This is a genomic window from Exiguobacterium sp. s127 (genome assembly GCF_018618695.1).
In the GTDB taxonomy this organism is placed as follows: domain Bacteria; phylum Bacillota; class Bacilli; order Exiguobacteriales; family Exiguobacteriaceae; genus Exiguobacterium_A; species Exiguobacterium_A oxidotolerans.
Genome location: NZ_JACSMO010000003.1, coordinates 173,015 through 286,022, shown reverse-complemented (window position 1 = coordinate 286,022; position 113,008 = coordinate 173,015). Strand labels below are relative to the sequence as shown.

The window sequence follows — 113,008 nt, the reverse complement described above, 5'->3', positions numbered from 1 at the left end:
ATCGACTTCGACGATTTGTTGGGTCGCAATCATCTCTGCAGCAAGACGCGGCACCATCGGTAAACCGAGTGTCCGTGCAAAATCGTTACACGTTCCCCCTGGCACGATGCCAAGAATCGGACGCGTCTCCAGTTTAGCTAATCCATTAATGACTTCAAATACGGTTCCATCTCCACCGAGGACGACAAGGGCATCGAAGTCTCCCGCTTCTTCTGCAAACTCCTGTGCATCTCCTGCCCGACTCGTTTGCTTAATGACGATTTCATTGAATTGTTCCGCAAGTGGACTAATAACATCTTCTAGAAGACCACTCCGGTTCGTCCCGGCGGAAGGGTTACTAATCATCAATAGTTTCATTGAATGATTCCTTCTTTCTTCAAATAATTATTTGCCACTTCGTTGGCAGTTTTACCACCATAGGCGACTTCTTCATTCATTTTAGACATTTCTTCATCCGTGATTTTTCCATCTAATTTCTTTAATGCTTGCCCGACTTCCGGGTACTCATCAAGCGTCTCTTGGCGCAACAGAGGTGCCCCTTCATACGGAGGGAACAGTTGTTGATCGTCTTTCAAGACGACCATGTCATATTTCGCGATTTCCGGATCGGTCGAATAGGCATCGATGACTTCGATGTCTCCTGATTCGATTGCCTTGTATCGTAATTTCGGTTCCATCGTCACGACTTCTTTAAAATTGACACCATATTTTTCTTGAATCCCTTTGTAACCATCTTGACGATCTTTAAACTCTAACGTGAAGCCTGCCGTTAATTGACTCGCAACCCGCTTGATGTCGGAAATCGTTTTTAAGTCATACCGTTCCGCGATTTTTTTCGGAACTGCGATGGCGTAGGTGTTATTGTAGTCCATCGGCGGTAAAAGCGCGAGGTCCTGTTTGACCAATCCATCTCGTGCTTGCTCGTAAACCGCTTGTGCATCATTTGAGACCGGTTTTTCATTCGTTAAGCTAGCAAGGACCGTCCCTGTGAATTCCGGGTACAGATCGATATCACCCGATTGCAAGGCTTTATAGACGAACGTCGTCTTTCCGAAGTTCGGTTTGACTTGGACGTTTAAGTCCGTTTCATCCTCGATGACGATTTTATACATGTTCATTAAGATTTCTGGTTCGACCCCTAATTTCCCGGCGACGACCAAGTCAGGTTGTTCCGTCCGTCCGAGTGCGAACGGCGTGATAATCAGTGTCGCAATCAAGGCCAGGGCGACGACCATCCGGCTCGTTTGCCGTTTTTTTGTGGCGACTTCCGTCTGACGTAATAAAAAATCGAACAATAACGCGAGTAAGGCTGCCGGGATAGCTCCTAATAATAAGAGATTGTTATCATTTCGGTCGATTCCGAGCAAGATGATCGATCCGAGTCCCCCTGCCCCAATCAAAGCAGCAATCGTCGCCGTCCCGATGATAAGAACCATCGCTGTCCGAACACCAGCCATCATGACCGGTAAAGCGAGCGGTAACTCAACCTTCAACAAACTTTGCGTCGGTGTCATTCCGCAGGCACGGGCCGCTTCTTTAATTGAAGGGTCGACTTCTGCTAATCCCGTAAACGTGTTACGGACGATTGGTAAAAGAGCATATAGAACAAGTGCAATGACAGACGGGAGTGTGCCGATTCCAACAAGCGGAATCATCAGTCCGAGTAGTGCGAGAGAAGGAATCGTTTGGATGACGGATGTCACACCAATCGACCATTCACTAATTTTTTTATTTCGTGATAAGTAAACGCCTAAAGGAATGGCAATCAAACATGCGATTAATAACGAAATGACCGAAAGTTGAATATGTTCGATTAATGCCTGCAGTAACTCTTCTTTTCGATTTTGAAACGTTTCGACTAAACCGTTCATCATATCGTCCCCCTGACTTGTCCCATGAACTCTTTGATGAAGGGATCGTCACTCGCTAAGACTTCCTCTTTTGTTCCGATAAATACGATTTCGCCCTCGTTCATCAAGCAGATGCGACTGCCGAGCTTCAACGCTTCATTCATGTCATGGGTGACGAACAAAATCGTTTTACCGAGTTCACCGTTCAATCGAATCAAGTCATTTTGAAGTTGGTCTCGAGAAATCGGATCAAGGGCTGAAAATGGTTCATCCATCAGAATGACATCTTGCTCTGCAGCGAGCGCACGCATGACGCCGACGCGTTGTTGTTGTCCACCCGATAGTTCACTTGGATATTTCTTTTTTAAATTTTCATTAAGACCCGTCAACTCGAATAATGTGTCGACGCGCTTCGCAACTTTTTTCTTGTCCCACTTTAACAACTGCGGAACGACAGCGACATTTTCTTCAATCGTCATATGGGGAAAAAGTGCAATTTGTTGCAGAACATAGCCGATTTTCCGGCGAAGTTCATGTTCATCAATCGACATGATCGGCTCTCCATTAATCCATATCTGACCTGCTGTATGATCAATCAATCGGTTGACCATCTTCATCGTCGTCGTCTTTCCACAACCAGATGGACCAATCAAACAAAAGATTTCGCCTTCTTCCACTGTAAAATTCAAATTTTGGACCGCTTTTGTTCCGTCGGCATAAGTTTTTCCGACTTCTTTAAATTCAATCACAGATGATCCCTCCGTTTCCTATTTGTTTTATTATCTTTGTAAAATTCCCCTTAATCAGTGTTTCCAAAACCTGATTTTTTAGCAGTTTCATTAAAAAAGAGCCATCTCGACCGAAACGTTCGGTCGAGATGACTCTTTTAGTCTTATTCGTAAATCGTAACTTGGACCGAACGTCGGCCCCAGTTGATTGCTTCTTGTTCCGTTTCCATCATTAAATCCATGATTTTCCCATGGATGACGCCTCCCGTATCGAGAGCAATCGCATCTCCAAATCCTTCAACATGCACTTTCGTACCGAGGGGGATGACGTTTGGATCAACCGCAACAATCCGTCGGCCTTCAAAATGAATCGTATGTGTAACATCATAGCCTGAAGCCGTTAAAACTTTTCCATCATATGAACCATTCAGCGCTGCATCATTCGTATAAGCCGTCGTTTCAAATGTCTCTTGGCGCCCACCAGTTTCATTTTTGGCAGCTACTTTTTTTGGTTCGACAGTCGATGCCGCTTCTTTTTGATTTTCCTGTTGTTTACGTTTCGCTTCGTCTTGTGCTTGTTGTTTTTTCTGTGCTTCTGCCTTTTCTAATGTTTCCTTTTTTTGCTTTGCTTCCTGCTCGGCTTTCGCCTGGCGTTCACGTTCTTGTTGCGCTGCCTGTTCTGCAGCACGTTGTTTCGCCTGTTCTTCAGCTCGTTTTGCTGCTTGCTTCTCTTTTTCCAATCGAATAGCCTCTCGTTTCATCTGGAGCGGATTTTGGACGATTTTCTTTTCCGTCCCGATTCCAATTTGTGCGGCTTCCGTATGCATATGTGGTAAAAGAATAAGTCCTGTAAAAGTAAAAATGATTGTAAGTACGATCTGTTTTAGTTTCATCTTTCAAAACAACCTTTCCGGCCTTTAACGGCTCGAACACCTTACCATGATGAATTTGCGGATGAAAACCCTAAAAGGTCATTTGAAATATATCTGTCAAAAAGTAACGAAATGGTTACACGCTTTCAAAATATGCTCTTATCGTTGATATCAAGCCATTTCTATGATTGTTACCGTTCTGTCATCTTTTTATTCTTGTAACGTCTTTGTAATGATTACGATTGTTCATGAAATTCTGTTAATTTATTCTTAAAATTGAGGTCATCCAATCGATTCAGCGATCAAATGACTGATTTGTTTATAACTTTTCATCCACGCTTTGAATATTTATTCAAAATCAGACGATTCATCTCCCACTTCTAAACGTTCAGGGTGAACTCCTCGTGTAAATAGGAGATGAATCGTCTTCGGGCAAGATAAACGGTCCACCGTCGGGACGACGGGGTTAGCCTGATCAATTTTCGACCGATAGATTGAATAGCTCAGGAAGCCTCCACCTCTAAGCGAAGTGGAGGTGGTTCAATCAAACAAAAAACCCGACAATATGTTGTCGGGTCCCGTGTTATTTTGTTTTACGTTCTAACAATTCAATCTCTGATTTGAGGAGAACTTGTTTTTCAAATTCGAATCCAAGTGATTCAAAGTTTTTTGTATGCGAGAGATCACCGACAACCGTATTTGTTAATACAGCCGTAACTTCCGCGACCCATCCTTCTTTCGTTTTGACCATATCGCCCACGATATAATCAAATAACTCTTCTGTTTCTTCCATCTCAATCATCTCCTGACACGTTCAGATAGTACTAATCATATAAAAGAACTCACAAAAAAGCTAGTATCGTGAAATCATACTCAACACTTGGCGAAGAATCTTTGCCGTCAATCCCCAAATCAAGTAGTCCTCATGCTCATAAAAATGTTCGACGACTTTGTACGTCCGATCAAGATAAGCTTCCCGATTCGCCATCCGACTTGTCGGAACCGCTTTCCCCGGGCGAATTCGCCATTCCATCTCTCCTTCAATCGGACGCGCGTTCAACAGTGCGTTTAACGGGACATAAAAAATATGATCGACTTCATCCGGAGAGGGATCAATTTGATTCGCTTGTATGATTCCGACGTATGGATAGATGATGGAGCGGTTCGGTGTCACGAGCGGTTCTAACGTCCCGATGACTTCAATTTCTTCCACTGTCACATTGAGTTCTTCTCGCGTTTCCCGGATTGCCGCTTCTTTCGGTTGTTCTCCGACATCGATTCGTCCACCCGGAAAAGAAATCTCTCCGGGTTGCGAACGTAACGTTTTTGCCCGCACTTGAAAGAGGAGGCAGATTTCCCCGTCGCGTTCGACTAACGGGACAAGAACTGCTGCTGCTTGCCGCGGAAGGCTGTCCCTTGTCGATTTGAATACATCTTTGATTTGATCGAATACGGGATTATTCATCGTCCTTCCTGCGAAACTCTCTGATACGCTTCCTCTAAGTGACGCATCCGAACAATCAAATCGGCGTTCTTCGCGATTCGGTCTGCAAGAATCGAGCCCGAAACGACTTTATAATACGCATTCAATGCTTGTGTCTTTGTCATATATGCCTCATTTTGTCGAATATACTCTTTGAAATTCGCTACTAAACGGTCTGCTGTAAATAACTGTTCGTTCAACCGACTCATCCTCTCTTGCGGTTAGCCGCTAGGTGTATAGTTTAATGGTAGCTACTTTTGGCTAAGAAGTAAAATAAGGGGGGCTTATTCGTGAAGAAAAACATAGATGTATTGATTATCGGGGCCGGACCGACCGGATTGACACTTGCACTCGCGCTCTCACGGTATGGCTTAACATTCCGGATCATCGAGCGAGCGAGCGGACCATCTGTCGTCTCAAAGGCAATCGGTATTCAAGCACGCTCACTTGAATTGTTTGCCCGTCTCGGTGTTGCCGAGGAACTGATGGCAGAAGCGATTAAGATTAATCAAGGAAATCTCTATGTGAATGGAGCTTGGCAAGCAAAACTTGATTTTACGGATTTGAATACACCTTTCCCATTTGTAACACTCTTACCTCAAAGTGAAACGGAACGGATTCTTGAACAACGCCTACTTGATTACGGACATCGTGTCGAACGGGATACCGAGTTGACCGGCTTCGCTCAATTTCCAACATTCGTCACGGCATCGATTCGAAAAAACAATGTCGTCGAGACAGTCGATGCCTCGTTCGTAGTCGGCGCAGACGGTGCGAACAGCTTCGTCCGGCGTGAACTAGGACTTCCCTTCAGTGGCAAGTCGTTCAAGGAATCTTGGGCGCTTGCTGATATTGAAGTCGACTGGCCGCTTTCGTCAGAAGAAGTCCATATTTTCTTTTCCGATCATGGAGTAATCGAGTCGTTCCCATTACAATCAAACTTATTTCGAATTACGGGCAATTTAACGGACGGTGTCGTACCGACAGATCATGCGGCGATTGAAGACTTTCTTAAAAATCGGGCGAAAGTACCCTTTAAACTTAAAAAAGTCCATTGGTATTCCATGTTCCGTGTCCACAATCGAATCATCGAAAAGTTTGGTCACCACCGGATTTACTTAATCGGTGATGCAGCGCATATTAACTCGCCTGTCGGCGGACAAGGGATGAATACGGGAATCGCAGACGCGATGAATCTAGCCTGGAAGCTTTGGTGTGTTCATGAGTTTAAAGCAAGTTTCCCGTTGCTCGACTCTTATAGTACGGAACGGCGGGAAGCGGCACGTGGAATTTTACGTTCGACGAACCTTGCGACTGAATTGTTGCAAATCAATGTGCCATTTTTACTACCTCTGCAAGAAAAAGTCATTCGGAACAGTTTAAAAATCACACCGCTTCATCATTACGTGACGAACCGGATTGCTCAATTGAATAGTAACTATCATCCATCCGATACGTTTGTCACGCAAGGGAGATTTGGCTTACTTGCACCGAAACCGGGTGAACCGATGCCGTACAGCGAAGTTGTAAATCCGCGGACGAAAAAAAATGAGTTACTGCTACGTCGCGCTGATCGAAATTTCTTATTGCTGCTCTTTTTACCGCGTCAGTCCGATGAATCAGAACTGACCCCTTATAAAGAACTCGCCTACTCCTATCCGGACCTGTTTGAGACCGTCTCGATTCATCAAGAGCTAAAAGAAGACGGGGTCGTCGACCAGGGGGGAGAACTCGCACGGAAGTTCGGGATTAAGCAATGTGGTCTGTATTTGATTCGTCCAGACGGCTACATCGCTTATCGTCAGCAAGGCTTGAAGATTAAACCTTTCTCTCGCTACCTTGAACGTTTACTTTATGCCCGGTAAGCACGTATGATAGGTATGAGGTGATAAGATCCATGGAGTTTATGAATATACGATACTTTTTGATCATCGTTCTAGTTGTTCTGTTCATCATCATCGTCGCCCGTCGCACAAAAGAGTCTTTGCGTTGGGTCCTCGTCGGTGAAGAATTTGGAGAAAAAGGCGAACAGCTTCATCGAGATTACGAGCTACTAGCGGATGCCGGTTTTGAAGTCCGGCTCGAACGAGGTGTTAAAACCTCTATCTTTTTCCGAAGGTTCAGTAAAGATTTAGCCGATCGTGTTGCAATTTATGCACTTAAAGAAGATATCGACCGTGTCGAACGTTTTCTCACTCAACCTAAAAAAAGACGTTAAAAAATAAGCAGCCTCTCCGTAAGTTGAGAGGTTGCTTATTTTTGATGGTTTGCCAGTATAAAAGCAACCTGTTTACGATCTTTCTCCGTGACAGGAGTTCCTTGTCGTCTTGCGATCCATGGCTTGATGGCGGCAAAGGACTGGCCAATCGGAAACTTAACCCGCGTCATACGCAACTTTGGCGCTTGTTTGAATACTATCATCGTGTGAACAGGAATCGACACGCCTTCCGCCTTTAAAAGTGATCTGACATGTTTCGTGAGGCGTTGTGCCTCTATTACTGGGTGCCGTTGTTCAACCCGTTGAACACGTTGCTCGTCTTCGACGTGATAGGTTTGATCACTTAGCAATACAGCAGCCTCTTGATTGACAAGGACTAAAAACAATCCTTTTGGCCCGATTAAGGCAAATTCAATCTTCATGCGGCGGTCGAGCTCGACGTTTTCAAATAACATCCAATCGTACCGACAAATATGTCGCACTTGATCACAGACGAGTTCTAAGTCGTTCACCTTACTTGGAACTGAACGTTTAAAGGAAAAGAAACGCCGGTCTTCTAGAGGTGTCATTTTTTTTGCCATCACCTGTAACATATTGTCTCCCCTTACGTCTATGTATTATTAGTTAGTTTACCATCCTTTTGCACAAGCGGTGTGCGCTTTCAAAATCAGGGGAATTTCGTAACAAAAAAAGACATCCACTTCTTTTTAAGTAGATGTCTTGACGTTTATTGATTTTCTTGGTGAGGACGTCCAAAAACAGCTTTTTCAAGATTTGAAATCCGGCGTAGCATGTCATAATTCGATGGATTAGACACTGGGGCTTCCGCCTCAACGATTCGCTCTTCGGGTTTCGGCGCCGTCGCTTTTGCTGCTTCTAGTTCTTTCTTCAAACGCTCGATTTCGCGCTCGAATCCTTCGTAATCTTTGATGACTTGATCCAAATATCCATCCACTTCTTCAATCACGTAACCGCGTAGGCCCGTCTTAAATTCTTTTTTGTAAATATCATCTGCTGTCAATAAGGGTTTATACATCGTCTTCACTCCCACTGATCATTATAGTTCAGTTCCTGTTCCATCATCGATAAATCATCTTGTGTGATTAAGAACAGTTGATAATCGGTCCGTTCCATCTCTATTCTAGCACGCTCGACGAGATACTTCGCTGAGCCACCGTGTTCTTCATCAAAAACGGATAACAGACCTTGGCTTTTTTCAATCATGAATTCCGTTTTGTTACGAAGCTGACTCGGATTCTCATAAGGCTTTTGGCTGATTGCATCGACGAAGTCCGCCTGGTTCAGTACCGCTAAATACTGAGCTTGTACAGGTTCCTTCCATTTAGCCTCTTGCTCTAAAAAGGGCAATAAAATCCCGAGACGAATGTCCGGATAGTCTGCTTTTAGTTCTAAGATGACTTCACAGGCCCACAGTTCACAGCCTGGAGTCGCGCTTGTTACGAACCATGTCGTCCCCATGTCTTCAATGAGTCGAATCAAGCGTTCGCGGTACGCCGCTTTGATAACCGGAATACCAGGATGTTTTTGATCAAAAATTCCTAGTTCAGTTGGCTTATAACCCGTGATGGCAACGACTTTCATTCTTGACACTTCCTTTGTAACCGATTGCTCCGATGTGTAAGTTCAGCGGTCAAACGTTCCCGCCGTGTTGTTAGTAACACCTGTCCTTCTAACAGTTGTTTTGCTTGCTCAGTATAATCATAAGCAAGCTGTGGCTCTTTTGCAATGTGCTCCGCCCATTTCGCCAACTCGATGTATCCGCGGAATGTCTCACTCTTTTCAAAGCAGTTGACTGCTTCCTGATGCCGTTTCATTTTTTTGTGCAGAAGTCCTTGCCGTAACCAACCTTCTGCCGATAGATCGTTTGCCTGATGAAAATGCTCGACCGATTGCTCATTGATGCCTAAATCGGCTAACCAGACGGCAATGTTTTCCCCAATTCGAGGTGATACCTCTTTTCGATGGGTCACGAGATGATTGCATTCATCGTACAGACTGACAAGTGTCAGACAGTCATGCAGGTGATGTTCAAGGACGCCATCCATGATGGACGGATTTTGATGTTCGACGTATTGAAAGTAATGCATCGGGGCTAAAAATCCTGGCAAATCACCCGCTCGTTCAAATCCGATTTGCTCTTCCATCGCTGTCAGACGGTACGAATCGGATAACCCTTTAAAAATCCGCCGACAGACATGGAGTAAATCCAGGTGACCGACTTTCGGCAGACGCGGTACACGTTCACGGACGAAGACATGTCGCGTCTTGATTTGCGGCCAATCAAAGCTTTTTCCGTTATAGGTGACGAATCGGACGTCTTCTCCGATATCAGTCAAAAAGTGATGATAAAAAGCTGCTTCATAGTGCGGATGCGGCAGGAAGTATTGCCGCATCAATAGCTCGCCTTGTTCAAAACGGGCGAACCCCATCAAAAAAATCGTTGTCCCCGTTCCACGTAAACCGGTCGTTTCCGTATCGAAAAAGATGATCTGTTCGAGCGGGACATCGAGCGCGAGTGGTGGATGCGGTAGTTGGAGTGATTCGTACCCGGCACCAAACGTCCGGTGTCCATGGCTTTCTGTCAGTGGATAGCGCTGATCGATTCGAACGATCCACTCATCTTCGAACGTTAAAATTTCCGCCCCCTTCTCCACCCAGGCGGCTTGTTCGTTCGCAATCTTCGGATCGACGGCGTGCGTCGAAGTCTTTTCTATCGTTTGCCGTTGTCCACTCTCCTGATTCGTCGGTTTTAACATTCGTCTTAATTTATTTTTCATGTTAACTCCCTTTCCATCTCAGTCAACATCTGAATCGTCCGCTCCTTTTCGTCTGCGAGACCGACCATGCCGATACAGGCCGGGCAACCGTCAAGGCAGGGACATGTCTCAATCGAGTCGCGTGCTGCCCGTAACATGATGCTCCGTTGTTTATAGATTGAAGAAGCTAAGCCGACCCCTCCAGGATACCGGTCATACAAATAGATGGTCGGTTTCTGCGTGTGTGTCGCCTTGACTTGCGGCACGACGAAAACATCACTCGCGTCACACATTAAATAAAGAGGTGCCACACGCCGTAGGCTGTTCGCGACCCCTTCCAGTACTTGTTCGAGCTCCGTACTGGAAGCAGATGTAGCAGGCAACGTAAACCAGACGCCTGTCGTATGGATTTCCCGTTCAGGTAAATGAATCGGACCAGACCCGATGTTTTCGTGGGTACCGAACTTAATTTTTTTGAACATCGTCGCCATCCCACGAACACTGACATCACCACGGGCCACACTAAACAGATCATTCGAATAGCTTTCATCTTCTTCAAGGACAGACAAATCGACTGAAAAATTAGCATCGGTATAATAATCGACATCAACGGCACGGACGAACGCTTTTTTCTCCTCAAAATCGAGTGTCTCGACTTGATATTGATCCGCCCCATGCAAGTAAATCGCTTCATCGTGAAGTAACGTCATTGCACTAAATGTATCCATCTCACCGATGACCCGATTCGGGACTTCCGTCTGATCGACGATGACGACGTTTTCTTGATCACTTGAGCGTAACGAGATCTCATGTGCCGGAAACGCATCATTCATCCAATAGAAACGCTCTCCCCGCTGATGCAGGACACGTTCTTCAACTAAATACTCGAGAATATCTTCCGTCTCGAGTGTGCCGAATCTTTCACTTTGCCGAAACGGAAGTTCGAATGCGGCACATTTTATATGGTCGACGGCGATGATTAAATTATCGGGATCGAGTCGTGCCGCCTCTGGTGATTGATTTAAAAATAACTCCGGTCGTTCTGCCACGTATTGATCGAGCATCCCGGACGAGGCGACGAGGATGATTAAAGCATCATCTTGCCGTCTTCCGGCACGCCCGGCCTGTTGCCAAAGCGAAGCAATCGTTCCCGGATAACCATTCATGATACAGACTTGCAATTGACCGATATCGACGCCCAGTTCTAACGCATTCGTCGAGACGATGCCGGTGATTTCACCTTTTCTTAGACGCCGTTCGATATCACGTCGCTCCGTCGGTAAATAACCACCACGGTATCCTTCAATCGATTTCGGACCGAGTTCATGGCGAATCAAACTGCGTAGATACGTCAGCAACACCTCGACGCGGACACGTGAACGGGCAAAGACGATCGTCTGAAACTTCTTTTTGATGAATCGGGATGCCAGTTGTTTGGTTTCGAGTGTCGCCGAACGTCGAATTCCGAGTTGGGCATTGACGATTGGTGGTTGATAGACGATGAAATGTTTTCGCCCGGTCGGAGCACCGTTGTCATCGATCAGACTGACCTGCTTCTCAATCAGCCGTTCCGCCAGTTCTTGTGGGTTGGCAATCGTCGCGCTCGTCATGATGAAGACAGGGTCACTCCCGTAATAGTGACAAATCCGGCGTAACCGTCGGATGACATTCGCGACGTGACTCCCGAAGACGCCACGGTACGTATGCAACTCATCGATGACGATATACTTCAGGTTTTCGAACAGTTCAATCCACTTCGTATGATGCGGCAAAATGCCCGAGTGAAGCATATCTGGATTTGTAATGACGATGTTCCCCGCTTTGCGGACTTTCGTCCGAATCGTCGGTGACGTATCTCCGTCATACGTAAAACAACGAATCGGTGCTTCGAGCTCATCAATCAACTCGAGCAGTTCACTGTTTTGATCTTGTGCGAGAGCTTTCGTCGGATAGAGATACAGTGCCCGGTCGTTCGGATGCTCCAGTAGATGCGAGAGAATCGGTAAATTAAAGCAATATGTTTTCCCGGAAGCCGTCGGCGTGACGATGACCGTCGATTTCCCTGCCATGACTTGATCAAATGCTAATGCTTGATGCCGGTATAAGGCATCGATGCCACGTGCTTTGATAGCTTGTTGTAATCGTTTTGGCATCTGTTCCGGAAAAGGTGAGTACCGTCCTGCTGTAGCTTCCATCGTCTTCATATATGTGACGCGCTCCATAAAGGCGCGATCAGCTTTTAATTCCTCTAAATAAGTAACGAGTGATTGTCTCGGTTCCATCGACTCACTTCCTTCCTTCTTCACTCATTATACAAAAAAAAAGAGGTAAGACTGTAGCGACAGGTTCGCCACTTCAGTCTTGACCTTCAATTCATTCCTCTGTTTCTTATTCCGTGCTTTGGGAATCCTCTTTTTTGTCCGTCTTTTCTTTATCGGATTGTTTTTTCTTATCATTTTCTTTTGCTTTTTCATCCGTTGATTGTGTAGAGACTGACTCATCCGTTGCCGGTTCGTCCGTTGCCGGTTCATCCGTCGCTGGTTCGTCCGTTGTCGGTTCATCGGTCGTCGGTTCGTCCGTTGCCGGTTCATCGGTCGTCGGTTCGTCTGTCGTCGGTTCATCCGTTGCCGGTTCATCTGTTGCCGGTTCATCTGTTGCCGGTTCATCGGTCGTCGGTTCATCCGTCACTGGTTCCTCAGTCTCTGGTTCAGCGACTGTGACTGACGTCGCAACAGGACCTGACTCTTCTCCTGATGCTTTCGCGACGAGTGTGAACTCTGTTCGTCCTGGTTTTAGACTGTTGATACCAATTCGATTCGTCGAACTCGTCCCAAGAACCGATGTATTGCCATCCGGATCTTTCATCGATACTTCAAATGTTACGCTATCGTATCCGTTCGTCCGCAACGCTGAATCGTTGTAATTCCAAGTCAGCTCACCTGACTGCGCTTCTTCATCGTAAGAAGCTTGCAATCCAGTCGGAGCTGGTACGGCCTTTTTTTCGACGACCGGCTCCTTCGTTCCTTTCACATACAGTTCGTCACCGATACTGAGGACCGAGCTTGGTTGTTCGAACGGCGCTGGTGTCCGGTCACGTGTTTTGGTCACAAAATCTTTCCATAGGTTTTGTGCCATTCTACTCTCGGTTTGCCCTTCGAGGCCGATCCCGTTATTATTTCCAGATGTCGTCGTTCCTGTCCAAACACTAATGGAGACATCAGAAGTATAACCAACGAACCAAACATCCTTATAGGCATTCGTCGTTCCGGTTTTTCCTGCTGCATCAAATGAAAGTCCAGCCGTCGGGAACGTACCGCCCGGCTTCAGGACGTCACGAAGCATGTCCGTCAACATATAGGCTGTATAGTCTTCCATCGCTTTTTTCGATTTGATTGGTGATTTGATTTTTGATCCATCACTGTACTCAATTGACTTGATGATGTGTGGCTCCACATAATCGCCACCGTTTCCGAGTGTCGCATAAGCGCCCGCCATCTCAGTCGTGTTGAATCCGTGTTTCATCCCACCGATTGCGTACGCTGGAGAAATTGATTCATCTTTTTCTAATGCCAAACCAGATTTAGCAGCAAACGATTCGACCGCATCGCCACCAATCTCTTGGAACGTTTGGATTGCCGGCGTATTGGCTGAAATCTTCAACCAGTTTCGAATCGTGTTTGTTCCTTTGTAACCGTCGTAATAGTTTTGAATCGTCTTGCCGTTAATCTTCGTTTCTTGGTCCGTGATTTGTTTTGCTGTCGACCATTTTTCATTTTCAATCGCTGGACCATACGCGAAGAAGGGTTTCGCAGAAGAACCCGGTTGGTGCGGTTCATTCGCGTAGTTACGGCGTGCCGTGTCTTCCCCTGGATTTTTTCCATCGACGACGGCTAAGACTTCACCCGTTTTTGTGTTGACGGCAGAGGCCGCAGCTTCGGCATAATCTGGTAATTGTACGACTTTGTCTTCTTTAATGGCTTCATTCATATAATCATGCATCGGTTTATCAATCGATGTATAAATTTTGAGTCCTTGGCCATAGATGTCTTTTCCTTCAAGACCAAAGACATCTTCTAATTCTTTTGAGACCATATCAAAGATGACGCTATCGTACGAAGCATCTGTCGTCGATTTTGGAGCGGGATCAATCAATTTAGAAATCGGTTGATCGACTCCTTGGTCACGTTGTTTTTGCGTGATGACGCCTGTCGTCAACATCGCATCTAATACTTGTGTTTGACGCCCCTTCGTTAACTTCGGATCCCCTTTAATCGGGTCATATGCTGTCGGACGCTGTGGCAATCCGGCAAGCATCGCTGCTTCTGCATAATCTAATTTATCGACTGTCTTATTGAAATAGGCTTTTGAAGCCGTCTGAATTCCGAACGAATTCTGACCATAGTAGTTTTTATTCAAGTACATTTCTAAAATTTGATCTTTCGTGTAGTCTTGTTCTAGACGAATCGCTAACCACTGTTCTTGTACTTTCCGTGTGATTGTTTTTTCAGAACTTAAAAACGATTGTTTGATGACCTGTTGCGTGATTGTTGATGCCCCTTCCGAGCCGAATCCATCGGTGATGTTCGCGATGATCGCTCCACCGAGACGACGGAAGTCAATCCCTTTGTGTTGGTAAAAACGTCGATCTTCAATCGCGATGAAGGCGTCTTTGACGACTTCAGGAACTTCTTTAATCGAGACGTACTCGCGACTCGTTCCACCCTGTTTGATTTCCTCTTTGTTGCTCGCATAAATTTTCAGCGGGAGCGCATCCCGTAGTTTCGTCTCATCGAGTTCCGGAGCAGTGGCAATCGCATACGCAGCAAACCCACCTCCGACAAGCATCATGATGATGAATAAGCCGGTTGCAATCATTAATAGCTTTTTAAAAAGTGGACCTTTTCCAGATCCACCTGAACCACCGGACTTCTTTTTTTTCGGACGTTTCGTCCGATTCGATTGTTTAGTTGACGTCTTCGTTTCTTCACGACGTGCGACACGACTTCTTTCCATATGCTATCCTTCTCCTTCAATCCGTAAGTTTCTCAAGTGAAATATAATTCGTCTACTGCTTCGAGATAATCGATCGCAGGGAACGCACCTGTCTTGATTTTTATACCATGTTGTTCGATTTGGTCGAGCGGAATTGATTTACGACCCGTTTCTAATTGCTCCCACCAAGGGAACACGTGCTCGACTGAAAGCACATATTGCACATTATACATACTGAACCGAATGATGACAAAACAAATTCCTCCATGTGCTACGCATTGTCGCATGTGTTCGATTTGGTGGGGGTGGAAGTTCTTGAGTGGAAAAGAGGTTTTATGATTCGTTTCCTTCGCTTCAAAATCAATATATTTCCCCCGATAGACACCATTATAATCGGTCGTCGACGGTTGTTTGAAATAGGCTTCTTTCACGACAGCCGCAGAACGTTTCGGGTAATCGACTTGAACGATTTGAAGGGGGGTTGGCTTCTTGTGAATAATTGCCCGATTATGCGTCAAGTAAAACGTATTGCTTTCATTAATCAATTTTTCAAGCTTCATCCCCCGATTAGAAAACGTCGATGCTTGTGAGCGTGCTTTTTTTATCGTCGTTCCATGAGGTTCGAGAGGCTTTTGAAATTTTTTACCGTTCGGATAATTCAAAACGATTCCCCTCCTATCGCGTTTATTGTACCATGATATGTGATTGTATCGTATCGGCCGAGAGGAGTAGTTAAAAACAAATGACAATTGAACCGTTACTTCAAGAAATCGAAAAAATTTATCAAGCAGGTCGCGCCGGAACAGAATATGACTTCAACGAGGATGTCATTCCGTTCGTCGAACAAGCAGATGTGCTCATCGCCGATTGGCAACATAATGCGCAGAACAGCCCTTATTTACGCCCGGCGATGGTCGAGAGTGCCGTCGATCAACTGAAACAACTATCAGTCCAGGCGTTCCAACCAAAAACAAGTTTAAAACGTTTCAATGAAACGATTAAGTCTGTTCGCTATATCGATCAACTGATGCAGTGATTTCTCTCACTTAAGGTTTTACTTTTTTTAGCAGGAAATCTTGGTATACTTGTCGTACACAGTATAGTGTGGGAGACAGTTACAACTGGTCCTGTAGAACCGCGCGAGGAGGAATCTGATTGGCAACACCTAAATCGAATTCGCGCCATGAATCAAAAATGATTCCTAGAGCGTCGAACAACACTGCGAAAAAATACGTCATGTTCGTCGATGAGACGGGGAAACTCCAATTGCCTACTATATAATAGGAAGTTACGCGAAACTGTTCTCAAACATGATTGATTCTGCGTCACTTTTAGAAGTATTGCTAGTGTGAAATCAGGTGTGCAATCGCACGTTTTTACTATAAGTGTGCAATGAGGTGTGCAATTAAAAATTGCACACCTCATTGTGTTTCTAAGTATTCTATAGGTGGTAAATACTCATAAATTTATATAATTGTGCAGCAGCTCGTCGTGGGAACGGGAGGCAAAAAAAAGATGAAGATTTTACTACTCGGAGAAAATCAGCTAGCGATCACTGGGGACGTTACTGAAATCAAACGCGTCGTCGATACACTCACGACCGGTAGTCAAGTTGATCTATTGCTCAAAACGTCGTGCATGAAAAAAATCAACGTCGTCCTTCCAAATAATCGAGATACCATCACGAATGAGCAAGTTACCTTTGTTTTTGACTAATAAACGGGAAAGGGGAGGTCCCCTTTCGCGAATTCCAGTCGCCACACCCACTTGACTTCGCCCGACCTCTCCCTGGATTCCCTTATGGGGAGTCTTAATCATATCATTGATTATCCATATTTACCCATTTAAAAAATGTTGTAATCTCCCAGTTTATTATTTAGTCTCAAGTATGTAGTCAACTAACAGAGGAGTGAATGTGTTGGAAGGATGGTTCAAAGATGTAATCCAAATTGGAGGAACGGTTGGCGCATTATGGGCTGCACTATCGGCAAGAAAATCCGCTAAAATAAGTAGCAAACAATTGGATAATCAAATTGAGGAAAAGAAACAAGTTGATAGACCACGATTGGTACCACTTAACCATAGAGTATCAACTGAAATTGATAGTATTTTCTCTGATTGGGAAACCGATGAAATTATGACTAAATTTCGCTTTAAGCAAAGGTACAAGATGAGTCGTTTTACCGTTCCTATTATTAACACTGGAAATACTCACGCTTTTGATGTGAGGTATTCATTTAAATTACGTGGTGGAATTGATTCTTTTCGAGATTACGATGGGGTAAATGTACGGCTTTTATTAGCTGATCCTGAATTAAGACAACTCGGCAGAGAACATTTTAATTTTATCGCCTATGAATTTCCGATTGAGAACCCGAATGCTTACGAAAAGCAAGAAGTAGAAGTCATTCCCTACATTCAATATATCCCGCTAATTCAAAACGATAAAAGCGGTGAAATGCACCTGCCAAAGTTTTTTGTAATTTTAAGCAATGTATACCTAGACGAGTATTGGAAAACGAATCCTAATATCAACAATCCTGAAGTAATTGTTACGCTCCGATACAAGGATCAATTACATGTTGAACATACAGACCGCTATTTAATGACATTAAGTACTAAACAAGTACGTACAAGTGGTCCCGAAGTTAACACTTGGGTTGATTTCGAGTATATAAAGCCACCAAAGAACGACAAAAAAGCCCACCCGTGAGGGTAGGCATGGGTTAGATGTCTTTCAGCTTGTTGTAGGCTTTCTTATCGTCGAGCGCCTTCTGCATCTTCTGTGCTTCCGGTTTGAAGTTATTGTTCTTCCACCAGGCAACGATGACACCAATCGCACCTGTGATAAAGGCGTCAATCTTTTCAGGCGTGAATAAAATCGGGCTATACCTGAGTGATAGCAACAAAGCATAGATCATGGCGTATAACGGTAGAGCTAAGCGTACGAAGGCGATTGCTTTTTGATTCATCTGAATTCCCTGTTTCGTTTGGTTTGAAGAGAATAAAAAAGACCTTTGTTATACAAAGATCTTTCGTTGAGGTTTTAAAAAACCATCTTCAAGGCGTTTGAATGTATAACCTTTGTGAGACTTTCGTTCTCCATATCATTTCAGAACATTAGTTCCCATGTAACTTTTCCGACAACTCCGTCTGCATCGAGCTTCTTGCGCTTCTGGTATGAGGTGACTTTTGACTTCGTCTGCTTGTCGTACTTACCGGTAACGGACGCCCCAACCGCACGCTGGATGCGTTCGATATCCTTTTTGACCATTCCTTTTGCCCCTTTGTAAAGCGGCTTGCCTGGATACGGTACAATCGCTTTCCCATCACCTTGTGATGGCTTAGGTTTAGCTGCAGGTTTTGATGTTGGTGCGGATCCAAGTACCTTATCCGTTCCATATCCTTTGTATTCATACTGCAGGTGTGGTGAATCGATGAATGTTTCATCCCATTGGTTTCCGTCAGAGTCCCAGTCCCCGCCCCAAGTGAATCCGAGACGTTGCGCTTCTTTGATCGCTTTCTGAATTTTTGCAGCATTATAGCCATTCCAAACTGCTTTACCATCTTTGACTGGTACAAAATCGAGAGCCTGGCCAACAATGTGGTATGAATACATTGTCTGTGATGCACCGGATGCAACATTGGCTTTTTGTTCTGCTACTGTGCGACGAGCGTCGTACACCAATACTTCAATACCGTTCTTGACGAGAAATTCGTACCACTTGAGTGCGAGTCGTTTTGTATTTGGTGCCAGTTCGTTCAAAGTTGCGCGGTTTCGTTTATCGTATAACATTATTTTGCCTCCTTTTGTTTTTCATCCAATTTCACTTCTGCAATGCTTACTTCGCTTGAGATGGGGGTAACCTGTTCTTCTTCCGCTGCAGCGTTCTCGATGATTGAATCGATTGCTCGTGGTTGTTTCTCTTCCTGAAGTTGCGTCAATACATCCACCAGTTGTTGTGGCAACGGAACGCCGAGTAGCGCAAAATTTTCAGTGACGGATAATGCTTCTCGTGCAATGTAATAATAGAGAACAAGCGTCCGCATGATTGGTAAGCCGTTATTGACCAGTTCGTCTACCAAGACCGCGATGATGACCACAATAAAAACGACGCCCTTTCGAACGCCGCCCCAAAACATTACATCAGAATTGACTTTTTTCAACTTGTAAGCAGCTAAAAAACCGCTTAAGTAGTCAACCACCATTAACACCACTAGAATTTTCAGTGCAGTATCCCATCCTCCCATCAACGCTGTAATAACTGTCCCTAATACGGCAGTAGCTCCTTCAAATAGATAATGTGTCTTCATAGGTCCACTCACTTTCTTTATAGATACTAACTCAGGTAAACAAAGTTACTTGAAACCATTTTCGTATCTTATTCATCTTTTAGAACAATTCTGCTATATGTCAAAAAAGCAACAATAGAGTTACTTTTGAGTTGTCTTAACTCTTCAATTTATAGGACCATCCACGATGTACTGATCGGGAAGAAATCGCCTGCCGTTTGAGCGTTGTCGCTCGTCCGTTGCATCGAAATTTGTCCACTGTTGTTGATTTGCCAGCGAGCGAAACGAGCCCCGCCAATGGTTGTCGTAGCTTGAGAAAAGATGTGCGCCTGTCCGATTGGTCGGTAGTCCGCCGGCAGTGTGGCGATGATCGTATCAGCTGCAGTAACGTTCTTGACGGCTCCCCGCATGTGGACCATGTTCCCGATTTTTACGACTTGCGGTGTCCAAGCAGTACCGTACTCGACCACACCATTCGAAAGAGAGAGGTTTGACCAAGATGGCGCCGTGGTCATAAGTTCAACCCATGAACCCCATGTACCGCCTGTCATGGATCGGCTCCACATCCGACCGATGTTATCGAAACCGACTTGGATGCCTGATGTGGAACTACTCATCATGACCCAAATACGATGATAGTTGCTGTTTCCGGAAGGACTGTTGGTCAGGTTGTTCCCGTAGAAGAAACCGGACCACGTGAGACCGTTCAGGTCATATCCGTTGATTCCGGCAGTGTACCCGTCATCCCCTGTGAGCTTGAAGAGTTGTGCGTCCTCTGTGTAGAGGGTCTGTTTCCAAGCCGTCCAAACGCCACCTCGGCAAACACGGGTATAGACTTTCGCCGCCCAGTCGTTCGAGAGGTTCGTGAAGCGCTGGACACAGTTACCTGTCGTGTCTGATCCCCATACTTCGAGAATCGCCAAGTCGTTCGAGTTGAACGGACGGTTGAGCAATCCGCTACTGATCGGGATGTTGTAAATCCCCGGCGATAAAACCGTGTTGAGATCGGTACCAGACACGACTTTCGCGGATCCGCTGTCTTGCGTGAGCTTGACCTTTTGCGGAGCGTCGAGCTGTGCTTGCAGTCCGGAGATGTCAGCTGTCGTGAGTGCCGCCCATGCTGGTGAACCCGCTGTCGCACCTGCCTTAAGGAACTGACCGTTTCGAGTGGTTCCAGTAGCGGGTACGTGCAAGTTTCCGTCTCCTGTCGGGTGCGTGTACACTTGCGCCGCTGTGCCATCGATTGAGATTTCACCGTTGTTCGCGGTGTTCACGACCTTGTTTGCTCCAGTTGATACACCGTCGAGTTTCGTTTTGTCCGTTGCACTCATGAGACCGTTTGCCGATGTAGTCGCTACTGCTGTACTTGCTTTGGCATTCCAAGCCGCTTTTTCAGTATCAGAGGTGAAACGTTTGGTCGCGCTCTCGACGATCATAGAAGCATCGTGTGTCGCCGGATGCGTATAGACAGTGACTTGAGCGCCATCGATTGCGATATTCCCGTTCGTGGCACTGTTCGCCGCTTTCGTCGCACCTGTCGAAATGCTGTTCAATTTCGTTTTATCAGCTGCACTCAAGAAGCCGGAGACCGTTGTTGTCGCATCTGCGTGGACGTGAGACGTCGCGGATTTCCCGTCGAGTGCCGCTTGCAAGCCTGTGACCTCTGCAATCGTGTGACCGTGTGAGGATGGTGTATAGGTAGCTGGCTTGTTGACGATGTCCGTCCAGTCGATGTTCGCCCATGCGAGTGATCCTGCTGTCGCTCCGGCTTCGAGGAATTTTCCGTTGTTTGTCGTTCCGGTCGCGGGTACATGAAGGTTTCCGTCTCCTGCTGGATGAACATAGTTGTTCGCATTGGAGGCGACCCCGTCGAGCTTTGACTTATCCTCTTTTCTCATCAAGCCATCGAGAGCCGATGTCGCGAGATCCGTGTGAGCCAGCTCGTTCCATGCGCTCCATCCATAACTAGAATAATAGTTTCGGATGAACAACCGCGGATTGCTTGAATTGTATGCCTGTGCCGTCTGACTCCGGTTGGCTGTGGCACTGACGGACGAATAGAACCGCGTTTCGATATGCCAGTACAATCCAAGACCCGGACTGTTGACGTGGTTCGTGAGGATGTACCCTTCGAGCGTCGCATTCGGATCGGTTGTCGTTCCTGTCGTCGCCATGTTGACTGCATAGGCTTTCGCGGCATTCAGAGCGGCGTCCGCTTTCGTCTGTGCGCCTGTTGGCGTTTCCTTCGCCGCGTAGGATGCTTTTTCCGTATCGCTAACGAATCGGTTGCTGGCATCTTGAGCGATGATCGATGGTGGATGCGTCGTCGGGTGAGCATAGACGACCTGATCCGTACCGTCGATGTTGATGTTACCGTTTGTTGCGCTGTTGACGGTCTTCGTTGCCCCGTTCGATACGCCGTTCAATTTCGTCTTATCAGCGCCGGACATGAGACCGGAGACGGATGTTGTTGCATCCGGTGTCGAGTTGGTGATCGTGACCGTATCATTCACGGCATCCGTAGTGAGCGTGATATTGTTTCCAGCGATCAATTCAAGCGTATCGCTTTGAGCGTCGGCGACGACCGTCGTTGTACCTACCTTGACATTCGAGAAGGCGTTTTGGTTCACTTGTGCGCCGGATGCCACTCCATCGAGTTTCGACTTATCGGTCGAGCTCATCAGACCGTTTGCCGAAGTCGTAGCGACGGCTGTACTGGCTTTTGCGTTCCATGTCACACGTTCCGGAGCGGTGATGTGCTTGACGGCGTCTGATGCATGCGCATCGACTTTCGCTTGAGCGCCTGTCGTCGTTTCGACCTCGTTCCATGCGTTCCAAACCCCGTTGAAGTTGACACGCCAAAACTTTCGGTTTCCCGCCGCTGTGTTCGTGTTGATCACAAACTCCTGCGTCGTATAGTTCGCATTGACCGCATGAACCAAGAGCCAGCCTGTGACGGTTCCGGTTGGTCCGTTTGTCATGCTTGATCCGTAATAGAATCCCGTATCTTTAATCGTGTTGAGGTCGGCAGTTGATTTGTCTTGCGAATATCCGCCTGCCTCTGTCAACTTCTTGAGCTGTGCGGCGTTCCATGTCGCACGTTCCGGACCTGTGATATGTCGGACATTGTCCGCGTTGTGGTTCGTCAGGTCACTATCGACTTCATTGATCGCGAGGACGACGCTTCCCTTGGCGCTTGTGACGAGCGTTGCGAGTGAACCGACCTTTACATCGGTTGCGAGCTTGGCGTCCGTCACCGAGCCGTCCGTGAGGTTTGCCGTCGGGATGAATGGCAGTTGTGCGACCGGAACCTTCGTCGTGCTGTCGAGCGTTGCCACCCCGTTTGCTACACCTTTTTGAGAGAGTGGTACTTTTTGATCATCGGATGCTTTGACCTCGTTAATGGCAGCCGTGACGGATGTCTTGGTCGTCGTCGTGAGCGTTGCCAGTGAGCCGACCTTCACGTCCGTCGACAAGTCCGTGTTCAGGATGGAGCCGTCCGTGATTTGAGCCGAACCGATCGCGGGGAGCTGTGCGGCAGTCAGTTTGGCGTCCGCTCCAAGCGTAGCGACTCCGCTGGCGACTCCGAGCTTCTCGGTATGGACGGCGCTAATCTGTAATTCTTGCAAGGCATAGTATGAGTTGTACATCCACCAGTTCCACCATGCGGCAGGTGGTTTGTCGCCGATTGCCCATCCTGCATCGATCTTGGACTGCGGTGGTTTCGTTCCGGCGTTCTTCCATTCCGGAAGTGGTTTAGAAAATGGCATGGTTTAACCCCCTGTTGTTAGATTGGTAGGACGATTTCATCATCAGGATCGAACGATCCGGACAATGTTCCGCCTGTACTTTGGTTGACAGGTGCGAATCCCGTCGCTGTGTTGTTTTCTAGGACGTCGTATTGCGACGAAAAATCAAACGTACCGCTCAAGTCGATAGCGGCGACACGGACACCGGATGCGACGACGCGCTGGGTGATCTTCCCGAACTGGACGGCGCTCATCCCTGATTGGTTGATGACCTCGATTGGTAGACCCGTAATGACAATGGCAGCGGGTTCCGGAGTGAGCGAATCATTGTACAATTCCTTGATACCGAACTTGTCCGGAGTCGTGTTCAGGGTGACGGCAAGAGATTGAATGATGCCGTCTAGTGTGCCGTTTGATAGGTTACGAGCGACACGGGCACGAATCAGGATGCGAAGTACCTCATCGGTAGCAAGACCCCTCATTTGCCCCACGTTTGCCGCGATCAGGTCGAGCGTTTCCCCTTCGGCTTGGTTGATGTCACGCCAGTCCTCTATCTTCCGGAGCGTCTCGTCTAAGTCTTCCATTTGCCCCGACACGAGCAGGATCAGTTTCCCGATGTTGCTGTTCGGGTTCTTCGTGTAGGACTCTGTCAAACTACGAATCATGTTTTCGAAGATGCCCATTAGATCACACTCACTTTCGCCGTGTCCGTCTGTGCGACTTGATTGTCTGCGATGACGAGGTTCGCTGTTCCGAGAGAAGCGGCACTCGTACCGACTCTGACCTTGGCGTCGTCAATTCCTGTGATGTTGAACACGGCACGTGTCAGCTGAGACACGATAACGTCTTCGCCCATTTGAGAGCCGACGTAGATCGTGCCGTCGCTTGCTGTACCTCCGATGAGCCGGACGATCTCATCCTTGACCAGCGTGATCCCGTTGATAGGGAATCCGGCGTTCGTCGTGATGTCGACCTCGACGTAAATGCTGACCTGTGTCGCATAATCGAAGCGGACGGTCTGAGGATTGCCGGATGCATCATAGACGGTACGGACTTGAGCGCCCATTGGCTTGATGCCGCCTGCCTTTTTCTCATAGATGGCTTCGGCGATGGCTTGCGCATCTCCACCGAGCACGTATGCATGAATCGACTTCGGATCATTGCCACCGACTGCCGTATTCTCGTTGTTTTCGATGACGGAGACCGCTCGAACGTTGGGTACTTCGAGAATGGCAGCACGAATCGCGTTCGTCGTACCGTAGCCATTACCAGCCGTCGAGTCGAGCAAGCGTCCGACGAGCTCCAAGTCCGTCTCGATGTCTCGCCCTTCTGTCGCACCGAGCGGGTTGGTGACGGTCAGGACGTCCGCTGACGGCTCTGCCTGAATCGTGATCGTGTTGGCAAGTACGTTCCCTGCTGGACCTGCAAACAGAGCGACGGCAGATCCTGTACCCGTTCCGGAAGTGCTAAGTTTGACGTCTTGCGTCAGAACGAAATAGACGTCGTTCTCCGTCGTGAATTGCGTTCCTTCCAAGATTGTGAAGTTCGGTGTACCCGTGAATGCCAGGCTGACGACTGCCGCCTGTTCCGGATTCCGTTTGGTGTTGTACAGTGGCGTGAGATAGTCGAGTTGTACGCCCTCCGCCTTGCTGACGAATGCCGAGTTATAGACCTTCTCCGCCAGCTCCCATCCTTTCGAATGGAACCATGCAAAAAGACGAATCAGAATGCCCAGCGGGGAACGTTCCGAGGTGTTGATGTCATCCCCGAATAGCTCCCTTGCCTTGACTTCCATTTCGTCGTATATGTCACTATAATTCTTCTTTTTGAATCCATTAGCATCGAGCCCCATCAAATCTCCACTCCTTCCAGCACGATGGTTTCATCTGTGTTCAATTTGGTGAGTTCCATCCTTACCTTCAGGCGACGGGTCTTGAAATCTGGTGTCATCTCGATTTCAGCGACTGCCTCGATGCGTTCGTCTGCCGTAGCCGCTTCGACGAGTGCGAGATGTGCCGCTTCTTCATTGAACGGTTTTTCTTCGAACGGCTCACGATCCATGCCGTATTCCTCATCGAGGAACCATTCACCCTTTGCGGCTTCGATGTTCATCCGGACGGATTGAGCCAGTTCTTCGTTGTCCGAGATCATGGCAAAATCCCCGTTACTGATCACGAGGTCGCCTGCTGTGACTTGTAGTGTTCTCATAGTTCGATGACCCCCAATACAACCGCGTCTCGAATGTCATGCAATCGACTGGCGTCAGGGTCGAACGGTTCTTTCTGCAGATTGTCGAGTGCCCGTTCTGCGAAGCCGACGAACACGATGTCATCCTTCGATAATGCCCCGACATGCTTGAGACAAATCGCACTCTCAATCAGTGGGTACCGTTCCGTCGAACCGTCCTTGTAAACGGTCATGAACAAGAGCTCGATGTCTGCTTCTTTATTGCCTGCGTCATAACTGACGACACGAGCCGGAGCCAGTGTATGAACGGCCAAGCGAATTGAACGACTGAACTCATCGAAAAATCTTGTGTTGTTCGCCATCAGACCATCTCCATTTCCGTGAAAAAATCGTCTCGAGTAGCCACATGTTTGCCACGTACGGCTCGAAAACTTCCTTTTGCGGTCGAGGATTTGACTTGGATGATGCTGGCGACCGTTATCCGGTGCTGGAGCAACATCTTCGCCTTGTAGCCTCGTTCCTTGTCATCGTCATAGGGTTCGGGCGACGCGATCAATCCGGTATCGTTACTGAGGGTGAACCGTTCATCGAATCCTTGCTTGAGCGGACGAATGACGAGCCTGCCCCGACGATAATGAATGATAGAGCCACAATCACGGACGACCTCTTCCAAGTTGTTCAGGATAAGACCCGTGACCGTGTACCCCTTCTTGTAGACCTTGTCTCGGACTAATTTCGGTTTGGCTGCCAATTTGATGCCGAGGACTTTCACCAGCTTGTTGATGATCGTCGAGCCTTTCGTGCCTTTCTTGAAGGCAATCTGTATCTTTTGTTTCTTGTCCTGCCCCTTCTTCTTACCGGACGTGTATTTCTCCGCCGGATCCGCTGTCTTAGCCGTGACCTTGATGCGTGAGTAGTCATCACCTTCCATGACGAAAACCCGCGTGATCTTATCGACGCCTTCACGTCTCGTCAGGACGCGTGAAACGATGCCGGAGGATAATACACCCATATCACCGACGTAACCCGCCTGTAGCGTACAGCGGACGCCTCGTTTGATTTTCGATGTACTGTCACGAGATAGGTTGAAAATTTCGATTTCCGTCATGTTCGGTTTCGGATCGTCGTCGAACGGCACCTCGAAGCGAATCTCAAGACCTTCGTCTCCGTCACTCTTGTAAGTCGCCTTATAGTTGCCACTATCAAACGTGACCCGTTTGACCCGTCCGAACTGGTTAGTTCTCGCCATCTACTTCATCCTCCCCGCCACCATCCACGATATATAAAAAAACGGACTCCCCGAAGTTGTCGAAGGAGATCCGTTTCGCATTCATGCCTATATCTAACGGTAACAAGGTGGGAGCTGGTAGATCGACACGCGGTACTTCCTCCCACAGTGCCCGACCGAGAACGAGCTTTTCGCCCATGATGAACTCGACGTCTTCTCCTGTCTCGCCTGTCGTGTAGAGATCAACGGTGAAGAAATCGCCCGTTTCGTTGTAATTGAACTGCATGACGAACGTCTCGTTCCCTAAATCGATCTCAAAGCGTTCAGGGAGTTCCGTCTTATCGATTGGAATGAAGTCATATACCTGTTTAGCATCGATGACCATGTTTTCACCTACTTTATCCGTAATTTGACCCCGATCGGGATGCGTCGGTCAGGGTATTTGTTGAACGCTCGGAGCTTCGAGACCGTCGTGCCGTACTTCCGAGCCAAATCCCAATACGTGTCGCCTTTCTTGGTGAGATGGTACACCTTCGGACTCGGTCGTGGTTTCTTGGATGTCGGTTTCTTCTTGCCGCCACGGGAGACAGGTTTCTGCCCCTTCTTCTTGACCCATGGACTTTTTGTGATTCTGATTTTCTGAACATCTATCGTGAGCGCGATCCCGTTCCGGATCTGTGCGTTATAGTCACGATCAATATTGGTGATGACGACCGCCGAAGCGGCGGTACGACCGACATACTTGACGACCGTACCTTTGTTCATGTAGTTCCGTAGCGTGTTGAGACGTGTCGAGTAGTCACTCCCCAGCAGGTGAGCGGAGAACCGGAGTTTCGGCGTCGTACGTTCGACGTGGTCCGAAAATGGCTCTCCTTTCTCCACTGGGTACTCAGTGACGCGGACTCCTTCCCCGACGTTCTCATTATCCACGTGGATTTTTACACTTCCGAGTTTCGCCATTAGTAAAGTACCTCCTCGTTGAACAGATCGCGAAGGTCAGCGAACATGTCGTCTGATGCGTCCTTGATTTGATTACGTATTGATTCACCGTCTTCGTTTCCGTTCACCGTGATGTTGAACACCGGAGCGAAGTCGATGGACACGTGTCTGCTGTTGTTCGTCGTGCTACCGCCTTGTGGTACACCGCTGTAATCAGACCAGACCGCCATGGCGCTCTTGAGTTCCATCTGTGATGGGAGAGCAGGCATTTTCGGTATGGTCATCGCTGGTAACGCTAGATCCTTCGGCATTGCAATCGTTGAAGCGCTCATCTGTGGCATAGCCGGCAGAGAGATAGCTGGAGCGTTCATTTGTGGCATGGTTGGTGCGGCTATAACCATTTGTGGAGCTTTCATCTCTGGAGCTTGTGGGATAGCGGCTTTCGCTATGTTACGCGACATGTCGCTGACCATCCGTAGGTTGTCGGAGATACCGATCGCGAACCCTTCGGACGTCCAAGCACCGATTTGGAACAATTCTTTCGATGGTGACGCGATACCGAGAACACCTTTGACCATGCCCATGGCTTTCTCTGCGATACCGCCTGCCGCTCTCAGGATGCTGTCTCCCATCGACATGATACCGTCGAGGAATCCGCGCATCATGTCTGCCCCTGCGCCCGATAGGTCGACACTCATGATGCTGTCGAGTATGCCTTTTCCGAGTGCGATGATGGCTTGCAGGATGGCGTTCTGCATCTGATTGATCCCGTCAAGCAACGCTGTGATGAGCTTGACCCCTGCCGAGAGTAATTCCGGTAGGTTTTGGAGAATCGCTTGGATCATCGCAAGAATGAGCTGAATGGCAGCCTGTGAAAGTGCTGGCAACATCTGATTGAGTCCGGAAATCAACGAGTTGATGATTTGGATACCGGACTGAATGATCTGCGGCAGATTTGCGACCAACGTGTTCACGACTTGAGTGATCAAATTGATTGCCATCGTGACGAGCTGTGGCAACATCTGCGTGATTCCCTGAATCAGAGAGGTCAGGAGTTGCATTCCCGTCGTGATGAGCTGTGGCAAGAGCGTGACGAGCGTATTCACCAACTGATTGATGATGGACATCGCTGTCGTGATGATGATCGGTAGCAAGAGCATGATACCGTCTAGCAATGCCTGTAGAATCTGCATCCCCGCTGTCAGAAGAAGCGGAAGGTTTTGCACGATAGCATTGACCAGCGCCATGATGAGCTGGAGCGCTCCGTTCAAGATTAACGGCAAGGCTTGGACGATTCCGTCAAGCAATCCTTGTATCAATTGGACGCCCAACTGTAAGAGCTGGGGAATCAACGTGACGAGCGTGTTGATCAACGTCATGATAATTTGAATCGCAATCGGAATCAGCGTCGGGATCATGCCAAGGATTCCATTGACCAGCGTCATGATGATGTCAATTCCCGTCGTCAATAAGACCGGAAGGAGCGTGACGATTCCAGCAATGATCGCTTGTAGAATCTGCATTCCTGCTTGAAGGAGTGCAGGCAGTAACGTGTTCAAACTGTTCACGATCGTCAGTAGGACTTGAGAGAGCGCTGTGACGACTTGAGGAAGTGCTTGAGCAATCCCCTGAATCAAACTTGTTATAATCTTGACGCCTTGATTCACAAATTGTGGAACCTGTGTGACAAGGAACGTCGTAATCGCTTGGACGACCTTACCGATGACGCCTGACAACTGTGTCGCGTTCGATTGCATGCCTTCGGCAATCGCTGGGATGAATCGTGCTCCGGCAACAAGCAAGCCAGGAATCCCGCCCATCAGAAACCCGATGAGGGATGGCACGATTTGTGCGAAGATGTCACCGATCTTGCTGAAATCTCCTTCGAATACGGCAGAGATTGCAGAAGCAAACGTCGAAGCCTGCTGGACGATCTCGTTAAAGATTGGCGTCAGGTACTTCGCGAGGAATCCAAACACTTTCTGTGCGACGTCTGAAATGTTGTTCCATGCTTTCGTCACGACGTTCCGGAACTTCTCGTTATTTTGGTACAGGGTCGTCAATCCGACGGCTAGGAGACCCAGCGCTGTCAGGATGAGCGGTATTGGACCAAGTGTAGCGAGTAACCCCGTAGCGAATGCTATGACTGCCGGAGAGGCGAGTGCTGCCATGACGATCTTGACGGCGATACCAAGTGCGAGCAATCCTTGAGCGACTCGGTACAAGACCGGATGTGCCTTTTGGAATGCCGAAGCAAAGGCTTGGACTTTCGTGACCACGTTGAACAGGAACACGAATAGAGCCGCAAAAGCATCTGTCAGACCACCGAACACCGTGACGATCGCGCGACCGACTGCGGACATGGCTTTCAGGAATCCGCCCCCGAGCTTGCTGGTGAGGGAATCGATCATCTTCGCAAAGGCTTCGTTTTCACGGTATGCCTTCCGGAATCCAGCGACCATTCCGACAATGGCAGCGGCAACGAGATACACGGTACCGGACATCGCGGCAAGACCTGTGACGAGTGGACCAATGAGCATCCAAGCGGCACCGAATGCGGCTTTCAATCCGAACAGTAACCCGATACCAATGGCAAGCGGAGACAAAATCAACGTGAGTGCCGGAATCAACATCAGGAATCCTTGTAGGAGTCGAGCTGTTGCCGGATGTGCATCGTTGAAGGCTGTCACGAGATTGGCGAGCGTCGTAATGAAGTCATAGACCTTCTTCATGACCGCCCCGAAGACTTGAACCATCGGCTCAAAGGCTCTCCGTACTGCTTTTTGCATGCGGTTGAACGCTTTTTCGTAACCAGCGACACTTTTCATAGCCGCTTTGTGGAGTGAAGAGTACAAGACTGCTGAAGTAATAGCGGCTGCCATCGCGACCATCTGCATCCGCATGAGACCTTGTGAGATCATCATGGTCATTTCGTTCAATTGCTTCATATTGGCGTTTGGACCAAGCATTTGAAGCGCGAGAGCGGCGGGTTGTCCTTGCATCGCTATCCGGTTCATGCCGTCCGCGACTGCGAGTGCTCCCTTGTTGACCTGATAGAGCGGGTTTCTCATCCGGTCGAAGTTAGCCGCGATCTTGTTGGCTTGCGTGGATCGAGCAAGCATCTGACCGACACCTTGAATGAAGCCCATCTTCGCCATCTTGTCGGCGGCCATCATGCCGTCAGTGACTTTTTTGTGCGCCAGTCCAGCCTTCTGTACTTCCCTCATGAATTGGTTAGCGGATCCGCTATATGTATCAGCGGCTTGCGTCAGCTTGAACATGTCATACTTCGCTTTCATGAGCTGGTTACGATATGGGATCATGGCGTCGCGCTGAGCACGATAGGCAGCCATCATTTCCCCTTTCATTTGTAGCGCTTCTTGAGACATGCCTCGTGTCTGCATCATCATCCAGTTCGTCGAATCACCCATCTTGCGAAAGGCTCGGTCATAGTTGCCGCCTGTCCGGTTGACGGTACGTTCCATCTCCCGTACTTGACGGATGACGTCATCGATGCGTCGGTTGATTTCTCGAAGCGGGTCAGCACTTGCCATAATATCGACGATGATTTGATCCTCACGTAATGCCATGTCTACACCTCCTTACTGTCGTTTTTTCTTCTGTGCCTGCTTCATGCGTTGATCTTCTTCCTTGCTATGCCGCTGGAGTGCGATGTGAGCCTTCCGGAACGTATGAGGGTCCATTTGATTGACTTCGGTGAAACTGAACTTCTCGCTGAACACCAGCGCCCACATTGCCCACTCCTCGTTGACTTCCTTCGCATAGACCTGAGTCGGAAGCGGTTTAACCCATAAGAAAGTCGCCTGTCTCTTTCATGAGCTCTGTGAAATTCGTGTTGCCGATCTCTTCGACCGTTTCCCATGTCACACGTGGCTGGACGATGACGTTCTTCATGTACTCGTCATAGAGTTTTTCCTCGACGATGTTTCCGAATTGGTTCTTTGCGCGGTCACGGATCTTGACACCTTCACGAACGCCCGGATGTTGGAGCGTGTATTCCACTTCACCGATTGTTACGACCTTCTGTGTTCCGTTTGCTGTTTTTGCGTTTGCCATTGCGAGCATCTCCCTTTTTTTAGATGGACTGTTAGCCATGATTTTTTAACTCCCTTTGATGTAATAAAAAGAGCGGAGCAAGCGCCCCGCTTCTTTCGTCTTACTTATCCACGTAATCGAAGACGCGGATCTCAATCTCGCGGTCTTCCGTCTCGTCGCTCAAACCGCCGGATGGTGACTTGACGAACATCGCTTGTGTACCACCGACCGTCTCCGTTGGTGTCTTGACCCAAATCGGGAACACGGCACGTGACGCCGCCAAGCGTTTCAATGCTGGTAACGATGGTGACGTCTGCGACAACGTGAGCGTGATCGTACCGACGTTATTGTTCGTGATCGCGACGGAAACCTCTCCAAGCGCCGATACCTTGGCGTTGAAGTTGTCCTCGTCCTTCTCCCACTCGACGTAAGTGCCTTCTGCGAATCCTGTGACAAAAAGATTGTTGATGTTGACGGACGTTTCTCGTGCGTCATGTGTGCGTACTGTCATGATTGCTTACCCCCTTGTTGGTTTAGAAAGTGATTTGTCCGTATACATCGACTTCATGGATGGCTCCTGCCGCCGCGTAGCGGAACGAAAGACCTTTGTATACGCGCTGTGCACGATCCGAAGCGTTGGATTCTTCACGAGACAATGCTGTGATCTCGTAGTCCGGCAACTTGTCTGCTGACTGAGCGATGATGCCTTGGGTGTAGGCACGTTGAAGCGTTGTCGTCGCCGCTCCCTCGATCAAGCCGATACCACGGTTGTCGTACGGAATTTTCGGAGCGTTCTGCAGCACGTTTTGGATCTCGTTCTCCATGTCGACCTTGACGAAGTCTTTCCCGTGAAGGTTGTCAATGAATTGCCCTGTGCCCGTGATACCGTTCGAGAGCTGACCTTTACCGCCTTTGACGACGTAAGCAATCGCGTTGTCTTGTTCGATTTCCCCAAGCTCCCCTTCTGACAGGTAACGTGGCGTCACTTTGGCGAATCCGCCTTTGAACTTCCACGTGATCGAGCCGACTTCGAGCGAACCAAGTGCACCGACTGCCGCCGCATCGAGGTGTTCCCCAGCCGTTGGGTGGTCGAAGATGATCGTCCGCTTGTAAACCTTGAGTGCTTCTCGCCCTGTGTTGTCCGAGACTTGCGCCGCGAAGAACTTGAAGTCGAGACCATCGACGAACTGTGCGACCTTGACTTGATCGGCAGATACCGAGCTGACCAAGAGTGCGAAATGCCATGCGCGGTTGGCGAACTGCAACAAGGCGGAATCCGGTGCGCCTGTCTGATACGTGGCAACGGCAACCATTGCGTCATGGTTCGCTTGAGACAAGTACGTCTCCGCTTTCTTGAATGTAGCCGTGTCGGCTGGGAAATCGACCGCGAGTGCGTCGAGGCTAGCGTATTCCTTATATGATACGGCTCCCGTTTTCTCGACGAGGATCAACGGACGACCGAGACCGACCAATGGTGCTGGTGTAGCCAGGTCGATAATTACTGATACGTCTTTTAATGGCATGATGTGTGCCCCTCCTTATGGTTGTTGTTCGTATTCTACTGTTTCGATGATCTCACCGCTCGACGTCTCGATGTGACGAGTCCGGAACCGGATGTCAACTCCGTATTTCCGTTCAGTGTCAATCGATAGGAACGTGTCACGGCTTTGGATGCCCTCCACCTTGACGAATGCGATGCCAAGATCACCAAGCGCTTGTCGATGTTGTGTCAGCTTGAATAGCATGACCGTCTTCTGTGCCAGCTCCTGTACCTCTGTCGCGTCGGTAGAGTGCCACGTGAAGGAGAACACCATCTCGACGTCCTCAATCAACTGGCCGTCTACCTCTGCCTCTGAAACGGGCAGATACGGAGAAGTCAGGGTATAGGCACAGAACGGGTACGCTGGCTGTTCATCATTCGACCCTTGCAAGATGACCTCGTGATCCGTTTTCGTCTTGATGTGCTGGACGAGGATGCGTTTGATCTCGCGGTAATTGATCATGTGTCCACCTCGTTGAAGGCACTGACGTATTTGACCGTGTACGAGTTGAAGTCTGCATAGTTGTCATACGGGTTGACCCGCACGATGCTGTACAGTTTGTCCTCGTGTGCGATCCGTGTGCCTTCCTTCAAGCGCTCCCCTGTGAAATAGAGCGTCCTATCGGCTTCTGTGAGCGTTCCGCCGCTTTGCGCTATCTGACGTTCCCCTAAGGATACTAACGCGCCACGGTGAGTCTCCCAGCTCCTCTCGCCGTCCTTCCATTCCCCGATGTCGTCACGTTCGCCAGCGGAGACCACCTCAAGCAGGAAGTCGAGACTGAATTGATCAATTATCCCTTTGAACTGAAATATTTGTGGCATGTTCTCGCCTCCCTACTCAATTTTGTGGTCCATACTGCCAATCATGTTGCCTGAATCGACCAGCGGATTGCTTGAGCCCTTCTGTTCGATTGTCAGCGCAACGTTTGCGGGGTCTCGTAGATCACGAGCAAACTCTTGGAGCTTGCCTTGTGACTCGAGTGCGAGAGCGGAGAGTAACGCTTCGGGTGCGACCCCGTTCAGGATGGCTTCTCCAATCAATCGCGTGTACTTGTCGAGGATGTCCGGACCATGTTGATCCCATCCCGCTCGAATGAACGAACGTTCCGGAATTCGGATGACGGTGGTCGTCTTTTTCAGGCTGATACCGAATTGGTAGCGGAAGAAGCCTCTCATCTTGTCCGTCACGGGGATGTCACAACCAAATTCATGGATGTGAGCGAGCATCTGCGGGAATCCCTCCCCGAAGTACCCGACACGGATCCGACGATTGTCGAACTTATCCGCTGTGGCGATGGCTTTCGGTATGTTGTTCTTGCTCTTGATGCGCGTACGTGCCCTCATGACTTCCGAGCCGCCGTTGTTTTGGATTGCTTCGCTTGTAATGCCTTGAGCACGAGTCGCAAGTCGCCCACCTTCGCATCAGGGTCGTAGTTCGCACCGAGACGATCCAGCTCCGCGATGACTTCCTCTCGCGTCATTTCGACGACGGTCTTCTGTGTCCAGCCGAGCGGTTTGTAATAGAGTCGGAAATCCCGCTCTGTCACATCCAGCTCATAGCCGTCACGTTCAATCGTGATGATGTCGCTATCTGCCATTTGTAAAACCTCCCCTCTCAGCGTTTATACGAGTCGTACGCGCTCGTCACTGATGTGAATTTCAAGCGCTTGTACTTGCGCCATAGTCCGAAGACGTCCGCATAGGTGGAGCTTGCGCTTGCCCCTGTGACGAACGTTTGAGACATGCCTGCCATCGATTGGGATTGGACTCCCTCACGACCAATGGCAGCGGTATCGATTTGAATCATCTTCACGACCCCCTTCTTGATGGGTCCGGGCAATCGTAAGACACCCAGCTCATCTCGAAAGGTGTTGTTACACCATTCAACGGCGTATTCGTAACCATCCACGATGTCGACTTCTAGTGCCGCGTCTCGCGTGGTGTCGTCCTCACGAATACCTAGTCTTTGCTTGATGTCCGGAAGAAGCAGAGCGACCTCCTCAGGCGTCAGGGTTGTCTGTTCCATCGGTGTCACCTTCTTCCTCGGCTTGAAGTGCTTCGATTAGCTCGTCTTTCTTCATCGAGCCGTACCCTTCGATGCCTTTTTCCTTGGCCAAGTCTTTCAGCTCGTCCACCTTCATGTCTTTCAGCGGCTTCTGCTCGTTTTGATCGTCATTCTGTTTCGCTTCTGCTTCGGCTTTCAAACGTCGCATCCGGTTAAATGCTGCCATTCCCATTCGTCTCACCTCCATGAACGAAATAAAGAGCGCTCAAAGGCGCTCCATTATCCGAGTTTGTGTTTGTATTGGACGACGCGGATCTTCTTCGGATCGAAGACACGAGTCCAGTTGGCAGCCGTAGCGATCTCGACGTTTGTTGGAGATACACCAGCGACAGATGCCTCGTTCCATTTCACGCCACGTGGGTGAAGGACGAAGTGACGACGGTTGATGAGGTAATCTTCCCCTTGCAACGAGTCACGGTCTGTCTCAGTCGGTACTTTCGGAGATCCATTCGCATAGCCGAACGCTCCACGACCGAAGAGGTAAGACGTGTACACGCCACCGACGACAGGCATGTTGTCATCGACCACGATGTCAAGTCCGCGGTATTTCGCGATTGGCTTGCCTTGTGAGTCCGGAATGAACTCGATCATGTCTTTCTCCAGCATAGCGGAATACGTCATCGAGTGGACTGCGATGGCTGTGAGTGCGTCGTATGCATCACCGAGTTTAAATTGAGCCGTGAGGAATCCTTTTGACGAGAACAATTCAGAGCCGTCAGTCGCCGCGGATGGGTCGTAGATGTTTCCTGTCATGTTAGCGGCAGAGAAGACACCTTTGAGCGATGCGATGAGGATGCGTTGCTCATCACGTACCCAGAAGTCCGAGACCAGCTCGCCGATCGCTTTCATTGGGTCAGAACCAGCAAGAGCACCAGCCAAGTCGTTTGCTCCCCAAGCATTCCCGCGCATATGGAGACGAGCTTGGTCTTGACCAGTCGTGATCTTGTCGACGTTCAACGGTACTGTGTCCGAAAGGACTTGTGATTCCCCTCCGAGATCGTTCCAGTGTGGCATGTGGATGATTTTCCCGCCTGCTGATGCGAGAGCATCGAGTTCAGGGTTCGTTGCGATGATGCCTGAACGGACGAGAGCGGATTTATCTGTGACACGGTTAATGACGTAAGGGTTGAAAATCTCCGGTACGATTACGTCAGCAATTTTAGTTGTTGGCATGGGTGAAGCCTCCTAGTTCGATAGTTTTATAGTGTGTAGCCATGTTGTGAAGCCATCTGACGAGCTTTGCCAGCGTCTTCACGGAAAAGTTGTCCTTGAGCCGTGAGGTCGAAATGCTCCGGTGACCAAGGATTCTTATCTGCACCGCCTGCTCCGCCTCCTCCTGCTGGATTCGTGCTATAATCTTTGAACTTTTTCTGCACCTCTTCTGCGACCAGCTCGTCGATATGAGACTTGAGCGATGTAACCCGCTTCGAAATCTCCTCTTCTGTGTCAGCGAGAACGAAATCTGCAAATTTCTGTGGAATTTTAGCGTCGTCCAGCTTGTCGCGTACGATCAAGCGGTTCTCACGGTCCTGTAATTGCTTCTCACGATCCGCGAGTTGTTTCTCAAGGTCTTGCGCCTTCTGTTCTTGCTGTTGTTTCTCATAGTCAGCTCGTTGCTTGTCCGTCATTGCGTTCTTCTTGAGTTCCTCGAACTGACCGGACAGGTCGGTGAACTGACCCTCAATCTTCCTCTTGTCCTCAACGAATTGATTCGTACGACGATCGAGCTCACGTTGGAACTCTTCTTGCGTGTACGTCTTGACTTGCTGTTTATCTTTATCATCAGGATTACCGCCTCCGCCACTAGACGGGTCCGGATCATCTGCAAAGAACTGAAGGTTGAGGGGTAAACGATAGTTTGGTTGCTTGATAGATTGTTTCACGTTGATTGACTCCTTTGTGCGTTACCATATCGCCGCCCCGTCGTTCGCCCCAGTGTTCAGCCCCAGTTGCCCGTTGCCTACTGACCGTTGCTACTTGCCGTTGGTTTGTTATGATCCCGCGAGTAGTTTTATTGGATCGTGTTACTGATTGTTTGATCTACCGGATAAAAGCCGCCTGCTGGGTCGAATGAGTAGACCTTAACTTGCGCATAGTTCCGGATGAGCTCGCCATGTTTTGACTCACGGATGGGAACCGCAAAAAATAACTGCCCTTCAATGGCAGCCACTTCATGAAGCGTCCCTTCACTTGTGTAGAAGCGGTCACCGACTTGGTATAACTGCATCACACCGCACCTTCCTTCCATTTGTTGAAATCACGGGTTAAGTTCTCCTGACCAGTCTTGAAATCAATCTGCTTGACGCCAGCGACTTCATAGCGGGCAACACATCGACAGTTGATGTCGTTCTGTGGCGTTCCGCTGTGACCTGGCATCTGTGCCCTCACGCCGTGTAACAAATCGAAAGGCTCGTTGAGTTGGCGCTTCTGTCCTTCCAGTACGATGTGATTGGCTTTGCCTGTATGACGTACCTTCTCGTCGCCCATGTTCATCCAATACTTGACCATCAGGATGCCTTGAGCGTCCGCGTTCTGTGCGCTGTCGTTGTTGGCTTTCTCATGGACTCGGTGTGACTCGGTCTGTGTGATCACCTTAGCGCGGTTGTAATCCATCGTGAACACTGTTTGAATCTCTTCAGCCATCTCTTGAAACGTGTAGCCAGCGACGAGACCATTCTGTATCGATCGGTTGATGTCCGCGACAATCTTGGCTCGTGAGCTTTCGAGTGACTTGTCTAAGCGGAGACCATAGACCGGATTGTCCTCCATGATCGCGAGGAGTTCCGGCATCCGTGGCGTCTTGTTCGCCAGTGTCTTGTCGATAGCGTTCTCAATGCCGAATGACATCCAGTCGTAAGAGAGCTCGTAGCTGTCTTCCAGTAGCTTTCCGATGACAGTACGGTTGTACCTACCCAAGCGGTTCGCTTGAGCCATGGCGGTCTGTTTTAGCCGCTGTAGCTCACGATAACTCTTGATGTCGGCATAACCGATTTTGCCATCCTTGCCAAGACGTGAGTAAATGACCCCGACTTGACCGATGAGGTCACGGACGACCGTCTCGTATTCCCTCCGGATCGCTCGGACGACTTCTTGCTCCCGCTTGGTCGTCAACTTGTACACATAATCAAAAAATCGTGTCCATTGCCATCGCATTTAGATCACTTCTTTCGATTGTGGGTCAGTCGGTGGCGTGACATTCAGCGGGTCAAGCTGTTCATATGCCGCTCTGTCCTTCTCGTTCTGCTGATCGATGAGCTCTTGCTCCTTCTCCGGATCCGTAATCTTCGGGAATAGAGACAAGCGGGTGACATTGCTGACCGCTCCCATGAGTAGCTTCTGTACTCGTGCCTCATACTCAAGGTCTTCCGGTAGATTCCGCTTGAACTGCATCTTCATAGCGAATGGGTCGAACACGATGTTCTTTTTGCTCCAAGCGGTAGCAAGTACCTCGAACATGCGGATGCTGGACGCCTTGTACTTCTTCTCGAACGTCGAGCGCTTGTTTTCGAAACCTGTGAGTTTGTGTTCCAGTGAGACGCCAGTGGCATTCCCCGCGAAGCTGTCGTCATTCATGTTCGGTGTCGAGGACTTCTCATAGATCTCGTCCTTCATGCGGGTGAGGTGGTTCTCAATCGCCGTGTCGTTGATCTGTTGTGAGAAGAAGTCGATGTCCATGTCCGGCTCGTCGAGATTGAACACACCCGTCATTTGGACCATCTCAATCATTTCCTCATCTACCGAGAACCCGCGCGCTTTCATGTAGGCAAGACGCCAGCTCTCGATGAAGCTGTTCATGTCTGACAAGGTGCGGTCATACCCGTCTATCAGGCTTAGATGCTTCTCGATGTCACTCAAGAGCTCCGAGTTGTTCTCATAGCCGATGACCGGACATAGATCGTACAGGTGAGCCATCGGGTTAATGGGCTCGTCTGTATCCTTGATGAAGCCTGACCCACTATCGATGTAATAGAACACGAACGTGTCGGTATAAAACTCGACCCGCTGCACGATTTCTCCTGCATTGATTTCGTAGTCGTAATAGCGAATAGCGAACTCCGGTTCGGAAATTCCATCATCTCCGAAGAGAATCGTCTCCCATGGTTTAAGCGTCTTGATGCGTTCCTCTCCATCCTTGAGATAGAGCAAACGGGCACCGTACCCGCATAACGAGCAAAACTTGGTGACTTCCTCGTCTTTGTCGTCGATGATGTTGCGCTGGGTGAAGGTCTCGAGCTGGCTGTTTGCTCGCTCAAACTCCGGCTTGGTCTTGTCGTAGCTATATGCTATCGGCTCACCAGCGAAATACCCGACCTTCATGTCGACGATCTGTCCGACGAAATCGACGTTGATCTTGTTGTTCACGGCTTTGCTGTTCCGCTTGAGCTCACGAGTGAAGATGGGCACGTCCATCTCGTCCTCTCGGGCAAGGTAGCGGCGGAAGTTCTTCTTCATGACCTCTGCTCGTTTCATGTGCTTGTTGATGGCACTCTTGAGCGTTTCAGCAGATGGCTCTGACTGCTCGCGGATCTCTTTGCGGAATTGGCGTAGCTCGTAGTTAAAATCCGGCAATACTGACTCGGTCGACACGTTATCACCCCTTTCATTCTTCTTTAGCTTGATGGATCGTGCGGAACACTTCTGCCGCTTCGTGCAGCTCCATCTTGTCTGTCTTATCAATCAGTTTGATGATGAGTTTCTTTTCGAGGTCTTCCCTCAATTCCTCAAGGCTCTTATCCTCGCCCATGGTCAACCCTCCTTAAATCGGAACGGCAACACCAGCCGAAGCACCTTTTCGCATGACGACCGTTTGACAGAAATAGCGGAGTGCATCCATCGCATGGTCATGCTCCTTCATCGGTTTGTCCTCACCGCGATCCTTTGCCGCCTTCTCATCCCATATGTAGGAATGGAACTCGCGGAACGTGTGAGTCAATCCAGCGAAGAACTTAATCTTGCCTTGAATCATGGCCGTCTTCGTGTTTCGTATGCCGTCGATGACTTCGTTATGAGCCTTCTTGACTCGGAAACCGTCACGGCGCAACTGTGTGATGAACGAAGCCGCGGATGGGTCGACGATGATCCGTTTCACCTTGAATCCGAAGATGAACTCTCTCATGGCTTCGCTGTACTCGCTGTCGGTCTTCTGACGCGAGGTTTCCCGACCGGAATGGTAATACTCCTTGATGGCATACCATGTCTTGCCGTGCAATCCCCACAGGATGAACACTGTCGGGTTCTGTGTACCATAGTCGACGCTGACCTCAAAGTCTGTCATGCGTCCGATGAAAGCGTTCTGTTCTGCTGGACTATTGAATCGCTTGATGTCTTTCTCTTCGTCGAAATTATCAAAGATAAGTCCTTCCGACATGACCCAAAGCCCCATAATATAGCGCTGATAGAACACACCGCTGTATAGTCGCTTATATCGTCCTCTCACCTCGTCTGAAAGTGACGGGTTGTCATCCATCGTAAAGTGAATATGAAGTGCATTCTTCTCTTTCGTCTGATCAAGCCATTCCAGCTTGAACCAATGGTAAGGACCAGCGGGGTTCATGTTGAACCAGAGCTTTGATCCCGTCACTGAACAACGAGCGGTCGCTTGATTGACGAATGATCGTGGCATGAGTGCTGCTTCATCAAAGAACATCCCAGCGAGCGTGATACCTTGAATCAAGTCCTGCGAGCTCTCATCTTTCCCACCGAATACATAAAACGTATTGAACTTGCCGCCCTTGCTAACTTCGAGGCAGTTGTCCGCCCGCTTGTCTTTGACCTTGTATCCGCGACCTTTCAGCATCTTCTTGAGCGGCTGAATGACGTTCCGTCTTAAAGAACCGATTGTTTTCCCTGCCATACCGAGCTGTTCGTCATCAAATGTTTCCATTGCCCACAGAACGTAAGAGAGTGACATGATTAGCGTTTTTCCCGCTCGTACAGATCCGTCACAGATGATGGCATCATGCTGTTTCGCGGATGGATGCTTCCACCACGTCAACACTTTCATCTGTTTATTCGAGAACGGTGTGAACTTGAAAACGTTCCCTTTCGATTTCTTAGACGTCTTCATGATCTTCACTCCATACTTCGTCCACTTTGCCTTCCAACGCTTGGATGAATCCGTCATCGTCCATCTCGTCCGGTTCGTCCTCTCTTCTGAAACGATCGATCTCCAATTTCAATTTCTCAAGACGTAGCTGCTTCTCTTCATCGCCATTCGTCAGATGTTCATACGAGCGGATCATGCTGTCGAGCCGTCCTTGGGAACGAGCGAGTGCTGCCATGAACGACGCTTGCTTCTCATAGGCGAACATGATTTTCCAGCCATCTTTCTTTTCGCCTTCTTCCGTCTGCTCTTTCGACAAATCATCTTTGTCTTCTACATACATCACTTCAAGCGAATGTAAGATGTTCGCATACATCAACTGGATCTGGTCCCACAGCATGTCAGCGGGATTACGGTCGTGTACGACGTCCATGATGTCCCGAATCTTCTGAGGCAGATATTCGGCATACAGTCCATGCAACCGTGCGTTCTGATTGCCAGCAGGAGCACCGCCGGTATTCCCTAATGCATGCGTATTTCCTTTCTTTGCACCACGGACACGTTTAAGAGCGCTCCTATTCGAATTAGGAGCGCTCTCATTCGTATCTTGATTGATTTCATCATCCCAGCGGTCGGTGGCTTTCCACTTTCGAACGGTATTTGAAGTGACTTCGAGTTGTTTTGCGAGATCGACGAGTTTTAAGTCTTTTCCCTCTTTTACACTCAAAATCCATATCCGCTTCGCCTCGTCCCGCCGGGGGTCTCGAGGTCTAGCCACTTCTACCACCACCCTTCATGAGAACTGTTCGTCCTCGATTTGATTATGTGTTGTTCCGCAGTCAACTGGTCCTACGTCTCACGATTAACGTTTTGTGTGTCTGACGCTTCGTTCCTGATACAATGATGCCGATTCACATGCCAAGATGTGGCCCGCTCGTAGCGTGCTTCATACGGGATTCTGATGATGCTTTTTCGCTTCGATTAATCGACAAATTTACTCATCCCTTCCTTCGCATTCCGCAAGTATGATTAACTACTCTATACTTTTTGAACCACTATTGCGAGTGTCCGAAACGCTTCTCATATCAACTATCCATTCGAAGTCATCTCCATTCTCCTCTCTTGTGTTTCAAACGAAACAATTAGATTAGATTCAATCTCTATCATCTCGTTGTAGGGCACAAAAAAAGCACCCCGAGGGGTGCTTAGGCTTCAACCTTATATAAAAGCGCTTCTCTGATTAAATCTTCAAATTCCTCTTGTGTAAACACAACCTCTTTTTGTCGATCGATTCCTACACTGACACTTGATTTTAAAATTTTAATAGTCGATTCGTGAGTACCAACTTTAATCTCAGCGATTCTTTGAGGTGGTGGTGCGGGGTCAAGGTCTTGATATGAACATTCTATTAAGAACGTATGGGATTTACTAATGTCAGGTTCAACCTTAAGATGTCTAACATAGTGATCTCCAAACAATGAAGTATCGACTTTTAAAGTTGTACTTTTTCTATAATCATCTTCGATATAATTAACTAGAGGGTCGCCGCCAATAGAATAATCAGACATTCCATCTTTCAGTTCCTTAAAGATAGATACAACCTTACCATAAACTGCACCCATGTCTGTATACTTACGGGTTTCCATTTTCCAATTTAAGTGTTCTTTTAAATCATTTATTAATGGTTTCATCTTAAAACTCCTATCAAATTTATTACACAGCTTTTTCTCTATTCGATAGAAAATTGTAAATTCCTGCAAACAACGCACGACTACTCCGCCCCCGTGTTTGATTCATGTTTGTTTTGGCTGCGTCGCACGCTGTTGGCAAAAAGCGAATCATCTCACTCGCTCGAGTTCTTTTTTCCAAAGGTATTTCAGCCATTCACTTTGCGGGATCTTCTTGACGGCTCCCGTTCGTTTGTCTTTACGATTCTTGTTTACCTTCCAGCAAATCACGAATGGTTTGTCTTTCATACGTCTCACTCCTTTGTATGTACAAATATCCGGATGAGAACGACAGCTGCAGGCATCTGGGGAATGGCAGGGAGCTATCGTAATAATGATCGAGGAAGTCATCACCTCATCCGGATACTTCTGCATACAAAAAAGACGCCCTGTCCGTTACAAGGCGTCTGCTATGTGAGTAATGCTTATGTCCTGTAGAACAATGCAACCGTCGTCGCACCCGCTTCGTCTACATAGAAAGAATATCACGTATTCGACAAGTTTTTGTATCAAGATTGTATCAAAAAAGTATCATCCAAAAATAAAACCGTTTTTTTGATTTTTTTTGAAACTAAACCATTTATTTATCGTAAAAAACATTAAATACCAAAAACAGAAAAAGGAGATGATTAGAATGTTTAGTCAAAATCATTACGTGCCCGTACTTAAGTGGAAACGAGGAGAGCGAAACGCATTAGAGAATCTAGACAATTCTCTTAAAAAATTCATGACTCCATTGATTGAAATCCAACCAATTACATTTGACCATGCTAAAGGTGAATTCAAAAAAACAATTGATAGTCATTTATGCAATTTAGGACCCGAAATAAAAAAATCATGGGGGATAGATGATCCAATCTTTATTGATGTGGATTCACTATATTTAAATGAGAATTTTACGGATGAATTTGTAGAGAGTGGCGAGCATACTGTAGAGTGTATTATTCATGCAGCTGAAGCAGAAGGGATTTTCGCAATTCCTGTAACTGGACTACAACGTTCAGAAGAATTTCAGCTAGCAATTAACCGAATGAGTCAATTATACAACAGAGGAGTTTGTATTCGATTAGAAGAAAGCGACTTGTCTGATTTGGAGACACTTCCAGACAGACTCTTTGATTTAACTAATAGCCTAGATTTAAATGCTAACCAAATTGATATCATTTTTGACTTTAAGCAAATCACTTTAGCTACGCCGCTTACCATCAAGGAATACACTGAAAAATTGCTTATTACCATGGCTCGTTTTCCAGAACTACAGAGCTGGAGAACTTTTACCGTATTAGCAACTGCTTATCCAAAGAACTTAAAAAAAATCCCAACACTTAGTGAAGGGAGTTTACCTAGATCGGAATGGATAGCTTATAAAGAACTGAAAAAATTACAATTAGCTAGAATTCCCTCGTTTGGAGATTATAACATTAACAATCCTCAGTTCGTTAACATTGATCCGCGTCTCTTAACATTGGGTGCAAACGTTCGCTATACAGCTAATGACGACTTTTTAATCTTTCGAGGAGGAGCTATTAAAAAATATAAATTTAACCAGATGGTACAAATTGCAAATAGCATAATTCAAAACTCTAGTTATTATGGCCAGAATTTCTCATATGGTGATAAGTATATCTTCGATTGTGCAAATGGTAATGTAGGTACAGGAAATTCTGAAACTTGGGTTACTGTGGGGATAAATCATCATCTAACTTTAGTCGCTCATGATTTTTCCAACCTGTTCTCTGTTTCAACGTCGAATTAACAACTGATTTAACCTCTTCCAAACTCATACATTCACAAATTTTTTCGTAAAGTACTTCTCGAGGTTTGCTTAAATAGCCTTTTTGCAAACCTTGATTTTTTAATATTTCTAGAGCCTCATCCCTCCATAATAAGTGACTCAGTGCAAAGGCTTCTACCCCTTTATTTACTTGTCCTTTTCTAACTTCTTTAAGTTTAAGTTCATCTTTTTTTCTTGTCACGAGGATGATTCCCCACCATTTAGGTACTACTTCCCTTACTTTTTGAAGATATTTTCTCTGAACAACAATTGTCATTCTATCAAATACCCTATTATAATAATCAATTTGTCTTGGAAGCCTATTTAATGTGTCACTTTCACTTTTAATTTCATATCCATGAATGACACCATTGATAACTGCAACATCGACTCTGGACCTACCATGAATAATTCCGAGTTCATTTACAATCTTGCTATTCTTTTCTTCAATGTGTTTTTCTTCTAATTTTTGTAGCAGTATGGTTCTGATATCGTTATCTTTTAACATCTCCATCTAAATCATCCTTTGTTAAAAATCTATTTTTGATTTTAACATAACTTATTTATCTTCGTACTCATCCAACTCAAACTAAGCTTTTCTTTTTTAATATTCAATTACCCAATAAATGTAGTAATTAGTTGTTAATACAGATTTTCTAATCAATTTCCCACGTCAACTTTAATATCATCTTGATATTAAAATTGACCACTGCGAGGTCACGCTGTTCACCAACTGACAAGGTCATGGAAATCGTTATCTTTCGTTTCTAAGTCGGATAAGTGTTCGCACAGACTTTCTCTTCAACGCGTTGTTGAAACGTTCTGCGAATGCATTGAGATTGATTTTATGTTATGGCATATGATTCCCTCCCATTGGTTGATTGTGATTGGATGATGTCGTGGATTTGTAGACGACCGATTGGTGTCCACTTCATCGTGATCGTACAGTCCATACTGCCATTACGGTGCATGAACGGATATTCGTTGATTGTGACGAGACCACGCTTCAAGTGAGCCGTGCAGAGCTCCCAGCTCCCGTTGACTTTCCGCTGGATACCAGCTTGCTCGAGGAGAGCGTTCAACTTCCTTGCCGTCATGCCGTATCCTTTCGCGACTTTTGTCGTCGTCGTCGACCGCTTGTCTGCTAGGATGCGTTCAAGCATCGGATCAGGACTCATGTCTATCGCACCCTTCAAGTTCAAGTTGGAGTTGGTTTCCGGTATCGCTCTGGTGCCGTAGCCACTTTTCTTTGCAAATTGGTCCGATGCCTTCTCTTTGACTTTCCGTCGTCGTGAGCCGACGTCTGCAGACCGGACAATAGCCGGTCCGAGACTTCGGTGGTCTGCGTCTCATGACCCGGACTTCGCGGTGTCAATCAAGCGCAACAGCATTCCCTGCTCACTGCGGAAGCGCGGGATGCGCATCTGTTCGTAGCGTTGCTGCCAATCTTCTAGGATCATCCCGACGACCGCCTCCTCATCGGTCTCGACTTCCGGACGAAGTGCGTCCATCTTGCCCATCATGTCGATTAGGATGACGCGCTGTCCGTTCCCGCCAGCGCCGAGCATATGATACTCGTCCTCAACGAGACGATATAGCGAGTTGAACGTCACCTTCGTCTCTTCTTGCCCGGCTAATTGTGTTGTCTGTTCCATGTCATTCGCCCCATTTCATGATTAGTAGTGTTCTGCCGCGATGCTCAGATAGTCGAGCAAGACGCCATCTTTTGAAACGACCTCGCTCGTCTGTTCCACGAACCAACTCAGCGGAATCGACTTGCGTTCGCGTTGGTTCGCCCAGTCAAGTGCGTCGCCGCTTGAGAGATAAAACGTCTTGCCTAGTTTCTCGAAGTGGATCAGCAGGAAAGCCATGCCGCCGAAGTCCTCGATGCGTCGAAGTTCGTCGAATTGGTGTGTCTCGATGTTCTTGAGCGGGAAGGATATCGCATTTTTCGTCGATTTTGCGTCGAACGAGAGGTATCGTCCCTGATGCATCCCGGCGAAGTCCAACCCGCCTGACTTCTCGAACCAGTACTTGCGGACATTACCTTCCTTGTCGAGCTGAAACTTTGCTTCCGGAAAGGTCTTGCGAACGTGCGCGACTTTCTTAAGTCTGTAGTGTTGGTTTGACATCTCGAGCATCGTCTCGAACCGCTTGCCACGATTGGCATGGTGTCTCATCGGGATCCTCCTTCCAAAATGGATTTGGTGTCTTGTCCGCGAGGAACAAGGAAACGCTGCGTGGTCGCTGCTGGACCAATCGTTCGTACCGATAACGCTTGAAGTCGATGATCATGTCAGTCCTCCCAGATACCGAAATGGTCAGCGACGGTCCCGAGTAGCTTGTCCTTCGCCTCGTAATAGGTGTTGCGGTTGCCATAGCGCATCATCTCGATGACGACGTTGTCCGTGTACTTGAGCTTCGGACGGTACCGTAGATTCCAAATCTGGTTCAAGTCTGGGTCCGTCTCTTCTAACTCCTCCTGGATTCGAAGCAAGAGCCGGTGTTCCGCTTCCGCTTGCCGAAGTTGTTCAAGTAGCATGACTGCCTTCTCGACGTTGCTAGATGGTCTCGTGTTGAGTTGTACCTCGCTTGCCTGATACCCAGCCGTGATGGACGGTGCGCTGCGTGCCTTGAGTGACTCGATGCGGGACGGGAGCGTAAACAGGCTTCTCAGCTTGTTCTCGACCATCGTCCGTTGTGCTTTGGTCAACTTATGTGTGATGAATTCCATCCTGTGCCGTCTTCCCTTTCATGTTAGAGTCTCAGCGGTCTCCACCCTTCATTGATCAAGCGTTGCGTCTCATGTTGTGGTGCGTCCGGGATGTACAGCACTATGTACTGGCTCTTCTCGCGACGCTCGAACAACTGGGGTCTTGATCCGCTGTATTTTATGCGTGCTCGACGCTTGGCCATCGTGTCGTTACCTCGTGTTCCTCGAGGGCACGCCCTTCGAGCTTCCACTCGCGTCGTTCGTTCGACAGCATCACCGCTGTCGTGATCGGTCGTAGTCCTTCCTCGACCTTGACGAGTTTCCCGTCGATCAGCGTATGCCGACGGATCTGGTTCGATATGAGCAGAATCTGCTCGTGCTCGAGTGTGTGTTTCCGGAAGACGAGCGTCTTCATGTCACCCCTCCTTTTTTCTCCCGATCCGGCAGCTCGATATAAGCCGTGTGTCGGGTATTGCCGTGACTGCTGACGTATCGCTTGCGACCGGTGTAGTGTTCGATCGCGAACTCCTTCTTGTTGTGGAGATACTGCTCTTTACCGAGGAACCGTGCACCGCGGCTCTCATGCTCCGCGATGCGACGATCCAGTCGTGCTTCATCCGTGTCTGTCAGTCTGATCCGCATCTTATGCCTCCTCGAGAGGTACTTGTCCATGTCAACCAAGCGGATGACGGCGGCGGCGTTTCCTTCCTGAGCGACGAATGTGCTCTTTGCCGTTCATCCCTTGTTCGTCTAAACAATTGTCGAAGTAGTTCCGTGACATCGACTTGCCATAGAGTGCCCTTGCCGCTTCGAATGTCACGGTATAGGTGACGTGTTTCGTGGCGTTTGCGGACCGTCTGGCGATACCAAGGGTGCAAAGGTGCTCCCAGTCGGCGTTCGCACCAATCGATCCGTAGTAGTTTCGCCACGGCTTCTTCCGTTTGTTCAGACCGAGCGCGTACCGAAGCTTCCGGAGATGCTCCGTCGTCAGCTGTTCGATGATGTGCGGGATGCTCAACTCCTTTCCGGTGTCTCGAGCGATCGAAGGAGTGCCTCGACCTCTTCGTCATCAGGGACGTTTGATGTGAACGCCTCCTTCTGCTTCGCTTCGTGCGCTTGTTGCTTCTCCTTCTCTTTCGCGAGCCATTCCGGTTCCTTCATGCCGGACGATGCATGACGTCGATTCCCGCCACGGGTCCGTTGTCGTTCACGGAACTGGTTCGCTTGATCCCTCGCTTGCTCGACCGTCTGGACGCCAGCTTGTGCCCATGTCTTCAGGATGCCGGTGATATAGGTGTACTTGCGGACGTTCGAGAGCGTCGCCGTTTCGATGGCGAATTGGACCAGCTCGGCACCGTAACTCTTGACGTCGTCCTCGATCTTCTCGATCGTGAACGGTGGCGCGAGGGGTTCGATGTTCGCTCGATAGAAGTTGATCAGTTTCGTCAGTGCGTCTTCCGCGCCCGCGTTTACTACTACTAGATCTTTTAGTTCTTTTGGTTCTTTAGTACCTTCAATACTTAGTAGTGTTCGATTTTCCACTTTTGGTTTTTCCACTTTTGGAAAATCGGATTCTGGTGGGACCACTTTCCGGTTTTCGCATTCTGGCGGGCTTGTTTCTTCCTCTGGTTCATCTGGATCTTCATTTCGTTCTTCTTCGGGATCAGGTTCTCCTGACTTGACCGCGAACACGGGACGTTCATGGACGACGAACTCCCACTCCTTGAACTTACCTTTCTCTCGGACGGGAACGCGCTTGACGTAACCTGCGTCCGTCAGTTCCTTGATGGCCGATCGTGTGCTCGCTCTTCCGTCACTCGAACGATTGACGAGATCCGTCTCACGGACCTTCCAGTCGTCCGGCAATCCCATTAGATAGCTGTGCAGTCCCTTCGCCTTCCAGCTCAATGTCTTTTCGTTCAGGAGCGTCTTGTCGAGAACGATATAGTTGTCTTCTTTCTTGATACGTATGATGGACATGTAATTCACCCCAGTGCTTTCTGTGAGACGTTTCGTGTACGTTCATTTGCTTCCGTGATCCGTGTAGATGCAGTATGGATCGCATGCAAGGCACTCCATGCAGCAGATCCCTCTGGTATCGCGTTCGGGAAGAGGACGTCTAGTTGTTCGATAAAATAGCGAATTGTCTCTGCTTCCTGCTTGATCACGTCATGCGGATCTTTCGCTTGTTTGCGGCTAACTTGTATGACTCTCATGGTTTCCCTCCTGTCCGGAGCATGATACACTAGAGTTCCTAGGCTAAAGTGTGTCATCGCTCTCTTGAGTGATGGCATTTTTTGTGTCTTCCGGTTCACGTTCGAGCCAGCGAAGGAAGAAGAATGCGAGTGGTGCGACGATCATGACGAAGAGCCAGGTGATTCCTGCCATGTAGATGAGCTCTGGTGACAATTGATTCACCTCCTTTCCGAACGATTCTTCAGGACGTCGAACCCGACGTCACCGAAAGCGACCAAAACAGCAACCGATGCAATACCATAGATGATGTACGCATTCATTTCAGCTTGATTGGTGGGTCCATTTGAATCAGATGCATTTCTAATGTGTCTTCCATCAGATGTAGGACATGCTGTTTGTTGATAGCATCAATCACGATAATCGGATCATTCTTGACCATCTGGTTGAAATGGACCAAAGCATCCTGCTCTGATTCCTCGACCATCTCCCGTGTCACATCGACTAGGACGTTTGAAATGACGTCTTCGACGTTGATAAGCGGTAAAAGTATTGGGTTCTCATGGAATCGATCCACGAGCGTATTGGCTAACACATCAAGATTCTTATACAGTGGCATGTCGATTCACTCCTTCGTTTGATTGATTCCAGTCATTGCACTCGACTCGCTGATCAAGCCATTCATACAGATGTTCGCGACGGATGATGATCTTGCCGTCGACTCGAGTGATCGGTAATCCGTTCTCTCTAATCTGTTTGTCGATCATGCTTCGGCTACAGCGTAGTTCCTCGCATACTTCCGGAACCGTCAGATATTCGCGTTTACGAGCGATGGCTGCTAGTGACTCTGCAATCCCATCTGCAATAATCTTTTTAAACTCTTTCTCATCAAATAACACTTGATTACCTCCAGTATTAAATTCTAATAGAAAATCAAGTAAAGTTGATATATACTCAACTAATCATTCAAAAAAAATTTCTGTTGATACATTAAATATTTTTTTCAACTTAACAATATCAACCTCACTGAATTTTGTTTCGCCATTTTCTCTTCTCCAATATGAAGATGAATCCATTTCCATTAGTTTTGCCATTTCTCTAACCGTTAATTTTTTATCTATTCTCAACCTGATTAATACTTTACGATTCAATATTATCACCCTTTCTTTTAGTTGAGTTATTATCAACTTAATTTGATAATAACTTTCTGTTGAGTATATGTCAACTTATTAATTATTAGTTCTCCATTTAATCATTGTTGAGATTTTTGAAACAAAATCATCTTATTTTGAGGTAATATCATTGTATAAACATTGTTTAATTAAGTAAGGTGGTGAATAAATTGAATCAGGATTTATTAAAAAAAATGATGGCAGATAGAATAAAAACATGCAGGAAGAATCATATTCCGAAAATGACACAAACAGAATTAGCAAAAACACTTGGGGTAGATAAAGCATTAATGAGTAAATATGAAAATCCTAAATATCCAGATATGCCACCTCACAGAGTATTGAATCAAATAGGAGATATTTTTGAAGTCTCACTCGACTATCTTAATGGTAGAGTTGACGATCCCCATATAACTTTAAGCGAATATATAGAACAGGCCTCTCGTGCAAATAAAATGATTGGAATGAGTTTCACTGAGGAAGAGCTTCAATCTCTAGATCAACAAAAAATCGATAAAATTATCCAGTACATGCGTGACCAGGTTAATCTTGCTATGACTGAATCCTCTTTTAAATCAAATAGTACAGAAAAATAATTTTCTCTACAAAAGCAAATAATAATGGTATATTTTATATTTTTACTAGCAAAAGAAAGTATTACAAAAGACACAGCTTAATCGGCTGTGTCTTTAAATTTATCCAATTTAGGATGCCAAAGTTCAACTTCCTCAGCAACCATAATATCTTTATTACGAAACATTACATAAGCCTCTAGTTCGTCACTCCAAAATCCTCTAAGTCCTTCGAATCCTTCATTGGTTTTTAAAATTACTTTTTTAGTACACATGCTATCCATCTATCCCCCACCTTTTACAAGAACTTATGTTCCTATTTTTTATTATGAAGGAAGTGTTTTCTTTTTACAAGTTGACATCCTTTCCTTATGATGAAAACTTTTCGACAATATTAACTAATTTTTGTCGAAACATGTCATACGATTTTTTCCAAAGCTTACCTTCTTCTTAAAATTGAAGACTTTTAAACATCTAAAAATTGGTAAAATAAAAAGACATGTAAATTTAGGGAGGAACTATCATGAAACACTTAGTTATTGGAACATCTATTACTGCAGCATTATTACTTGGTGGATGCGGAGAAGAATCTGCTGTCACAACAAAAGAAAACAAAACGACTGTCAAAGCTGATGAAAAAGCTGATACTAGTTCAGCGAAATCGGAAGAAACAAAAGCGGAGCCTGTCGAGACAAAAGAAGCAAATAAAGTCGAAAAAAGTGAAATCGGCGAAAAGACTATTCAATTCACGAACAAGAAGCTTGGAATCAGCACAAAACTTGGACCAATTAATTTCAAAATCAATAAAGTCCAGACTTCTCGCTTAAAAATTAATGAAGGTTACAAAAAGATGTTCGAGGATAAAGATGAAGTCACTTTGATCGTTCTAGAAGCTGATGTTGAGAACACAAGTGATGATTCTGTAAATTTCTATCCGAATCAAGCAAAACTCACAACAAATACTGGTGAGCAAATTGACGCAGCAATCGTTTTATCTGATGATGTCGGCGGTGAATTCATAGGTAAAGTTAAAAAATCAGGCAATATTATTTTCTTGGCCGAATCTGATCCGAAAAAAATTACTGATGTTAAATTTATTGTCGAAGGCCCAAGTGATGCTAACTTCACTTCTCTAGCAGAACGATATACCGTAGAGGTCAAAACAAAATAATTCCTTTTTTTGTACAATAGTTCGTTTAAAAAAATATCACTTAATGGTGAATTACGATTGTTTTATTAAATTTAATTGTACATAAGAAATGTGAAGAAGGGATTGAGAACTATGGACTCTAAAGAAATCCGCCGCATCCTTAAATCAAATCATCCTGAGGGATATATCACGAGTGGACAATATCGAAGCAATTCTTACAGTGTTCCCTATTATGTTGTTGCGACCGCTAAGGAAGGACTCTTTTTCTATGTCAACAAACGCGGCTCACTCGACATGGAACTTCACTTATCCTGGGCAGCGGTTCCAAATACGTTATATCTCCGTAAGGACAAGAACGACAAGACTTATCGTACAAAGAAAGAATTATTGCTGACAATCTTTGTTGGTGATAAGGAAGGTAAGATGGTGGCTGAACTGATCGAGGGTCGTCGGAAGCTCCTTCCTTGGACGAAGTTCCCGTGGTATCGAAAAATTCCTGGCTATCGTAGTCAAATTGTTTGGAAAATGGTTTTAGCTTCAATGTTCTATTTCTTTTTCCTCGGTATGTTCTTCGCCGCTGCTTTAGAGGATGTTGAAGATGATACTAAACAAGCCGTGAAGCAACCCGTCGTGCAGACAGAGGCAGAAACAGAACCGAAGAAGTCAGATTCTGAAGCCGCAAAGAAGAAAAAAGCTGAAGAACTAGCGGCTGCTAAAAAGGCGAAGGCTGCTGAAGAGAAAAAGAAAGCCGCTTTAGAAAAGAAAAAGGCTGAACAAGAAAAGAAGAAGTTAGCCCAGGAAAAAGCAAAAGCGGAGGCGAAGCGAGAAGCTGAGAGGAAAGCGAAGATTGCCGCTCAGGAGAAAGCAAAAAAAGAGGCTGCTGCTAAGCTAGCCGCTCAACAAGAAGCAGAGAAGAAAGCTGAAGAAGCGGCTCAAAAAGCAGAGCAAGTAGCCGTTGCCACTACTCAAGTCAGTTTTGATAACTGTGATGATCTTCGAACGGAATACCCAAATGGCGTACCGAGTAGTCATCCTGCTTATGAAGCTAAGATGGATCGGGACAAGGATAATTTTGCTTGTGAGAGAAACTAATATTAAATTCAAGCAAAGTAATTATAAAGTAAATGATAGAGACTTTAAATATTCAACTTGATGATTTTTTCAGATTATGATAATTTTACGTTCATCTATATTCAAAATTAAATTATAAATTTCATGTATTAAAATGATTAAAGCTAAAACAAAGAAAATTCGTGAAACTACTGTATGTATTTCTATAAAATAAGAAAGACATTGCAATTGCAATGTCTTTCTTATTTTATAGCTTTAACTATATCAAAATAAAAAATGAATAAACTTTATATTTATATCTCAAAATAAAAATTATACGACTCTTTATCTATATAAAGCTCAAAGTATATTTGAATTACATTTGAATTCGAAGATCTTAATGGCTTAATTCGGAAACCATGATTGTAAATATTGTTTACTGCAGTTTCGCTAAAATTTTCCGGTATAATAAATTCTGTAATGCCTCCAAAGCTTTGAGAAACAATAATTTCTGATCCACTTTTTAATACATAGTTACTATCTTTCAACATTACCTTAACTTGGATAGGACTCTCAATTTTTTTATGAGTATTCAAATGTAAATATACGTTTTTAAAACCTTCATCATCTAATTGATTATTATGATCAATTGTCATATTAACAAAAGATGTACTTTTAATAGTCTCTTTTTTCACAAAAAATCCAGTCAACTTCATATCCTTAATTTTATTTTCTTCGATGTAATAAGAAATAATTAATGAGAATAATTGCAACAAAATTGTTGAGCCTAATAACGTAACTAAGAATAACAAAAAAGGAAATTCATCTACATAAATTCCAACCAAAACTCCTATAAATCCTACAATAATAGAAAATACTGTAGTATTAACTGTCCAAAAGTTATTTGGAATATTTTCAAGAAGACCAGTTATTCTTTTAAACATGAATACAACCTTTCGACAACACTAATTAAATATTCTTCATCATCATTATTTATAGTAACTTTTCCTTCTTCATATAATGACATAAGTTTGTTATCTATACTAAAAGTTATATAATTAATTTTCACTGCGTTATTATTAGCTATATTTAGAAATTCTTCTTCGATCATGTAATCATTTTCATGATATTCCTCTAAATCATTATTAACATAGCTAATTTTTATTATTTGAGTTTCAAATTCTTTAAAAACATTAATAAATTCAAGATTACTAATTAATTTTTCATTTACTAAACCCTCAGTTTTAGAACTCAACTCATTTTTCACAAGTTGATCTGTCTGAAGATTTGAATGTTCTATAAAAACGATTTTATTTTTTTTATTATAAAAAAGATTTATTAGAGAAGAGTAAGGAATTTTAAATTGTTCACCCATAGCAATTGTACTTATACAATATTCATCTTTTAAATGGTAAACCAAATGCGAAATATTATTTTTCATATCAAAATTATGAATAACTGACAAATGTTCATTTTTTTTATTATTTCCAAAAATAAAATTCTTTTTTGTTAGTTTTCTCAATTTTTTATATTCTGATACAACGACTAGTCTGAAATTCAAAATTTTCCCCTCCCTTTCCTAATATTTTTTTATTAATTATTTAATTTCCCGCTAAAAACTCCATTAAAACTAATATAAATCGATTGAGTTCTCCACCGTTAAGTTGAAGTGGTTCAAAAGAACACCTGTTCCCATTTTTATATAACGTTAATACTATACTAACATTTCCTGATACTATTTGATAAGGAAATAATGCTTTTATTTTAGTTATATGCCCTTTACCTTCGTAAATATTACTGACTATAGAATCATTAACTATATCTGCAGGATCTACTTCATACGAAACATTTCTTGTACTGTCATTTTCATTGTTTACTTCGTTAATTGTACAACTAGTGCATGTTATGTAAGGGTTATTTTTCGCTCTTGTTAGAAAATCAGAATCCATTTTGATAACATCTAAACTCAAGCCAATACCTTCAAGTAATTTTCTGACTCCAACCTTTACTTTTTCTTCTCCCGAATCATTTGATAAAATCACCAAAAAATTATTTGAGAAAACTAATACTCTACATGATGTAAAATACTTAAAGGTATTTTCAATTGTTCTTACTCTATTATTAATAATAGATGGTTCACTATATACACCATAGCTAGTTTCCTCAAATCCTAAAAATTCGATATAATTTATATCATCAACTTGATTAAAAGTAGGTATTGTAAAACCACTTTCATTAATTACTCCTTGTTCATTGGTACCTACTTGGTTATCAAGCACGGCACTTGCTAAACTTTCTAAATCTAATTCATTTCCTTCAAAAAAAAATAAATCCTGAATAATTCTATAAACTGTAATTGAAGCCACAAATTTCATCCCCCAGTGGTAAGCGGTAACTTATTTTACAATTTATTTTACAATTTTTTTGACGATAATCATACATCTTTACTAAACAAGTTTTTTTAATGTTAATGTTTTTTAGAAAAAAGGAGATATAATAATTATGACGAAGATTAAGAAGAATCCTAAAAATGGGAAATGGGAAGCCAGGATAAGCCTTGGTTTTGATGAAAGCGGAAAACGCATCCAACGCTTCAAGAGCACGGACACGAAGCGGGAGCTGGAGTATTGGATGGCCAAGTTACTCAAGGAACGTGAGAGTGGAGCAATCAAGAAAAAACGAGCGAAGTTAACCGTCGCAGATCTCCTTGCGATATACTACGAACGTCGCGCTCCTCGACTCGCAAAGGCAACGCTCTATAATCGTCGGAAAATCTCTGTTTTACTCGAGAATGAGTTAGGCAAGATGAAGATCGAGACTGTCCGAACGTACCATCTAGCGGATTTTTTAGTGAAGTATGCCGAAGCCCGGCACTGGAACGCTAATAGCTACAATACGATGATGCAACAAGTCCGCGCCTTCTTCCGGTATGCCGTCGAGATGGAGTACCTCAAGGAAGATCCAAGCGCTGGTCTTGCACAGGACCGTCGTCGTGCCGTCAAGAATCATCAGGTATGGAGCCAGGAGGAATGCGAGCTCTTCATCGAGACACACGAAAAAGAACTACGCGCCCTTCCAATCATCTTGATTCTGCATACTGGGATGCGGATCGGTGAAGCCATCACCTTACGTTGGTCAGATATCGATTTTGAGGAACGTACGGTACTCGTGAAGCGCTCCGTCTCCGACCACAACCGTTCGGCTCATCAAAACGAGAAAGCGCCTAAAAATGGACATTCTCGTCTCATCGTGATCAGTGATGCTGCAGTCGATTACCTGAAGAGCATGAAACGGTTACAGGCATCGCATCAGTTGAGCAAAGGTTACCGGAATGATGAAGACTATGTCTGCCTGAATACGCTCGGAAGACCCTTCAGTTCGACGATCGTCCATCGTTCGTTCAACTGGTTGACGGAGCTCGCCGGTGTTCCACGAATCCGGATCCACGATCTCCGTCACACACATGCCACTCTCCTTCTCGAGCAGGGTGTACATCCGAAAGTTGTGCAAGAAAGACTCGGGCATGCGAGTTATACGATAACGATGGATTTATACAGCCATGTCAGTGTAAAGTTGCATCAAGAGGCTGCCGAAATGCTCGTTTTCAAAAAAAGTGTGCAATAATTGTGCAATCGGAGGAGATTTGATTGAATAAGAGAGAAACAAAAAACGTGAAATACGTTGATACAAAAGGGTTTCAGAAGGTTAACAACACTGTTCCTAAAAAATATGTCATGTTCGTCGATGAGACGGGGACACCTAAAGGGAATACGCAATTTAATTTGACAGGTGTCTTGATGGAATACAAATATGCCATCGATTCGGACGAAACGGGTGAACCGAGCCCTTTACGGAAACGCTTGATGGAATTTAAGTCGAGTGTGTTTGAAGATCCACACATTCCACTCCATTTAAAAGAAATTTTAAAGGCGGAGCATCCTTACGGCAAAGAAGACGGGATCACGATTGATATGTTACGTCATTTTTGGGTCGCATTACCTGACTTCCTAGTCGATATCGACTGTACGATTGTCAGTGTCGAAGTCGATAAACAGAAGCTGCAAGATTTTTATTCGACACCAAAAGATCCTTACGTCGTCGCCTTTGCCCACTTGATGAAATCTTTTTACGCTTTTTTAGAGGAGACGGAAGCGACGAGTGCTCGTGTCGTCCTCGAAAGTCGTGATGATTATCAAAACTTATTAATTCAAAAAGCGTTCTTCGATATCTTTAACTCGGGGACGGTCCACCTTGACGTCGAAAAAAGTCGTCAAAAAATTAAAGGCTTCATCTTTGCTGAAAAGGATAGCGACCTCTACCAATCCGGTCTTGAGATTGCTGACCTCGTCTGTCTTCCCCTTTCACGCGTACGTCGTGGCGTGATTGAGGTGAAACCACGGTTTGTCCATTACGGGGACGAAAACCGAATCTTTAAAGCAATCAAAGAAAAAATTTACATTCGTCGCGATAGTCCCGATCAAGATTTCCGAAACTGGGGATTCAAAAAAGTTCCGATCACGAAAAAGCGTCGGGAATGGTCCGATACGCCTTGGAATGGTTAAACATACGCGCGTATGATGGACAAGAGACATTTTATTTCACACGAATAAAGGATAGCACGCTTCCGGGGTTTCTTCCGGAAACGCGCTATCCTTTTTTTGCTTTCAAGCATCATTTAAATAATTCTTCGTTAATCGACAGGGATGATTGTCCCTTTCGTCCGTTTTTTTCCTTCCCGACACATGTCGAGTAATGGGCATTCAAGGCAGTGCGGACGTTGCGCCTTGCAGTGATACCGTCCGAAAAAAATGAATTGATGATGAAGCTTCGACCAGCGTTCCCGCTTGAATCGTTTCATCAACGTCGCTTCGACTTGTGTGACATTATCTTTCCAGCGACAGATACCGAGGCGTTTCGAGACCCGTTCGACATGCGTATCGACTGCGAATGCCGGGACATCGAATGCAACCGATAACACGACGTTCGCTGTTTTTCGCCCGACGCCGGGTAACGCTTCGAGTCCGGCGCGGTCCGTTGGTACTTCGCCTTCATGCAACGTGATGAGGCGTTCCGCGAGTGCTTTGATATTTTTCGCTTTATTGCGATAGAGACCGAGTCGTTTGATTTTCTCTTCGATGGCAGCGACCGGTGCAGTGGCTAGGTCGCTTGGCGTCGGATACGCGGCAAACAATCCCGGCGTGACTTGATTGACGAGCACGTCCGTCGCTTGCGCACTCAAGGCGACGGCGACGACGAGTTCAAACGGATTTTTATGAATCAGTTCACAAAAAGCGTCCGGAAACATCTCTTCGAGGGTCAATTCAATCCGGTCGATTTCAGCTACTCGTAACATGATTCACCCTCCTCTCGTCGCAAGATCTTCGAGTGTTTTAATACCCTCGCGTTCCCACGTCCGCAAAATTTGATTGATATAGGTCATCTTCCGGACGTTATGGTAGACGGCTTCGCGAAGCGCAGCAAGGACTAGCTCTTCCGCGATGTTTTCAATCGTCAGCCACTGAATGATTTGTTCCATTTGAAACGGCGACATCATTCCGAGTTCCCGCTCAAATTGTTGGAAGACCGATGGATTGATCGTATCGAAATTCGGCGCCTCTTGTTCCGGTGGTGCCATTAATTTTTCATAGAGTGGAACTAACGAATAGCGTTCCGATCCGGCGACGTTTTCCATCGCCAGCAACCCCTTCTGTAACAAACCGAGCGTCGTCTCAATCGTTTCCGTCTCGGACAGCCCGAGACGATTGCTCAATTCTTCCGGTGAAGGCATCTCCATCCCTTCCGCACGGCAAGCGAACAGTTGACCGATTAACGTAAACTCGACGAAGCTGATTCCAAGCCGCTTCGCTTCCGTGAACAATCGTTTCGGAAGCACGACGGTCCCTTCTTCGAAAAGTTGGATTAAATTATGATTCATGACACTTCCTCGATTCTTTAGTCTAAGCAAGAAATCGACCCGTCTAAACGATGGGTCGATTTCAGTCTAAATTACGGATACAACCGGTTGAGTAGACGTGGGAATGGAATCGTCTCCCGAACGTGCTCGACGCCCGTGATCCAAGCGACAGTCCGTTCAAGTCCTAAACCAAAGCCACTGTGCGGTACTGAACCATACTTGCGTGTTTCAAGATACCATTTATAGGCGCCTGTCTCATCCAAGTTATGTTCTTTCATATCAGCAAGCAGTTTGTCGTAATCTTCTTCACGTTGCGAACCACCGACGATTTCGCCGTATCCTTCCGGTGCAATCAAGTCGTCACACAGAACGAATCCCGGGTTTTCCGGATCTTCTTTCATGTAGAACGGTTTGATGGCTTTCGGCCAGTGCGTGATGAAGACCGGGCGGGCAAAACTATTTGCGATTGCTGTTTCATGTGGTGCACCAAAATCATCTCCGAATTCGATGTCATCGAATCCTTGCTCTTTCAACATATCGATTGCTTCCGTATACCGGACGCGTGGGAATGGTGCTTGAATCGTTTCAAGAACCGTCAAGTCACGCCCGAGCAACTCGAGTTCCGCTTTACAGTTCTTCAAGGCGGACTGAACGAGATGCGAGACATAGTTTTCTTGGACTTCGAGGTTCATCTCGTGGTCGTAGAACGCCATCTCCGGCTCCATCATCCAAAACTCAATCAAGTGGCGACGTGTTTTTGATTTTTCAGCACGGAATGTCGGACCGAATGAAAAGACTTTCCCGAGCGCCATCGCTGCCGCTTCCATGTAGAGTTGACCCGATTGTGACAAGTACGCATCTTCATCGAAGTATTTCGTTTGGAACAATTCGGTTGTTCCTTCCGGTGCACTGCCCGTCAAGATTGGTGGGTCGACTTTGATGAACCCTTCTTGGTTAAAGAACTCATATGTCGCACGGATCAATTCATTTCGAACGACCATGACGGCATGCTGGCGTTTTGACCGCAACCAAAGGTGACGGTTGTCCATCAAGAAATCTGTTCCGTGTGCTTTCGGTGTAATCGGGTAGTCGATTGCTTCATGGATGATTTCAATTGAAGTGATCTCCATCTCATGTCCAAGTGCTGTTCGCTCACCATCTGATTTGATGACTCCCGTCACCCAAAGTGATGATTCTTGCGTTAGACCTTTCGCTGTTTTGAATAAGTCTTCTCCGACCGTTTCTTTGACGACGACACCTTGCATAAAGCCGGAACCGTCACGTAACTGAAGGAAGGCGATTTTACCGCTTGAACGTTTGTTCGCTAACCAACAGCCAATCGTGATTTCCTCTCCCACATGTTTTGCTACATCTCGAATCATTGCTTTCAAAAGTCAACATCCTCTCTAAGTTAAACGGCTGTACGAGCCGCGATAAATCCTTCAATCCGATCGAGCGCTTCTAGGACACGCTTCGGGTCTGTTGCGTACGATAGACGTACATATTCCGGCGCACCAAATCCTGAACCTGGAATCAAGGCTACTTTTGCTTCTGACAAGACGGCTGTACACCAGTCATCGACGTTTGCATAACCACACATCTTCGCTGCCTCTAAGGCATGTGGGAACAAGTAGAAGGCACCTTCCGGCTTCAAGCACGTCAAACCAGGTATTTGAATCAAGCGTTCGTAAATTTGTTCGAGTCGTTCTTCGAACACGACACGCATCGCTTCGACCGGGGCATCCCCTTCTTCGTAGGCCGCGACAGAAGCAGCTTGCGCGATTGACGTCGGGTTCGACGTCGAATGGCTCGCAAGGTTTGTCATTGCGCCGATGATTGCTTTCGGTCCGATCGCATAACCAATCCGCCAGCCCGTCATCGCATGCGATTTCGAGACACCATTGATGATGATTGTCCGTTCCCGCATTCCTGGAAGTGTCGCAATCGATAAGTGCGTCACACCGTTATACAGTAATTTCTCATAAATTTCATCGCTGATGACGAGAATGTCATGTTGAATCGCCATCTCTGCTACCATCTCTAACTCTTCTTTCGTGTAGACCATACCTGTCGGGTTCGAAGGTGAGTTCAAGACGATTGCTTTCGTTTTCGGTGTGATGTGTTGCTCGAGCAACTCACGTGTCACCTTGAAACGTGACGCTTCCGTCGTCTCTAAAACGACCGGTACGCCGTCACTCAACTTGATTTGCTCAGGGTAGCTGACCCAGTACGGAGCAGGAACGATGACTTCATCTTCCGGGTCGAGAATGGCTTGGAAGAGTGTCGATAAAGCATGTTTCGCACCAGACGCAACCATGACTTCCGAGCGATCATACGATACCCATAAATCGCGACGTGTCTTCTCGATAATCGCGTCTTTCAACGCAACCGTTCCGCCTGAAGGCGTATACTTTGTATCGCCTGCTTCTGCTGCCGCAAATGCCGCTTGAATGATGAACTCCGGCGTGTTGAAATCCGGTTCACCAGCCCCAAGACCGATGATATCTTGACCGGATGCCCGCAGTTCCTTCGCTTTCGCCGTGATGGCAAGCGTTGTAGAAGGCGTCAATTGTTGTACGCGTTTTGATAACATGTCGCACACTCCTTTTAGTTAATCCGTAGTCGTTTGATGAAAGATCCCTCTTGATACGTATAGTACGAATATTCATAGCCCGTCTCGGTTTCCGCGACGATCTCAATTAAGGCGCGATCTTCGAAACCATATTTCGTGGAAACGATTTTTCCTTGATCTCCACTTTGACGAATGACTTCATCTACCTTAATGCCGTCTTTAACCGGGCGTGTCTCAATCTTACCTTTTGACGGGACAAAAGCGCGTAACGCCTCTCCCTCTTTTTTAATCGAGAAGACGGTGTACTGGTCTTTTCCGTTAAAGACATTTTCGAATGTCACGGCGTCCGGGGCTATTTCTTGTGTTAAACGTTTTTCTGCCCGCTTGACGACTTCTTGTTCTCGCCCCTTTGCTTCACCAACCGTTAACTGGTAGATTCCTGTACCGATTAGCGTAATCAAAAGAACGACCGAAATCAAACCGATGGCGATTTTCCACTTCATGTGCGGTAGATGGTGAAGACCATCTGCTCCTTGTCTTTCTCATCTAGAGCTAAACCAAACATTAAGTCCTCCGTTTTTAACGTGCGATTCAATAAGTCTACGATTTTGTACGTATCGTCATGGCGATTGACCTTGACCGTTGCGAGTGTCTCGATTTTCGAATCCATCTTATATCCTCCCTCATTTTTCTTAACCTATTATAATGCGATAATGGTTATTTTAATAGACTCAATCCGTATCATTCAAGAACAATTCGAGTTCTGCCGTCAATTCTTGAAGTGGTTTTGATAAAACAGGCACATTTGGCAAACTTGAAACAAAACGTTTTCCGTAACGTGTCGTCTCAATTCGACGGTCAAACACGAACACGACACCACGGTCATTCGTCGTTCGAATCAAACGACCGAACCCTTGTTTAAAACGAATGATCGCTTGCGGTAAGCTGTATTCAAAAAACGAAGATTTACCTTGTTGTTCGATTTGTTCCGATCGTGCCTGAACGATGGGTTGGTCAGGCGGTGCGAAGGGTAGACGAACGATGACAAGACAACTTAAGTCGTCACCCGGAACATCGATCCCTTCCCAAAAACTCGCAGTCCCAAAAAGAATGCAGGCATCGAGTTGCTTAAACTGTTTCATCAAGCGCTGCCGGGATCCTTGTGTGATTCCTTGCGACAGCAACGTAAATCGTGCCGGAAGTGCCTGCTTCGTCGCATCATGCGTTTGTCGCAACATGTCATTGGATGTGAACAAAACGAGCATCCGCCCTTCCGTCACTTCAGCGATTTCGATGATGGCTTCCGCTATCGTTTCAGCATATTTCGCAGGTGGGACGTCCTGCAGTAACGGCAAGTCCGTCGGAACCATCAGCCGGACTTTTTCCGCGTACCCGAATGGTGACGGGACAATGAACCGCCGTGTCTCGAGTTCGCTTAAACCAAGCCGCTTTTCAATGAATTGAAACTTGTTCGAGACCGTCAACGTCGCGGATGTCAAAATGCTCGTCCGTTTCGAGAAGACATCCCGGTATAAGCGTTCTGAAATATCGATTGGTTGCGTATAAATCCGTGTCAACTTCCGATTTTTTGCAGTCGTCTCAATCCAGGATACTGTTTCATCATGAGGCGCGAGCATCGTCTCAAAAATCGCATTCTCGACATCCTCGATTTGACCGATCACGGATTTGAGATCCGCGACGACGGACCGTTCCCGGTAACTCATGTGTTCGCGTTGATCGTGGAATAATTTATGAATCGCCCGAATCGCTTGTCGTAATCGACGTAAGACCAATTCGACCCGTTTCGCACTTTCCTGAACGCCCCGCATCGAATGATCGAGTCGTTTGAAGCGGACTGTGACACGTCCTTCCCGTCGCTCTTTCCGGGAAGAGAGATCAAGTCCATAGGCTTGGATGATCATCAACAGGTTATCTGCCTCTTCGATTAGCTCCGTCATCGTCTCATCAATCACTTCACTATGCGCTTCGACCATCTCCGTCAAATCAAACTGATCGGAGAGGCTGACGAGACGCGTCAATAGTTTTTTATCCGCGGAGAATCCGAGTTGTCTAAAAATCCGGTCGAATGAATGCCCGTCGAAGACGAGTCCGAAATGGTGGCTCGCGACTTCCTCGATTTGATGGGCCTCATCTAAAATCAACGGACAGCCTTTCGGTAAGACACCCGCCTCATACTGAATATCACTAAACAATAAGGCGTGGTTCGTGACGATGATCGTCGCGTCCTTCGCTCTACGGACGGCATGTTGGAAAAAGTCACGGCTAAACCATGGATCGAATCGCCCGAGTTGCGACTGGCTATCCGACTGGATCAACTGTTTGATGGCGATGTTCCCTTGTGCTGCTCCACCGGGAAGACTGACTTCTTCCAAGTCTCCCGTCGTCGTTTCAGTCAACCAAACGAGCAATGTTGCTTTCGCTAACGTAAAATTATACGGTTCTTCTGTTTCATTCAGGAAAAACTCGAATTTACGTAAATCAATATAATTGTTCCGCCCTTTGAGCAATGTAATGTCGACTGGGGCATCGAACAGTTGACGCAACAGCGGTAAATCACGGGCGAACAGTTGCTCTTGCAGTTGAATCGTATGTGTACTGACGATAATCGGCGTCTCGTGTTCAATCGCATAATGTGTCGCCGGAACAAGATAGCCAAGAGATTTTCCGGTACCCGTCCCAGCTTCGACGAGCAATGGTACTTCTTGATCAAGTGATTGATAGACATGACGCATCATCTCAAGTTGACCGGTTCGTTGCTCATAACCCCTGAACAGCTTCGGAAAGATCTCTTGATTCAAGTGATCAACGAACGGTCCGAATGGCTGGAGTTCCGACCGGTGCGGCATCAGTTCCGGATCAAGACGTTTTTTCAGCGCAATCTTTCGGAACGAATCGAACCGATCGTCTGTCTCGATGCCGACTGCTTGAATCGCAAAATCAATCTCTTCTTCCATCGCACTGAATAATTTTGGGGCTAAGCGACGCAACTGTTTTAATGTATCAAGCGGTAGCTCGCGAAGTCGACTTAACAGTTCGAGTAATAATTCTGCCGTCGCTTCTGCATCGCTGCCCGCCCGGTGAGCTTCTTGATGCGTCAACTGTAAACTTTCCGTCAGGTGCGATAAGGAGTGACTCTCTGCCGTTGGTAATAGAATCCGTGCCAGTTCGACCGTATCGATGACGGGACCCGTGTACGGTAAGTAACCTTCTTCTTCAAGCGCTTCATTTAAAAATGTTAAATCGAATTGGACATTGTGCGCGACAAACACTCCACCATCTAACATCGAGAGGACGCGCGGTGCAATGACATCAAATGTGTCTGCGTCCCTTACATCTAAATCGGATATTCCTGTCAATTGCGAGATGAACGGCGGAATCGGATTTTTCGGTCGAACGAAAGCCGACAGACGTTCCGTCACGTGCCCTTGTTCGACGACCGCTACGCCGATTTCAATCATCTCATCTCCAGCTTTAATCGAATGACCTGTCGTCTCTAGGTCGATCACCACATACTTCTTCTCCACGACTTATCTCCACCTTTAACCATCCATCTGTTACGTATCGAACTTCTCATGTTTCATCTTAACAAAAATAGAGACCCGAATGTGTTCCGGGTCTCTGAATTTCATAAGATCGTATGCGCGATTTCTTGAGAAAGCATCTGTTTGATGTTATTCGTTTCATCGAGAACAGCCACCTTCGGCTCGTGGACGAGGATTTCTTCATTCGTCAATTGTGCATATGCCATGATGATGACTTCGTCTCCAACTTGGAAATGGCGAGCTGCCGCACCATTCAAACAAATGACACCGGAGCCACGTTCACCCTTGATCGCATATGTTTCGATCCGGGCACCGTTTTGATTGTTCGTCACTTGAACTTTTTCATTTTCAAAGATTCCGACCGCATCAAGCAAATCTTCATCAATCGTGATGGAACCGACGTAATGGAGGTTCGCCTCCGTCACTCGAGCTTTGTGTAGTTTAGCGTGCATGAATGTCCGTAACATAAATCATGCTCCTCTCGTATAAAGTAAATTATCAATCAAACGCGCTGATTCAAACTGAACCGCGACGGCTAATAAAATCGTTTTCGTTTCTGATGTAACCGGTCCGAGCGTCGGATAGTCGACCGCTTCGACATAATCAAGCGCCGTTCCTTCAAGATGCAAAGCATCTTTCGTCCGTTCGACGACTTCCTCGACGGCTGTGCCTGCTTCAAGTAACGCGTTTGCTTGCTGGAGAGCTTGTTGCAAACGCGGTGCTTGACTGCGTTCTTGCTCAGACAGATAGACATTTCGTGAGGACTTTGCGAGACCGTCCGCTTCCCGGATAATCGGACACCGTTTAATCTCGACCGGGACGAAATAATCTGCAACATATCCTTCAATCAAGGCTAACTGCTGAGCATCTTTCAGTCCGAAATAGGCACGGGTCGGGTGGACGATGTTCAACAATTTACTGACGACCGTCAAGACGCCATCGAAATGTCCTGGTCGTGACGCACCACAAAGGACGTCGTCGCCCGTTCTGACCGTCACGCGCGCCATATCGAGCGGATACATCGTTTCATTCGTCGGATAAAATACATAATCGACGCCTGCCGCACCCGCCAGTTGTTGATCGCGTTGTTCGTCACGTGGATACCGTTCTAAATCTTCGTTTGGTCCGAACTGCGTCGGATTGACAAAAATACTCAACACGACAATCTCATTTTCACGTCGTGCTTGTTCGAGTAACGAACCATGACCTTCATGCAAAAACCCCATTGTCGGTACAAAACCAATCGAGTCATAGGCTGCTAATTCTTGCCGTAGTTCGTCGATGTCTTGAATGACTTTCATTCTTTACCGCCTCCATAAAGCGAATCGATCAATTCTTCATCCATCGTGAACGTATGTTCAATAGATGGGAATACACCTTGTTTTACTTCTTCGACGTAGCTAGCAATCGCTGCTGTCCCTGACGTATTCCAGTCCGTATACGCTTTAACAAACTTCGGTAGACGTCCGACACCATATGTCAGGATGTCATGGTAGACGAGGACTTGTCCATCGACATCAACGCCGGCACCAATCCCGATGACAGGAATCTGAAGTAATTCGCTGACTCGTTTCGCAAGTTGGTGCGGGACACATTCCAGGACGAGCATCTTCGCACCGGCTTGTTCCGCTGCTAAACTGTCTGCAATCAACTGTTCCGCTGCTGCAAGCGATTTTCCTTGTACTTTAAAACCTTCGAGTACGCCAACTGATTGGGGTGTCAATCCAAGATGTGCGACACAAGGCATCCCTGCGTCCGTCAAGCGACGAATCGTCGTCAAGATGTCCCCAGCACCTTCAAGTTTTAAGGCATCGGCCTGACTTTCTTGAAAAATACGTGCCGCAGCATCAAGCGTCCGGTCGAACGAACCGTGGTAACTTGCGAATGGCATGTCAACGACCATGAATGTCTTCGGTGCCCCACGGCGGACCGCCCGTGCATGATGAATCATGTCCTCAACCGTCACGGCAATCGTCGAATCATATCCTAAAATTACGTTTCCAAGTGAATCACCGACGAGTAAGAGATCGACGGCTCCTGCTTCTGCTAATTTCGCTGACGGATAATCATACGCCGTCAACATAACGAGTTTTTCTCCCGTTGCTTGTTTTTTTAGTAAAGGTGTCATTGTGTGCATGTGTGTTCTCTCCTTCGTTAGTGTAGAGAGGACAAAAGGAAACGCCTTCCTTCCTAAAAATACCCATAGGAAAGAAGGCGTGAATAAGTGCAACATCGTCCTTCTGTCCCTGTCCGAAATAGGATCAAGGCAGGTCGTACTAGCGATAAAAAAAGTTTTCTACCGGTATGACTCCTAACGGCTATCATCCTTCGCTTTATTATACATGATTCAAATTGGCAACTGCAAACGTCGGGATTTTAGTTTTCTGTCCAGTAGACGAGTTCCGCCGAATGGAATGCTTCCATTCCTTGGTCCGTTTCGACCATCAGCGTTCCATCGGCGCGAATTCCGCGCAAATAACCAGACAAGGTTTGTTGACGCGAGCGTAGTGTAACGGGTTGATTGAGCTTATCCGCAAGATGTTCCCACGCTTCGACAAAAGAGCCGAATCCATCGACCAACCACCGTTCGTACATCTGCTCAAACTGATTTAAGAAGGATGCAACGATTTCTGCCCGCCGAAACGTTCGATTGGTCGCGAGTTTAAGGGACGTCGCCCGATCAGCGATTGCCGTACTAAAGACGTCATGGTGAACATTGATTCCAATTCCAATAATGACCGAGCTGATCCGGTTTGCTTCCGTCTGCATTTCCGTCAAAATCCCTGCGACCTTTCGACCATCAATCAATAAATCATTCGGCCATTTGATTGTCACTGGCACGTCGAACTCACGTAAAGATGTCGCTAGGGCAATGCCAGACACGAGTGTTAATTGTCCTGCTTGATCGAGCGGGACGTCTGGTCTTACTATCAAACTCATCGCAATTCCGTTTCCTTTCGTCTCGTGCCAAACACGACCGAGCTGTCCGCGCCCACTCGTCTGGTAGTCACAGACGACGAGTTTCCCTTCTTTGACCTGCTGTTGTGCTAAATCATGCGCAATCCGTTGCGTCGTCTCCGTCTCCTCGACATGAAAAATATCACGTCCGAAAAATTTCGTCTGTAAGTACTGTTCGATTGCAAGTGCTGTTAAATGATCACCACGATCGATGAGGTGGTACCCGGTTTTTTTATTCGATTCAATCGCGTACCCTGCTTCTTTTAAAGACGCAATTTGTTTCCAAATAGCGGTACGTGAAATATTTAACTGGTCAGCTAAATCTTGACCTGAAATCCAATCCGTCTGCATCAATCGTTGCAAGATTACGTCTCGTGTTGATTTTTCCATTTGCTCACTTCCTCTAACAGAATCGACCGTTGATTTTCAAGGTGTCCGTTTACGACATGCTGTTCCAAATAATGGAGTGCTTCTTTGATTTCTTGTTTTTTCAGCCCGGCAGCAATCATGTCGCGTCCGCCGACTCGTAAATCTTTTAACGAGCGGATCGCTAAAGTTGTCCGGTCTGCGTGACTCCGACCTGTCATTTGATTTAAGACGAGCAGTTCCTCGTCCGTCAATGTATACCGTTGCCAGTCCGTTAGTTGCTCCAGTCGAACAAGCGCTACGAGTCGTTTTGCCCGCTGCTCCTGTTTTTTCGAACGTTTAAAGACACGTAACCGTTCTTGCGGAAACCCGGCGTCGAGCAGCAGCGTCCACACATTTTCTGTCGAGACACCCTGTAATGATGATTGTGCTAATCGTCCCATCACTTCTGAAGTGACGTGTGGAAGATAGGTCGCGAGTCCTGTGCGTAACATCGCTTGTAACGCTGCAACACGCCCCGGTCCAAGGAGCAGTTTTTCGAACTCAATCGCGACACGTTCGATTGCGACGTGTTGAATCATCTCCGCTTGCTTCGCGATGGCCCGCTCCGTCAAACCGTCTAACGAGAACTCGAGCTGACTCATGAAGCGAAAGGCACGAATCATCCGTAAGGCATCTTCTTCGAAGCGCTCTTCTGGCCGGCCGACCGTTCGAATGATTTTGCTCGCAAGGTCGGATTGTCCACCAAAGAGATCGACGAGCCCGGTTGGTTTTAACGCCATCGCGTTGATCGTAAAATCACGTCGTGTCAAATCTTCTTCCAGTGAGACGCCAAGTGTCACGTGGTCTGGTCTACGGCGGTCGCTATAGGTTGACTCGGAACGAAACGTCGTCACTTCGAACGGTACGTGTTCTAAGACGATCGTCACCGTCCCGTGCTCGAGTCCGGTCGGGATGACGACCGGAAACAACGGGATGACCTCGTCCGGTAAGAGTGACGTCGCTAAATCATAATCGCCAGGCACGCGTCCGAGTAACGTGTCGCGAACAGCTCCACCGACGACATACGCTTCGCCACCTGCACGTTCGATTGTTTCAATGATCGTATTCGCCAGCTCAGACATTTTCATATCGTGCACACACCCGTTCATAGACCTGTTCATACTTCCGGACGATTTCATTTGAATCGAACCGTTGCCGTGTATCGCGAATTCCGGCATCCGCCATCTGTTCGCGTAACTCGGGTGTATCGGCTAACTGGCCGATTCGTTCCGCCGCTGCCTTGACGTCATACGTCGGAACGATGAATCCGGTTTGTCCGTCTTGGATCACTTCTGGTAAGCCACCGGCATTCGAGACGACACTTGGGACTCCGACCGCCATCGCTTCAAGGACGACGAGTCCGAACGCTTCTTTTTCCGACAACAATAAATGGATGTCACTGATTGCGAGCAACTGGGCGACATGTTCTTGTTTTCCGGCAAAGATGATTTTTTCATAGACCCCGAGTTCTTTTGCCCGGCGGCGCGTCTGCCCCATCTCCGGACCATCTCCGACGAGTAATAGCCGCATGTCACGATTATTTGCAGCAATTGCAAATGCGACGAGCGTATCATCGATGCGTTTGACGGGGCGGAAGTTCGAAATATGTATGACGACGACTTCTCCCGGCTCAATCCCATAATGTCGTTTTAGACGTTCGTCGCGCATCGGATAATACACACTCTCATCAATCGAGTTCGCAATGACGTCAATATCGTACTCGGCATGCAACGTCATGTTCGTCTCAAGAGCAAGACTTTCCGAGACGGCCGTCACAGCATCCGAACTTTCGATTCCGTAACGGATGGCTGGCTGCATCTCTAAGTCTTGACCGATGACCGTGATGTCCGTTCCATGTAAAGTCGTCACGACAGCGACGCCTTTCTTCTTCGCCATATTGCGTCCGAGCTCTGCACAGACGGCATGCGGGACGGCGTAGTGGGCATGGATGATGTCGAGATCGAACACATCGATGACTTCTGCGACTTTCGAAGCCAATGTAATATCATAAGGCGGATATTTAAATACAGAATATTGGTTGACTTCTACGAGGTGAACCGTGATATTCGGACGATATTCCGTCAAGCGAAACGGCATGCTTGATGTAATGAAGTGGACATCATGCCCACGGTCTGCAAGTTTCATCCCGAGTTCCGTCGCGACGACACCACTTCCGCCTACGGACGGGTAACAAAGGATTCCAATCGATTTTTTCATATAAGATCACTCTCTCTTTAATTAGGTTAACCTTGTCTTCTCGATTCAATTGTAAACAAAACGCCTCTTAAAAACTACATCGACCACTTTCCAAGGAGATTTCCGTAGAAAAGCTAGTCTTTTTCAACGTCTACCGTTACCCTAGAGAAAGAGTCTTGTTAGAGAGGAGCAACCTGTTATGGCACCCCCATTTCAATTTCCGATTCGCTTCCGAAATATTTTTTGGATTTTAATCGGATCATTTATCTTTGCGTTCGGCATTTATCATTTTAATGTTCAAAATGAGTTAGCTGAGGGTGGATTCACGGGAATCACCCTTATTTTAAAGGGCTTGTTCGGTTTATCCCCGTCGATTACGAACCTCGTCTTAAACGTCCCGTTATTTTTCGTCAGCTATAAAATGCTCGGGCGGACGACGTTCATCTATACCTTGATCGGCACGTTCAGCTTTTCTCTTTGGTACGGCCTAATCGCCAAATATTCACCGCTTGAAATCATGTTGAAAGACGATATGGTGCTCGCTTCGTTGTTCGCCGGTGTCTTCATCGGTGTCGGCCTCGGCATCATCTTCAACAACGGCGGGACGACGGGCGGGGTCGATATCATCGCCCGACTGACGAAGCGGTATTTCGGATGGTCGATCGGTCGGACGTTCATGATTTTTGATTTTTTCGTCATCGTCGCTTCATTGACATATCTCGACTACAAACAGGCGATGTATACGTTGCTTGCCGTCTACGTCGGGGCCCGTGTCATCGACTGGATGCAGGAAGGAACGTATGCTGGTAAAGCCGCGATGATCATCAGTGATCACCGGACGGAGATCGCCGACGGGATTCACGCGACGATGAACCGCGGAACGACGCGGTTACTCGCGAAAGGTGGATTCTCCGGTCGCGACCTTGAAGTCTTGTATGTCGTCGTCGCCCGCAATGAAATCACCCGGTTGAAGACGCTCGTCAAAACAGTTGACCAACATGCTTTCATCACACTCCATGATGTGTATGAAGTAACCGGCGAAGGATTTACGTTCGATGAAAATCGTGTTCCGATCAAGGAAACGTAAAAACAAAAAAACACCCGGTTGATTCGATTCTGAAGAAGAAGATCGAACCAGCCGGGTGTTTATTTTTTATTAATTTGTACGCGTTACTCTTGAATTACTCGTCAGACGGTGCAAAGACCATCAAAGCGAGGCGGAGGAATTCGGCGACAGCGACGAGTGTCGCAGCGACGTAAGTCCAGGCGGCGGCGTTCAAGACACGGCGTGAGCCACGCTCTTCTTCCGCATCGATGATCCCGTGTTCCGTTAACTGAGCCATCGCCCGTTTCGACGCATCGAACTCAACCGGCAACGTCACGAGCTGGAAGACGACGGCACCGAGCATCAAGATGACACCAAGCATCGCAAGACCAGTCATCCCAGCGAAGAAACCAACGAGTAATAACGGGAATGACAGATTCGACGTAATTGACGCAACCGGTGCAATCCGGTGACGGACACGCATCATGTTATAGTCCGTCGCATCTTGGATGACGTGCCCGATTTCGTGCGCTGCAATCGAAACGGCAGAAACCGTTGAACCATGATACACATCTTCCGAAAGACGAACGACTTTATTCGTCGGATCGTAATGATCGGACATCGTTCCGCCGATTGCTTCGAGACGGACATCCGTAATCCCATTCTGTTTCATGATGAAGTCAGCGACTTGAGCGCCTGTCACCCCACTATGAATCGGAACTTCTTGGTATTTTTTATACGTTTTTCGGACTCGCATTTGTGCCCAGATGGGAACAATGATGATGATGGCGAGGTAAATCAGATAGTTAGCCATGTAACATCTGTCCTTTCCTAAAAGATTATATCCTTATTTTACGTTCAAGCGACCTTATTGTCAATCGAATCGCGTGCGACAAAGAAATATCCCATCAAAATACATAATCCCGTCAACCAGAACGAACCATAGCCAATCCACTGGATGTACTCCGCGAGCGCCGGATAGCGTGGCCACTGACCGAGCACGTAGTCGACGACATCGTTATGGATGACCCAAATCGAGACAAGGACAAGTTCCTTGACGCGAAACGTCATGAATGGAACATAAAGCAGTGCCTGGAATGCCATCGCGCCGTGCGAGACCATCAACATCAGTGCCATTGCCGTCAAATAACTGTTACCTGTCCCGAGTTCTTGAAGCATCAAGGCATTCATGACGACGGCCCAAACACCATATTTAATCAACGTGACGAACGCGAGCGCTTCAAACAGTCGGGAACGACGATTGAAGATCCATAAAAACACGATAATCGTAAAAAATAGCGACGCCGTCGGACTGTCCGGGATGAACGGATAATAGTACCATTTCGCCGTCTCGAGTTGCGGTTGATACCAATAATAGCCGTATAACGTTCCCGCTAGATTGATTAATCCGAGCGGCCAAAGGAGGGCTTTATGTTTTAAAATCTGCAAAAACGGCACATTCATTCACCTCATGATAGACAAAAGCCGGAGGAATCATTCCCCCGGCTCTTCTCTTATTTATTGTTCTCTCCGCCTTCACCGTAAGAAGCGATGAATTTAGCGAGTTCTTTACGATCTGCATCTGAACCTTTGTACTGTCCAGCAGGCATCGCACCGACACCTTTATCTGCGATTTCATAAATTTCATCTTCTGTCTTTTGTGTCCCGACGAGGGCAGGAGCGGCTGCTCCACCTTCGAGGTTCTTACCATGACAGTTGACACATGACTGGTTCGAGTAAATTTCATACCCTTTCGCCGCTGTATCGATTTCAGGACCTTCGTTCATCGTCAACTCACCTTGTTTATGGATCGTATCCCAGTGCGTTGTTTGAACAGATTCCCAAGTCAAGAAAATGATTGAGACGATTCCGAGTAACATCATGCTGACTGCGACTGGACGTTTTGCCGGGCGACGTTCAATCCCTTGGTCGAGCCACGGTGCTACGAGTAACGCCGTAAAAGCAAGACCTGGAAGAATGACAGTTCCCATCAAAATGTACGGACCGGCAGCAAATTGATATTTCAAGAGCTGATAGAGGAATAGGAAGTACCAGTCCGGAAGTGGAATGTACGACGTATTCGTCGGGTCAGCTATGTTTTGTAGTGGTGCTGCTTCAACGATTGTCAGCGTCATGAAGCCGATCAAGAAGACCGCTCCTACCATCCATTCGCGAAGTAAGAAGTTTGGCCAGAACGCTTCCGTCCGACCTGGATACTCAGAATAGTCTTTCGACTTATTCGGCATCCGGTTATTGATCGACACCCGTGAATCGGTGACGAATTTCATTCCTTTACCACGATGCATCGTGTTCTCCCCCTTTTAGGTTGCCTAAGTTGATTGTCGGTTTAAAGTGGTCCAGAGATCCCTTGTTTACGGATCATCATGAAGTGGGCCCCGAGCAAGACGAACAATGCCGCAGGAAGGAAGAAGACGTGAATCGCAAAGAATCGAGCAATCGTACTTGCACCGACGATTTCTCCACCCGCGAGGAGCGTCTTCGCGATGCCACCGATGACCGGTATGCTTTCCGCGATTTGAATCGTAACTTTCGTCGCGAACAATGCTTTCATGTCCCAAGGCAACAAGTATCCGGTTAGACCAAGTGCTAAGACAACGAAGAACAAGAGGACACCGACGACCCAGTTCAATTCACGTGGCTTTTTGTATGATCCTGTGAAGAAGACGCGTAATGTATGTAAGAACAACATTACGATGACGACTGATGCGCCCCAGTGGTGCATACCACGAACGATTTGACCGTGTGCGACTTCGTTTTGAAGATAGTACACTGACGCATGGGCATTGATGATATCTGGTACGTAATACATCGTCAAGAACATCCCTGAAAGAATCTGGATGACGATTGTAAAGAACGTCAACCCGCCAAAACAATAAACGAATGCTGAAAAGTTATGGGCAGGGTTTACGTGTTCTGGAACTTCATGATCGGCGATATCTCGCCAAAGCGGAGTGATATCAACCCGCTCATCAATCCAATCATAGATTTTTTGCATCATCGCTTACGCACCTCTTTCGACTGGTTTACCTAAGTAGAGGAAACCATCTTTCTCTTGCATTTCATATTCATCAAGCGGCTTCGTCGGAGGCGTTCCTGGTACGTTGACGCCATCTTTCGTGTACCGTCCGAAATGACATGGGCAATAGAATTGCTCTGGGTGCGTCGGATCTGCTCCGAAACTGACTTGGCATCCTAAATGCTTACAGATCGGTGATAGTGCGAGAATTTCGCCCTTATCATTTTTGAAGACCCATGCTGATAATGTTTCTTCGAAATCATACCAAGCATCCTGTGTTTGCTTCTTGAAGTCGACCCGTTTTGGTTCTGTTGTGATGTCCGACAACTTCATTACTTTTACTTTATCGCCTGATCCTGATTTCTTCAGGACCGGATCAACTGCGAAGTTGACCATCGGCATGACCATCGTCGCTGCCATAAAGCCACCGACTCCAGTCAGTGTATACGTCAAGAATTGACGACGTGTTACGTTAGACCCGTTTTGAGCCATATCGATCCCCCCTTGTGATGTACGCCGTGCCCCAAGACCACTGTACTTCACACAAATTTCTCACATGGTAATAGTATCTTAATAAAATCATCGCGTCAACCGCTTCATAGCGCGGTCCAACGGTTTCCTAACTGTTCGAGAACTTGTCCTACAAAATTCCCGACCATCTGACCTTGCTGGTCGCGACTCATCGTCTCGAGCGATAATCGTGGAACATAGACGATGTCGTCGACCGCTGTGTCTTTCCAGCGTAAATCTGCCGTAATGAACGTGACAAAACGGAATTGCTCGGCAGATGCCGCTTCCCGCCAACCGTTCAATTGATCGAGTGACGGTATACCGACATACGTCATTGCTGGAAGGAGCATCGCCCGACCGGACAGTTGCCGTTCGACTTCTGACGCAACCGTCAATGTCATGTCAGCACATTCCGCAAAAGCATGCATCGATTCATCAAATCCGATCGGTATCAATGGGACGACCAACGTATCGATATACGCTTGTTCGTTTCTCGTCCTTTGAACATCGGATGGTTTGAAACGCAAATCATTTCCCCCTTTCCTGTTCACTTACATTTCGTCACATTTAATGTATCATATCCGCTTTTATTACTGCTCGCTTAATGTGAACGTTTTATGAAATTCCATTCTATTTTTCTTCATATTTAGGTTTTTTTCAAACTCAAATAAAATCATCCTCTTCTTTATCCGAAGAGGATGACTGCAGACGAACGCGTATGAAGATTGAAAAGTGTATTTTAGTTATTGGAGTTGGCTCCGAATCGTCCGCAATTCTTCCGAGAGTGATTGAAAACGACTCCGATCGCGTGCATCAAGTGCTTCATCAATCAAACGAATCAATCGCTCTTCCTCTTGCCGATTGACCGTCGCCGCGATGAAATTCATCGCTTCGTCCGCTAATCGTGGTTCAACAGTGACCTCCGGACGAAACGGGTTCTCTTCAAGTAGGGACAAGTATTCATCATCCATCATCATCCCTTGAAAATTTAACTCGATATAAATCGGTTCGTCCGTCAATCGGATGTCGTGATATGCCTTTTCCGGGTCAGTCGTTTTAACCTCACCTTTTTTAAAGAGAAACGGTTCAGCGTCAAACCCGTATGTCGTCATGATGATTGCTTTTGGCGCGAACATCGCATTTTGAACAAAATGAACTTGATCCAGTTTCGCATCATTACGAAGCCAATAATCAAGGATCCATTTGGATTCCCGACGCTTCAACGTGTAATAGGTCAAGATGCGGCGCAAGAAACGCTGTTTTCTCTCTGTCATCTCAATCCTACTCCCTTCTCCAATCGAATCAACTATCCATCCGTTCGACATAATCGACGAGATCAGCATCTTCTGGAGCGAACATCGCTGCCCGACGCAACAATGCTTGTCCCTCTTCACGTCGTCCTTCTTCAACCAATGCGAAACCATATTCTTTCAAGAAGAGGGCATCATCCGCGAATGCAGATTCAACTTGAGCATACTGCTTCATTGCATTCGTATAATCTTCCAGCGCATAGAGTGATCGAGCACGGTACCACGTCAAGATTGGTGCCGTGACGTGTTCTTCGATTGCTGAAATCGTTTCAATCGTCGCCTCATGGTCCTCATCTTCAGCGAGGAGCGCAAGTAAACGTTCCGCAGCGAGCAAGGATTCCGGGTTAAGGGCAAGGGCTTCACGTAAGGCGTTGACACTCCCTTGGCGGTCTCCTAACTTCAAGAGGAATAAAGCTTCCATCGTCCGGAGCTCATCATTATAATCGTCTCGCTCCATCCCTTGCTTAATGACATTCAACGCTTCCTTCGTCAAGCCGAGTTCTGCTTGACTCTCGGCGTAAGGCACGTAAGCCGACGTATAATCTGGATCTTGGGCAATCAGTTGTTGGAACGTTTCGACCGCTTTTTGGTGTAGTCCGACGCGGTGGGCGGTCATCGCAAGTCCAAACAGCGTATGCAAGTCAGACCGTTCCGCGACTGCACGTTCATATAAGGGAATCGCTTCTTCGAATTCACCGATCATTGCGAGCGACTCGGCGTACAGGGCATCCAGTGGCAATTCTTCTCTTAATGCCGGAACAGCTGCAATTTCAGCGAACAATGGGACCGCTTGATCAAATGCTCCAAGTGTCATATAGAGTTCAGCCAGTCCGTAAGCGAGCAACGGTTCATCCGGCGCAAGTGACCGTGCCTCTTTTAATTTCGCGAGCGCTACTTCGTCGAGTCCTTGTGATTGATAAAGGTCCGCTAACAACACTAATGTCCGAGGTCCATTTTCGCTATCCGTCTTATCGACTTGTTCAAGGACGGTGATTGCTTCTTCTTCTCTATCAAGATCGATATAACATTCGGCAAGCAATAAAGCGACGCCAGCATTCCCCGCATAATCGACGTAAAGAGGCGATAAGATATCGACTGCCCGGTCCGAGAGTCCGAGTTCGATGTAAAGATCTGCGACAGCTAAGCGATCCTCATCGGTCCCTGTCTTTTCAAGTTGTTCGAGTGAAGCTAACGCTTCCGACGTATGGCCGTGTTCTAGCCCTTCGACGATTTCTTTTAATACCTGTTCGTTCAAGGCAAACGCCTCACTTTCTAAATTCAATTCGGAACTTATCCGTTCCCGTTATCTTGCAATTTCTTTAAATCATCATAGAACGTTGGGTAGCTGACTTCAACTACTTCATTCCCGTTCACTTGAATTTCTTCGTTCAATGTCTTAGCAATCGTCAACATCATCGCCAAACGGTGATCACCGGCACTGTCGACCTCCGCCCCTTTTAATGACGTCGGGCCTTCAATTGTCATCCCGTCTGCCGTCGCTTCAATCGACGCTCCGAGTCGTCGTAGTGACGCGACGACCGTCTCGATCCGGTCCGTTTCTTTGACGCGTAACTCCGCTGCATCCCGGATAATCGTCTTTCCTTCCGCTTGCGTCGCGAGTAAAGCGAGGAGCGGAATCTCGTCGATCAATGAAGGGATTTGTTCTCCTTCAATCGTCATCGCCTGCAGGGTAGTCGATTCTACCGTCACATCCGCGACTTCCTCCCCTGCCACTTCCTGCCGGTTCGAAATTTTGACGCTCGCACCCATTTGTCGTAATACTTGTAAAAATCCGATCCGGGTCGGGTTCATGAGTACGCGTTCCGTCGTGATGACACTGTCCTCGCCAATCGCCGCCGCCGTCCACCAAAATGCAGCCGAGGACGGATCGCCCGGTATATCGACCGTCGTCGCCGTAAGTTGAACAGGACCTTCGACACGAATATGCCGTCCGTCTTCAAAGTCATCGATCGTCACATCGACGCCGAATTGCGGCAACATCCGTTCCGTATGATCGCGTGATAAGATCGGCTCAATCACCGTTGTCTCACCTGTCGCAAATAACCCCGCTAGTAAGACCGCACTTTTCACCTGAGCACTTGCGACCGGTAAGGTATACGTCGTTCCGACGAGCGGTTGCCCCTGAATCCGTAACGGAGCGTAGTTCCCTTCGATTTTCGCACCAAGCTGACTGAGTGGAATCGTCACCCGATCCATCGGCCGTTTTTTTAACGAATCATCGCCTGTCAATTCATACGCCGCCTCGCTACCAGCTAAAATACCGCTTAGTAGTCGAATCGTCGTTCCGGAATTCCCACAATCGATTTTTGCTTCGTTTAATGCAGTCGTCCCTGTAATCTGAATCGTTTTTTCAGAACGCTCGATTTTCGCACCAAGTGCCTCAACCGCCTTCAGTGAAGCGAGACAATCCGCTCCTTCGAGTGCATTCGAAATCGTCGTCGTCCCGTTTGCAATCCCACCAAATAAAAAAGCACGGTGTGTCATTGATTTATCGCCGGGTACTCTTACCTTTCCCTTTAATCCCATTTCAAGCACCTCACAGTCATGTCATAGGCGGACAGCAATCGTCCCACCGGAATTTCCTCTAAGTTAAATTTCCCGTTTTCTGCTAAGACGAATCGAATCGACTGATTATTTTTTTTATCCCGTTTCATATAGTCGAAATAGACCTCGAACGATTGCCTTTTTGGTAGTTCGACACCTAAACGCGTCAACAATTGAGCCAGTTGATTTCCTTCTTCGACTTGTCCCTCTAACATTTTGGCAAAGACTAAACCGATTCCGACTGCCTCACCATGCGCGAGACGCTCACTCGCATACTCGACGGCATGACCAAATGTATGCCCATAATTTAAAAAGGCACGGATGCCTTGTTCTTGTTCATCTTGTTCGACGATTCGTTGTTTGACGGAAATCCCTTTCGCAATCCAGGATTCGAGTGGCAACTCTTTCATATCGGACAGTTTTAAATCCATCAGTTGATCAGCAAACGGTTCCGCTGCCAATAGACCATGTTTCAACAATTCAAAAAAACCGCTTCTCCACTCGCGGTCCGGTAATGTTTTCAGAAAAGATACATCGTAGAGAACGGCACTCGGTTGATAGAACGCCCCGACGAGGTTTTTACCGAGCGATAGATTTAGCCCGACTTTCCCGCCGACGCTCGAGTCATGCGCGAGTAACGTCGTCGGAATTTGGATGAACGGAATGCCCCGTAGAATCGTTGCTGCTACGAAACCGGCGAGATCTCCAATCATTCCACCACCAAATGCCAGGATGACCGTACGACGGGTCACCCCTCGTTCAATGCCTTCTTGAAGCAAGTCTGCATACGTTTCGAGCGATTTACTGCTCTCACCTGGTACGACAGTACTCGTCATCCAGTTTGTTTTCGGAAAAAGAGTCGTGACGTGTTTGATCAATGTCTCTAAATGAAGGGAACTGACCGTTTGATCGGTGATAATCCAAAAGCGATCTGCTACCTGTGCTTCTTCGACTTCCGCCAGGTGTCGCAACGCACCCGGCTCGATGTGAACCGGATACGGGCGACTCGCTTTGATGCAAAGATGCGTCAAAACAGACGCACCTCCTCCTTGTAATCAGCTATCGTTTGTTTTAATCGATCCATCGTTGAACTCCCGAACATTTCGAGAATCGCGGCTGCGACTTCGAATGCGACGACAGCTTCGAGAACGACAGCTGCTGCGGGCACAGCACAAGCATCACTGCGTTCAATTTGGGCCGTGAACGGCTCTTTCGTCTCAATATCGACCGATTGCAGGGGTTGATACAATGTCGGAATCGGCTTCATCGCAACTTGAACCCGAATCGGCATTCCTGTCGACATCCCACCTTCAATTCCGCCTAGGTGATTGGTTCTGCGGGAGTAACCTGCTTCACTATGAATGATTTCATCTTGGACCGTACTACCGGGACGACGCGCCAAATCAAAACCATCACCAAATCCAACCGCTTTCATCGCATTGACACTGATGACAGCTTGGGCGATCCGACTGTCTAACTTCATGTCATTTTGCGTAAATGATCCAATCCCCGGAACAAGTCCCGTGACGACGACTTCGACTTCACCACCAAGTGTGTCGCCGTCTTTTTTAGCTTGATCGATCGCACGCATCATCTGTTCAGTCGCTGCTTCATCTGCACAACGGACTGGAGAAGCTTCAATCAACTCACGCCGCGTCGTCGGATCAACGGCTTCAGCATCAACGCCACCGATTGATCGTACATGGGAAAACAAATCGACATCGAGCTGTGCCAACAATTGTTTCGCGATTGCCCCAACTGCAACTCGGGCCGCCGTTTCTCGAGCAGAGGAACGTTCGAGGACATCACGGAGATCACGATGACCGTACTTCAAGCCACCTACAAGATCCGCATGTCCTGGGCGTGGGCGTGTCAATGTCCGCGGACGTTCAAGCGCTTCCTCGAGCGGTTCCGCCTGCATGACTTGTTTCCAGTGCGTATGGTCTTTGTTTTCAATAAACAGACTGATTGGCGCCCCCGTCGTGTAACCGTGACGAATTCCACCCCGAACATCAATCGCATCCTGTTCGATTTGCATCCGCCGTCCACGTCCATAACCGCCTTGACGTCGTGTCATTTCAGATTGAATTTTTTCGAAATCGATTGTTAGTCCGGAAGGAACACCATCGATGATGACGGAAAGTCCTTTTCCGTGTGATTCTCCAGCTGTCATGTAGCGCATACGCTTCATCCCTTCACGTCGTTAAATTTTTTCATAAAAGAAGCTTTGCTTCATTTTTAGACCAAATCGTTCCGGTTGAAAGATTTGTTCCGTTCCGCCGACGAATAAAATGCCGCCCGGTTTTAACGCATCCACAAAAGAGCGATAGACGTGCGCTTTTGCTTCTTCTGTAAAGTAAATAAGTACGTTACGACAGATGATTAAATCAAATCCACTGTCATAGCGATCTCCTAACAAATTATGTTTACTGAAACGGACGAGCCGTTTAATTTCTGGAGCGACCTCATATTGTTGATCCTGTTCGATGAAATATCGTTTTTTCCTTGATTCGACGACTTCGTTTAAGGCTGAAATGCCGTATCGACCTTGCTTCGCCTTTTCAAGAACGATCTCATCTAAATCGGTCGCTTGAATCGTGAATTGGGCAGGGTCCATCATCTCATTAAGAATCATCGCGAGCGAATAGGGCTCTTCCCCCGTTGAACAAGCCGCGCTCCATGTCCGAATCCGACCATGCGCACGTGCTTGCAGCACCGGAAGAATATCTTGTTCGAGCTGTTGCCAGCGAATCGGATTTCTGAAGAATTCACTAACATTGATCGTCATCCGGTCCAAGAACTCTTCATATAAGGTCTCGCTTTTTTCCATTGCCTGCATATACGAGGCGAAGGTATCATGTCCTTTTTTATCGCGCAAAGCCGTCAAACGTCGTTTCATTTGTGCTTCTTTATATTGTCCTAAATCAATTCCTGACTTTTTTAAGAAACGTTGGATGAAAAGCTCGTAATCGTCCATAGTACACCTCACTGGTCCTCTCTATCATCGGTCATACACGTTTTATGACCCTATCTTATTCTCTATAGTAGCATAAAGCCATTTCCTTTCCAAAATACAAAAACAGACGATTGAGCAATTGCTCAATCGTCTGTTTGCCGTTCGTTTCATTATGCGTTTACCGGTTGCCCTTGAAACCAAAGTCCAAGTTCACGCTCCGCACTCTCGACGCTGTCTGAACCATGGATGACGTTCTCGCTCATCGTGTTCGCGAAATCTCCCCGAATCGTCCCAGGTAGTGCTTCTGTCGGTTTTGTTTTTCCAATCATCAAACGTGAAACAGATACGACATCCGTTCCTTCGACACGAAGTGCGACGACAGGACCAGACGTTAAGAAAGTGACCAACTCTCCAAAGAATGGCTTCTCTGCGTGCTCTGCATAATGTGCTTTCGCCAATTCTTCAGACGCTTGCATCATTTTCATTTCACGTACAACAAATCCTTTTCGTTCGATCCGGCCGATGATTTCCCCAATCAATCCGCGTTCGACACCATCAGGTTTTACCATTAAAAATGTTTGTTCCATTTTTGAGTCCCCCTATGAAATGCTTTTAGAAAAGCGCTTACATAGTAAGTTTACTCGTAAACGGATCGAGCGGCAAGAAATTTTTGACAGTTTTTTATCCTTTTCGCTTTCCAACGTAACGTGCGACTTCTTCAAGTGAACGCTTTGCAGAAGACTTCGGTAAATGCTCTAAACGACGAATCGCTCGCTTAATGTAAAGATCGACGGTCTGTTGTGTCCGTTCAAGTGCGTCAGACGCTTGCAGACGGTCAAGAAGTGGCGCGACTTCTTCGTGGGAGGGCATCTCCTGAATTTTGACGAGTTCCTTGAAAAAAGCTGGATTTTCTGAGGCGTAGAAAACTGGCAACGTCTTATGCCCATGTCGTAAATCTTCTGCGACCGGTTTACCAAGCTCGACCCGGTTCGCCGTGAAATCCAGTAAATCATCCGCAATTTGAAAAGCAAGACCGATGTCACGCCCAAATTGCCGCAATGCTTTCGTATCCGCTTCCGAGCAGTTCGCGACGATGGCTCCTAGATGACAACTTGCCTCAATCAAGATCGCCGTTTTCCGCTCGATTCGTTTAATATATCGTTTAATCGATTGATTCCAATCGTATTGATCATAAATTTGTTCGATTTCACCCTCACAAATTTCGCGCATCGCATGGACCATGACTTGGACGAGTTCCGGTTTCCCGATTTCTCCAATCAATTTGACTGCCTCACCAAACAAATAGTTACCCGAGTATAATGCAACTTCTTCATCAAAACGTTGCATGACGGTCGGCTTTCCACGTCTCAGTTCGGCATCATCGATGACATCATCATGCACGAGTGATGCCATGTGGACCAGTTCAAGACTTGCCGCGACACGGACAAGTTCATCCCGGTCTGCTTGACCAAACTTCGAAGCGAGCAAAACAAAAGCCGGACGAATCCGTTTCCCCCCCGCTTTCAAGAGTTGTTGCCCTGCAGCATCAATCGTCGGTTCTTCGGACGCAATATGATTTGTTAAGAATCGGTCGACTAAATTCACTTCTTTCGTTACATCTCGATAAATTGAATGCAGTGACATCTCACCACTTCTTCCCGAGGTGCATTGCAGCCGCCCCACCTGCAAACGCCTTTACTTCGACCTGCATGAAGCCAGCCTGCTCAAATAATTGCTTTAATTCAACACGATCGAGGAACACTTCCGTCGATTCTTGAAGCCAGTTATATTGATCAAACGATTTTGCAAACAAACGACCGACTTGTGGCATGATTTTACCAAAGTATAACGAGTAGGCCTCACGGAAAATTGGTGCCGTCGGTTGACTCGTCTCAAGACATACGACTGTTCCACCTGGTTTTAAGACACGATGCATCTCTTTGATGACTTGGAGATAGTCCGGAACATTCCGTAGTCCAAACCCAATTGTCACGTAGTCAAAGGAATGATCACCAAAAGGTAAATCCATCGCATTGCCATGAATCAATTCGACGTTTTTCATCCCTAACGCCTCGACTTTATCGACTCCGACTTTAAGCATGTTTTCAGAGAAATCGAGTCCTTTGATGACACCGGTCGGACCAGCCGCTTTCGCGAGTTGAATTGTCCAGTCAGCCGTTCCGCAACATAAATCAAGACATTTTGCCCCCGGAAATACATCCATCCGGCGCATTGTTTCTTTTCGCCATAATTTGTGCAAGCGGAAACTGATGATGGAATTCATCTGATCATAATTTGTCGAAATTGATTGAAACACTTCATAAACTTTCTTTTCTTTTTCTTGTGTCTGCACGCAGTTCACCCTTTCAAGAATATTACGCTACTGCCATTTGTTCTAAATGTGATAATAGTAGTTGTTGCGCTTCATGATCGAGCAACTCGGCCTGTTTCCGAATGATGCGTTGCCCTTCTCGTGTTAACCAATCTTGACCGCTGATTGCCGCCAAACCTTGAACGAGTCCAAATTCCGCCGTCAGCCAGAGTAAGACGTAATCTTCTGTCGACGTATAATTTCGCTCATGGATCGAACATTTTGCTTCATTCACACGCTGTACAGTCCGTCCTAACGTCACGAGTGCCGTTTGGGGAAGCGACGCTAACTCTTCAAAAAAGTAAGTCGAAAAAAGATCTCCCGCCAATACGAGCAATTGTCTTTCTTTTGATCCTCGTTTCGTTTCACCTACTCGTTCATGTAAGACAAGTGCAACCTTCGCAAAATGTACGCCCTTTACGAGCGCCTGCCAATCCAATGTCTCGTTTTGAGCGACATCAATCAACCAACTGATCTGTTCACGATCGATGGAAGGGAAATCCACATGTCGAGCTAGTTGAGTCGTCTGTTTGTTGTTGAGCGCAGTAATGATTTCTGTCATGAATAGCTCTCGTTGGTCCATGCTTTTACCCCCCGATCTCCAGTGCCATCTCGTTGATGGATGTTCTTCTTTTTTAATATACCATAATCATCGCTTTTTCACGCCTTTGAATACCCACAAAAAAAGCCGTTCGAGGAATTCCTCGAACGACTATGTAGCCAAATTACTTGACTGCATCTTTCAATGCTTTACCCGGTTTGAAGGCAGGCACTTTGCTTGCTGGGATTTCGATATCTTCTTTCGTACGTGGGTTGCGACCTTTACGAGCGGCACGTTCACGGACTTCGAAGTTACCAAAACCAATCAATTGGACTTTTTCTCCAGATTGGAGTGTCTCAGTGATTGATTCGAATGTTGATTCAACAACTTTAGTCACGTCTTTTTTTGTAAGACCTGATTTTTCGACAACCGCTTGAATGAGTTCAGTTTTGTTCATTACTTTCACCCCCTCCCAATCGCTTCTTCGAGGCTAATCATACCTTATAAACGTTGCTATTACAACATTTTCGTCATAATCCCTCTCAATTTTCTGATTCTTCGATCGATTCCTCAGAAAACGTAGGTTCGCCTTTTTCGTTAATTGTATAGCTTTGAGAGTATGCCGGGACAAAAGGTTGATCATCATACAGTAAATGACGAATATCTTGACCGACTTTTGGTTTTTTCTTCGCAGTTTCAACGGCTTTCTTCAATTCAGGAAGATAGTTGACATACAACTGCCCTTGACCGTCGACATAGATGTCCAGTTCCGTATCGGAATAAGGACTCGGAATCTTCGGTTCTTCCTTAATGAACAACTTTTTATAGTCGAGTGTGAATTGATTTTTACCAATCGAACCTTTAAATGGATATTTTTCATTTTTCTTTCGGTACGTATCGATGCGCACCTGTAGCTTTTGGAGTTCTTCTGCAACGAGTAAATCCATCAGCTTTACAGTCGGTTTCTCTTCCACATCGACTAACAAGTAAATGAACGTTCCACCACCTTCGAAACTATTCGGTGGAGGATCACTCATATAACGAGGAATTAAGCGTCCGAGTTCAATTTGATACCGCTCCATCAAAGGCGTATCTGCGTCTCTTGTTTTGATTGGTAAGACACCGGTATCTTTTTGATACGCGTCGACAGCATCTTGAACCGTTGCGATTTGTTGCGGATAGGGTATCCGGTTCGAAGGTTTTTGACTATCCGGGAAGAGACATCCCGATAACAACATGACAGGCACCAACATGAAAAGAACGACTAGCTTCTTCATGCGCTCGGACCTGCCATGACGATGAACACCATAATAATGGAAGCTACAATAAAACATAGGAAGGCAAGGGTCGAGAGCAGGAACTGCCAAACCCCTGTCAATTTCGTTCGACTGATCGTGACGAATAGGACGCTAATCGCAAATAACCCGATCCCGCCAAACGAAATCCACATTTTTAATAATCCAGGACTCAAGGTTTCCACCCCACTCCGTTAATCTTTCGTCGTAAACAGATGTTCAATTTCATTTTTTTGCGGGCGTTGCATCAACTTCCGTACTTCTTCTTCCGGTGTGTGACCATCGAAAAGGACATGGTAGAGTGCCGTCGTGATTGGAAGCTCGCACTGTTTCGTTTCTGCCAAATCGTAAGCAGCTTGAGTCGCGCGAACTCCCTCAACGACCATCCCCATGTTTTCTAATACGGTTTCGAGTTTTTCACCACGCCCGATGGCATTCCCGGCTCGCCAGTTCCGACTATGGACTGATGTACAGGTCACAATCAAATCACCCATCCCCGTCAAACCGGTGAACGTCATCGGCTTAGCACCAAGCAATGTACCGAGACGCGCGATTTCTACCATTCCACGCGTAATCAATGCTGCTTTCGCATTATCTCCATACCCTAAACCGTCCGTCATTCCTGCAGCTAAGGCAATGATGTTCTTCAAGGCGCCACCAAGTTCCGCTCCGATGATATCCGCGTTCAAGTACACCCGGAAGTTTTCATTCATGAAGAGTTCTTGGACACGACCGGCCTCTTCTAAATCTTCAGAAGCAATCGTCACCGTCGTCGGTTTACGTAATGCAACCTCTTCTGCGTGTGACGGTCCTGTCAAAACACAGACCGCCGAACGTTTTGCGGGATCGATTTCTTCTTCAATCAACTGAGACAATCGTAAGTGCGTCTTCGGTTCAATCCCTTTCGACGCATGAATGAGGACGACGGGTTCTGTTAATCGTTCATTTAACTGGCGTGCGACGCCACGAATCGCTGACGAAGGCGTCACAATCAAAATATGCGAAGCACCTGCTACAGCATCATCTAAATTCGTCGTCGCCCGTAAAGAAGAAGGCAATGCCACACCAGGCAGAAATTGTGTATTCTCATGATTTTCATTAATGGCATCAACATTTTTTTGATCACGGCCATAAAGAATGACGTCATGACCATTATCTGCTAAAACGAGTGAAAGCGCAGTTCCCCAGCTTCCAGCTCCAATGACTGCAATTTTTTTCATCATGATTTTCACCCTGCCTTATTGTTTTTGACGTGCCAAAATCCGAATCGGTGTTCCAGTAAAATCAAATGCTTCCCGGATTCGGTTATCGAGATACCGTTTGTATGAGAAATGCAAGAGCTCTGGATCGTTGACGAACAAGACGAATGTAGGCGGACGCGATGCCACTTGTGTCGCATAGTTAATCCGTAGACGAACACCCTTATCCGTCGGCGCTGGATTCATCGCGACTGCGTCGACGATAACATCGTTCAAGACGCTTGTCTGAATGCGTTGGGCATGACTTTTCGCCGCTTGATTGATGACAGGGAGCAATGTTTGAAGACGACGTTTCGTCTTCGCAGAGACGAAAACGATTGGCGCATAGTCGAGGAAGCGGAATTCTTCACGAATTTCTTCTTCCATTTTCTTCATCGTTTTATCATCTTTTTCGACCGCGTCCCATTTATTGACGACGATGACAATCGCACGTCCGGCTTCGTGGGCATATCCGGCGACTTTTTTATCTTGTTCGATGATACCTTCTTCACCGTCGAGGACGACACAAACGACGTCAGCTCGCTCAATGGCTTTTTGGGCACGCATGACACTAAAGCGTTCTGTCGATTCGTAGACTTTCCCACGTTTACGCATACCTGCTGTGTCGATGATGACGTATTCTTGATCGTCACGTGTAAACGGTGTATCGATTGCATCACGGGTTGTACCAGCGACACTTGAGACGATGACACGTTCTTCACCGAGAATCGAGTTCGTCATACTCGACTTCCCGACGTTTGGACGACCAACTAAGGCAAACTTAATTGTATTTTCGTCGTATTCGATGTCTTCTTTGTTTGGAGCTAGTTCGAGGACACGATCAAGCATGTCTCCGAGTCCTAGACCATGCGTTCCGGAAATCGGATATAAATCGCCGAATCCTAATGAGTAAAATTCATACATTAAATCACGCATTTCAAAGTTATCGACTTTATTGACCGCGATAACAACTGGTTTATTTGAACGGAACAACATGCCGGCGACTTCTTCATCGGCAGCCGTAATCCCTTCGCGTCCATTGACCATGAAAATAATGACGTCCGCTTCATCGATTGCAAGCTCCGCCTGATGACGCATCATTTGAAGTAAGGGCTCATCCCCGACTTCGATTCCACCTGTATCAATCAAATGAAAATGACGATTGAGCCATTCTCCAGTTCCGTATATACGGTCGCGGGTAACACCTGGCTTGTCTTCTACGATCGAAACCCGATCTCCAATCACCCGGTTAAAAATCGTCGACTTTCCGATATTTGGGCGACCTACGATCGCCACTACTGGAATTGCCATCCCAACACCTTCTTTCTCTTCTCTCGCTTCATAGCCGTTCTATTGTATCAAATCAAGCGCGCTTATACCACATCTAACCGAAACATAAAAAAAGCAGACACGAATCGTGTCCACTTTTTGTCAAAATTTATTCTTTTGCATCCGAGTCTTTATCAGCGAGGTCCGCTACCGAAAACCCTTCATTTTGATCCGTATATTGAGAGTAGTCATCTTCATCCGTCTCTTCTTGTTCTAAGACACGCGTCGAAAGGGAAATCTTGTGTTCATCTAAGTGAACCTCAAGAACTTTCGCTTCGATTTCTTGTCCCTCTTCAAGCACTTCCGACGGCGAACTAATATGGCGATTAGCGATTTGAGAGATATGGAGGAGACCTTCGACTTGCGGTGCAAGTTCGACGAATGCTCCGAATTGAACGAGACGACGGACACGTCCTTTGACGATGTCACCCGCTTCGATTTTCCCTTCCATCTGTTGCCATGGACCTGGTTGCGTCTCTTTAATTGATAGCTTGACCTTTTCTGTATCGCGGTCGACACCAAGTACTTTCACTTCGACTTGTTGCCCTTCCGTTACGATATCAGACGGTCGTTCGACACGATGATGCGCCATTTCAGAAATGTGGACGAGTCCGTCAACACCACCGATATCGACAAATGCACCAAAATCCGTTAAGCGTTGGACAGTTCCTTCAAGGACTTGACCCACTTCCAAGTTTTCAAGCGTCTCTTTTTTCTTCGCATTAAGCTCGCCTTCGACGACCGCTTTATGTGAAAGAATGACACGATTTTTTTCTTGGTCGAGCTCAACGACCTTGACTTCGATCGACCGGCCGATGTAGTCAGAAAAATCTTCTACATAGTGACGTTCGACAAGTGAAGCTGGAATGAACCCACGTACGCCGATGTCGACGACGAGACCCCCTTTGACGATGTCTTTGACGACAACTTCAAAAATTTCAGCCGATTCATATTTCGCTTCGACTTCTTCCCATGCTTTCAAGGCATCAATCTCACGTTTTGAGACGACGACTTCTTCGTCTGTAATCTTCTTCACCTTTACTTGTAATTCATCACCGACTTTTAGCACACCTCGTATGTCATCCAAATGGAGACTTGAGACTTCGCTAATCGGCAGGATTGCTTCTGTCTTATATCCGATATCAATGAGTGCTTGCTTGTCTTCAATCTTCACGACCATCCCAGTAACTACCTGGTCCCGATGAATTTCAAAATCAGGCATATCTTTCATTTCTTCGACCATTCCAACACAACCTCCTCACGATGAGTACAAGAAACGTAATAAAATACGTTTATCCTTCTTTTAACTTCTTACAATTCTGACTATTTGTCAAGGTTTTACACATGATTGTAGTAGACCGATTTGATTTCTTCGAGAATTCGTTCTGAAATCGCTTTCGCGGCACCGCGTTGATCGCGTAAATCTTCAATATCGACTGGTTTGCCGATTACGACCCGCATCGGCTTAAACGGGCGATAGTTGCCGATGATCGCGACAGGAACGATTTGCGCCGGAGATCGGAGTGCAAAAAAACCGACACCTGGTTGCGCTGCCGTGAACTCACCTGGAGCAGACCGTGTTCCTTCTGGAAAAATTCCGACGGTTTCGTCCGTTTTCAATAATTCAATCGTTCGTTTTAAAGCTTGACGATCGCCCTGTCCGCGTCCGACGGGATACGTCCCCGCTGCCGTCATCAATTGTTTCAATCCAGGGACTTTAAACAGTTCCTCTTTTGCCATATAACGAACCGAGCGACTCGTCGGAATCGCGCTAACTAGAAAGACGGGATCCCAGTTCGAGCTATGATTCGCACATAAAAGAACGGATCCATCCTTCGGAAGATTTTCTCTCCCTGTCACGCGAAGACGAAATACAGTTTTGGCGATGACGAGCACGACGAATCGCGCTAGTCGATAAACGGAGTCCGTTCGACTCATTTTAATACCCCTTCCGCAAGCTCTGTCAGACGAAGGACGACTTGATCGATCGACATGACGGTTGTATCGAGATAAATGGCATCGTCCGCTTGTCTGAGCGGAGACACTTCCCGTTCACTATCACGTTTATCACGCAACGCGATTTCTGCTTGAAGTGCTTCTAAGTCACTGTCCATCCCCCGAGACACGTTTTCACGATGCCGGCGACTCGCACGTTCTTCGACTGTTGCTGTCATGAAGACTTTCAGTTCAGCATCTGGTAAGACGACTGTACCGATGTCACGCCCATCCATAACAATACCGCCCGATTCTGCTAAGCGGCGCTGCATCTCGACGAGTGCCGAACGTACTTGAGCATGTTTTGCGACGAAAGAGACATTGTTCGTCACTTCGCTCGACCGAATCGATTCTGTTACTTCGCGCTCGCCAATAAAGACACGTTGCCCGTTTTCACCTGGTGTTAAACGAATATCAAGTGATGTCATTAACTCACCTAACCGTTGCCCATCCTCGAGGTCGATTCCTTGCTCAAGTGCTGCGAGCGTTACGGCCCGATACATCGCCCCTGTGTCGATGTAGACGTAGTCAAGATGTGCTGCTAATTGTTTAGCAATTGTACTTTTTCCGGCACCAGCTGGTCCGTCAAGTGCGATTTGAATTTTAGTCATGTTTTTCGTTCCTTCCGTTTGAACCATTTTTAAGCGGTTCATAGTATCGACCGTTATCATAGCAAAAAAATAGACTTAGGTGAATGAATTCGTGCCACTCCGCGAATTTTTCATTTGCGCCTGATAACAGTGCCGTAAGACGAGCTCACGACTTCGATCATGAATTTGTGTAAATTGAAAGGCGAGTTCGTAACGTTCTTCGCGTCGATCGACGCGAACTAACTCACCTAAAACGTCAAGTGTATGGGTTCCTCCATGTTCGGCCGGTAGTAAAAACGTCAATTCAACCTCGTCTTTTAGTTCAATCGGTAAATGATTCGCTAAGATCAATATTCCACCTGCTGATAAATCAAGCGAGACCGTCGTGAACGGTTCGAATTTAGTTTTATGCGGATGAAGTGCGACGTCCAAAAGTAACGGCACACGTACGAACTGACGACGTTGAACACGCTCAATCTGTTGGTCGGTCGGGCGTCTGATTGCATATCGTTGTCCACGAAGCGGATCATTTTGTCGTTCGACGATTTCCGATTCAAAGCCATACAACCGTCCCTTTTCTTTAAAAAAGTAAACGTGAATCGATTCATCTTCCGATAAAATAAATGTTTTTAGCGTGTCCGCCTCACTCGGCGCTTCCATCCAGATTAAACGGTTCGTCACAGCCGTGACCTTCGTCCGACCTTGTCGATCTTCACTGTTGCGTACCATTATCAAATCACCTGTTTGCATCATGTCACTCTCTCCCAATCCATTCTATTCAATTACTATTTTTTTTGTATCGATGATTCAAGCGATTCGCACTCTTAACTTGGTAAAGGCCGACTCCCCATAAAATCACCATAAAAATAATGGGCAGCAAGGAAATACCACCATTTTCCAATATTAACAAATTAAACATACTGTGCGCAATCATCGGAACAATTAAGGACAGACTTAGCCAACGATTCGGGTAAATTGAAAATTTTGCACGCCCCATAAAGAAGCCCATTAGAACAGCAAAGAGTGCATGACCCGATACAGGAAGCAACGCTCTGAATATCATGTGTTCAACCGTCCCATTGACCATTAAATATAAAATATTCTCAAGCGTCGCAAAACCGAGCGAACAGGCGACTGCGTAAATGATGCCATCATAATAATCATTGAAACGTTGATGGATATATACGGTATAAAAAACGATAAACCATTTCGCAAATTCTTCCGTAATTGCCGTTCGAAACAGACGAATCGATTCATCTCCCCCAAATTCAGTCTGAACGACGTAGTCGATGAACATCAATGGAAACACAAGTAAAATGCCAAAAATGAAACTCCGTAAAATATAACCGACGGGTTCAGCTTCATGTTCATGGCGGAGATAAAAATAAGTAAGTAGTGCAATTCCCGGGGCAATTCCTGAGAAAACGATCGATAACACGTTTTTGCCCCCTTCCTATTCCTTAAGGATAAAGGTTTCTCCTGGAAAAGAAAACCGAGTCCATTGTATATCCGAAAAAAAAAGGTACAATTATGGATGAAAATGAATAGTCAGCTTTTAGTGTCTGACTATCGAACGAATAGACAGGAGGCTCTTTATGAAAAAATTACTATTAGTCCATACCGGAGGCACGATCGCGATGGCACAAAATCATTCCGGTCACGTTCTGCCGAATGACATCAACCCACTGGATGCTTCATTGCCACGTGCGACCGACATCGCGGACATCACGACACGCCACTTCGCGAACCTTCCTTCACCACACATCACACCGGACATCATGCTCCGTCTCGCACACTTCATCAAAGAAGAACTGCAGGCAGGGTATGATGGCGTCGTCATCACGCACGGAACGGATACGTTAGAAGAAACGGCGTATTTCTTACAGTTGACGATTGGTGCTCCAATTCCAATCGTCTTGACAGGTGCGATGCGTTCATCAAATGAAGTCGGTTCTGACGGTGAGTTTAATTTGATTACGGCATTGCGTGTAGCCGTCAGTGATGCAGCTAGAGGAAAAGGGGTTCTCGTTGTCTTTAACGGAGAAATCCACTCTGCTTTTAACGTCACGAAAACGCATACTTCTTCTGTCGATACTTTTAAATCGGTTCATTTCGGTAACTTAGGGATGGTCACGAAAGATCATGTCTATTTATTCAATACACCTGTCTTAAAACCAACGCACATGGTGACGAAACTAACAAAGCGTGTCTCCGTCCTAAAAGTTTACGCCGGGATGGACCCCGACCTTTTAATTGCTGTCGGTGAACTTGGTTATGATGGTCTAGTCCTCGAAGTACTCGGGCAAGGAAATGTGCCACCAAGTCTGATGGATGCGATTCGTCAGCTGACTGAACAAATGCCAATCGTCATCGTCAGTCGTTGCTTTAACGGCATCGTCCAAGATGTCTACGGATATGCAGGCGGAGGACAACAATTAAAAGAACTTGGTCTGATTTTCTCGAATGGTCTGAACTCACAAAAAGCTCGCTTGAAATTGATGATTGAGCTCGAAATCGAGGCTACACACCCTGAACTTGAGACTTCATTTCAAGTCGAATGATCTGTCACTAAAAATAACCGCTTCCCGGGGAGGGAAACGGTTATTTTTTTAGCGATCGAAAAGAGCGCTTATCGTGTCGTTTCACGAACAAGTCGATCCGCAAGACTCGTTGCAATCAATTCTCCATGAAAACGACCGTTTTCGATAAATATTTTGTTGGCGTCATATCCTGCAGCGACGACACCCGCAATATAAATGCCGGGAACGTTTGACTCCATCGTTTCCTCATTGAAATCCGGAATTCCCGTTTCTCCATCAATCATGATACCGGCATCCGCGAACAAACCAACGTCCGGTGTGTAACCTGTCATCGCAAAAACAAAATCTGCTTTAATTGAGGTCGCTTCTCCTTGTTCTTTATAATGGACGTGCGTCGGTGTGATGGAATCGATCGTTGCGTTAAACACCATTTTGACCTTCTCGGCCCGTACGAGCGCTTCGAAGTTCGGGAGGACCCATGGCTTGATTGACGGACTGTACGCTTCACCACGGTATAACAGCGTGACATGTGCACCTGCCTTCTCAAGTTCAATTGCGGCATCGACACTCGAATTTTTTCCACCAATGACGACAACGTCTTGTCCGAAGAAAGGATGACCTTCTTTAAAATAATGAGAAACGTGCGGTAATTCCTCACCTGGTACGTCCATTTTATTTGGCAATCCGTAATAGCCTGTCGCTAAGACGAGTGCCCGTGCCTGACGCGTCACCGTCTCCTCCATTCGCGACGATACGACTTCGAACCCTTCACCATCCGCACGTTTACTGATTCGTTCCACCGTCTCAAACGGACGAATCGTGATTTCTTTCCGTTTAACGACTTCACGGTAATAGACGAGTGCATCTTGGCGTTTCGGCTTAAGTTCCTTGTTGATAAACGGAACACCACCGATTTCTAATTTTTCGCTACTCGAAAAAAATGTTTGATGCGTCGGATATTGATAAATCGCTTCGACGATATTTCCTTTTTCGATGACTTCGACAGCTAATCCACGATCTTGCATCTCGATCGCTGCCGATAACCCACACGGTCCTGCACCAATGATGAGACAATCCAGCATAATCTTTTCTCCTCTTCCACGTGCTTTTTTTTTATCTTAGCAAACATGAGCAAACGAAGAAAGAATTTAAGTTACATGAAAAAAGTTCACTCCTGTAAGAAGTGAACTTTTTCAAAATTAAACCCATCCACGGAAGCGTGAGGCTTCCGCCATTTTACGAACGCCTACCATGTAGGCAGCGAGGCGCATATCAACATTTCGTGTATGCGATGTTTGATACACTTGATTAAACGAGTTCACGAGTACTTTTTCAAGCTTTTCATGCACTTCTTCTTCCGTCCAGTAGTACCCTTGGTTGTTTTGAACCCATTCAAAGTAGGACACCGTTACGCCACCACTTGAAGCCAAGACATCGGGAACAATCAAGATTTCACGATCCGCGAGAATTTTCGTCGCTTCATTCGTCGTCGGACCGTTGGCTGCTTCGACGACGATTCGCGCTTTAATGTCATGCGCATTATCTTCCGTGATTTGATTTTCAATCGCTGCCGGAACAAGAATGTCACACTCTAATTCGAGCAGTTCTTTATTTGAAATTGTATTTTTGAAAAGCGTCGTCACCGTCCCGAACGAATCGCGACGATCAAGTAAATACGGGATATCCAGTCCGTTCGGATCATGGAGAGCGCCATATGCATCACTGATCGCAATGACTTTCGCCCCCAAATCATGCATGAACTTCGATAAGAAGCTCCCTGCATTACCAAACCCTTGAACGACGACGCGGGCTCCTTCTAATGTAATCCCTTTCTTCGCAGCAGCTTCCCGAATCATGATGGCGACCCCTTTAGCTGTCGCAGTCTCACGCCCGTGGGAACCACCGAGTACTAACGGCTTTCCTGTAATGAAGCCCGGTGAATTGAATTCATCAATCCGGCTGTACTCATCCATCATCCAGGCCATGATTTGTGAGTTCGTGAAGACATCAGGTGCTGGAATATCTTTTGTCGGACCAACGATTTGACTGATTGCACGGACATAGCCACGACTCAGACGCTCGATTTCCCGGAAACTCATCTCTCGTGGATCGCAAATGATTCCACCTTTACCACCACCGTATGGTAAATCGACGATTCCTGCCTTCAAGCTCATCCAGACTGATAACGCTTTGACTTCGACTTCCGTTACGTTCGGGTGGAAACGGATTCCACCTTTCGTCGGACCGACAGCATCATTGTGTTGCGCCCGGTAGCCGGTAAAGATTTTTGTTGACCCATCGTCCATCCGAACTGGAATCCGAACCGTCAACATCCGCAACGGTTCTTTTAACAATTCATACATTTCGTCCGGGTAACCCAACTTCTCAAGTGCCTCTTTTACGATTTCCTGTGTTGCTTCAAGTACGTTTTTCCGATGATTCGCATGTTGTTGGTCAGTGATCATTCCAACGTTCCTCCCCATAAGTGGCATCCCCTATGCCGTTTCCTTGTTCGGATAAAGTATACCTTGTTCCGACGTGTAATGAAAGGGATTCCTACTATATTTGTAAGCGCTTTCTATCATCTACTCTTTTTTGTTTACTTTATGTTGTTCGAAGTCGCTTGATGACGTGTAATCGCTAGATTGATAAACGATTCGACTAGCTCTGGATAATCAATCCCGATTGCCCGTGCCCCGTCCGGGAATAGACTTGTCGCTGTCATACCAGGTAGCGTATTGGTTTCTAAAATAACGGGATGACCGATTTCAGGCACCAGGAAATCAGAACGGGAATAGCCCGAACATCCGAGGACTTGATGGGCGAGGACTGCCCACTCTTGTAATTTTTGTGTCGTCACCTCATCAAAATCAGCAGGACAGATATGCTCTGATCCACCGACTGCATATTTTGATTCATAATCATAAAATTCATTTTTAGGAATGATTTCGATGACGGGCAACGCTTTTTCAGCACCTTTTTGGCCGAGCACCGGTACGGTTACTTCTCGCCCTTTAATGAATTGTTCAATCAAAACCGCATCGTCTGCCTGAAAAGCGAGTTCGATTCCGCTTCGTAACATCGCGTCGTCCATCGCAATCGTCAATCCATTTGACGATCCTTCTTGAGCCGGTTTGACGACACAAGGGAATTCACCGCCCCACTGCCGGACCTTATCTGCGATGTCGTCACCGCGTTCAATCAAGACATCACGCGCAATCCGAATGCCAGCCTTCTCAAAGTGCAACTTCGACCGTGCTTTATCCATCGCTAAAGCGGAAGCCAACACACCTGATCCAGTATACGGAATATCCGCTAACTCTAGTAATGCTTGAACACGACCATCTTCTCCATATTTTCCATGAAGAGCAATGACGGCGACTTCAACATCCAGATTGAAAATTTCTTCAGCACGTTCCGGATGGAAATCGATGGCAACGACTTCGTGCCCTTTTCCCTCCAATGCTTGAATCACGGACTTCCCGCTACTTAACGAAACCTCACGTTCTCCAGAAATCCCACCATATAATACTGCCACTCTCATACTCTTCACTCCTTCATCTTACGTTCACTGTTTATCATACCATCACTCTTTCAACGAAAAAATACAAAATGGTGTTAACTGATGATTCCTCATGAAAAAGACCACTTTCCGTCAGAAACCGGTCAGTGGTCTTAAAAAGAATCGTCGTATGTGCCGATTCGTTAAAAATCATCATTTACACAGAAAATGTTCCGGCAATCATTTTGATTGCATCTGAACGCTGAAGTGTTTTTCCGTATTCCGCCATCGCGAGCGGACTTTTCGCACTTGGTACGCCATATTCAGACAGTACGGTCGTAATCGTCCGTTCAAGCGCCTCTGCCATCCGTTCCTCGAAATACAAGTAATACCGCCCTTCGAAGTAGTACAGCCTACCACCCGTTTCCGTCATCAGAACGTGGCGAAGCAATCCGTGGCTCGCTTGAATGACGTCCTCGAATTCTTCGAGTTGATACAGGACATGGTGTACGATATCGACGGTCATCCGAATTTCTACTTGATCAAATTCATCAAACGTTTCTTCTGGTAATTCACCTTCTCGTCGTACATCGACCAACATCCCGTCATTCGGAAAGAATGTCACAAAAAATTCAAGTGTCCCGACCGCATGAAATCCAAAATTTGATTCTGCTTCTTCTAACAGGTTACGTAATAGGTCCTGTCCTTTTCCAACTGCCAGTGTTTCTGGTCGAACGTCGTGAACGGATAGTTCCTGCTTCGTAATAAACACACGTAAATGCCCTTGTTTAAATGTCTCAAATCTCATCTAAGACTCCTCCAGTCAATGCCGGAGAAAAACAACTTCTCCGTTCAATATGAATCACACTATACACCAGTTGTCGGAGTGAGTCGACTTAACCAACTTTTCCAGGAGGAATCGTCCGTCCCGAGGAGGTGATCCGCGTATTTTTCAGGGAGCTGTTCGACGGCATAACCACCTAGACCAATCTCGACGTTCGGTACAGCCTGTCGTAGTTCGGCAAGCGCTTCATCTAAAAGACTGAGGTGGTCAGAAATCGTACACGAAAGGACGACAGCACGTGGTACTAATTGTTTCGTCACCGTCACAAGATCTGACACGGGAATTCCTGCCCCAAGAAAAATCACATCGAAGCCGGATTGGCGTAAGTATAGCGTAAAAAATAACAATCCCAATTCATGTTCTTCTTCTGGCGCACATACACATAAAATGCGCGGTAAAAAAGGATTGATCGGCATTTGCAACGACAATGTTGAAAGGCGGGCCCGTAAAAAGGCTGTCGCAAAATGTTCATGCGCAATCGTAATTTCACCATTTTCCCACTTTGAGCCGATTTCGTGCAGCAACGGTCCAACGATATCTTGAATCACCTTATCGAAACTAAACATTGAGAATGCCTTATTCATGATGTCATGGGCATGTCGTTCCTCAAATGTCGTTAATGCCTCAAACAGCTGTTCACGTAGTTCAACACCATAATCAAGTGGAAGCTCCGTGCGACTGACAGGCATTTCGTACAGTTGAATCGCTTTCGAAACAGATAGTCCTTCTTTTTGTTTATCTACAATCCAGCGGAGCTTCGCGACATCGCTATCACTATAGATGCGATGCCCAGATTCACTCCGGTCCGGATCAAGCACTTGATATCGCCTTTCCCAAGCACGAATGGTCGTTGGGTTGAGCCCTACTAATGCAGCGACTGCTTTGATATTATATTTCCCACGATCCATGCACCGTGCCTCCTTCCTTCTCCTTTTCAGTATACCCGTAAAGGAAAATAATCTCTGTTCACAATGTGCCCTTACATCATGAAACCGAGGGAAACGAAGGCGATAATGATTGTAATCATAAGAATCGTCAGCGTAATGGCTAACGGATTTTTGACAAAGGGTTGCTTTAACCGTTCATTCCGCACATGTTCAATTCGTGAAGAACGTGGTGGTAAGCTTGATTTTGGTTCTTCTTGTCGGTTCTTTCGTTGATCGTATTTACTCAATTTCATCACCTTTTCTAAAAATAAGGATAGTACTAGTTTACACTGAATCGGCTGATGAAAAAAAGACCTCTTCTAATCGTTGTTCCCAATCCAAAATTTCAATCGTATGCCTTTTTTGCGGTGATTGCGTTGTCGTATTACCGCAAATATCACAGCACCGGTCCTGGACGATCGGTTGCTCATCAAAATGATTCAAGATGAACGTTCGTCGACACGTTATACTTTGAATATAATTTATCATTTGCATAAGTTCACGTAAACGTATCTTTTTTCGCTCTTCTTGCCAAGCGATGATGTTCTCACGCGACCAGCGATCACTTAGTTGCGATTTTAATAACCGATACGCCGGATCTTCGACATCTAACCCTAAACGCCGTTCCATCGTTTCAAGCGGTTCCTGACGTGCCATGCCCGCTAACAATTGATCAATCCAAAGCACAGGGGCATACTGCTTTTCGACTAAAAACTGCTGTAGACGGTGATCCCCCTTTGCATAGAGCAGTAGCGCTGTCGACGGCTCTCCGTCTCGCCCTGCCCGACCGACTTCCTGCATATAGGCTTCAATCGTCGCCGGCATCGAGTAATGGATGACGGTCCGGACATTCCCTTTATTGACCCCCATACCAAATGCGCTTGTACAGACGAGACACTCAATCTCATCGTGTAAGAATTGTTGTTGAATCAATTGACGATCCTCTGCTTCGAGTCCTGCATGGTAGTATGTCGCCTTCGTGATTAGACGTGCGACACGCTCTGCTTCGTTTCTTGTCGTCGTATAGATGACACACGGACGTTCTACCTTCGTTAACCAGTTTACCAGCACATGATCTTTTTGATCAGGCTCAACGTCTTCGACGATAAATTGAATTTCCGGTCGATTGACGGAATGCCGGATAATCGTCGGGTCCGACAGCTCTAAGCCTCTTAACATATCCTGTTCCACTTGTTTCGTTGCTGTTGCCGTCAAAGCTAAACAAGTCGGGTTTCCGAGTTGTTTCTTTACGATTCCAAGCTTCGCGTACTCGGGGCGAAACTCATGACCCCATTGTGAAATACAATGCGCTTCATCCACGACGAATAAATTAATGTTTGTTTGCCGAAGCCGTTGTTTGACGTTCGGCATCGCCAATTGTTCCGGTGACAAATACAAATACCGAAGTTGACTCAGATGACGTAAAATCTGCTCTTTTTGGTCTCTTGTTTCGTGCGACGTCAATTTAGCGACGGAACGTTCACCGCGACTTTTGATTTGCATGACTTGATCTTCAATCAACGATAAGAGCGGCGAAAGGATGACGGTCAACCCTTCTGGCAACAAATAGGACGGAAGTTGATAACAGATCGACTTCCCTCCCCCGGTCGGCAAGATGGCGACCGTATCGCGACCTGCTAAAACGGACGCAATGATGTCTTTTTGACCGGCTCGAAAGCGGTCATGCTTAAAATAACGTTTTAAGACAGTCTCCATCATCTCTCCTCCCATCTTTTTCGCGCTAACGCGATACGGATTTGAAAATAATCGGTCTCAAGCTTCAATTCACCTTTAATTCGTTTCAACGAAAATGTCTCGTTTTGATTTGCTACTTCAATCACTTCTTTAAATTGTGCATCCGATAAGAATTGGCTCCGCGGGAATACGTCACTGTACATCGCAATTTCGACGAGGTGATCTTCCATCGTGCTCTTCTTCAGGCGGCGCCGCTCGGAGATTTCATTCAAAGCAAATCCGTTACGTAACATATCCCACGTTTTCTGTGCTGATTGTGTCATCTTCGATTGATCAATATCTTCACCAAGACGTAAAATCAGTCCTGCTTCATCCAAGTGACGCAGACATTTTCGCCAAGCCATCATAAATTCCAAGCGGAGCGACAAGACGTCACTGTCAAGTTTCTCTTCAAGTTGCGGGTAAGACAAACCTGTTTTCAACCCCGACAAGCGGTAGCTGATGAGCGTCGCTTCTTTTACCGACAGCTGACGCAACGCCTCTCGTAATTCATGGTACACCTGATCAATCCACTGCGTACGCTGCGGCATCCCTTTGACGTATCGCCGGACCCAGTCCTTTATCGCGACGTCTTGCTGAACCGGTACGAAAAATCGTTTTTGTTCGAGACAAACGACGGTTTGAATCAAAAGGCTTAAGCGTTTCCATAAAATGATTGGAAATCCACGCAATTCACCGCCCATGTCATCGATTAAAAACGGTACTTTGATCGAGGATTCACCAAGCTCCGTGATGCGCAACGTTTCCGCTCGTTCAATGAATCCCTGCTGTTCCAGCTCAAGCAGTAGCCGATCGAATGTTTCTCGTCGAAAGGGCAGCACCCCAAAGACAGTTTCTAATTCATAGAAATGTGCATCCTGGAGTGATGTTGCCGAACGTTTTCCTTGAAGGATATGAAAGAGGCTACGATCTGTCCGTTCACCCCGGAGACGACTAATGGTTTCTAACAAAACTTGATTGACGACAGTCAATTTCATCCACTCCCCCTCACCTTCGATCGGTTTGATTATATTTAAAGTATCGTCTTCATTCGTTTATATGTATAGCATAATTAGCTTGGCCTTTCCAAACCTCTTTCTTAGATTAACGCACCTACTGCGCCTTACCCGACTATTTCCATCGCATCCTGTTACTTTGTTTGAATACTTCTACCGCTTCCTCATTGAAAAGAACGCATGAGTCCGATACAATGACATATAGATGAGAACAATACTAGATCAATCATGTTTTCGAATAGAGAGGAGAAATACAAAATGGCTAAATTTACGATTGTCGATAAAGACACGTGTATCGCTTGTGGCGCTTGTGGTGCCGCAGCACCTGATATCTATGACTATGATGACGAGGGCTTAGCATACGTCATTCTAGACGATAACAAAGGGACAGCAGAAATCCCGGAAGCATTGTTCGATGACATGATTGACGCATTCGAAGGTTGCCCAACTGATTCAATTAAAGTGGCAGACGAATCATTCGAAGGCGACGCATTAAAATACGAATAAGTATTTGACAGTATGGTAGCTTCACGCCATGCTGTTTTTTTATGACCATACATCAAAAAAGCTGTACGTCTCGACCCAATCGGTCGAGCCGTACAGCTTTTTTTAACAAGAATACCTGAATGATCGTTATCGTTTCCCTTTGATGTACGGTACACCAACAGCTTTTGGTGCATCGGCGCGACCGACGACACCAGCAAGTGCAAGGATCGTTAAGACGTAAGGCGCAATCAAAAGATAGACTTGAGGAATTTGATCGAGTAATGGTAACTGTTGTCCGATGATCGAGATCGCTTGAGCGAAACCGAAGAACAAGGCAGCTGCCATTGCACCGAGCGGATTCCATTTTCCGAAAATCATCGCGGCGATCGCAAGGAAACCTTGCCCGAGAATTGTCGTCACGCTGAAGTTCAATGAAATCGAAGTTGCATAAACTGCACCCGCAAGACCACCGAATCCACCTGAAATCATGACTCCGATAAAGCGCATCTTCGTGACGTTAATCCCCATCGTATCTGCTGCCATCGGGTGTTCTCCGACAGAACGGAGACGAAGACCGAATGGTGTCTTAAAGACGACGAACCATGCCACAACTGCTAAGATGATCGCAATGTACGAGGTATAGTAGACGTTTGCAAAAAACATTTTTAAAACAGGAATATCAGATAGGAACGGCACATTCTCTTTCGAAATCCGGTTCGGAATCGAGTCTGTTTGTCCTTTTCCATAGAAGGCACGCACTAAGAAAATCGCAAGGCCAACTGCTAAGATATTGATTGCGACACCAAGTACCGTTTGGTCGGCACGGAACAAAATCGCAGGCACTGCAAGGAATAAAGCGAAGATTGCCCCGATGACGATAGCGATTAACATCGCAATCCATGGACTAGCAGCGCCGAATCCCATCTTCGATAATGTCAGGGCTGAAACAACACCCGTGAATGCACCCATGACCATCAAGCCTTCAAGCGCGATGTTGACGACACCAGAACGTTCACTGAAAATACCACCGAGCGCTGCGATGATCAATGGAGCCGAATAGGCAAGCGCGATCGGTACGATAATATAAAGTACATCTAGAAAGCCCATTATTTATCGGCTCCTTTCACTTTTTTGCCTTCTGCTCTTTTAACCGTCAGCTTTTCGATGACGAGACGGATCGCGTAACCGGAAGCGACGAAGATGATGATGAAGGCGATGATGATTTTAATCAGTTCTGGTGGAATCCCGATTTGTTGCATCGACAATCCGCCAATGTTGAGTCCGGCAAATAATAATGCGGCCAAAACGACTCCGATCGGGTTGTTCGCACCAAGTAAGGCGACGGCGATTCCGTCAAATCCAACACCCGTAAAGGATGCGTTTAGCGTCATGTTTTGGAATGTCCCTAACCCTTCCATCGCACCAGCAAATCCAGCGAATACACCAGAGATGACGAATGAGAGAATGATGTTCTTGTTGACACCCATACCGGCATACTCTGCAGCACTTTTATTAAATCCAACTGCACGTAACTCGTAACCGAGCGTCGTCTTCCAAAGAATGAACCAGAAGACGAGTGCGGCGACGATGGCAATGAAAATCCCATTGTGCAAACGCGAAAAATCCGTTAACTCTTGCAAGAATGGTGAAGCCAACGAAGCCGTTTCTTTGACTGAATCTGTCCGCTCGTTTTTGATTCCGATGACGTGACGTAAAATATCATTCGTCACATACAACGCGATGTAGTTCATCATGATTGACGTGATGACTTCATGGACATGGAAACGCGCTTTTAAAATACCTGGAACCGCAGCCCAAAGTGCCCCCGCTAAACCCGCTCCGATTAACGCGAGTGGCAAGTGGATTGCTGTCGGGAGATCGAAAGAAATCCCGATCCAGACCGCGACCATCCAACCGACTAAAACTTGACCTTCAACCCCGATGTTAAATAATCCCGTTCGAAAGGCAAAGGCGACGGCGAGACCCGCAAAAATCAATGGTGCTGCTGCACGCAACGTTTCTCCGATACTATACGGTTCACCAAAGATTCCGTAAAACAGTTGATCAAATCCAGCGATTGGGTCATAACCACCAATCAACATGACGATGGCACCAACTACCATACCGAGGATAATTGACAAGATTGGAATCAAAATCCCATAAAAACGTTCGAGTTTCATGAACGACCTACCTCCTCTTTCTTACCGCCAGCCATCAGGAAGCCGAGTTCAATTTCATTCGTTTCCTTAGGATCGAGAAAGGCTACTGTCCGTCCTTCATACAGAACAGCAATGCGGTCTGAGACTTGTAAAATTTCTTCGAGTTCAAACGAAATCAAGAGGACAGCGCGTCCTTTTTCCCGTTCAAGTACTAACTGCTCATGAATGAATTCAATTGCACCGACATCGAGTCCACGTGTTGGTTGCGCAGCAATTAATAAGTCAGGTGAACGATCGACTTCACGCGCGATGATGGCTTTTTGCTGGTTCCCGCCCGATAAGGCGCGAGCAAATGTTTCAGGACTTGGAGTTCGGACGTCGAACTTCTCAATTAACGTTTGAGCTTTTTCCATGACCTGCTTGTAGTTCATGATGCCTGCTTTTGAATACGGTTTTTGATAGTACGTTTGTAAGACCATGTTATGACCGATTGAATAATCAAGAACGAGTCCATGTTTATGACGGTCTTGAGGAATATGACCGATGCCCGCTTCCGTCACTTTCCGCGGCTTGAGGTTTTTGATTGATTTGTTGTTTAAGAATACTTCTCCGCTTTCGGCTCTTCTTAATCCTGTGATTGCTTCAATCAATTCAGTTTGACCATTCCCATCAATCCCTGCAATCCCGACGATTTCGCCGGCTCGAACATCTAAGTTCAGTCCGTCGACTGCTTTAATCCCACGACCGTCTTTAACGACGAGGTTTTTTACATCGAGAACGAGTTCTTGTGGATTTGCCTTGGAATACTCCGCATCAAAGTTTACTTCACGGCCAACCATCATTTCAGCGAGTCTCGACTGTGTCATCGTTTCATCGATATCAACTGTACCAATGTACTTACCACGACGAATCGTCGTACAGCGATCTGCCACTTCCATGATTTCCTTCAATTTATGTGTGATCAAGATGATCGACTTACCTTCAGCAATCAACCGATTCATGATTTGAATCAATTCTTTGATTTCCTGAGGCGTCAATACAGCCGATGGTTCATCGAAGATGAGAATGTCAGCTCCACGATACAGTGTCTTTAAAATCTCGACACGTTGTTGCATCCCGACTGAAATATCTTCAATTTTTGCATCTGGATCTACCGCAAGACCATACTGCTCCGAAATTTGGCGTACTTTCTCCCGGGCAGTTGCGCGGTCGATTTTGAGACCAGATTTCGGTTCTGCACCTAAAATGATGTTTTCCGTGACGGTGAAATTTTGAACGAGCATGAAGTGTTGATGCACCATGCCGATTCCAAGATCATTCGCGACGTTCGGACTTGTAATATTAACTTTTTCACCGCGTACACGAATTTCTCCAGCCTCAGGCTGATACAAACCAAATAAGACGTTCATCAGCGTCGATTTTCCGGCACCGTTTTCACCAAGTAAAGCGTGAATCTCACCTTTCCGAAGCTGGAGCGTGATATTATCATTTGCGACGAAACTGCCAAACTCTTTTCGTATGTTTAGCATCTCAATGACGTATTCCAAGAAAATCCACTCCCATGTTTAGTTTAAAAGGGGAGGCCGCAATGCTAGCGACCCCCGCTTCCATTTTATTAAAGTGATGCTTCGTACTCTTTATACTCATCGTCAGTTGCTGGAACTGTGATCTTTCCATCGATGATTTGCTTTTTGTAGTCTTCGACTTTCGTCAAGACGTCTTTTTCAATGTTGTCTTGTGAAGGTGCGATATCAACGCCGCCGTCTTTAAGACCGAATTCTACGACTTTACCTGCTGGGAAGTTGCCATCTTTCGTATCTTTCGCAACTTGTTCAACTGCTGTATCAACACGCTTAACCATTGACGTCAATGTAACGTTTTCTGGCATACCTTCTTCGACTTGGTCACGGTCAACACCGATGACCCAAACATCTTCACCGTTTTTCTTACGGTTTTTCGCTTCTGTGAAGACACCTTGTCCTGTACCACCAGCTGCGTGATAAATCACGTCAACTTTCTTGCCGTACATCCCTGAAGCGATTGCTTGTCCTTTTTCAGCAGCATTGAAATCTTCTGCATATTGAACTTCAACTTTTGCATCTGGGTTGACAGCCATGACGCCTGCTTTAAATCCACTTTCAAACTTTTTGATTAAGTCTGAGTTTACGCCACCGACGAATCCGACTTTATCTGTTTTCGTAGTAAGACCCGCGACGACACCGACGAGGAACGAACCTTCGTTTTCCTTGAAGACGATTGACGCGACGTTCGGCTTATCAACGACCATATCGACGAGTGCAAAGTTCTTGTCGTCAAACTGATCCGCTACTTTACCGATGTCTTCTGCCATCAAGAACCCGATTCCGAGAATCAAGTCGTAGTTCGCACGTGCTAATTGTTGTAAGTTCGGTTGATAATCCGATTGTTTTGCTGATTGAAGGTATTTGTAACCAGTTCCTTCTTCCAAATCGTTATCTTTACCGAACTTCTGAATGCCTTCCCATGCAGATTGGTTGAATGATTTATCATCAACACCGCCTGTATCTGTGACCATACCTACTTTGAAGCCGTCTTTTTCGCCGCTTCCTGAATCTTTAGAATCATCGTTGCTACCACATGCTGCGAGTACCGAACTCATTGCTAAACCTGTTGCTGCTAATGCGAGAAGTGACTTCTTTTTCATCTGAAATAATCCCCTTTCGAATATGGTCATACAAAGTTCCTGACTACGTCAAGCACCTGAGGCTGGTGATGAGGAGCGTTACGTAGGTTGGCGGAAGCGCTTTCAGTAAAACTCCTAAAACAATCGATTATACACGTTTACGGATGACATGGAAATCAAACTTATCCGCACGGAAATAGTTCGCTGAATAAAGAACGGATCGGTCGAGCTCATCATAATGCGTTTGTCGCAACGCGAGCAAGGGTTGGTCCGTATGTAATTGTTCAGCGATTTTCGGATCGATTCGAGGTTCGATATGCGTCACCGCATGTGTGACCCGACGACCTAGTTCTTTTTCTAGTGCGTCGAACAGTGAAGTCGAGGACGTAAACTGTTCTTCATTTTTAATATAATGGCTTGGAATCTTATCGACGCAATAGACAACAGGAACATCTCCTGCAAGTCGGATTCGTTCGATTCGATAAACCAGTTCATCCGGACCAAGTTGGAAACGTTCTCGGTCACGTTCTGTCGGTTGGACCATTTCTGAAGATAAGACTTCAGACGTTGGAATCATCCCAGCGCGCGCAATCATCTCCGTCACACTGTACAATTCTTCAATCCCCGACGTGAATGGTGGTCTTGCATTGATAAACGTACCGACACCGTGTTTACGGATGACGATGTTCTCATCTTCAAGAATTCGTAAAGCCTCCCGAAGAGTCGCTCGACTAACGCCAAGTTGCTTTGAAAGTTCAAACTCTGAAGGTAGTTTCTCGCCTTCCTTGTAAACGCCGTCATCGATGTCAGACTTAATCTTTTCAATCACTCGTAAGTAAAGCAAACGATGATCTAATTTAATCGACATGACGCATCTCCATCCTCTATCTAGTTGTAACCAGTGCTCAGACTTCTGACGTATGAGAACTCCAGCCAAGATAAGTATATGACGTCGAACACAATCCTGCAATCATTTTGTAACAGGTTAGAAGTCTGACTTCTGGCGCTTTTGTAACCCTTTTCATATCGTATCTATTGTTGGAAGAAAATAGGGCGTTCTACCTAAGAATGCCCGCTCTTCCTTTGACGCTTATTGTTCAGGTACTTCTGTTTTACCTGAAATGACTTCTTCTTTCGCTTGTTCGAGCATGTCGAGTGTCTTTTTCGAGATTTTTTCTGACTCAATGATATCAACGCCTTGCTCTTTCAAACCGTAACGAATCGTCTCTCCACCTGTGAGTTTTCCAGCTTTCGCTTCATTCGCTGTATCTTTGACAGCTAAGTCCACTCGTTTGATGACAGATGTCAACGTGACATCTTCTGGCATGCCTTCTTCTTGTTGGTCACGATCGACACCGATGACAGCAACTTCTTCTCCATTTTTCTTCCGGTTTTTCGCTTCTGTGAAGACGCCGTTTCCTGTTCCACCGGCTGCCGGGAAAATGATATCTGCCCCTTTACCATACATGCCTGCTGCGATTGCTTGTCCTTTTTCAGGTGCAGCGAAATCTTCTGCGTACTGTACGTCGACTTTGATGTTCGGATTAACGGATTTTGCCCCAGCTTCAAAGCCTGCCCGGAAGCGTTCGATTACATCCATCTTCATTCCACCGACAAACCCGATGTGATCTGTTTTCGTTTCCATCGCGGCAACGATTCCCGCAAGGTAGGCACCTTCGTTTTCTTTAAACGTAATCGATGTCACGTTGTCTCCTTCGACGACGTTATCGATAATTGCAAACTGTGTATCTTTAAACTGATCGGCAACCGTTTTGATATCTTCATTAAACGTATTCCCAATCCCAAAAATCAAATCTTCTCCCGCTCGTGCAAGACGCGATAAGTTCGGTTGGTAATCTTGTTGCGATTTTGATTGAAGGTACGAGTAACCCTCATTTTTCTGAAGGTCGTTTTCTTTTCCATACGCTTGCAGACCTTCCCACGCCGACTGGTTAAACGATTTATCATCGATTCCGCCTTTATCGGCAACCATTGCGACAGAAAACTCGTCCTTGTTTCCCTTTGCACTATCATCTGAACCTCCACATGCTGCGAGTCCCACTGTTGCTACCGTCATTGCTGATACAAGTACTTGTTTTTTCTTCATTGTCATTCATCTCCTCTTCCATTTATGTGAGCGCTTTCATTATCTATTTGTGTAAAAGTCGCTCACTTACCTCTGTGAGAGGTAGGTCAACTCATATGACTGAGTATGACAAAACATGCGTATAAAATCAACAGACGTCTGACAACTATTTTCCTGAAATCGTTCTCATTTAGACTTTTTTTAATATTTTCTTACACGTAAAGAAAACCAACGCTCATTATGTGAACGCTGGTTCTCTGTTATTACTTAACGTCCGATGACGCGGCGTGGTTTCGATCCTTCTGACGGACCGACGAGGCCATTCTCTTCTAATGCATCGATTAGTCGTGCAGCGCGATTATAACCAATCCGATACTTCCGCTGTATCATTGACGTCGAGGCTGTATCTTGCGTCAAGATGAACTGAACAACCTCATCATATAACGGATCGTCGACGTCAGATTCACTCTCAGGAACATCTTTTGGAATCATCGCTTCCACGTACTGTGCTTTTTGTTGACTGATGACATGGTTGACGACTTTTTCAACCTCTTCGTCTGATAAGAACGCCCCTTGGACACGAACAGGTTTATTCATCCCATTTCCAAGTAGTAGCATGTCTCCTCGTCCGAGTAGCTTATCTGCCCCGCTCGTATCGAGGATGGTGCGAGAATCCGTTCCACTCGATACGCTGAAAGCAATCCGAGACGGTATGTTCGCTTTGATGACACCCGTGATGATATCGACACTTGGCCGTTGTGTTGCGATGACCATATGAATTCCTGCTGCCCGTGCCATCTGAGCAAGACGCATGATGGCATCTTCGACTTCGTTTGAAGCGACCATCATCAAATCTGCTAGCTCATCGACAATGACGACGATGTAAGGTAGACGTTGATGGACTTTCTCTTCCGCATTCATCTTATCAATCAATGCATTGTAGCCTTCGATGTTGCGGGCGCCGTTCTGACTGAAGATTTCATACCGCCGTTCCATCTCTGAAACGACTTGTTTTAAGGCTTGCGCCGCTTTTTTCGGGTCGGTGACGACGGGTGCGAGAAGATGCGGAATGCCATTGTAGACATTCAACTCAACCATTTTCGGATCGATCATCATCAAGCGGACTTCATCCGGTCGTGCCCGCATCAATATCGAGACGATCATCCCATTGATACAGACTGACTTCCCGGATCCCGTCGATCCTGCGACTAACACGTGTGGCATTTTGTTTAACTTCGCCGTCACGGTCTCTCCCGAGATACTCCGTCCAAGAGCGACAAGTAATCGATCAGGATCGGCTTGAACGCTTTCTGCTCCGAGGACTTCCCGAAGTGAGACCATCGCCACTTCACGATTCGGCACCTCAATCCCGACCGCTGCCTTTCCCGGAATCGGTGCTTCGATTCGAATGTCCTTCGCAGCGAGCGCGAGCGCCAGGTCATCTGCGAGTCCCGTAATCCGACTTAGCTTGATTCCTTGATGCGGTTCAATTTCATACTTCGTGACACTTGGACCTAAATGAATTTTTAAGACCTTTGCCCCAATCCCAAACGACTTTAAAGTCGCAATCAATTTCGTTGCATTGTCCTTGAGGCGTTTGTTCTCACCTGATAAATCTTTTGATGTCGGTTCCATCAATAATTCAAGAGAAGGCAATTGGTATCCGTCCGGTGTTTCAGTCATCGTCAACGGACCTTGTAGTTCAGCCGCCTGCGGTTCGACATGGTCCGCGAACCCGATGATCGGGACGTCTTGAATACTCTCCACTGCATCTTCTGGTTCGTTTTCCGGAAGTGACGGCACAGTAGTCTCCTGTTTAGCTGTTGTTGGTTTTGCTTGCCGTTCGAGTGGTTTACGTTCTTTTTGTTTTTTAGCCTCTTTGACAGGACGCTCCTTGCGTTCAGGTAAAGATCGCTCACGATTTCGAAACGCTTCCACCCGCTCGAGCATTCCATGCGCCAGTTCACTGAAGAATAACGGATGAAGCAGGTGCACGCTTGTGCCAATTAAAAACAACCCAATCAAGAAGGCACCAAAACTCGAAATGTAATAGGCCGATCCTTGATAGAGCCAAGCATTTAATGTACCCCTCGGCTCTCCTAATATTAAATCAATCCAAATTAAAAGACCGGCTGCGAGTAAACTGATCGCCCATTTTTTTTGTCGCTCGAGTTGCGATAGGAACAAGAGGAGCAAACTCCCTGACAAGCCATAAAGCAACGAGCCGAATTGACCGACCGTATCAAAAGCGAACTCGGCGAACTTCTCACCGACTCGTCCAAATTCTCCTAACGCAAGAAGATAGGCTAGTAATAACAAAACAGCGAAAACACCTACATATGTACGATATTGAATCGGAGGGCGTTGTTTTTTAGCCGGCGGTCGTTTCCGTGCCGTCGTTTGTTTGCGAACAGGTTTCTTTTTTGTCGTCGCCATCTATACTACCTCCTGATAAAAAAACGACTCAGCTGACCAGGAATTGGTCGATCTGAGTCGCTCTTCTTGTTAAATCTCCATGATGATCGGCAAAATCATTGGACGACGTTTTGTCTGTTCATATAGATAAGAACTCAGCTTATCTCGGATCAACGACTTCATTTCAGTCCAATCGAGTTCTCCCGTTAATTTTCCTTGGAGTTGTTTCGCGACGATTCGGTTAGCCTCATTGATCATATCTTCTGACTCACGCATGTAGACGAATCCACGTGAGATGATTTCTGGGCCTGACACGATCGTTTTGTTCTTCCGACTAATCGTGATGACGCAGAGAACGACACCATCTTGAGACAAGAGACGACGGTCACGTAAGACGATGTTCCCGACATCTCCTACACCAATCCCGTCAATCAACACATTTCCGGCATTCACTTTACGTGACATACGTGCTTTACGTTTTTCAAATTCGACCACATCACCATTTTCAATAATGAAGATGTTGTTTGCATTGACACCTACCGTCTGTGCGAGACGACTATGCGCTTTTTGCATCCGGAATTCTCCGTGAATCGGAATAAAGAACTTCGGTTTGATTAAGTTGAGCATCAACTTCAAGTCTTCTGCGTGACCGTGACCAGACACGTGAACTTTACGTTGGTTATAAATGACGTTCGCCCCGGCACGGAACAACAGATCGATTGTTTTCGAAACCGATTTCTCGTTCCCTGGAATTGGTGACGCTGCGACGACGACTGTATCGTTAAGACGGATGTTGACTTGTTTATGTGCATTGCGTGCCATCCGTGTTAATGCCGCCATCGGCTCGCCTTGTGAACCGGTCGTCAAGATGACG

136 protein-coding genes (2 of these 136 cut by a window edge) are annotated in these 113,008 nt (G+C 46.6%); 15 read left to right on the top strand and 121 right to left on the bottom strand.

Going from position 1 to position 113,008, the window contains the following annotated elements:
- From KNP98_RS06490 to yvfG, 7 genes are all read right to left on the bottom strand, one after another.
- Positions 1-357, bottom strand: the start of a protein-coding gene (locus KNP98_RS06490; RefSeq protein WP_214804460.1) for a diacylglycerol/lipid kinase family protein. 534 nt of this gene lie to the left of the window's left edge; the window shows 357 of its 891 coding nt (coding positions 1-357); its start codon is at positions 355-357; its stop codon lies beyond the left edge, outside the window.
- Positions 354-1,871 carry an ABC transporter permease/substrate-binding protein gene (locus KNP98_RS06485; RefSeq protein ID WP_029330560.1) on the bottom strand — a complete coding sequence of 506 codons (1,518 nt, stop codon included), beginning with the start codon at positions 1,869-1,871 and terminating at the stop codon, positions 354-356. Before KNP98_RS06485 ends, KNP98_RS06490 begins: the two co-directional genes overlap by 4 nt.
- Positions 1,871-2,599 carry an ABC transporter ATP-binding protein gene (locus KNP98_RS06480; protein WP_088837297.1) on the bottom strand — a complete coding sequence of 243 codons (729 nt, stop codon included), beginning with the start codon at positions 2,597-2,599 and terminating at the stop codon, positions 1,871-1,873. The genes KNP98_RS06485 and KNP98_RS06480 overlap by 1 nt, the downstream gene beginning before the upstream one ends.
- Positions 2,600-2,742: 143 nt before the next feature.
- Positions 2,743-3,471: a 3D domain-containing protein gene (locus tag KNP98_RS06475; protein ID WP_088837298.1), complete on the bottom strand. Its 729-nt coding sequence runs from the start codon at positions 3,469-3,471 to the stop codon at positions 2,743-2,745.
- Between the two features lie 562 nt (positions 3,472-4,033).
- Positions 4,034-4,243, bottom strand: a complete 210-nt coding sequence (locus KNP98_RS06470) for a hypothetical protein (protein WP_029330566.1) — start codon at positions 4,241-4,243, stop codon at positions 4,034-4,036.
- 60 nt (positions 4,244-4,303) lie between these two features.
- Positions 4,304-4,915, bottom strand: a complete 612-nt coding sequence (locus KNP98_RS06465) for an NUDIX hydrolase (RefSeq protein WP_214768558.1) — start codon at positions 4,913-4,915, stop codon at positions 4,304-4,306.
- Positions 4,912-5,142 (bottom strand): protein YvfG, encoded by a 231-nt coding sequence (gene yvfG / locus KNP98_RS06460; RefSeq protein ID WP_236549972.1) that lies wholly within the window; start codon positions 5,140-5,142, stop codon positions 4,912-4,914. The genes KNP98_RS06465 and yvfG overlap by 4 nt, the downstream gene beginning before the upstream one ends.
- Positions 5,143-5,223: 81 nt before the next feature.
- Between yvfG and KNP98_RS06455 the strand changes: the two genes are divergently transcribed.
- Both KNP98_RS06455 and KNP98_RS06450 read left to right on the top strand, forming a co-directional pair.
- Positions 5,224-6,798, top strand: coding sequence for an FAD-dependent monooxygenase (locus KNP98_RS06455; RefSeq protein ID WP_088837300.1), 1,575 nt, complete (start codon positions 5,224-5,226; stop codon positions 6,796-6,798).
- Positions 6,799-6,830: 32 nt separating this feature from the next.
- Positions 6,831-7,151, top strand: a complete 321-nt coding sequence (locus KNP98_RS06450; protein WP_088837301.1) for a hypothetical protein — start codon at positions 6,831-6,833, stop codon at positions 7,149-7,151.
- A 35-nt stretch (positions 7,152-7,186) separates the two neighbouring features.
- Here the strand turns inward: KNP98_RS06450 and KNP98_RS06445 are convergent, their stop codons facing one another.
- The 7 genes from KNP98_RS06445 to recU form a co-directional block, all read right to left on the bottom strand.
- Positions 7,187-7,744 (bottom strand): nuclease-related domain-containing protein, encoded by a 558-nt coding sequence (locus KNP98_RS06445; RefSeq protein WP_214768559.1) that lies wholly within the window; start codon positions 7,742-7,744, stop codon positions 7,187-7,189.
- Positions 7,745-7,878: 134 nt separating this feature from the next.
- Positions 7,879-8,187, bottom strand: coding sequence for a cell division regulator GpsB (gpsB, locus tag KNP98_RS06440; RefSeq protein ID WP_088837303.1), 309 nt, complete (start codon positions 8,185-8,187; stop codon positions 7,879-7,881).
- Positions 8,188-8,192: 5 nt separating this feature from the next.
- Positions 8,193-8,753 (bottom strand): SLOG family protein, encoded by a 561-nt coding sequence (locus tag KNP98_RS06435; RefSeq protein ID WP_088837304.1) that lies wholly within the window; start codon positions 8,751-8,753, stop codon positions 8,193-8,195.
- The gene (locus KNP98_RS06430) at positions 8,750-9,949 is read right to left on the bottom strand and encodes a ribonuclease H-like domain-containing protein (protein ID WP_088837305.1); all 1,200 of its coding nucleotides are present in this window, start codon (positions 9,947-9,949) and stop codon (positions 8,750-8,752) included. The genes KNP98_RS06435 and KNP98_RS06430 overlap by 4 nt, the downstream gene beginning before the upstream one ends.
- Positions 9,946-12,210, bottom strand: a complete 2,265-nt coding sequence (locus KNP98_RS06425) for a DEAD/DEAH box helicase (RefSeq protein WP_214768560.1) — start codon at positions 12,208-12,210, stop codon at positions 9,946-9,948. Before KNP98_RS06425 ends, KNP98_RS06430 begins: the two co-directional genes overlap by 4 nt.
- 106 nt (positions 12,211-12,316) lie before the next feature.
- Complete coding sequence (locus tag KNP98_RS06420) at positions 12,317-14,941, bottom strand: transglycosylase domain-containing protein (protein ID WP_214810952.1); 2,625 nt, start codon at positions 14,939-14,941, stop codon at positions 12,317-12,319.
- 32 nt (positions 14,942-14,973) lie between these two features.
- Complete coding sequence (gene recU / locus KNP98_RS06415) at positions 14,974-15,588, bottom strand: Holliday junction resolvase RecU (RefSeq protein WP_204251435.1); 615 nt, start codon at positions 15,586-15,588, stop codon at positions 14,974-14,976.
- A gap of 74 nt (positions 15,589-15,662) precedes the next feature.
- On the opposite strand from recU, the gene KNP98_RS06410 reads away from it, so the two are divergent.
- The 4 genes from KNP98_RS06410 to KNP98_RS06400 all read left to right on the top strand — a co-directional run bounded on the left by KNP98_RS06410 (position 15,663) and on the right by KNP98_RS06400 (position 17,633).
- Positions 15,663-15,956, top strand: coding sequence for a DUF1798 family protein (locus KNP98_RS06410; protein ID WP_088837309.1), 294 nt, complete (start codon positions 15,663-15,665; stop codon positions 15,954-15,956).
- 119 nt (positions 15,957-16,075) lie between these two features.
- A complete protein-coding gene (locus tag KNP98_RS16170; RefSeq protein ID WP_285801383.1) occupies positions 16,076-16,201 on the top strand; it encodes a hypothetical protein in 126 nt (41 codons plus the stop codon).
- 234 nt (positions 16,202-16,435) lie between these two features.
- Positions 16,436-16,636 carry a hypothetical protein gene (locus KNP98_RS06405; RefSeq protein WP_214810950.1) on the top strand — a complete coding sequence of 67 codons (201 nt, stop codon included), beginning with the start codon at positions 16,436-16,438 and terminating at the stop codon, positions 16,634-16,636.
- A 202-nt stretch (positions 16,637-16,838) separates the two neighbouring features.
- On the top strand, positions 16,839-17,633 hold the full coding sequence (locus KNP98_RS06400) for a hypothetical protein (protein ID WP_214810948.1): 795 nt from the start codon (positions 16,839-16,841) through the stop codon (positions 17,631-17,633).
- 13 nt (positions 17,634-17,646) lie between these two features.
- Here KNP98_RS06400 and KNP98_RS06395 read toward each other — a convergent pair whose 3' ends face one another.
- The 32 genes from KNP98_RS06395 to KNP98_RS06240 form a co-directional block, all read right to left on the bottom strand.
- Entirely contained in the window at positions 17,647-17,892 is a 246-nt protein-coding gene (locus KNP98_RS06395) for a phage holin (protein WP_214810946.1), read from the bottom strand.
- Positions 17,893-18,032: 140 nt separating this feature from the next.
- Positions 18,033-18,716, bottom strand: a complete 684-nt coding sequence (locus tag KNP98_RS06390) for a peptidoglycan-binding protein (RefSeq protein ID WP_251135144.1) — start codon at positions 18,714-18,716, stop codon at positions 18,033-18,035.
- Entirely contained in the window at positions 18,716-19,234 is a 519-nt protein-coding gene (locus tag KNP98_RS06385) for a phage holin family protein (RefSeq protein ID WP_214810944.1), read from the bottom strand. The genes KNP98_RS06390 and KNP98_RS06385 overlap by 1 nt, the downstream gene beginning before the upstream one ends.
- Before the next feature lie 149 nt (positions 19,235-19,383).
- On the bottom strand, positions 19,384-22,983 hold the full coding sequence (locus KNP98_RS06380; RefSeq protein ID WP_214810958.1) for a pyocin knob domain-containing protein: 3,600 nt from the start codon (positions 22,981-22,983) through the stop codon (positions 19,384-19,386).
- 17 nt (positions 22,984-23,000) lie between these two features.
- A complete protein-coding gene (locus tag KNP98_RS06375) occupies positions 23,001-23,645 on the bottom strand; it encodes a hypothetical protein (RefSeq protein WP_214810942.1) in 645 nt (214 codons plus the stop codon).
- Complete coding sequence (locus KNP98_RS06370) at positions 23,645-24,814, bottom strand: baseplate J/gp47 family protein (RefSeq protein WP_214810939.1); 1,170 nt, start codon at positions 24,812-24,814, stop codon at positions 23,645-23,647. The genes KNP98_RS06375 and KNP98_RS06370 overlap by 1 nt, the downstream gene beginning before the upstream one ends.
- Positions 24,814-25,170, bottom strand: a complete 357-nt coding sequence (locus KNP98_RS06365; protein WP_214810938.1) for a contractile injection system sheath initiator — start codon at positions 25,168-25,170, stop codon at positions 24,814-24,816. The genes KNP98_RS06370 and KNP98_RS06365 overlap by 1 nt, the downstream gene beginning before the upstream one ends.
- The gene (locus tag KNP98_RS06360) at positions 25,167-25,511 is read right to left on the bottom strand and encodes a Gp138 family membrane-puncturing spike protein (protein WP_214810935.1); all 345 of its coding nucleotides are present in this window, start codon (positions 25,509-25,511) and stop codon (positions 25,167-25,169) included. The genes KNP98_RS06365 and KNP98_RS06360 overlap by 4 nt, the downstream gene beginning before the upstream one ends.
- Positions 25,511-26,398 carry a phage protein gene (locus KNP98_RS06355; protein WP_214810933.1) on the bottom strand — a complete coding sequence of 296 codons (888 nt, stop codon included), beginning with the start codon at positions 26,396-26,398 and terminating at the stop codon, positions 25,511-25,513. Before KNP98_RS06355 ends, KNP98_RS06360 begins: the two co-directional genes overlap by 1 nt.
- Positions 26,385-26,762, bottom strand: coding sequence for a phage baseplate plug family protein (locus KNP98_RS06350; RefSeq protein ID WP_214810931.1), 378 nt, complete (start codon positions 26,760-26,762; stop codon positions 26,385-26,387). Before KNP98_RS06350 ends, KNP98_RS06355 begins: the two co-directional genes overlap by 14 nt.
- Positions 26,763-26,770: 8 nt before the next feature.
- Complete coding sequence (locus KNP98_RS06345; protein WP_214810929.1) at positions 26,771-27,337, bottom strand: LysM peptidoglycan-binding domain-containing protein; 567 nt, start codon at positions 27,335-27,337, stop codon at positions 26,771-26,773.
- Positions 27,337-30,906 (bottom strand): phage tail protein, encoded by a 3,570-nt coding sequence (locus tag KNP98_RS06340; protein WP_214810927.1) that lies wholly within the window; start codon positions 30,904-30,906, stop codon positions 27,337-27,339. Before KNP98_RS06340 ends, KNP98_RS06345 begins: the two co-directional genes overlap by 1 nt.
- Positions 30,907-30,918: 12 nt before the next feature.
- Positions 30,919-31,071 (bottom strand): hypothetical protein, encoded by a 153-nt coding sequence (locus KNP98_RS06335; protein WP_214810926.1) that lies wholly within the window; start codon positions 31,069-31,071, stop codon positions 30,919-30,921.
- Between the two features lie 49 nt (positions 31,072-31,120).
- A complete protein-coding gene (locus KNP98_RS06330) occupies positions 31,121-31,393 on the bottom strand; it encodes a hypothetical protein (RefSeq protein WP_214810925.1) in 273 nt (90 codons plus the stop codon).
- A 100-nt stretch (positions 31,394-31,493) separates the two neighbouring features.
- Positions 31,494-31,883, bottom strand: coding sequence for a phage structural protein (locus KNP98_RS06325; RefSeq protein WP_214810923.1), 390 nt, complete (start codon positions 31,881-31,883; stop codon positions 31,494-31,496).
- Between the two features lie 22 nt (positions 31,884-31,905).
- A complete protein-coding gene (locus KNP98_RS06320) occupies positions 31,906-32,895 on the bottom strand; it encodes a DUF3383 family protein (RefSeq protein WP_214810922.1) in 990 nt (329 codons plus the stop codon).
- 15 nt (positions 32,896-32,910) lie between these two features.
- Positions 32,911-33,375, bottom strand: coding sequence for a phage neck terminator protein (locus KNP98_RS06315; protein ID WP_214810921.1), 465 nt, complete (start codon positions 33,373-33,375; stop codon positions 32,911-32,913).
- A complete protein-coding gene (locus KNP98_RS06310) occupies positions 33,372-33,734 on the bottom strand; it encodes a head-tail adaptor protein (RefSeq protein WP_214810920.1) in 363 nt (120 codons plus the stop codon). Before KNP98_RS06310 ends, KNP98_RS06315 begins: the two co-directional genes overlap by 4 nt.
- Before the next feature lie 12 nt (positions 33,735-33,746).
- Entirely contained in the window at positions 33,747-34,256 is a 510-nt protein-coding gene (locus tag KNP98_RS06305) for a hypothetical protein (RefSeq protein ID WP_214810918.1), read from the bottom strand.
- On the bottom strand, positions 34,253-34,510 hold the full coding sequence (locus tag KNP98_RS06300) for a hypothetical protein (RefSeq protein WP_214810917.1): 258 nt from the start codon (positions 34,508-34,510) through the stop codon (positions 34,253-34,255). The genes KNP98_RS06305 and KNP98_RS06300 overlap by 4 nt, the downstream gene beginning before the upstream one ends.
- A 17-nt stretch (positions 34,511-34,527) precedes the next feature.
- On the bottom strand, positions 34,528-34,938 hold the full coding sequence (locus tag KNP98_RS06295; RefSeq protein ID WP_214810916.1) for a phage head-tail connector protein: 411 nt from the start codon (positions 34,936-34,938) through the stop codon (positions 34,528-34,530).
- On the bottom strand, positions 34,913-35,149 hold the full coding sequence (locus KNP98_RS06290; RefSeq protein WP_251135143.1) for a Rho termination factor N-terminal domain-containing protein: 237 nt from the start codon (positions 35,147-35,149) through the stop codon (positions 34,913-34,915). Before KNP98_RS06290 ends, KNP98_RS06295 begins: the two co-directional genes overlap by 26 nt.
- Before the next feature lie 47 nt (positions 35,150-35,196).
- On the bottom strand, positions 35,197-36,150 hold the full coding sequence (locus KNP98_RS06285) for a major capsid protein (protein ID WP_214810913.1): 954 nt from the start codon (positions 36,148-36,150) through the stop codon (positions 35,197-35,199).
- A gap of 26 nt (positions 36,151-36,176) precedes the next feature.
- Positions 36,177-36,860, bottom strand: a complete 684-nt coding sequence (locus KNP98_RS06280; protein ID WP_214810912.1) for a capsid assembly scaffolding protein Gp46 family protein — start codon at positions 36,858-36,860, stop codon at positions 36,177-36,179.
- Positions 36,861-36,988: 128 nt separating this feature from the next.
- Positions 36,989-37,204 (bottom strand): hypothetical protein, encoded by a 216-nt coding sequence (locus tag KNP98_RS06275; RefSeq protein WP_214810910.1) that lies wholly within the window; start codon positions 37,202-37,204, stop codon positions 36,989-36,991.
- A complete protein-coding gene (locus KNP98_RS06270) occupies positions 37,204-38,130 on the bottom strand; it encodes a phage minor head protein (RefSeq protein WP_214810909.1) in 927 nt (308 codons plus the stop codon). Before KNP98_RS06270 ends, KNP98_RS06275 begins: the two co-directional genes overlap by 1 nt.
- Positions 38,131-39,564 (bottom strand): phage portal protein, encoded by a 1,434-nt coding sequence (locus KNP98_RS06265; RefSeq protein WP_214810908.1) that lies wholly within the window; start codon positions 39,562-39,564, stop codon positions 38,131-38,133.
- 13 nt (positions 39,565-39,577) lie between these two features.
- A complete protein-coding gene (locus KNP98_RS06260; RefSeq protein WP_214810906.1) occupies positions 39,578-39,721 on the bottom strand; it encodes a hypothetical protein in 144 nt (47 codons plus the stop codon).
- 12 nt (positions 39,722-39,733) lie between these two features.
- Positions 39,734-41,044 carry a PBSX family phage terminase large subunit gene (locus KNP98_RS06255; RefSeq protein WP_214810905.1) on the bottom strand — a complete coding sequence of 437 codons (1,311 nt, stop codon included), beginning with the start codon at positions 41,042-41,044 and terminating at the stop codon, positions 39,734-39,736.
- Entirely contained in the window at positions 41,031-41,798 is a 768-nt protein-coding gene (terS, locus tag KNP98_RS06250) for a phage terminase small subunit (RefSeq protein ID WP_214810904.1), read from the bottom strand. The genes KNP98_RS06255 and terS overlap by 14 nt, the downstream gene beginning before the upstream one ends.
- A gap of 427 nt (positions 41,799-42,225) precedes the next feature.
- Entirely contained in the window at positions 42,226-42,711 is a 486-nt protein-coding gene (locus tag KNP98_RS06245) for a hypothetical protein (RefSeq protein WP_214810902.1), read from the bottom strand.
- 147 nt (positions 42,712-42,858) lie between these two features.
- On the bottom strand, positions 42,859-42,996 hold the full coding sequence (locus KNP98_RS06240) for a hypothetical protein (protein ID WP_214810900.1): 138 nt from the start codon (positions 42,994-42,996) through the stop codon (positions 42,859-42,861).
- A gap of 385 nt (positions 42,997-43,381) precedes the next feature.
- Here KNP98_RS06240 and KNP98_RS06235 point away from each other — a divergent pair, with 385 nt between their 5' ends.
- Positions 43,382-44,503 (top strand): beta family protein, encoded by a 1,122-nt coding sequence (locus KNP98_RS06235; protein ID WP_214810898.1) that lies wholly within the window; start codon positions 43,382-43,384, stop codon positions 44,501-44,503.
- On the opposite strand, the gene KNP98_RS06230 is transcribed toward KNP98_RS06235, so the two are convergent.
- The 16 genes from KNP98_RS06230 to KNP98_RS06160 all read right to left on the bottom strand — a co-directional run bounded on the left by KNP98_RS06230 (position 44,424) and on the right by KNP98_RS06160 (position 50,578).
- Positions 44,424-45,035, bottom strand: coding sequence for a sce7726 family protein (locus KNP98_RS06230; protein ID WP_214810895.1), 612 nt, complete (start codon positions 45,033-45,035; stop codon positions 44,424-44,426). The two genes, KNP98_RS06235 and KNP98_RS06230, sit on opposite strands and share 80 nt — an antisense overlap.
- A 331-nt stretch (positions 45,036-45,366) precedes the next feature.
- Positions 45,367-45,699, bottom strand: a complete 333-nt coding sequence (locus tag KNP98_RS06225; RefSeq protein WP_214810893.1) for a phage antirepressor KilAC domain-containing protein — start codon at positions 45,697-45,699, stop codon at positions 45,367-45,369.
- Positions 45,689-45,874 carry a DUF6011 domain-containing protein gene (locus KNP98_RS16245; RefSeq protein WP_353048585.1) on the bottom strand — a complete coding sequence of 62 codons (186 nt, stop codon included), beginning with the start codon at positions 45,872-45,874 and terminating at the stop codon, positions 45,689-45,691. Before KNP98_RS16245 ends, KNP98_RS06225 begins: the two co-directional genes overlap by 11 nt.
- The gene (locus KNP98_RS06220; protein WP_214810891.1) at positions 45,871-46,176 is read right to left on the bottom strand and encodes a hypothetical protein; all 306 of its coding nucleotides are present in this window, start codon (positions 46,174-46,176) and stop codon (positions 45,871-45,873) included. The genes KNP98_RS16245 and KNP98_RS06220 overlap by 4 nt, the downstream gene beginning before the upstream one ends.
- A 21-nt stretch (positions 46,177-46,197) precedes the next feature.
- Positions 46,198-46,701 (bottom strand): Holliday junction resolvase RecU, encoded by a 504-nt coding sequence (locus KNP98_RS06215; protein WP_214810889.1) that lies wholly within the window; start codon positions 46,699-46,701, stop codon positions 46,198-46,200.
- Positions 46,628-46,816 carry a hypothetical protein gene (locus tag KNP98_RS06210; protein ID WP_214810887.1) on the bottom strand — a complete coding sequence of 63 codons (189 nt, stop codon included), beginning with the start codon at positions 46,814-46,816 and terminating at the stop codon, positions 46,628-46,630. The genes KNP98_RS06215 and KNP98_RS06210 overlap by 74 nt, the downstream gene beginning before the upstream one ends.
- A gap of 1 nt (position 46,817) precedes the next feature.
- On the bottom strand, positions 46,818-47,255 hold the full coding sequence (locus KNP98_RS06205; protein WP_214810885.1) for a hypothetical protein: 438 nt from the start codon (positions 47,253-47,255) through the stop codon (positions 46,818-46,820).
- A gap of 157 nt (positions 47,256-47,412) precedes the next feature.
- Positions 47,413-47,649, bottom strand: a complete 237-nt coding sequence (locus tag KNP98_RS06200; RefSeq protein WP_214810884.1) for a hypothetical protein — start codon at positions 47,647-47,649, stop codon at positions 47,413-47,415.
- Positions 47,646-47,876, bottom strand: coding sequence for a hypothetical protein (locus tag KNP98_RS06195; protein ID WP_214810883.1), 231 nt, complete (start codon positions 47,874-47,876; stop codon positions 47,646-47,648). The genes KNP98_RS06200 and KNP98_RS06195 overlap by 4 nt, the downstream gene beginning before the upstream one ends.
- A 31-nt stretch (positions 47,877-47,907) precedes the next feature.
- Positions 47,908-48,252 (bottom strand): hypothetical protein, encoded by a 345-nt coding sequence (locus tag KNP98_RS06190; RefSeq protein WP_214810882.1) that lies wholly within the window; start codon positions 48,250-48,252, stop codon positions 47,908-47,910.
- The gene (locus KNP98_RS06185) at positions 48,249-49,214 is read right to left on the bottom strand and encodes a DnaD domain-containing protein (RefSeq protein WP_214810880.1); all 966 of its coding nucleotides are present in this window, start codon (positions 49,212-49,214) and stop codon (positions 48,249-48,251) included. The genes KNP98_RS06190 and KNP98_RS06185 overlap by 4 nt, the downstream gene beginning before the upstream one ends.
- A 5-nt stretch (positions 49,215-49,219) precedes the next feature.
- Positions 49,220-49,450, bottom strand: a complete 231-nt coding sequence (locus tag KNP98_RS06180) for a hypothetical protein (protein ID WP_214810878.1) — start codon at positions 49,448-49,450, stop codon at positions 49,220-49,222.
- A gap of 43 nt (positions 49,451-49,493) precedes the next feature.
- Complete coding sequence (locus KNP98_RS06175; RefSeq protein ID WP_214810875.1) at positions 49,494-49,643, bottom strand: hypothetical protein; 150 nt, start codon at positions 49,641-49,643, stop codon at positions 49,494-49,496.
- 103 nt (positions 49,644-49,746) lie between these two features.
- Positions 49,747-50,046, bottom strand: coding sequence for a hypothetical protein (locus KNP98_RS06170; protein ID WP_214810873.1), 300 nt, complete (start codon positions 50,044-50,046; stop codon positions 49,747-49,749).
- Positions 50,033-50,326, bottom strand: coding sequence for a helix-turn-helix domain-containing protein (locus KNP98_RS16030; protein ID WP_214810872.1), 294 nt, complete (start codon positions 50,324-50,326; stop codon positions 50,033-50,035). The genes KNP98_RS06170 and KNP98_RS16030 overlap by 14 nt, the downstream gene beginning before the upstream one ends.
- Positions 50,327-50,389: 63 nt before the next feature.
- Positions 50,390-50,578 (bottom strand): helix-turn-helix domain-containing protein, encoded by a 189-nt coding sequence (locus tag KNP98_RS06160; RefSeq protein WP_214810871.1) that lies wholly within the window; start codon positions 50,576-50,578, stop codon positions 50,390-50,392.
- Between the two features lie 191 nt (positions 50,579-50,769).
- Here KNP98_RS06160 and KNP98_RS06155 point away from each other — a divergent pair, with 191 nt between their 5' ends.
- Complete coding sequence (locus tag KNP98_RS06155; protein ID WP_214810870.1) at positions 50,770-51,195, top strand: helix-turn-helix domain-containing protein; 426 nt, start codon at positions 50,770-50,772, stop codon at positions 51,193-51,195.
- Between the two features lie 77 nt (positions 51,196-51,272).
- Here the strand turns inward: KNP98_RS06155 and KNP98_RS06150 are convergent, their stop codons facing one another.
- The gene (locus KNP98_RS06150) at positions 51,273-51,455 is read right to left on the bottom strand and encodes a hypothetical protein (RefSeq protein ID WP_214810869.1); all 183 of its coding nucleotides are present in this window, start codon (positions 51,453-51,455) and stop codon (positions 51,273-51,275) included.
- Between the two features lie 239 nt (positions 51,456-51,694).
- Between KNP98_RS06150 and KNP98_RS06145 the strand changes: the two genes are divergently transcribed.
- Together KNP98_RS06145 and KNP98_RS16165 are read left to right on the top strand one after the other, a co-directional pair.
- A complete protein-coding gene (locus KNP98_RS06145; protein ID WP_214810868.1) occupies positions 51,695-52,342 on the top strand; it encodes a DUF4352 domain-containing protein in 648 nt (215 codons plus the stop codon).
- Positions 52,343-52,453: 111 nt separating this feature from the next.
- Positions 52,454-53,413, top strand: a complete 960-nt coding sequence (locus KNP98_RS16165; protein ID WP_285801381.1) for an excalibur calcium-binding domain-containing protein — start codon at positions 52,454-52,456, stop codon at positions 53,411-53,413.
- A 272-nt stretch (positions 53,414-53,685) separates the two neighbouring features.
- Here the strand turns inward: KNP98_RS16165 and KNP98_RS06135 are convergent, their stop codons facing one another.
- The 3 genes from KNP98_RS06135 to KNP98_RS06125 are packed head-to-tail and all read right to left on the bottom strand — an operon-like array spanning position 53,686 to position 55,737.
- Entirely contained in the window at positions 53,686-54,315 is a 630-nt protein-coding gene (locus KNP98_RS06135; protein WP_214810866.1) for a hypothetical protein, read from the bottom strand.
- Positions 54,300-54,932 (bottom strand): hypothetical protein, encoded by a 633-nt coding sequence (locus KNP98_RS06130; protein ID WP_214810864.1) that lies wholly within the window; start codon positions 54,930-54,932, stop codon positions 54,300-54,302. Before KNP98_RS06130 ends, KNP98_RS06135 begins: the two co-directional genes overlap by 16 nt.
- Positions 54,933-54,972: 40 nt before the next feature.
- The gene (locus KNP98_RS06125; protein WP_214810861.1) at positions 54,973-55,737 is read right to left on the bottom strand and encodes a hypothetical protein; all 765 of its coding nucleotides are present in this window, start codon (positions 55,735-55,737) and stop codon (positions 54,973-54,975) included.
- Positions 55,738-55,873: 136 nt separating this feature from the next.
- On the opposite strand from KNP98_RS06125, the gene KNP98_RS06120 reads away from it, so the two are divergent.
- On the top strand, positions 55,874-56,995 hold the full coding sequence (locus KNP98_RS06120) for a tyrosine-type recombinase/integrase (protein ID WP_214810859.1): 1,122 nt from the start codon (positions 55,874-55,876) through the stop codon (positions 56,993-56,995).
- A 23-nt stretch (positions 56,996-57,018) separates the two neighbouring features.
- Complete coding sequence (locus KNP98_RS06115) at positions 57,019-57,933, top strand: DUF3800 domain-containing protein (protein WP_214810857.1); 915 nt, start codon at positions 57,019-57,021, stop codon at positions 57,931-57,933.
- A 128-nt stretch (positions 57,934-58,061) separates the two neighbouring features.
- Here KNP98_RS06115 and nth read toward each other — a convergent pair whose 3' ends face one another.
- From nth to bshA, 13 genes are all read right to left on the bottom strand, one after another.
- Positions 58,062-58,724 (bottom strand): endonuclease III, encoded by a 663-nt coding sequence (nth, locus tag KNP98_RS06110; protein WP_088837310.1) that lies wholly within the window; start codon positions 58,722-58,724, stop codon positions 58,062-58,064.
- Between the two features lie 3 nt (positions 58,725-58,727).
- Entirely contained in the window at positions 58,728-59,306 is a 579-nt protein-coding gene (locus KNP98_RS06105; protein WP_029330601.1) for a DnaD domain-containing protein, read from the bottom strand.
- Between the two features lie 71 nt (positions 59,307-59,377).
- A complete protein-coding gene (gene asnS, locus KNP98_RS06100; RefSeq protein WP_152638933.1) occupies positions 59,378-60,667 on the bottom strand; it encodes an asparagine--tRNA ligase in 1,290 nt (429 codons plus the stop codon).
- Positions 60,668-60,696: 29 nt separating this feature from the next.
- Positions 60,697-61,878: a pyridoxal phosphate-dependent aminotransferase gene (locus KNP98_RS06095; RefSeq protein WP_029330605.1), complete on the bottom strand. Its 1,182-nt coding sequence runs from the start codon at positions 61,876-61,878 to the stop codon at positions 60,697-60,699.
- A gap of 14 nt (positions 61,879-61,892) precedes the next feature.
- Positions 61,893-62,360 (bottom strand): hypothetical protein, encoded by a 468-nt coding sequence (locus KNP98_RS06090; RefSeq protein WP_214765099.1) that lies wholly within the window; start codon positions 62,358-62,360, stop codon positions 61,893-61,895.
- Positions 62,357-62,527, bottom strand: a complete 171-nt coding sequence (locus KNP98_RS06085) for a YpmA family protein (protein ID WP_012370646.1) — start codon at positions 62,525-62,527, stop codon at positions 62,357-62,359. Before KNP98_RS06085 ends, KNP98_RS06090 begins: the two co-directional genes overlap by 4 nt.
- A gap of 61 nt (positions 62,528-62,588) precedes the next feature.
- The gene (dinG, locus tag KNP98_RS06080; RefSeq protein WP_214810856.1) at positions 62,589-65,402 is read right to left on the bottom strand and encodes an ATP-dependent DNA helicase DinG; all 2,814 of its coding nucleotides are present in this window, start codon (positions 65,400-65,402) and stop codon (positions 62,589-62,591) included.
- A 101-nt stretch (positions 65,403-65,503) separates the two neighbouring features.
- Positions 65,504-65,887: an aspartate 1-decarboxylase gene (gene panD, locus KNP98_RS06075; protein WP_029330611.1), complete on the bottom strand. Its 384-nt coding sequence runs from the start codon at positions 65,885-65,887 to the stop codon at positions 65,504-65,506.
- 3 nt (positions 65,888-65,890) lie between these two features.
- Positions 65,891-66,721 (bottom strand): pantoate--beta-alanine ligase, encoded by an 831-nt coding sequence (panC, locus tag KNP98_RS06070; RefSeq protein ID WP_214768564.1) that lies wholly within the window; start codon positions 66,719-66,721, stop codon positions 65,891-65,893.
- The gene (panB, locus tag KNP98_RS06065; protein WP_029330615.1) at positions 66,718-67,557 is read right to left on the bottom strand and encodes a 3-methyl-2-oxobutanoate hydroxymethyltransferase; all 840 of its coding nucleotides are present in this window, start codon (positions 67,555-67,557) and stop codon (positions 66,718-66,720) included. The genes panC and panB overlap by 4 nt, the downstream gene beginning before the upstream one ends.
- A 239-nt stretch (positions 67,558-67,796) precedes the next feature.
- Positions 67,797-68,768 carry a biotin--[acetyl-CoA-carboxylase] ligase gene (locus KNP98_RS06060; protein ID WP_088837315.1) on the bottom strand — a complete coding sequence of 324 codons (972 nt, stop codon included), beginning with the start codon at positions 68,766-68,768 and terminating at the stop codon, positions 67,797-67,799.
- On the bottom strand, positions 68,744-69,874 hold the full coding sequence (locus KNP98_RS06055) for a CCA tRNA nucleotidyltransferase (RefSeq protein WP_239456728.1): 1,131 nt from the start codon (positions 69,872-69,874) through the stop codon (positions 68,744-68,746). The genes KNP98_RS06060 and KNP98_RS06055 overlap by 25 nt, the downstream gene beginning before the upstream one ends.
- On the bottom strand, positions 69,861-71,003 hold the full coding sequence (gene bshA, locus KNP98_RS06050; RefSeq protein ID WP_088837316.1) for an N-acetyl-alpha-D-glucosaminyl L-malate synthase BshA: 1,143 nt from the start codon (positions 71,001-71,003) through the stop codon (positions 69,861-69,863). The genes KNP98_RS06055 and bshA overlap by 14 nt, the downstream gene beginning before the upstream one ends.
- Before the next feature lie 178 nt (positions 71,004-71,181).
- On the opposite strand from bshA, the gene KNP98_RS06045 reads away from it, so the two are divergent.
- Entirely contained in the window at positions 71,182-72,069 is an 888-nt protein-coding gene (locus KNP98_RS06045) for a YitT family protein (protein WP_029330623.1), read from the top strand.
- 94 nt (positions 72,070-72,163) lie between these two features.
- Here the strand turns inward: KNP98_RS06045 and KNP98_RS06040 are convergent, their stop codons facing one another.
- The 26 genes from KNP98_RS06040 to prsW all read right to left on the bottom strand — a co-directional run bounded on the left by KNP98_RS06040 (position 72,164) and on the right by prsW (position 93,202).
- Positions 72,164-72,841 carry a zinc metallopeptidase gene (locus KNP98_RS06040; RefSeq protein WP_088837317.1) on the bottom strand — a complete coding sequence of 226 codons (678 nt, stop codon included), beginning with the start codon at positions 72,839-72,841 and terminating at the stop codon, positions 72,164-72,166.
- Positions 72,842-72,885: 44 nt separating this feature from the next.
- Positions 72,886-73,491 (bottom strand): DUF1405 domain-containing protein, encoded by a 606-nt coding sequence (locus KNP98_RS06035; RefSeq protein WP_239456729.1) that lies wholly within the window; start codon positions 73,489-73,491, stop codon positions 72,886-72,888.
- A gap of 50 nt (positions 73,492-73,541) precedes the next feature.
- A complete protein-coding gene (locus tag KNP98_RS06030) occupies positions 73,542-74,333 on the bottom strand; it encodes a menaquinol-cytochrome c reductase cytochrome b/c subunit (RefSeq protein ID WP_029330628.1) in 792 nt (263 codons plus the stop codon).
- Positions 74,334-74,374: 41 nt separating this feature from the next.
- Positions 74,375-75,046 (bottom strand): menaquinol-cytochrome c reductase cytochrome b subunit, encoded by a 672-nt coding sequence (gene qcrB / locus KNP98_RS06025; RefSeq protein ID WP_012370658.1) that lies wholly within the window; start codon positions 75,044-75,046, stop codon positions 74,375-74,377.
- A gap of 3 nt (positions 75,047-75,049) precedes the next feature.
- Positions 75,050-75,556: a ubiquinol-cytochrome c reductase iron-sulfur subunit gene (locus tag KNP98_RS06020; RefSeq protein WP_029330633.1), complete on the bottom strand. Its 507-nt coding sequence runs from the start codon at positions 75,554-75,556 to the stop codon at positions 75,050-75,052.
- 104 nt (positions 75,557-75,660) lie between these two features.
- Positions 75,661-76,101 carry a DUF2487 family protein gene (locus KNP98_RS06015; protein ID WP_029330635.1) on the bottom strand — a complete coding sequence of 147 codons (441 nt, stop codon included), beginning with the start codon at positions 76,099-76,101 and terminating at the stop codon, positions 75,661-75,663.
- A 216-nt stretch (positions 76,102-76,317) separates the two neighbouring features.
- Positions 76,318-76,848, bottom strand: coding sequence for a ReoY family proteolytic degradation factor (locus tag KNP98_RS06010; protein ID WP_029330637.1), 531 nt, complete (start codon positions 76,846-76,848; stop codon positions 76,318-76,320).
- Positions 76,849-76,876: 28 nt separating this feature from the next.
- Complete coding sequence (locus tag KNP98_RS06005) at positions 76,877-78,139, bottom strand: tetratricopeptide repeat protein (protein WP_029330640.1); 1,263 nt, start codon at positions 78,137-78,139, stop codon at positions 76,877-76,879.
- Between the two features lie 35 nt (positions 78,140-78,174).
- The gene (gene aroA, locus KNP98_RS06000) at positions 78,175-79,431 is read right to left on the bottom strand and encodes a 3-phosphoshikimate 1-carboxyvinyltransferase (protein ID WP_088837319.1); all 1,257 of its coding nucleotides are present in this window, start codon (positions 79,429-79,431) and stop codon (positions 78,175-78,177) included.
- Positions 79,422-80,480: a 3-dehydroquinate synthase gene (aroB, locus tag KNP98_RS05995; protein ID WP_088837320.1), complete on the bottom strand. Its 1,059-nt coding sequence runs from the start codon at positions 80,478-80,480 to the stop codon at positions 79,422-79,424. Before aroB ends, aroA begins: the two co-directional genes overlap by 10 nt.
- The gene (aroC, locus tag KNP98_RS05990) at positions 80,477-81,631 is read right to left on the bottom strand and encodes a chorismate synthase (protein WP_088837321.1); all 1,155 of its coding nucleotides are present in this window, start codon (positions 81,629-81,631) and stop codon (positions 80,477-80,479) included. Before aroC ends, aroB begins: the two co-directional genes overlap by 4 nt.
- A gap of 21 nt (positions 81,632-81,652) precedes the next feature.
- The gene (locus KNP98_RS05985; RefSeq protein ID WP_214765107.1) at positions 81,653-82,426 is read right to left on the bottom strand and encodes a CheR family methyltransferase; all 774 of its coding nucleotides are present in this window, start codon (positions 82,424-82,426) and stop codon (positions 81,653-81,655) included.
- A gap of 149 nt (positions 82,427-82,575) precedes the next feature.
- A complete protein-coding gene (gene ndk / locus KNP98_RS05980; protein WP_088837323.1) occupies positions 82,576-82,992 on the bottom strand; it encodes a nucleoside-diphosphate kinase in 417 nt (138 codons plus the stop codon).
- Between the two features lie 94 nt (positions 82,993-83,086).
- Positions 83,087-84,049, bottom strand: coding sequence for a polyprenyl synthetase family protein (locus tag KNP98_RS05975; protein ID WP_088837324.1), 963 nt, complete (start codon positions 84,047-84,049; stop codon positions 83,087-83,089).
- A 1-nt stretch (position 84,050) separates the two neighbouring features.
- On the bottom strand, positions 84,051-84,758 hold the full coding sequence (locus KNP98_RS05970) for a demethylmenaquinone methyltransferase (RefSeq protein ID WP_029330660.1): 708 nt from the start codon (positions 84,756-84,758) through the stop codon (positions 84,051-84,053).
- A gap of 22 nt (positions 84,759-84,780) precedes the next feature.
- A complete protein-coding gene (locus KNP98_RS05965) occupies positions 84,781-85,359 on the bottom strand; it encodes a heptaprenyl diphosphate synthase component 1 (RefSeq protein WP_029330662.1) in 579 nt (192 codons plus the stop codon).
- 142 nt (positions 85,360-85,501) lie between these two features.
- On the bottom strand, positions 85,502-85,774 hold the full coding sequence (locus KNP98_RS05960; protein WP_012370671.1) for an HU family DNA-binding protein: 273 nt from the start codon (positions 85,772-85,774) through the stop codon (positions 85,502-85,504).
- Positions 85,775-85,859: 85 nt separating this feature from the next.
- The gene (locus KNP98_RS05955) at positions 85,860-86,594 is read right to left on the bottom strand and encodes a hypothetical protein (protein ID WP_029330664.1); all 735 of its coding nucleotides are present in this window, start codon (positions 86,592-86,594) and stop codon (positions 85,860-85,862) included.
- Positions 86,591-86,788, bottom strand: a complete 198-nt coding sequence (locus KNP98_RS05950; protein ID WP_029330666.1) for a DUF2768 domain-containing protein — start codon at positions 86,786-86,788, stop codon at positions 86,591-86,593. Before KNP98_RS05950 ends, KNP98_RS05955 begins: the two co-directional genes overlap by 4 nt.
- Before the next feature lie 18 nt (positions 86,789-86,806).
- Positions 86,807-87,832, bottom strand: coding sequence for an NAD(P)H-dependent glycerol-3-phosphate dehydrogenase (locus tag KNP98_RS05945; protein ID WP_201302334.1), 1,026 nt, complete (start codon positions 87,830-87,832; stop codon positions 86,807-86,809).
- A gap of 18 nt (positions 87,833-87,850) precedes the next feature.
- Positions 87,851-89,161, bottom strand: coding sequence for a ribosome biogenesis GTPase Der (der, locus tag KNP98_RS05940; RefSeq protein WP_029330675.1), 1,311 nt, complete (start codon positions 89,159-89,161; stop codon positions 87,851-87,853).
- Positions 89,162-89,288: 127 nt separating this feature from the next.
- Positions 89,289-90,422: a 30S ribosomal protein S1 gene (gene rpsA, locus KNP98_RS05935; RefSeq protein ID WP_029330677.1), complete on the bottom strand. Its 1,134-nt coding sequence runs from the start codon at positions 90,420-90,422 to the stop codon at positions 89,289-89,291.
- A 95-nt stretch (positions 90,423-90,517) separates the two neighbouring features.
- Entirely contained in the window at positions 90,518-91,117 is a 600-nt protein-coding gene (locus tag KNP98_RS05930; RefSeq protein ID WP_088837326.1) for a lysophospholipid acyltransferase family protein, read from the bottom strand.
- Positions 91,114-91,785: a (d)CMP kinase gene (gene cmk, locus KNP98_RS05925; RefSeq protein ID WP_214765110.1), complete on the bottom strand. Its 672-nt coding sequence runs from the start codon at positions 91,783-91,785 to the stop codon at positions 91,114-91,116. Before cmk ends, KNP98_RS05930 begins: the two co-directional genes overlap by 4 nt.
- Before the next feature lie 75 nt (positions 91,786-91,860).
- The gene (locus tag KNP98_RS05920; RefSeq protein ID WP_088837327.1) at positions 91,861-92,517 is read right to left on the bottom strand and encodes a flagellar brake protein; all 657 of its coding nucleotides are present in this window, start codon (positions 92,515-92,517) and stop codon (positions 91,861-91,863) included.
- A 25-nt stretch (positions 92,518-92,542) separates the two neighbouring features.
- On the bottom strand, positions 92,543-93,202 hold the full coding sequence (gene prsW / locus KNP98_RS05915) for a glutamic-type intramembrane protease PrsW (RefSeq protein WP_088837328.1): 660 nt from the start codon (positions 93,200-93,202) through the stop codon (positions 92,543-92,545).
- A gap of 157 nt (positions 93,203-93,359) precedes the next feature.
- On the opposite strand from prsW, the gene KNP98_RS05910 reads away from it, so the two are divergent.
- A complete protein-coding gene (locus KNP98_RS05910; protein WP_214810855.1) occupies positions 93,360-94,325 on the top strand; it encodes an asparaginase in 966 nt (321 codons plus the stop codon).
- Positions 94,326-94,393: 68 nt separating this feature from the next.
- Here the strand turns inward: KNP98_RS05910 and KNP98_RS05905 are convergent, their stop codons facing one another.
- From KNP98_RS05905 to KNP98_RS05870, 8 genes are all read right to left on the bottom strand, one after another.
- A complete protein-coding gene (locus tag KNP98_RS05905; RefSeq protein WP_088837330.1) occupies positions 94,394-95,386 on the bottom strand; it encodes a YpdA family putative bacillithiol disulfide reductase in 993 nt (330 codons plus the stop codon).
- A 117-nt stretch (positions 95,387-95,503) separates the two neighbouring features.
- Positions 95,504-96,769, bottom strand: a complete 1,266-nt coding sequence (locus tag KNP98_RS05900) for a Glu/Leu/Phe/Val family dehydrogenase (RefSeq protein ID WP_029330690.1) — start codon at positions 96,767-96,769, stop codon at positions 95,504-95,506.
- Between the two features lie 134 nt (positions 96,770-96,903).
- Entirely contained in the window at positions 96,904-97,848 is a 945-nt protein-coding gene (locus tag KNP98_RS05895) for a D-alanine--D-alanine ligase (RefSeq protein WP_029330692.1), read from the bottom strand.
- Between the two features lie 175 nt (positions 97,849-98,023).
- The gene (locus tag KNP98_RS05890; RefSeq protein ID WP_088837331.1) at positions 98,024-98,614 is read right to left on the bottom strand and encodes an adaptor protein MecA; all 591 of its coding nucleotides are present in this window, start codon (positions 98,612-98,614) and stop codon (positions 98,024-98,026) included.
- Between the two features lie 59 nt (positions 98,615-98,673).
- A complete protein-coding gene (locus KNP98_RS05885) occupies positions 98,674-99,558 on the bottom strand; it encodes a MerR family transcriptional regulator (RefSeq protein WP_088837332.1) in 885 nt (294 codons plus the stop codon).
- Positions 99,559-99,629: 71 nt separating this feature from the next.
- Complete coding sequence (locus tag KNP98_RS05880; RefSeq protein WP_029330697.1) at positions 99,630-99,824, bottom strand: hypothetical protein; 195 nt, start codon at positions 99,822-99,824, stop codon at positions 99,630-99,632.
- Positions 99,825-99,861: 37 nt separating this feature from the next.
- Positions 99,862-101,292 (bottom strand): RecQ family ATP-dependent DNA helicase, encoded by a 1,431-nt coding sequence (locus tag KNP98_RS05875; protein WP_251135142.1) that lies wholly within the window; start codon positions 101,290-101,292, stop codon positions 99,862-99,864.
- A complete protein-coding gene (locus KNP98_RS05870; protein WP_214810853.1) occupies positions 101,292-102,308 on the bottom strand; it encodes a YpbB family protein in 1,017 nt (338 codons plus the stop codon). The genes KNP98_RS05875 and KNP98_RS05870 overlap by 1 nt, the downstream gene beginning before the upstream one ends.
- A gap of 276 nt (positions 102,309-102,584) precedes the next feature.
- Between KNP98_RS05870 and KNP98_RS05865 the strand changes: the two genes are divergently transcribed.
- Positions 102,585-102,833, top strand: a complete 249-nt coding sequence (locus KNP98_RS05865) for a ferredoxin (RefSeq protein ID WP_012370689.1) — start codon at positions 102,585-102,587, stop codon at positions 102,831-102,833.
- Positions 102,834-102,959: 126 nt separating this feature from the next.
- Here KNP98_RS05865 and KNP98_RS05860 read toward each other — a convergent pair whose 3' ends face one another.
- The 8 genes from KNP98_RS05860 to KNP98_RS05825 form a co-directional block, all read right to left on the bottom strand.
- The gene (locus tag KNP98_RS05860; protein ID WP_029330703.1) at positions 102,960-103,919 is read right to left on the bottom strand and encodes an ABC transporter permease; all 960 of its coding nucleotides are present in this window, start codon (positions 103,917-103,919) and stop codon (positions 102,960-102,962) included.
- Positions 103,919-104,992, bottom strand: coding sequence for an ABC transporter permease (locus tag KNP98_RS05855; RefSeq protein WP_088837335.1), 1,074 nt, complete (start codon positions 104,990-104,992; stop codon positions 103,919-103,921). The genes KNP98_RS05860 and KNP98_RS05855 overlap by 1 nt, the downstream gene beginning before the upstream one ends.
- Positions 104,989-106,518: an ABC transporter ATP-binding protein gene (locus tag KNP98_RS05850; protein ID WP_088837336.1), complete on the bottom strand. Its 1,530-nt coding sequence runs from the start codon at positions 106,516-106,518 to the stop codon at positions 104,989-104,991. Before KNP98_RS05850 ends, KNP98_RS05855 begins: the two co-directional genes overlap by 4 nt.
- 68 nt (positions 106,519-106,586) lie before the next feature.
- A complete protein-coding gene (locus KNP98_RS05845) occupies positions 106,587-107,654 on the bottom strand; it encodes a BMP family lipoprotein (RefSeq protein WP_029330708.1) in 1,068 nt (355 codons plus the stop codon).
- A 127-nt stretch (positions 107,655-107,781) separates the two neighbouring features.
- On the bottom strand, positions 107,782-108,501 hold the full coding sequence (locus KNP98_RS05840) for a GntR family transcriptional regulator (RefSeq protein ID WP_029330710.1): 720 nt from the start codon (positions 108,499-108,501) through the stop codon (positions 107,782-107,784).
- 222 nt (positions 108,502-108,723) lie between these two features.
- Positions 108,724-109,740: a BMP family lipoprotein gene (locus KNP98_RS05835; protein WP_159172426.1), complete on the bottom strand. Its 1,017-nt coding sequence runs from the start codon at positions 109,738-109,740 to the stop codon at positions 108,724-108,726.
- A gap of 246 nt (positions 109,741-109,986) precedes the next feature.
- The gene (locus tag KNP98_RS05830) at positions 109,987-112,155 is read right to left on the bottom strand and encodes a DNA translocase FtsK (protein ID WP_214810851.1); all 2,169 of its coding nucleotides are present in this window, start codon (positions 112,153-112,155) and stop codon (positions 109,987-109,989) included.
- Between the two features lie 69 nt (positions 112,156-112,224).
- Positions 112,225-113,008, bottom strand: the 3' end of a protein-coding gene (locus tag KNP98_RS05825; protein WP_029330716.1) for a ribonuclease J. The gene runs 881 nt beyond the window's last position; the window shows 784 of its 1,665 coding nt (coding positions 882-1,665); its start codon lies off the right edge, out of view; it ends in the stop codon at positions 112,225-112,227.

Excerpts from the sequence above, each read along its gene's own strand:
- KNP98_RS06485 (WP_029330560.1), bottom strand. The coding sequence starts at position 1,871 with ATGAACGGTTTAGTCGAAACGTTTCAAAATCGAAAAGAAGAGTTACTG.
- KNP98_RS06475 (WP_088837298.1), bottom strand. The coding sequence starts at position 3,471 with ATGAAACTAAAACAGATCGTACTTACAATCATTTTTACTTTTACAGGA.
- KNP98_RS06470 (WP_029330566.1), bottom strand. The coding sequence starts at position 4,243 with ATGGAAGAAACAGAAGAGTTATTTGATTATATCGTGGGCGATATGGTC.
- KNP98_RS06465 (WP_214768558.1), bottom strand. The coding sequence starts at position 4,915 with ATGAATAATCCCGTATTCGATCAAATCAAAGATGTATTCAAATCGACA.
- yvfG (WP_236549972.1), bottom strand. The coding sequence starts at position 5,142 with ATGAGTCGGTTGAACGAACAGTTATTTACAGCAGACCGTTTAGTAGCG.
- KNP98_RS06450 (WP_088837301.1), top strand. The coding sequence starts at position 6,831 with ATGGAGTTTATGAATATACGATACTTTTTGATCATCGTTCTAGTTGTT.
- KNP98_RS06445 (WP_214768559.1), bottom strand. The coding sequence starts at position 7,744 with ATGTTACAGGTGATGGCAAAAAAAATGACACCTCTAGAAGACCGGCGT.
- gpsB (WP_088837303.1), bottom strand. The coding sequence starts at position 8,187 with ATGTATAAACCCTTATTGACAGCAGATGATATTTACAAAAAAGAATTT.
- KNP98_RS06435 (WP_088837304.1), bottom strand. The coding sequence starts at position 8,753 with ATGAAAGTCGTTGCCATCACGGGTTATAAGCCAACTGAACTAGGAATT.
- KNP98_RS06430 (WP_088837305.1), bottom strand. The coding sequence starts at position 9,949 with ATGAAAAATAAATTAAGACGAATGTTAAAACCGACGAATCAGGAGAGT.
- KNP98_RS06425 (WP_214768560.1), bottom strand. The coding sequence starts at position 12,210 with ATGGAACCGAGACAATCACTCGTTACTTATTTAGAGGAATTAAAAGCT.
- KNP98_RS06420 (WP_214810952.1), bottom strand. The coding sequence starts at position 14,941 with ATGGAAAGAAGTCGTGTCGCACGTCGTGAAGAAACGAAGACGTCAACT.
- KNP98_RS06410 (WP_088837309.1), top strand. The coding sequence starts at position 15,663 with ATGACAATTGAACCGTTACTTCAAGAAATCGAAAAAATTTATCAAGCA.
- KNP98_RS06405 (WP_214810950.1), top strand. The coding sequence starts at position 16,436 with ATGAAGATTTTACTACTCGGAGAAAATCAGCTAGCGATCACTGGGGAC.
- KNP98_RS06395 (WP_214810946.1), bottom strand. The coding sequence starts at position 17,892 with ATGAATCAAAAAGCAATCGCCTTCGTACGCTTAGCTCTACCGTTATAC.
- KNP98_RS06390 (WP_251135144.1), bottom strand. The coding sequence starts at position 18,716 with ATGTTATACGATAAACGAAACCGCGCAACTTTGAACGAACTGGCACCA.
- KNP98_RS06385 (WP_214810944.1), bottom strand. The coding sequence starts at position 19,234 with ATGAAGACACATTATCTATTTGAAGGAGCTACTGCCGTATTAGGGACA.
- KNP98_RS06380 (WP_214810958.1), bottom strand. The coding sequence starts at position 22,983 with ATGCCATTTTCTAAACCACTTCCGGAATGGAAGAACGCCGGAACGAAA.
- KNP98_RS06375 (WP_214810942.1), bottom strand. The coding sequence starts at position 23,645 with ATGGGCATCTTCGAAAACATGATTCGTAGTTTGACAGAGTCCTACACG.
- KNP98_RS06370 (WP_214810939.1), bottom strand. The coding sequence starts at position 24,814 with ATGGGGCTCGATGCTAATGGATTCAAAAAGAAGAATTATAGTGACATA.
- KNP98_RS06365 (WP_214810938.1), bottom strand. The coding sequence starts at position 25,170 with ATGAGAACACTACAAGTCACAGCAGGCGACCTCGTGATCAGTAACGGG.
- KNP98_RS06360 (WP_214810935.1), bottom strand. The coding sequence starts at position 25,511 with ATGGCGAACAACACAAGATTTTTCGATGAGTTCAGTCGTTCAATTCGC.
- KNP98_RS06355 (WP_214810933.1), bottom strand. The coding sequence starts at position 26,398 with ATGGCGAGAACTAACCAGTTCGGACGGGTCAAACGGGTCACGTTTGAT.
- KNP98_RS06350 (WP_214810931.1), bottom strand. The coding sequence starts at position 26,762 with ATGGTCATCGATGCTAAACAGGTATATGACTTCATTCCAATCGATAAG.
- KNP98_RS06345 (WP_214810929.1), bottom strand. The coding sequence starts at position 27,337 with ATGGCGAAACTCGGAAGTGTAAAAATCCACGTGGATAATGAGAACGTC.
- KNP98_RS06340 (WP_214810927.1), bottom strand. The coding sequence starts at position 30,906 with ATGGCATTACGTGAGGATCAAATCATCGTCGATATTATGGCAAGTGCT.
- KNP98_RS06335 (WP_214810926.1), bottom strand. The coding sequence starts at position 31,071 with ATGTGGGCGCTGGTGTTCAGCGAGAAGTTCAGTTTCACCGAAGTCAAT.
- KNP98_RS06330 (WP_214810925.1), bottom strand. The coding sequence starts at position 31,393 with ATGGCAAACGCAAAAACAGCAAACGGAACACAGAAGGTCGTAACAATC.
- KNP98_RS06325 (WP_214810923.1), bottom strand. The coding sequence starts at position 31,883 with ATGACAGTACGCACACATGACGCACGAGAAACGTCCGTCAACATCAAC.
- KNP98_RS06320 (WP_214810922.1), bottom strand. The coding sequence starts at position 32,895 with ATGCCATTAAAAGACGTATCAGTAATTATCGACCTGGCTACACCAGCA.
- KNP98_RS06315 (WP_214810921.1), bottom strand. The coding sequence starts at position 33,375 with ATGATCAATTACCGCGAGATCAAACGCATCCTCGTCCAGCACATCAAG.
- KNP98_RS06310 (WP_214810920.1), bottom strand. The coding sequence starts at position 33,734 with ATGCCACAAATATTTCAGTTCAAAGGGATAATTGATCAATTCAGTCTC.
- KNP98_RS06305 (WP_214810918.1), bottom strand. The coding sequence starts at position 34,256 with ATGAGGGCACGTACGCGCATCAAGAGCAAGAACAACATACCGAAAGCC.
- KNP98_RS06300 (WP_214810917.1), bottom strand. The coding sequence starts at position 34,510 with ATGGCAGATAGCGACATCATCACGATTGAACGTGACGGCTATGAGCTG.
- KNP98_RS06295 (WP_214810916.1), bottom strand. The coding sequence starts at position 34,938 with ATGGAACAGACAACCCTGACGCCTGAGGAGGTCGCTCTGCTTCTTCCG.
- KNP98_RS06290 (WP_251135143.1), bottom strand. The coding sequence starts at position 35,149 with ATGGGAATGGCAGCATTTAACCGGATGCGACGTTTGAAAGCCGAAGCA.
- KNP98_RS06285 (WP_214810913.1), bottom strand. The coding sequence starts at position 36,150 with ATGCCAACAACTAAAATTGCTGACGTAATCGTACCGGAGATTTTCAAC.
- KNP98_RS06275 (WP_214810910.1), bottom strand. The coding sequence starts at position 37,204 with ATGCAGTTATACCAAGTCGGTGACCGCTTCTACACAAGTGAAGGGACG.
- KNP98_RS06270 (WP_214810909.1), bottom strand. The coding sequence starts at position 38,130 with ATGCGATGGCAATGGACACGATTTTTTGATTATGTGTACAAGTTGACG.
- KNP98_RS06260 (WP_214810906.1), bottom strand. The coding sequence starts at position 39,721 with ATGGGCGAGGATAAGAGCCTTGAGGAATTGAGGGAAGACCTCGAAAAG.
- KNP98_RS06255 (WP_214810905.1), bottom strand. The coding sequence starts at position 41,044 with ATGAAGACGTCTAAGAAATCGAAAGGGAACGTTTTCAAGTTCACACCG.
- KNP98_RS06245 (WP_214810902.1), bottom strand. The coding sequence starts at position 42,711 with ATGAAACCATTAATAAATGATTTAAAAGAACACTTAAATTGGAAAATG.
- KNP98_RS06240 (WP_214810900.1), bottom strand. The coding sequence starts at position 42,996 with ATGAAAGACAAACCATTCGTGATTTGCTGGAAGGTAAACAAGAATCGT.
- KNP98_RS06235 (WP_214810898.1), top strand. The coding sequence starts at position 43,382 with ATGTTTAGTCAAAATCATTACGTGCCCGTACTTAAGTGGAAACGAGGA.
- KNP98_RS06230 (WP_214810895.1), bottom strand. The coding sequence starts at position 45,035 with ATGGAGATGTTAAAAGATAACGATATCAGAACCATACTGCTACAAAAA.
- KNP98_RS06225 (WP_214810893.1), bottom strand. The coding sequence starts at position 45,699 with ATGAGTCCTGATCCGATGCTTGAACGCATCCTAGCAGACAAGCGGTCG.
- KNP98_RS16245 (WP_353048585.1), bottom strand. The coding sequence starts at position 45,874 with ATGAGACGCAGACCACCGAAGTCTCGGACCGGCTATTGTCCGGTCTGC.
- KNP98_RS06220 (WP_214810891.1), bottom strand. The coding sequence starts at position 46,176 with ATGGAACAGACAACACAATTAGCCGGGCAAGAAGAGACGAAGGTGACG.
- KNP98_RS06215 (WP_214810889.1), bottom strand. The coding sequence starts at position 46,701 with ATGAGACACCATGCCAATCGTGGCAAGCGGTTCGAGACGATGCTCGAG.
- KNP98_RS06210 (WP_214810887.1), bottom strand. The coding sequence starts at position 46,816 with ATGATCATCGACTTCAAGCGTTATCGGTACGAACGATTGGTCCAGCAG.
- KNP98_RS06205 (WP_214810885.1), bottom strand. The coding sequence starts at position 47,255 with ATGGAATTCATCACACATAAGTTGACCAAAGCACAACGGACGATGGTC.
- KNP98_RS06200 (WP_214810884.1), bottom strand. The coding sequence starts at position 47,649 with ATGAAGACGCTCGTCTTCCGGAAACACACACTCGAGCACGAGCAGATT.
- KNP98_RS06195 (WP_214810883.1), bottom strand. The coding sequence starts at position 47,876 with ATGCGGATCAGACTGACAGACACGGATGAAGCACGACTGGATCGTCGC.
- KNP98_RS06185 (WP_214810880.1), bottom strand. The coding sequence starts at position 49,214 with ATGTCCATCATACGTATCAAGAAAGAAGACAACTATATCGTTCTCGAC.
- KNP98_RS06180 (WP_214810878.1), bottom strand. The coding sequence starts at position 49,450 with ATGAGAGTCATACAAGTTAGCCGCAAACAAGCGAAAGATCCGCATGAC.
- KNP98_RS06170 (WP_214810873.1), bottom strand. The coding sequence starts at position 50,046 with ATGCCACTGTATAAGAATCTTGATGTGTTAGCCAATACGCTCGTGGAT.
- KNP98_RS06150 (WP_214810869.1), bottom strand. The coding sequence starts at position 51,455 with ATGGATAGCATGTGTACTAAAAAAGTAATTTTAAAAACCAATGAAGGA.
- KNP98_RS06145 (WP_214810868.1), top strand. The coding sequence starts at position 51,695 with ATGAAACACTTAGTTATTGGAACATCTATTACTGCAGCATTATTACTT.
- KNP98_RS16165 (WP_285801381.1), top strand. The coding sequence starts at position 52,454 with ATGGACTCTAAAGAAATCCGCCGCATCCTTAAATCAAATCATCCTGAG.
- KNP98_RS06135 (WP_214810866.1), bottom strand. The coding sequence starts at position 54,315 with ATGTTTAAAAGAATAACTGGTCTTCTTGAAAATATTCCAAATAACTTT.
- KNP98_RS06120 (WP_214810859.1), top strand. The coding sequence starts at position 55,874 with ATGACGAAGATTAAGAAGAATCCTAAAAATGGGAAATGGGAAGCCAGG.
- nth (WP_088837310.1), bottom strand. The coding sequence starts at position 58,724 with ATGTTACGAGTAGCTGAAATCGACCGGATTGAATTGACCCTCGAAGAG.
- KNP98_RS06105 (WP_029330601.1), bottom strand. The coding sequence starts at position 59,306 with ATGAATCATAATTTAATCCAACTTTTCGAAGAAGGGACCGTCGTGCTT.
- asnS (WP_152638933.1), bottom strand. The coding sequence starts at position 60,667 with ATGATTCGAGATGTAGCAAAACATGTGGGAGAGGAAATCACGATTGGC.
- KNP98_RS06095 (WP_029330605.1), bottom strand. The coding sequence starts at position 61,878 with ATGTTATCAAAACGCGTACAACAATTGACGCCTTCTACAACGCTTGCC.
- KNP98_RS06090 (WP_214765099.1), bottom strand. The coding sequence starts at position 62,360 with ATGAAGTGGAAAATCGCCATCGGTTTGATTTCGGTCGTTCTTTTGATT.
- KNP98_RS06085 (WP_012370646.1), bottom strand. The coding sequence starts at position 62,527 with ATGGATTCGAAAATCGAGACACTCGCAACGGTCAAGGTCAATCGCCAT.
- panD (WP_029330611.1), bottom strand. The coding sequence starts at position 65,887 with ATGTTACGGACATTCATGCACGCTAAACTACACAAAGCTCGAGTGACG.
- panC (WP_214768564.1), bottom strand. The coding sequence starts at position 66,721 with ATGAAAGTCATTCAAGACATCGACGAACTACGGCAAGAATTAGCAGCC.
- panB (WP_029330615.1), bottom strand. The coding sequence starts at position 67,557 with ATGCACACAATGACACCTTTACTAAAAAAACAAGCAACGGGAGAAAAA.
- KNP98_RS06060 (WP_088837315.1), bottom strand. The coding sequence starts at position 68,768 with ATGGAAAAATCAACACGAGACGTAATCTTGCAACGATTGATGCAGACG.
- KNP98_RS06055 (WP_239456728.1), bottom strand. The coding sequence starts at position 69,874 with ATGAAAATGTCTGAGCTGGCGAATACGATCATTGAAACAATCGAACGT.
- bshA (WP_088837316.1), bottom strand. The coding sequence starts at position 71,003 with ATGAAAAAATCGATTGGAATCCTTTGTTACCCGTCCGTAGGCGGAAGT.
- KNP98_RS06045 (WP_029330623.1), top strand. The coding sequence starts at position 71,182 with ATGGCACCCCCATTTCAATTTCCGATTCGCTTCCGAAATATTTTTTGG.
- KNP98_RS06040 (WP_088837317.1), bottom strand. The coding sequence starts at position 72,841 with ATGGCTAACTATCTGATTTACCTCGCCATCATCATCATTGTTCCCATC.
- KNP98_RS06035 (WP_239456729.1), bottom strand. The coding sequence starts at position 73,491 with ATGAATGTGCCGTTTTTGCAGATTTTAAAACATAAAGCCCTCCTTTGG.
- KNP98_RS06030 (WP_029330628.1), bottom strand. The coding sequence starts at position 74,333 with ATGCATCGTGGTAAAGGAATGAAATTCGTCACCGATTCACGGGTGTCG.
- qcrB (WP_012370658.1), bottom strand. The coding sequence starts at position 75,046 with ATGATGCAAAAAATCTATGATTGGATTGATGAGCGGGTTGATATCACT.
- KNP98_RS06020 (WP_029330633.1), bottom strand. The coding sequence starts at position 75,556 with ATGGCTCAAAACGGGTCTAACGTAACACGTCGTCAATTCTTGACGTAT.
- KNP98_RS06010 (WP_029330637.1), bottom strand. The coding sequence starts at position 76,848 with ATGACAGAGAGAAAACAGCGTTTCTTGCGCCGCATCTTGACCTATTAC.
- aroA (WP_088837319.1), bottom strand. The coding sequence starts at position 79,431 with ATGGGATTAAAGGGAAAGGTAAGAGTACCCGGCGATAAATCAATGACA.
- aroC (WP_088837321.1), bottom strand. The coding sequence starts at position 81,631 with ATGCGCTACATGACAGCTGGAGAATCACACGGAAAAGGACTTTCCGTC.
- KNP98_RS05985 (WP_214765107.1), bottom strand. The coding sequence starts at position 82,426 with ATGGACGATTACGAGCTTTTCATCCAACGTTTCTTAAAAAAGTCAGGA.
- ndk (WP_088837323.1), bottom strand. The coding sequence starts at position 82,992 with ATGGAACAAACATTTTTAATGGTAAAACCTGATGGTGTCGAACGCGGA.
- KNP98_RS05975 (WP_088837324.1), bottom strand. The coding sequence starts at position 84,049 with ATGTCACTGCATTCAATTTATCGAGATGTAACGAAAGAAGTGAATTTA.
- KNP98_RS05965 (WP_029330662.1), bottom strand. The coding sequence starts at position 85,359 with ATGGACCAACGAGAGCTATTCATGACAGAAATCATTACTGCGCTCAAC.
- KNP98_RS05960 (WP_012370671.1), bottom strand. The coding sequence starts at position 85,774 with ATGAACAAAACTGAACTCATTCAAGCGGTTGTCGAAAAATCAGGTCTT.
- KNP98_RS05955 (WP_029330664.1), bottom strand. The coding sequence starts at position 86,594 with ATGAAGAAGCTAGTCGTTCTTTTCATGTTGGTGCCTGTCATGTTGTTA.
- KNP98_RS05945 (WP_201302334.1), bottom strand. The coding sequence starts at position 87,832 with ATGAAAAAAATTGCAGTCATTGGAGCTGGAAGCTGGGGAACTGCGCTT.
- der (WP_029330675.1), bottom strand. The coding sequence starts at position 89,161 with ATGGCAATTCCAGTAGTGGCGATCGTAGGTCGCCCAAATATCGGAAAG.
- rpsA (WP_029330677.1), bottom strand. The coding sequence starts at position 90,422 with ATGGTCGAAGAAATGAAAGATATGCCTGATTTTGAAATTCATCGGGAC.
- KNP98_RS05930 (WP_088837326.1), bottom strand. The coding sequence starts at position 91,117 with ATGAGTCGAACGGACTCCGTTTATCGACTAGCGCGATTCGTCGTGCTC.
- cmk (WP_214765110.1), bottom strand. The coding sequence starts at position 91,785 with ATGACTAAAATTCAAATCGCACTTGACGGACCAGCTGGTGCCGGAAAA.
- KNP98_RS05920 (WP_088837327.1), bottom strand. The coding sequence starts at position 92,517 with ATGATGCAAACAGGTGATTTGATAATGGTACGCAACAGTGAAGATCGA.
- KNP98_RS05910 (WP_214810855.1), top strand. The coding sequence starts at position 93,360 with ATGAAAAAATTACTATTAGTCCATACCGGAGGCACGATCGCGATGGCA.
- KNP98_RS05905 (WP_088837330.1), bottom strand. The coding sequence starts at position 95,386 with ATGCTGGATTGTCTCATCATTGGTGCAGGACCGTGTGGGTTATCGGCA.
- KNP98_RS05900 (WP_029330690.1), bottom strand. The coding sequence starts at position 96,769 with ATGATCACTGACCAACAACATGCGAATCATCGGAAAAACGTACTTGAA.
- KNP98_RS05895 (WP_029330692.1), bottom strand. The coding sequence starts at position 97,848 with ATGAGAGTGGCAGTATTATATGGTGGGATTTCTGGAGAACGTGAGGTT.
- KNP98_RS05890 (WP_088837331.1), bottom strand. The coding sequence starts at position 98,614 with ATGAGATTTGAGACATTTAAACAAGGGCATTTACGTGTGTTTATTACG.
- KNP98_RS05885 (WP_088837332.1), bottom strand. The coding sequence starts at position 99,558 with ATGGATCGTGGGAAATATAATATCAAAGCAGTCGCTGCATTAGTAGGG.
- KNP98_RS05875 (WP_251135142.1), bottom strand. The coding sequence starts at position 101,292 with ATGGAGACTGTCTTAAAACGTTATTTTAAGCATGACCGCTTTCGAGCC.
- KNP98_RS05870 (WP_214810853.1), bottom strand. The coding sequence starts at position 102,308 with ATGAAATTGACTGTCGTCAATCAAGTTTTGTTAGAAACCATTAGTCGT.
- KNP98_RS05865 (WP_012370689.1), top strand. The coding sequence starts at position 102,585 with ATGGCTAAATTTACGATTGTCGATAAAGACACGTGTATCGCTTGTGGC.
- KNP98_RS05860 (WP_029330703.1), bottom strand. The coding sequence starts at position 103,919 with ATGGGCTTTCTAGATGTACTTTATATTATCGTACCGATCGCGCTTGCC.
- KNP98_RS05855 (WP_088837335.1), bottom strand. The coding sequence starts at position 104,992 with ATGAAACTCGAACGTTTTTATGGGATTTTGATTCCAATCTTGTCAATT.
- KNP98_RS05845 (WP_029330708.1), bottom strand. The coding sequence starts at position 107,654 with ATGAAAAAGAAGTCACTTCTCGCATTAGCAGCAACAGGTTTAGCAATG.
- KNP98_RS05840 (WP_029330710.1), bottom strand. The coding sequence starts at position 108,501 with ATGTCGATTAAATTAGATCATCGTTTGCTTTACTTACGAGTGATTGAA.
- KNP98_RS05835 (WP_159172426.1), bottom strand. The coding sequence starts at position 109,740 with ATGAAGAAAAAACAAGTACTTGTATCAGCAATGACGGTAGCAACAGTG.
- KNP98_RS05830 (WP_214810851.1), bottom strand. The coding sequence starts at position 112,155 with ATGGCGACGACAAAAAAGAAACCTGTTCGCAAACAAACGACGGCACGG.